107 protein-coding genes and 1 pseudogene (1 of these 108 only partly in view) are annotated in these 114,231 nt (G+C 70.1%); 46 read left to right on the plus strand and 62 right to left on the minus strand.

The annotated features are described in order from the left end of the window. Positions 1-830: 830 nt before the first annotated feature. From M3195_RS08270 to M3195_RS17200, 4 genes and pseudogenes are all read left to right on the plus strand, one after another. Complete coding sequence (locus M3195_RS08270; protein WP_251586482.1) at positions 831-989, plus strand: hypothetical protein; 159 nt, start codon at positions 831-833, stop codon at positions 987-989. A gap of 55 nt (positions 990-1,044) precedes the next feature. Further along, complete coding sequence (locus M3195_RS08275) at positions 1,045-1,341, plus strand: dihydrofolate reductase family protein (RefSeq protein ID WP_251586484.1); 297 nt, start codon at positions 1,045-1,047, stop codon at positions 1,339-1,341. Between the two features lie 147 nt (positions 1,342-1,488). Then, positions 1,489-1,819, plus strand: a pseudogene (locus tag M3195_RS17195) (DUF7882 family protein). Between the two features lie 131 nt (positions 1,820-1,950). Further along, positions 1,951-2,430, plus strand: a complete 480-nt coding sequence (locus tag M3195_RS17200) for a hypothetical protein (protein ID WP_251586486.1) — start codon at positions 1,951-1,953, stop codon at positions 2,428-2,430. Positions 2,431-2,485: 55 nt separating this feature from the next. Here the strand turns inward: M3195_RS17200 and M3195_RS08290 are convergent, their stop codons facing one another. The 3 genes from M3195_RS08290 to M3195_RS08300 all read right to left on the minus strand — a co-directional run bounded on the left by M3195_RS08290 (position 2,486) and on the right by M3195_RS08300 (position 4,518). Further along, positions 2,486-3,325 (minus strand): alpha/beta fold hydrolase, encoded by an 840-nt coding sequence (locus M3195_RS08290; RefSeq protein ID WP_251586488.1) that lies wholly within the window; start codon positions 3,323-3,325, stop codon positions 2,486-2,488. A gap of 159 nt (positions 3,326-3,484) precedes the next feature. Further along, positions 3,485-4,051, minus strand: a complete 567-nt coding sequence (locus M3195_RS08295) for a TetR/AcrR family transcriptional regulator (RefSeq protein WP_251586490.1) — start codon at positions 4,049-4,051, stop codon at positions 3,485-3,487. Next, positions 4,051-4,518 (minus strand): nuclear transport factor 2 family protein, encoded by a 468-nt coding sequence (locus M3195_RS08300; RefSeq protein WP_251586492.1) that lies wholly within the window; start codon positions 4,516-4,518, stop codon positions 4,051-4,053. The genes M3195_RS08295 and M3195_RS08300 overlap by 1 nt, the downstream gene beginning before the upstream one ends. A 318-nt stretch (positions 4,519-4,836) precedes the next feature. Between M3195_RS08300 and M3195_RS08305 the strand changes: the two genes are divergently transcribed. Continuing rightward, positions 4,837-4,983 carry a hypothetical protein gene (locus M3195_RS08305; protein WP_251586494.1) on the plus strand — a complete coding sequence of 49 codons (147 nt, stop codon included), beginning with the start codon at positions 4,837-4,839 and terminating at the stop codon, positions 4,981-4,983. A 42-nt stretch (positions 4,984-5,025) separates the two neighbouring features. Here the strand turns inward: M3195_RS08305 and M3195_RS08310 are convergent, their stop codons facing one another. The 3 genes from M3195_RS08310 to M3195_RS08320 all read right to left on the minus strand — a co-directional run bounded on the left by M3195_RS08310 (position 5,026) and on the right by M3195_RS08320 (position 6,953). Beyond that, positions 5,026-5,673: a hypothetical protein gene (locus tag M3195_RS08310; protein WP_251586495.1), complete on the minus strand. Its 648-nt coding sequence runs from the start codon at positions 5,671-5,673 to the stop codon at positions 5,026-5,028. 77 nt (positions 5,674-5,750) lie between these two features. Continuing rightward, positions 5,751-6,059, minus strand: coding sequence for a hypothetical protein (locus tag M3195_RS08315; RefSeq protein WP_251586497.1), 309 nt, complete (start codon positions 6,057-6,059; stop codon positions 5,751-5,753). 540 nt (positions 6,060-6,599) lie between these two features. Then, complete coding sequence (locus M3195_RS08320; RefSeq protein WP_251586499.1) at positions 6,600-6,953, minus strand: hypothetical protein; 354 nt, start codon at positions 6,951-6,953, stop codon at positions 6,600-6,602. Positions 6,954-7,067: 114 nt separating this feature from the next. Here M3195_RS08320 and M3195_RS08325 point away from each other — a divergent pair, with 114 nt between their 5' ends. Both M3195_RS08325 and nhaA read left to right on the plus strand, forming a co-directional pair. Further along, complete coding sequence (locus tag M3195_RS08325) at positions 7,068-7,982, plus strand: NAD(P)-dependent oxidoreductase (protein ID WP_251586501.1); 915 nt, start codon at positions 7,068-7,070, stop codon at positions 7,980-7,982. 165 nt (positions 7,983-8,147) lie between these two features. Then, entirely contained in the window at positions 8,148-9,407 is a 1,260-nt protein-coding gene (nhaA, locus tag M3195_RS08330; RefSeq protein ID WP_251586503.1) for a Na+/H+ antiporter NhaA, read from the plus strand. A gap of 80 nt (positions 9,408-9,487) precedes the next feature. On the opposite strand, the gene aztD is transcribed toward nhaA, so the two are convergent. The 4 genes from aztD to aztB are packed head-to-tail and all read right to left on the minus strand — an operon-like array spanning position 9,488 to position 13,753. Then, entirely contained in the window at positions 9,488-10,690 is a 1,203-nt protein-coding gene (gene aztD, locus M3195_RS08335; RefSeq protein ID WP_251586505.1) for a zinc metallochaperone AztD, read from the minus strand. Positions 10,691-10,728: 38 nt separating this feature from the next. Beyond that, a complete protein-coding gene (gene aztC / locus M3195_RS08340; RefSeq protein WP_251586508.1) occupies positions 10,729-11,649 on the minus strand; it encodes a zinc ABC transporter substrate-binding protein AztC in 921 nt (306 codons plus the stop codon). After that, entirely contained in the window at positions 11,646-12,845 is a 1,200-nt protein-coding gene (locus tag M3195_RS08345) for an ABC transporter (protein WP_251586510.1), read from the minus strand. The genes aztC and M3195_RS08345 overlap by 4 nt, the downstream gene beginning before the upstream one ends. Beyond that, on the minus strand, positions 12,842-13,753 hold the full coding sequence (aztB, locus tag M3195_RS08350) for a zinc ABC transporter permease AztB (protein WP_251586512.1): 912 nt from the start codon (positions 13,751-13,753) through the stop codon (positions 12,842-12,844). The genes M3195_RS08345 and aztB overlap by 4 nt, the downstream gene beginning before the upstream one ends. 55 nt (positions 13,754-13,808) lie before the next feature. Between aztB and M3195_RS08355 the strand changes: the two genes are divergently transcribed. Continuing rightward, a complete protein-coding gene (locus M3195_RS08355; protein ID WP_251586514.1) occupies positions 13,809-14,432 on the plus strand; it encodes a metal ABC transporter ATP-binding protein in 624 nt (207 codons plus the stop codon). Here the strand turns inward: M3195_RS08355 and M3195_RS08360 are convergent. Then, positions 14,429-16,027 carry an FAD-dependent oxidoreductase gene (locus M3195_RS08360; RefSeq protein ID WP_251586516.1) on the minus strand — a complete coding sequence of 533 codons (1,599 nt, stop codon included), beginning with the start codon at positions 16,025-16,027 and terminating at the stop codon, positions 14,429-14,431. The genes M3195_RS08355 and M3195_RS08360 overlap by 4 nt on opposite strands. Positions 16,028-16,104: 77 nt before the next feature. Between M3195_RS08360 and M3195_RS08365 the strand changes: the two genes are divergently transcribed. Next, positions 16,105-16,665 carry a helix-turn-helix transcriptional regulator gene (locus M3195_RS08365; RefSeq protein ID WP_251586518.1) on the plus strand — a complete coding sequence of 187 codons (561 nt, stop codon included), beginning with the start codon at positions 16,105-16,107 and terminating at the stop codon, positions 16,663-16,665. A gap of 18 nt (positions 16,666-16,683) precedes the next feature. Here the strand turns inward: M3195_RS08365 and M3195_RS08370 are convergent, their stop codons facing one another. The 7 genes from M3195_RS08370 to M3195_RS08400 form a co-directional block, all read right to left on the minus strand. After that, positions 16,684-17,379 (minus strand): response regulator, encoded by a 696-nt coding sequence (locus M3195_RS08370; protein WP_285885694.1) that lies wholly within the window; start codon positions 17,377-17,379, stop codon positions 16,684-16,686. Further along, a complete protein-coding gene (locus M3195_RS08375) occupies positions 17,379-19,883 on the minus strand; it encodes an ATP-binding protein (protein ID WP_251586522.1) in 2,505 nt (834 codons plus the stop codon). Before M3195_RS08375 ends, M3195_RS08370 begins: the two co-directional genes overlap by 1 nt. Positions 19,884-19,885: 2 nt before the next feature. After that, positions 19,886-20,500 carry a potassium-transporting ATPase subunit KdpC gene (gene kdpC / locus M3195_RS08380; RefSeq protein ID WP_251586524.1) on the minus strand — a complete coding sequence of 205 codons (615 nt, stop codon included), beginning with the start codon at positions 20,498-20,500 and terminating at the stop codon, positions 19,886-19,888. Between the two features lie 22 nt (positions 20,501-20,522). After that, on the minus strand, positions 20,523-22,841 hold the full coding sequence (gene kdpB / locus M3195_RS08385; RefSeq protein WP_251586526.1) for a potassium-transporting ATPase subunit KdpB: 2,319 nt from the start codon (positions 22,839-22,841) through the stop codon (positions 20,523-20,525). Positions 22,842-22,843: 2 nt separating this feature from the next. Beyond that, entirely contained in the window at positions 22,844-24,514 is a 1,671-nt protein-coding gene (kdpA, locus tag M3195_RS08390; protein WP_251586528.1) for a potassium-transporting ATPase subunit KdpA, read from the minus strand. Beyond that, positions 24,514-24,603 (minus strand): potassium-transporting ATPase subunit F, encoded by a 90-nt coding sequence (locus M3195_RS08395; RefSeq protein ID WP_081996993.1) that lies wholly within the window; start codon positions 24,601-24,603, stop codon positions 24,514-24,516. Before M3195_RS08395 ends, kdpA begins: the two co-directional genes overlap by 1 nt. Positions 24,604-24,870: 267 nt before the next feature. Then, positions 24,871-25,713 carry a CPBP family intramembrane glutamic endopeptidase gene (locus M3195_RS08400; protein ID WP_251586529.1) on the minus strand — a complete coding sequence of 281 codons (843 nt, stop codon included), beginning with the start codon at positions 25,711-25,713 and terminating at the stop codon, positions 24,871-24,873. A gap of 59 nt (positions 25,714-25,772) precedes the next feature. On the opposite strand from M3195_RS08400, the gene M3195_RS08405 reads away from it, so the two are divergent. Next, positions 25,773-26,102: a DUF7882 family protein gene (locus M3195_RS08405; RefSeq protein WP_251586531.1), complete on the plus strand. Its 330-nt coding sequence runs from the start codon at positions 25,773-25,775 to the stop codon at positions 26,100-26,102. Here M3195_RS08405 and M3195_RS08410 read toward each other — a convergent pair. Then, positions 26,099-26,782 carry a type 1 glutamine amidotransferase domain-containing protein gene (locus M3195_RS08410; protein WP_251586533.1) on the minus strand — a complete coding sequence of 228 codons (684 nt, stop codon included), beginning with the start codon at positions 26,780-26,782 and terminating at the stop codon, positions 26,099-26,101. The two genes, M3195_RS08405 and M3195_RS08410, sit on opposite strands and share 4 nt — an antisense overlap. A gap of 91 nt (positions 26,783-26,873) precedes the next feature. On the opposite strand from M3195_RS08410, the gene M3195_RS08415 reads away from it, so the two are divergent. From M3195_RS08415 to M3195_RS08425, 3 genes are all read left to right on the plus strand, one after another. Continuing rightward, complete coding sequence (locus M3195_RS08415) at positions 26,874-27,773, plus strand: LysR family transcriptional regulator (RefSeq protein ID WP_251586535.1); 900 nt, start codon at positions 26,874-26,876, stop codon at positions 27,771-27,773. Between the two features lie 45 nt (positions 27,774-27,818). Continuing rightward, positions 27,819-28,661: a MerR family transcriptional regulator gene (locus tag M3195_RS08420; RefSeq protein ID WP_251586537.1), complete on the plus strand. Its 843-nt coding sequence runs from the start codon at positions 27,819-27,821 to the stop codon at positions 28,659-28,661. A 61-nt stretch (positions 28,662-28,722) separates the two neighbouring features. Beyond that, on the plus strand, positions 28,723-29,016 hold the full coding sequence (locus M3195_RS08425) for a DUF7882 family protein (protein ID WP_251586539.1): 294 nt from the start codon (positions 28,723-28,725) through the stop codon (positions 29,014-29,016). 21 nt (positions 29,017-29,037) lie between these two features. On the opposite strand, the gene M3195_RS08430 is transcribed toward M3195_RS08425, so the two are convergent. From M3195_RS08430 to M3195_RS08465, 8 genes are all read right to left on the minus strand, one after another. Further along, a complete protein-coding gene (locus M3195_RS08430) occupies positions 29,038-30,057 on the minus strand; it encodes a LacI family DNA-binding transcriptional regulator (protein WP_251586541.1) in 1,020 nt (339 codons plus the stop codon). A 35-nt stretch (positions 30,058-30,092) separates the two neighbouring features. Then, positions 30,093-30,968 carry a hypothetical protein gene (locus M3195_RS08435; protein ID WP_251586543.1) on the minus strand — a complete coding sequence of 292 codons (876 nt, stop codon included), beginning with the start codon at positions 30,966-30,968 and terminating at the stop codon, positions 30,093-30,095. Beyond that, positions 30,965-32,254 carry an apiosidase-like domain-containing protein gene (locus M3195_RS08440; protein WP_251586545.1) on the minus strand — a complete coding sequence of 430 codons (1,290 nt, stop codon included), beginning with the start codon at positions 32,252-32,254 and terminating at the stop codon, positions 30,965-30,967. The genes M3195_RS08435 and M3195_RS08440 overlap by 4 nt, the downstream gene beginning before the upstream one ends. Positions 32,255-32,289: 35 nt before the next feature. After that, positions 32,290-33,558, minus strand: a complete 1,269-nt coding sequence (locus tag M3195_RS08445) for an enolase C-terminal domain-like protein (RefSeq protein ID WP_251586547.1) — start codon at positions 33,556-33,558, stop codon at positions 32,290-32,292. Further along, positions 33,555-34,451 carry an NAD-dependent epimerase/dehydratase family protein gene (locus M3195_RS08450; protein WP_251586549.1) on the minus strand — a complete coding sequence of 299 codons (897 nt, stop codon included), beginning with the start codon at positions 34,449-34,451 and terminating at the stop codon, positions 33,555-33,557. The genes M3195_RS08445 and M3195_RS08450 overlap by 4 nt, the downstream gene beginning before the upstream one ends. Further along, a complete protein-coding gene (locus M3195_RS08455) occupies positions 34,448-35,371 on the minus strand; it encodes a carbohydrate ABC transporter permease (RefSeq protein ID WP_251586551.1) in 924 nt (307 codons plus the stop codon). The genes M3195_RS08450 and M3195_RS08455 overlap by 4 nt, the downstream gene beginning before the upstream one ends. Next, positions 35,371-36,300: a carbohydrate ABC transporter permease gene (locus M3195_RS08460; RefSeq protein ID WP_251586553.1), complete on the minus strand. Its 930-nt coding sequence runs from the start codon at positions 36,298-36,300 to the stop codon at positions 35,371-35,373. Before M3195_RS08460 ends, M3195_RS08455 begins: the two co-directional genes overlap by 1 nt. Before the next feature lie 76 nt (positions 36,301-36,376). After that, the gene (locus tag M3195_RS08465; protein WP_251586555.1) at positions 36,377-37,741 is read right to left on the minus strand and encodes an extracellular solute-binding protein; all 1,365 of its coding nucleotides are present in this window, start codon (positions 37,739-37,741) and stop codon (positions 36,377-36,379) included. Positions 37,742-37,962: 221 nt separating this feature from the next. Between M3195_RS08465 and M3195_RS17090 the strand changes: the two genes are divergently transcribed. From M3195_RS17090 to M3195_RS08480, 3 genes are read left to right on the plus strand one after another with little or no spacing between them, the layout of a single operon-like run. Next, a complete protein-coding gene (locus tag M3195_RS17090) occupies positions 37,963-41,454 on the plus strand; it encodes a sugar-binding protein (protein ID WP_251586557.1) in 3,492 nt (1,163 codons plus the stop codon). Next, positions 41,451-44,270 carry an alpha-L-rhamnosidase gene (locus tag M3195_RS08475; RefSeq protein ID WP_251586559.1) on the plus strand — a complete coding sequence of 940 codons (2,820 nt, stop codon included), beginning with the start codon at positions 41,451-41,453 and terminating at the stop codon, positions 44,268-44,270. The genes M3195_RS17090 and M3195_RS08475 overlap by 4 nt, the downstream gene beginning before the upstream one ends. A gap of 30 nt (positions 44,271-44,300) precedes the next feature. After that, complete coding sequence (locus tag M3195_RS08480) at positions 44,301-45,920, plus strand: DHA2 family efflux MFS transporter permease subunit (RefSeq protein WP_251586561.1); 1,620 nt, start codon at positions 44,301-44,303, stop codon at positions 45,918-45,920. Between the two features lie 28 nt (positions 45,921-45,948). On the opposite strand, the gene M3195_RS08485 is transcribed toward M3195_RS08480, so the two are convergent. Beyond that, entirely contained in the window at positions 45,949-46,536 is a 588-nt protein-coding gene (locus tag M3195_RS08485; protein WP_251586563.1) for a TetR/AcrR family transcriptional regulator, read from the minus strand. 33 nt (positions 46,537-46,569) lie between these two features. Here M3195_RS08485 and M3195_RS08490 point away from each other — a divergent pair, with 33 nt between their 5' ends. Continuing rightward, positions 46,570-47,532, plus strand: a complete 963-nt coding sequence (locus M3195_RS08490; protein WP_251586565.1) for a DMT family transporter — start codon at positions 46,570-46,572, stop codon at positions 47,530-47,532. Here the strand turns inward: M3195_RS08490 and M3195_RS08495 are convergent. Continuing rightward, entirely contained in the window at positions 47,496-47,699 is a 204-nt protein-coding gene (locus M3195_RS08495) for a hypothetical protein (protein ID WP_251586567.1), read from the minus strand. The genes M3195_RS08490 and M3195_RS08495 overlap by 37 nt on opposite strands. Positions 47,700-47,817: 118 nt before the next feature. On the opposite strand from M3195_RS08495, the gene M3195_RS08500 reads away from it, so the two are divergent. From M3195_RS08500 to M3195_RS08530, 7 genes are all read left to right on the plus strand, one after another. Beyond that, entirely contained in the window at positions 47,818-49,140 is a 1,323-nt protein-coding gene (locus M3195_RS08500; RefSeq protein ID WP_251586569.1) for an MFS transporter, read from the plus strand. A 46-nt stretch (positions 49,141-49,186) separates the two neighbouring features. After that, positions 49,187-49,786, plus strand: coding sequence for a sugar O-acetyltransferase (locus M3195_RS08505; RefSeq protein WP_251586571.1), 600 nt, complete (start codon positions 49,187-49,189; stop codon positions 49,784-49,786). Beyond that, on the plus strand, positions 49,776-50,342 hold the full coding sequence (locus M3195_RS08510; RefSeq protein WP_251586573.1) for a TetR/AcrR family transcriptional regulator: 567 nt from the start codon (positions 49,776-49,778) through the stop codon (positions 50,340-50,342). The genes M3195_RS08505 and M3195_RS08510 overlap by 11 nt, the downstream gene beginning before the upstream one ends. 122 nt (positions 50,343-50,464) lie before the next feature. Then, a complete protein-coding gene (locus M3195_RS08515; RefSeq protein ID WP_251586575.1) occupies positions 50,465-52,192 on the plus strand; it encodes an MFS transporter in 1,728 nt (575 codons plus the stop codon). A gap of 1 nt (position 52,193) precedes the next feature. After that, on the plus strand, positions 52,194-52,649 hold the full coding sequence (locus tag M3195_RS08520; protein ID WP_251586577.1) for a MarR family winged helix-turn-helix transcriptional regulator: 456 nt from the start codon (positions 52,194-52,196) through the stop codon (positions 52,647-52,649). A gap of 53 nt (positions 52,650-52,702) precedes the next feature. Further along, entirely contained in the window at positions 52,703-53,197 is a 495-nt protein-coding gene (locus tag M3195_RS08525) for a MarR family winged helix-turn-helix transcriptional regulator (protein ID WP_251586579.1), read from the plus strand. A gap of 38 nt (positions 53,198-53,235) precedes the next feature. Beyond that, positions 53,236-54,324, plus strand: a complete 1,089-nt coding sequence (locus M3195_RS08530; RefSeq protein ID WP_251586581.1) for an alkene reductase — start codon at positions 53,236-53,238, stop codon at positions 54,322-54,324. 63 nt (positions 54,325-54,387) lie between these two features. Here M3195_RS08530 and M3195_RS08535 read toward each other — a convergent pair whose 3' ends face one another. Further along, the gene (locus tag M3195_RS08535) at positions 54,388-55,575 is read right to left on the minus strand and encodes a calcium:proton antiporter (protein WP_251586583.1); all 1,188 of its coding nucleotides are present in this window, start codon (positions 55,573-55,575) and stop codon (positions 54,388-54,390) included. A gap of 277 nt (positions 55,576-55,852) precedes the next feature. Then, the gene (locus tag M3195_RS08540) at positions 55,853-57,442 is read right to left on the minus strand and encodes an HNH endonuclease signature motif containing protein (RefSeq protein ID WP_251586585.1); all 1,590 of its coding nucleotides are present in this window, start codon (positions 57,440-57,442) and stop codon (positions 55,853-55,855) included. A gap of 543 nt (positions 57,443-57,985) precedes the next feature. On the opposite strand from M3195_RS08540, the gene M3195_RS08545 reads away from it, so the two are divergent. Further along, positions 57,986-59,170, plus strand: coding sequence for a zinc-dependent alcohol dehydrogenase (locus tag M3195_RS08545; protein ID WP_251586587.1), 1,185 nt, complete (start codon positions 57,986-57,988; stop codon positions 59,168-59,170). 38 nt (positions 59,171-59,208) lie between these two features. Here the strand turns inward: M3195_RS08545 and M3195_RS08550 are convergent, their stop codons facing one another. After that, complete coding sequence (locus M3195_RS08550) at positions 59,209-59,655, minus strand: SRPBCC family protein (protein ID WP_251586589.1); 447 nt, start codon at positions 59,653-59,655, stop codon at positions 59,209-59,211. Between the two features lie 191 nt (positions 59,656-59,846). Here M3195_RS08550 and M3195_RS08555 point away from each other — a divergent pair, with 191 nt between their 5' ends. Together M3195_RS08555 and M3195_RS08560 are read left to right on the plus strand one after the other, a co-directional pair. Then, positions 59,847-61,184 carry a cytochrome P450 gene (locus tag M3195_RS08555; protein ID WP_251586591.1) on the plus strand — a complete coding sequence of 446 codons (1,338 nt, stop codon included), beginning with the start codon at positions 59,847-59,849 and terminating at the stop codon, positions 61,182-61,184. Between the two features lie 51 nt (positions 61,185-61,235). Continuing rightward, a complete protein-coding gene (locus M3195_RS08560; RefSeq protein ID WP_251586593.1) occupies positions 61,236-61,469 on the plus strand; it encodes a hypothetical protein in 234 nt (77 codons plus the stop codon). Here M3195_RS08560 and M3195_RS08565 read toward each other — a convergent pair. Further along, a complete protein-coding gene (locus M3195_RS08565; protein ID WP_251586595.1) occupies positions 61,466-62,449 on the minus strand; it encodes a cation diffusion facilitator family transporter in 984 nt (327 codons plus the stop codon). The genes M3195_RS08560 and M3195_RS08565 overlap by 4 nt on opposite strands. Next, positions 62,446-62,919: a hypothetical protein gene (locus M3195_RS08570; RefSeq protein WP_251586597.1), complete on the minus strand. Its 474-nt coding sequence runs from the start codon at positions 62,917-62,919 to the stop codon at positions 62,446-62,448. Before M3195_RS08570 ends, M3195_RS08565 begins: the two co-directional genes overlap by 4 nt. Positions 62,920-63,012: 93 nt before the next feature. Here M3195_RS08570 and M3195_RS08575 point away from each other — a divergent pair, with 93 nt between their 5' ends. Then, positions 63,013-64,296 (plus strand): hypothetical protein, encoded by a 1,284-nt coding sequence (locus M3195_RS08575; protein ID WP_251586599.1) that lies wholly within the window; start codon positions 63,013-63,015, stop codon positions 64,294-64,296. Positions 64,297-64,643: 347 nt separating this feature from the next. Here the strand turns inward: M3195_RS08575 and M3195_RS08580 are convergent, their stop codons facing one another. The 8 genes from M3195_RS08580 to M3195_RS08615 all read right to left on the minus strand — a co-directional run bounded on the left by M3195_RS08580 (position 64,644) and on the right by M3195_RS08615 (position 71,326). Next, positions 64,644-65,201: a hypothetical protein gene (locus tag M3195_RS08580; RefSeq protein WP_251586601.1), complete on the minus strand. Its 558-nt coding sequence runs from the start codon at positions 65,199-65,201 to the stop codon at positions 64,644-64,646. After that, entirely contained in the window at positions 65,198-65,860 is a 663-nt protein-coding gene (locus tag M3195_RS08585) for a hypothetical protein (RefSeq protein WP_251586603.1), read from the minus strand. The genes M3195_RS08580 and M3195_RS08585 overlap by 4 nt, the downstream gene beginning before the upstream one ends. Positions 65,861-65,895: 35 nt before the next feature. Beyond that, a complete protein-coding gene (locus M3195_RS08590) occupies positions 65,896-66,732 on the minus strand; it encodes an endo alpha-1,4 polygalactosaminidase (protein ID WP_251586605.1) in 837 nt (278 codons plus the stop codon). Then, on the minus strand, positions 66,729-67,592 hold the full coding sequence (locus tag M3195_RS17095; protein WP_251586607.1) for a CPBP family intramembrane glutamic endopeptidase: 864 nt from the start codon (positions 67,590-67,592) through the stop codon (positions 66,729-66,731). Before M3195_RS17095 ends, M3195_RS08590 begins: the two co-directional genes overlap by 4 nt. Continuing rightward, positions 67,585-68,283 carry a DUF899 family protein gene (locus M3195_RS08600; RefSeq protein WP_251586609.1) on the minus strand — a complete coding sequence of 233 codons (699 nt, stop codon included), beginning with the start codon at positions 68,281-68,283 and terminating at the stop codon, positions 67,585-67,587. Before M3195_RS08600 ends, M3195_RS17095 begins: the two co-directional genes overlap by 8 nt. 275 nt (positions 68,284-68,558) lie before the next feature. Next, entirely contained in the window at positions 68,559-69,953 is a 1,395-nt protein-coding gene (locus M3195_RS08605; protein WP_251586611.1) for an MFS transporter, read from the minus strand. Positions 69,954-69,962: 9 nt separating this feature from the next. Further along, positions 69,963-71,051, minus strand: coding sequence for a carboxylate-amine ligase (locus tag M3195_RS08610; protein WP_251586613.1), 1,089 nt, complete (start codon positions 71,049-71,051; stop codon positions 69,963-69,965). Between the two features lie 8 nt (positions 71,052-71,059). Next, a complete protein-coding gene (locus M3195_RS08615) occupies positions 71,060-71,326 on the minus strand; it encodes a DUF7218 family protein (RefSeq protein WP_251586615.1) in 267 nt (88 codons plus the stop codon). 123 nt (positions 71,327-71,449) lie between these two features. Between M3195_RS08615 and M3195_RS08620 the strand changes: the two genes are divergently transcribed. Further along, positions 71,450-71,614, plus strand: coding sequence for a hypothetical protein (locus tag M3195_RS08620; RefSeq protein WP_179297663.1), 165 nt, complete (start codon positions 71,450-71,452; stop codon positions 71,612-71,614). Positions 71,615-71,656: 42 nt separating this feature from the next. Here the strand turns inward: M3195_RS08620 and M3195_RS08625 are convergent, their stop codons facing one another. Continuing rightward, positions 71,657-71,854 (minus strand): CsbD family protein, encoded by a 198-nt coding sequence (locus tag M3195_RS08625; protein ID WP_096716281.1) that lies wholly within the window; start codon positions 71,852-71,854, stop codon positions 71,657-71,659. Positions 71,855-72,058: 204 nt separating this feature from the next. Between M3195_RS08625 and M3195_RS08630 the strand changes: the two genes are divergently transcribed. Continuing rightward, positions 72,059-72,472, plus strand: coding sequence for a hypothetical protein (locus M3195_RS08630; RefSeq protein ID WP_251586617.1), 414 nt, complete (start codon positions 72,059-72,061; stop codon positions 72,470-72,472). 6 nt (positions 72,473-72,478) lie between these two features. Here M3195_RS08630 and M3195_RS08635 read toward each other — a convergent pair whose 3' ends face one another. Then, positions 72,479-72,826, minus strand: a complete 348-nt coding sequence (locus tag M3195_RS08635; protein WP_251586618.1) for a hypothetical protein — start codon at positions 72,824-72,826, stop codon at positions 72,479-72,481. A 317-nt stretch (positions 72,827-73,143) separates the two neighbouring features. Here M3195_RS08635 and M3195_RS08640 point away from each other — a divergent pair, with 317 nt between their 5' ends. Beyond that, positions 73,144-73,638 carry an FBP domain-containing protein gene (locus M3195_RS08640; RefSeq protein ID WP_251586620.1) on the plus strand — a complete coding sequence of 165 codons (495 nt, stop codon included), beginning with the start codon at positions 73,144-73,146 and terminating at the stop codon, positions 73,636-73,638. Here the strand turns inward: M3195_RS08640 and M3195_RS08645 are convergent. The 4 genes from M3195_RS08645 to M3195_RS08660 are packed head-to-tail and all read right to left on the minus strand — an operon-like array spanning position 73,635 to position 79,078. Beyond that, entirely contained in the window at positions 73,635-75,959 is a 2,325-nt protein-coding gene (locus M3195_RS08645; RefSeq protein ID WP_251586622.1) for a beta-xylosidase/alpha-l-arabinosidase, read from the minus strand. The genes M3195_RS08640 and M3195_RS08645 overlap by 4 nt on opposite strands. Positions 75,960-76,000: 41 nt before the next feature. Then, on the minus strand, positions 76,001-76,879 hold the full coding sequence (locus M3195_RS08650; protein WP_096716259.1) for a carbohydrate ABC transporter permease: 879 nt from the start codon (positions 76,877-76,879) through the stop codon (positions 76,001-76,003). Next, a complete protein-coding gene (locus M3195_RS08655; RefSeq protein WP_374209315.1) occupies positions 76,876-77,808 on the minus strand; it encodes a carbohydrate ABC transporter permease in 933 nt (310 codons plus the stop codon). The genes M3195_RS08650 and M3195_RS08655 overlap by 4 nt, the downstream gene beginning before the upstream one ends. After that, complete coding sequence (locus tag M3195_RS08660; RefSeq protein ID WP_251586626.1) at positions 77,789-79,078, minus strand: ABC transporter substrate-binding protein; 1,290 nt, start codon at positions 79,076-79,078, stop codon at positions 77,789-77,791. Before M3195_RS08660 ends, M3195_RS08655 begins: the two co-directional genes overlap by 20 nt. A gap of 162 nt (positions 79,079-79,240) precedes the next feature. Between M3195_RS08660 and M3195_RS08665 the strand changes: the two genes are divergently transcribed. Next, positions 79,241-80,260, plus strand: a complete 1,020-nt coding sequence (locus tag M3195_RS08665; RefSeq protein ID WP_251586628.1) for a LacI family DNA-binding transcriptional regulator — start codon at positions 79,241-79,243, stop codon at positions 80,258-80,260. 1 nt (position 80,261) lies between these two features. On the opposite strand, the gene M3195_RS08670 is transcribed toward M3195_RS08665, so the two are convergent. From M3195_RS08670 to M3195_RS08685, 4 genes are read right to left on the minus strand one after another with little or no spacing between them, the layout of a single operon-like run. Beyond that, positions 80,262-81,083 carry a PaaX family transcriptional regulator gene (locus tag M3195_RS08670; RefSeq protein WP_251586630.1) on the minus strand — a complete coding sequence of 274 codons (822 nt, stop codon included), beginning with the start codon at positions 81,081-81,083 and terminating at the stop codon, positions 80,262-80,264. Continuing rightward, positions 81,076-82,323: a kynureninase gene (locus M3195_RS08675; protein WP_251586632.1), complete on the minus strand. Its 1,248-nt coding sequence runs from the start codon at positions 82,321-82,323 to the stop codon at positions 81,076-81,078. Before M3195_RS08675 ends, M3195_RS08670 begins: the two co-directional genes overlap by 8 nt. Before the next feature lies 1 nt (position 82,324). After that, the gene (locus M3195_RS08680; protein WP_251586634.1) at positions 82,325-83,266 is read right to left on the minus strand and encodes an amidohydrolase family protein; all 942 of its coding nucleotides are present in this window, start codon (positions 83,264-83,266) and stop codon (positions 82,325-82,327) included. Beyond that, complete coding sequence (locus tag M3195_RS08685) at positions 83,266-84,117, minus strand: tryptophan 2,3-dioxygenase (protein WP_096716266.1); 852 nt, start codon at positions 84,115-84,117, stop codon at positions 83,266-83,268. Before M3195_RS08685 ends, M3195_RS08680 begins: the two co-directional genes overlap by 1 nt. Positions 84,118-84,258: 141 nt before the next feature. On the opposite strand from M3195_RS08685, the gene M3195_RS08690 reads away from it, so the two are divergent. Next, on the plus strand, positions 84,259-85,764 hold the full coding sequence (locus tag M3195_RS08690; RefSeq protein WP_251586636.1) for a glutamate-cysteine ligase family protein: 1,506 nt from the start codon (positions 84,259-84,261) through the stop codon (positions 85,762-85,764). Positions 85,765-85,775: 11 nt separating this feature from the next. Here M3195_RS08690 and M3195_RS08695 read toward each other — a convergent pair whose 3' ends face one another. Continuing rightward, the gene (locus M3195_RS08695) at positions 85,776-87,485 is read right to left on the minus strand and encodes an amidase (protein ID WP_251586638.1); all 1,710 of its coding nucleotides are present in this window, start codon (positions 87,483-87,485) and stop codon (positions 85,776-85,778) included. Further along, entirely contained in the window at positions 87,482-88,525 is a 1,044-nt protein-coding gene (locus tag M3195_RS08700) for an agmatine deiminase family protein (RefSeq protein ID WP_251586640.1), read from the minus strand. The genes M3195_RS08695 and M3195_RS08700 overlap by 4 nt, the downstream gene beginning before the upstream one ends. Positions 88,526-88,602: 77 nt before the next feature. Here M3195_RS08700 and M3195_RS08705 point away from each other — a divergent pair, with 77 nt between their 5' ends. Together M3195_RS08705 and M3195_RS08710 are read left to right on the plus strand one after the other, a co-directional pair. Further along, positions 88,603-89,247, plus strand: a complete 645-nt coding sequence (locus M3195_RS08705) for a TetR/AcrR family transcriptional regulator (protein ID WP_251586642.1) — start codon at positions 88,603-88,605, stop codon at positions 89,245-89,247. 12 nt (positions 89,248-89,259) lie between these two features. After that, positions 89,260-90,633 (plus strand): pyridoxal phosphate-dependent decarboxylase family protein, encoded by a 1,374-nt coding sequence (locus M3195_RS08710; protein ID WP_251586644.1) that lies wholly within the window; start codon positions 89,260-89,262, stop codon positions 90,631-90,633. 144 nt (positions 90,634-90,777) lie between these two features. Here M3195_RS08710 and M3195_RS08715 read toward each other — a convergent pair whose 3' ends face one another. Both M3195_RS08715 and M3195_RS08720 read right to left on the minus strand, forming a co-directional pair. Beyond that, positions 90,778-91,845, minus strand: a complete 1,068-nt coding sequence (locus M3195_RS08715) for an alpha/beta hydrolase (protein ID WP_251586646.1) — start codon at positions 91,843-91,845, stop codon at positions 90,778-90,780. 63 nt (positions 91,846-91,908) lie between these two features. Next, entirely contained in the window at positions 91,909-92,442 is a 534-nt protein-coding gene (locus tag M3195_RS08720) for a TetR/AcrR family transcriptional regulator (protein ID WP_251586648.1), read from the minus strand. Between the two features lie 103 nt (positions 92,443-92,545). Between M3195_RS08720 and M3195_RS08725 the strand changes: the two genes are divergently transcribed. After that, complete coding sequence (locus tag M3195_RS08725; protein ID WP_251586650.1) at positions 92,546-93,256, plus strand: MBL fold metallo-hydrolase; 711 nt, start codon at positions 92,546-92,548, stop codon at positions 93,254-93,256. Positions 93,257-93,373: 117 nt separating this feature from the next. Here the strand turns inward: M3195_RS08725 and M3195_RS08730 are convergent, their stop codons facing one another. Genes M3195_RS08730 through M3195_RS08740 form a run of 3 tightly spaced genes read right to left on the minus strand, consistent with a single transcriptional unit; the run spans position 93,374 to position 96,734 of the window. Continuing rightward, positions 93,374-93,943: a cysteine hydrolase family protein gene (locus M3195_RS08730; RefSeq protein ID WP_251586652.1), complete on the minus strand. Its 570-nt coding sequence runs from the start codon at positions 93,941-93,943 to the stop codon at positions 93,374-93,376. Beyond that, positions 93,940-95,400, minus strand: a complete 1,461-nt coding sequence (locus M3195_RS08735) for a purine-cytosine permease family protein (protein WP_251586654.1) — start codon at positions 95,398-95,400, stop codon at positions 93,940-93,942. The genes M3195_RS08730 and M3195_RS08735 overlap by 4 nt, the downstream gene beginning before the upstream one ends. Positions 95,401-95,447: 47 nt before the next feature. Then, a complete protein-coding gene (locus M3195_RS08740; RefSeq protein WP_251586656.1) occupies positions 95,448-96,734 on the minus strand; it encodes a M18 family aminopeptidase in 1,287 nt (428 codons plus the stop codon). A 193-nt stretch (positions 96,735-96,927) separates the two neighbouring features. Here M3195_RS08740 and M3195_RS08745 point away from each other — a divergent pair, with 193 nt between their 5' ends. The 5 genes from M3195_RS08745 to M3195_RS08765 all read left to right on the plus strand — a co-directional run bounded on the left by M3195_RS08745 (position 96,928) and on the right by M3195_RS08765 (position 105,989). Next, positions 96,928-102,468, plus strand: coding sequence for a DUF7507 domain-containing protein (locus M3195_RS08745; protein WP_251586658.1), 5,541 nt, complete (start codon positions 96,928-96,930; stop codon positions 102,466-102,468). A 233-nt stretch (positions 102,469-102,701) separates the two neighbouring features. Further along, entirely contained in the window at positions 102,702-103,568 is an 867-nt protein-coding gene (locus M3195_RS08750; RefSeq protein ID WP_251586660.1) for an EamA family transporter, read from the plus strand. A 33-nt stretch (positions 103,569-103,601) separates the two neighbouring features. Next, positions 103,602-104,048 carry a GNAT family N-acetyltransferase gene (locus tag M3195_RS08755; RefSeq protein ID WP_251586662.1) on the plus strand — a complete coding sequence of 149 codons (447 nt, stop codon included), beginning with the start codon at positions 103,602-103,604 and terminating at the stop codon, positions 104,046-104,048. A gap of 289 nt (positions 104,049-104,337) precedes the next feature. Further along, positions 104,338-105,018, plus strand: coding sequence for a hypothetical protein (locus M3195_RS08760; RefSeq protein ID WP_251587609.1), 681 nt, complete (start codon positions 104,338-104,340; stop codon positions 105,016-105,018). Then, a complete protein-coding gene (locus M3195_RS08765) occupies positions 104,937-105,989 on the plus strand; it encodes an HNH endonuclease signature motif containing protein (RefSeq protein ID WP_251586664.1) in 1,053 nt (350 codons plus the stop codon). The genes M3195_RS08760 and M3195_RS08765 overlap by 82 nt, the downstream gene beginning before the upstream one ends. Positions 105,990-106,216: 227 nt before the next feature. Here M3195_RS08765 and M3195_RS08770 read toward each other — a convergent pair whose 3' ends face one another. Next, a complete protein-coding gene (locus tag M3195_RS08770) occupies positions 106,217-106,624 on the minus strand; it encodes a VOC family protein (RefSeq protein WP_251586666.1) in 408 nt (135 codons plus the stop codon). A 10-nt stretch (positions 106,625-106,634) separates the two neighbouring features. Beyond that, positions 106,635-107,288, minus strand: a complete 654-nt coding sequence (locus M3195_RS08775; RefSeq protein WP_251586668.1) for a response regulator — start codon at positions 107,286-107,288, stop codon at positions 106,635-106,637. Positions 107,289-107,513: 225 nt separating this feature from the next. On the opposite strand from M3195_RS08775, the gene M3195_RS08780 reads away from it, so the two are divergent. After that, the gene (locus M3195_RS08780; protein ID WP_251586670.1) at positions 107,514-108,785 is read left to right on the plus strand and encodes a sensor histidine kinase; all 1,272 of its coding nucleotides are present in this window, start codon (positions 107,514-107,516) and stop codon (positions 108,783-108,785) included. Positions 108,786-108,994: 209 nt separating this feature from the next. On the opposite strand, the gene M3195_RS08785 is transcribed toward M3195_RS08780, so the two are convergent. Continuing rightward, a complete protein-coding gene (locus tag M3195_RS08785) occupies positions 108,995-109,738 on the minus strand; it encodes a GntR family transcriptional regulator (RefSeq protein WP_251586672.1) in 744 nt (247 codons plus the stop codon). Between the two features lie 173 nt (positions 109,739-109,911). On the opposite strand from M3195_RS08785, the gene M3195_RS08790 reads away from it, so the two are divergent. The 4 genes from M3195_RS08790 to M3195_RS08805 form a co-directional block, all read left to right on the plus strand. Then, positions 109,912-110,835 carry a phosphate/phosphite/phosphonate ABC transporter substrate-binding protein gene (locus M3195_RS08790; protein ID WP_251586674.1) on the plus strand — a complete coding sequence of 308 codons (924 nt, stop codon included), beginning with the start codon at positions 109,912-109,914 and terminating at the stop codon, positions 110,833-110,835. Between the two features lie 126 nt (positions 110,836-110,961). After that, on the plus strand, positions 110,962-111,816 hold the full coding sequence (gene phnC / locus M3195_RS08795) for a phosphonate ABC transporter ATP-binding protein (RefSeq protein ID WP_251586676.1): 855 nt from the start codon (positions 110,962-110,964) through the stop codon (positions 111,814-111,816). A gap of 2 nt (positions 111,817-111,818) precedes the next feature. Continuing rightward, a complete protein-coding gene (locus M3195_RS08800) occupies positions 111,819-113,543 on the plus strand; it encodes a PhnE/PtxC family ABC transporter permease (RefSeq protein ID WP_251587567.1) in 1,725 nt (574 codons plus the stop codon). Further along, on the plus strand, positions 113,540-114,231 hold the 5' portion of the coding sequence (locus M3195_RS08805; protein WP_251586678.1) for a TIGR03364 family FAD-dependent oxidoreductase. The gene runs 448 nt beyond the window's last position; only the first 692 of its 1,140 coding nucleotides appear in the window; its start codon is at positions 113,540-113,542; its stop codon lies off the right edge, out of view. Before M3195_RS08800 ends, M3195_RS08805 begins: the two co-directional genes overlap by 4 nt.

Raw genomic sequence — 114,231 nt, forward strand, 5'->3', positions numbered from 1 at the left:
TCACGGCTTTGATCAGGATCTCGTACTTGGCCACCGTTCACGATGTCCTGAGACATCCCCGCGACACCAGATGAACTGTTCACGATGTCCCGAGACACCCGTTCACGATGTCCTGAAACCAGACACCACCGTCACCGCCATGGAAACCCCCGAGAAATCGGGGGTTCTTCCGTATCCGGGGTGGGGCGTGGTGCATTGGTGGTGCAGATTTCGAGCGAGCGCCGCGAGGACCTCTCCGAACCGGGTGCGATCTGGGGCCGAACTCCCTCCGTCACCTCGAGGGTCCCTCCTCCCTTTGAAGCGGCTGCGGTGCGGTCTTCGTTGTTAGGTGCGCGCCTGGAACCCGTATGCTCACGCTCATGGCTCCCCGACCACGCTAATAGTCCGGATAAGTGTTCTTATCGTCGGTAATGGGCCAGACGTTGAAGTGAGATGCGGCTGAGTAGGTGAGCGGCGTCTGACCGGTCGCCGAGCGGGATCGCGAGGGCCTGCACCATCGCAAAGTAGCGAGGCACTGCACGTCATCTCGAATGCGGCATGAGGTGATCGGAACCTGCGAGGTGTACTGCCAGGACTGCCAGGACCTCGCTCATTCCTGCTCTGCGCCGTAGCCAGAGTCCGTACTTGAAGGTCTCCGCTCGATCATCGACAACGGCGCCACGGTGAGTCGCCCGCTCGTCGTCTGAGCAGCACGGCGAGCGAACGCATGACCGCAGGGTCTTGCGTGGCGTGTGGTGCTCAGGTGGAATACCGTCATGCGCAGGTTGGTCGTTTCGGTACTCACGTCTGTCGATGGCATGTTTGAGGGGCCTGCGAAGGACCTCAGTCAGATGCCGTTCGAGGACGCGTTCAACACCCACAACCTCTCTCTGCTGCGGAACGCCGCGACGCTGGTGTACGGCAGCACGTGGTTCCCCGACAACTGGCGCTCCTGGTCCGCCGTCGCCGCCGACTCGGCGCAGAGTGACCGAGACCGTGAGATCGCGTAGGCGGTACTGGCGATGGAAGCGATCGTCATCAGTGACTCGATGACGATCGCCTCAGATGAAACCCTGGGCCGAGACAACGCGAGTCGTCGCGCGAGACGATGCGATCGACGAGATCCGCACGCTGAAAGCCGGTGACGGTGGGGACATCTTGATGTTCGGGAGCGCCACGGCATGGAACCCGCTGATGGTCGCTGGGCTCGTCGATGAGCTCATCGTTCTCGTGGGTGCCGCGCTCATGGGGTCCGGGTCTCCGCTGTACAGCGGGCCGCGCATCGGGCTCGACCTGGTGAGCGCCCGCACGGTGCCGAACTCACAGCTCGTCGAGCTGCGCTACGCGCCAGAGGGCGGATAGCTCGATGTTTCTGTGACCCCATACGAAAGTGGGGATGGCACCGCACTGCGTTCCGTGAGAGCGTGGAGACATCCCCACCAGCGACTCGGACGGATTGCGCCTCTTGGCACGGGTTCCCGTGGAGATAGAGGAGAGACGAGGCCCATCATGGGCAAGTTCATCTACGAGGGCGGACCGAAGGTCGACATCGAAGACCGGGCCCTCACGCACGTCCAGCTGGTCATCACGGCAAAGCTCCGGCGCGGAGAGCCGTTCGCGTTCTCCTGGAGGAAGACGCAGCATCGGCGGCGGCCGCACGACCGTCTGGGTGCATGCCGGCTCGAACATCGTGTTCAAGTACTTCGGAAGCCGGGCGCCGAAAGTGAACCGAGCGTGGATCGACGATCTGTCCTTCGCCGCGAGTGCGCCGTCAGGTCTGTACGTGACGCCGGAGCCGGCGGCGACGAGTGCGACGGCGCGGCCTGTCGAGTTGGTCTGAGACGCTCACACGCGAGCGGTCTTGGACTGCGACGTCTTGGACTCGCTCATAGGGCGGCTCCTCTCGAGTACGCGAAGAGCCGCCCCGACGTTGATGCGCGGGGCGGCTCTTCAGTGGGCGGGTCGTCAGCTATGCGTGCCGGCGACCTCGTACTCGGCGACGAGTGCCTTCGCCGCTGCGAGGAACTCGGGGTCGATGCGTACACCTCCAAGGATCTTCATCAGGTCCTTGCAGGATGCCGCCGGGCGGTGGTCACTGGCGTTGACGCCGGCGAGGTAGTCGCCGGCGAATCGACCCTCGAACCCGTCCGCGACTACAGCGATCTGCTCGAGCGTCTCTGGCATGACCACAAGGGCGCGACAGCGATCTACCAGTTCGACATCGGCTTCAACGAGACTGTGCGGCGCCATCAGACGCGAGATCTTCGAGACGCGTTCGGTGCCGACGAGATGCGCGAGTGGTACGACGGGTGGAAGCCGTTGCCGTGGATCGACGAACATCGGATCGGGCCGGATGCCTCGGTAACACACTGTGAGCCGGATCCTCGAGGGGTCTCCGCGGGTAGGCCACTAGCTGGCTTCAAAGACTTGCGCTTCGGCGCGTACGGCTGAGGGCCGCTCACAATCGTGCTGTTAGCGGCCCTCAAGGTGTATAGCGGGTGGAGCGTCAGGCCTGCTGGATGAACGCGAGGATGTCGGCGTTGATGGTCTCGGCATCGGTGGTCAGCATGCCGTGCGAGAGGCCTTCGTAGACCTTCAGGGTCGAGTTGGACAGCAGCTCGGCCTGCTTGAGCGCGGCCTCCTTGTAGGGGACGACCTGGTCATCGTCTCCCTGCAGAACGAGCACGGGAACGGTGATGGCCTTGAGGTCTGCGGTCTGGTCGGTCTCGGAGAACGCCTTGATGCCCTCGTAGTGCGCCAGTGCGCTGCCGGTCATGCCCTGACGGACCCAGTTGTCGACGACGGGCTGAGAGATTGCGACGCCGTCGCGGTTGAAGCCATAGAACGGGCCCGATGCGACCGCGGTGAAGAACTCGGCGCGGTTGGCGGCGAGGGCTTCGCGGAAGCCGTCGAAGACGGCGATCGGGACGCCAGCGGGGTGCTCGTCGGTCTGGACCATGAGCGGGGGCACGGCGGCGACGAGGACGGCCTTGGCGACGCGCCCCTGGGGCTGGCCGTACTTCGCGACGTAGCGAGCGACCTGGCCACCGCCGGTGGAGTGGCCGACGTGGATGACGTTCTTCAGGTCGAGGTGTTCGACGACGGCGTTGACGTCGCTGGCGTAGTGGTCCATATCGTGGCCGGTGCCGATGTCGGAGGAGCGTCCGTGCCCGCGGCGGTCGCTGGCGATGACGCGGAAGCCCTTGGACAGGAAGTAGAGGATCTGGGCGTCCCAGTCGTCGGACGACAGCGGCCAACCGTGGTGGAACATGATCGGCTGGGCATCACGGGGGCCGAAGTCCTTATAGAAGATCTCGGTTGCGTCTTCGGTGGTGATGTATGACATTGAATTTTCCTTTCAGGATCGTCGAGCTGTGTCGACGGAGCGTGGGGCGAACGAACGCGAGTGGGCGTTCACGCGCCCTTGTGCATATAGATGAGTACGCGGATGGGATGAGGTGGAGTCGGCGAGTGTTGAAATCGCCAGTTTCCGTGAGGTGTCTGCTCAGTGAACGAGGGTGAGCAGTCGCATCTTGGTGCGGTCGACGACTCCGATGAGGGTCGCGTCGTCGTCGTAGGCGCGGGCCAGGATCAGGCCCCCTTGGATGGTCGCGACTGTGTCCAGTGCGAGGTCCGCGGCCTCTTGTGGCGAGAGTCCGGCGATCTTGAGGACTCCGGTAAGGGCTTCGACCCAGTCGGTGAAGTAGGCCTTGACCGCCTTGGCGAAAGTCTCCTGCTCCTCTCCCAACGTGATCGCGGCGAACAGGCACACGCGCTCCCGGGAGATGAAGTAATCAGCGACCTCTCGCGACATGTTCTCGATCGCCTGCCGGGGATTGGTCGCGGTGCGGAGAGGTTCGAAGATCTTCTCTTCGAACCAGTCGTTGACCTGGGCGAGGACGGCTCGGGCCATGTCGGTCTTCCCCGCGGGGAAGAAGTGGTAGAGACTGCCGCGGCCGATGCCGGTCTCCTGCTGGATGACGGACAGGGAACCACCCTCGAAGCCTCGCTTGCGGAACACGCCGGCGAGGGCGAGGACCGCGTCGGACCGGTCGAGGACGGTTCTGGCCATCAGAGACCGAGCTCGCTCAGGCCGGGGTGGTCGGCGGGACGGGGACCGGAGTTGTCCCAGAAGAACTTGCGGTCAGACTCGTCGATCTCGACGTCGTTGATGCTCGCGTGACGGTGCGTCATGAGTCCTTCCTTGTCGAAGTGCCAGTTCTCGTTGCCGTAGGCGCGGAACCACTGACCCTCGGCGTTGCGGTACTCGTAGGCGAAGCGCACCGCGATCACATCGCCAGTGTAGGCCCACAGCTCCTTGATGAGCCGGTAGTCCAGCTCGCGGTCCCACTTGCCGGCGAGGAACTCGATGATCGCGGAGCGGCCCTGCACGAATGTGGAGCGGTTCCGCCACCAGCTGTCCTCGCTGTAGGCGAGAGCGATGCGCTCCGGGTCGCGGGTGTTCCAGCCGTCTTCGGCGGCGCGGACCTTCTGGATCGCGGTCTCTTCGGTGAACGGGGGAAGGGGCGGACGGGACATGATGACTCCTCGTTTTCAGTGTTCTCTGTACCGAGCGGTTCAGTGTGAACTAAACGGTACAGAGAGCGAATGCGCGTGTCAACACGAGATGCGAAACATCTTCAGCATTGCCGGGAGAACCGCGGAATCACGCGGAGAAGTCGCCCGAGATTCGTGGTTCGTGCTTTCCACCTATCGGCTCAACCCGGTGAAGTACCGCGACTTCTTCTGGGCGTGAATGTGCCGGTTGATCGTCACGATGTCGATCCTGACCGTCTCGGCCTACCTGCTGTTCTTCATCATCGATCGCCGCGCTCGCCCCCGATCCGGTCTTTCCCGGTGCCCCAGGTGCTCGTGCCCGTACTGGCCATCCCGCTGCTCGCGATCGGCGGGAGCGGCGAGAACGACGCGGCGCTGTTCATCGCGGCGATCGTCTTAGGAGTGCTCGGCGGATCCTCGGTCCTCCTGATCCGCAGCGTCCGATGAGCGCGGGCGCGGCTTGGGGGGCGAGGAAGGCGATCGAGGCGCTCAGTCAGCGTCCCCGAGAATCGGAACGGCCCAGATCCGCGCAGCATCCGACACCAGGCGGTCGATGCCGTCCGGAGTCTCGCGACGAAGAGGTGCGCCGTCGCGCGTGACGGGCACCGGTATCGCGACCTGTTCCGCGCCATGCGACACGACGATGACGAGGGTCGGGTAGAGGAAGGCGCCCTCCTGGATGCCGCCTTTCGCGACTCCCGCGATCCGATCGCGGGGCACGCTGTAGGCGGTGAGAAGCCGTGCGCCGCCGCGAATCAGGCGGAACCCGGAGTGGTCGATCACACCCGAGGGGCTCGACGTCAGCAGCCCCCGCGGTGCGGTGCCGAGCCCGAGCTGGGGGATCGCGCGTGAAAGGAACGTCGCGACGCCGTTGAGTGCGTAGGAGCCGAACACGCGCGCCTGCGGCTCACTTTCGTGAAGAGCCCGCCTCTGGTCGCGTTGCAGCCGCTGAATCCGGCCCAGCACGATCCAGAGGATCAGGCCTGCGATCGCCACTCCCGCGACGAACACGAGCACGGTCGCGACGGGGGACTCACCGTCGATGAGCGGGCGCAGGAGCGCTCCCCAGACGAAGAAGGCGGCCAGCACGGCCGCGATCACGAGGACCAGTCTGTTCGCGGGCGGGTTCTTGCGCACAGCAACTCTCTCCTTCAGGCAGGGGTCGGGGAATGCGTCGTTCGAGCACGGCTCGTCCGTGCCTCGGAAGGCGACAGTCAGCCCAGGAAGGCGGCCGCGGGCAACAGCTGCACCACGCCGAGCACGACTCCGACGATCGGCCACGCGTACCCACCGCGATCGATTCGGGCGAACACGATCCCGATGATGCCGAGGACGAGGGCGACAGGTCCGAAGAGCACGGCGATCGGCAGTGTGACGAACAGCAGCCAGCCGTAGTTCGGATCGCCGGTCCCGGCGAGAACGAAAACGATCGCGGTGGGAAGGATGCCGACGAGCGCCACGACCGTGGCCGCGATGCCGCACCCGAGAGCCCGACGCCGGCGTGGTGGGGGAAGATCTGTCACGCGGACGAGCTTATCGATCGGCGTCAGAGGACGGCCGAGCGCGGCCTGGACGGCAGCTGCCCGTATCTGATCACTTCTCGCTGACCCTCACGGTGAAACCCGTAAGATCCCGGCCCGCGTCCAACTCGAAAGTCCGAGGAGAGCTGTCGGCAGTGCACGCACCCTGGGCGTTCGGGACGCTCGTGCTGACCGACAGACGCTGTTCATCCTCATCGACCTTCTCGATGACGGGGACGCGGGGGCAGGAGCCGGACCCGATTGTCGTGACGACCAGGAGGTCCCCGTCAGCCCACGCACGGACCTCCGAGCCCGCCGGTGCGTCCACGACCAGAGGCTGGCCCGACGCGGTCGGCGTGCCAGGATAGCCGGGCGCGGTGAGCGCGGCGCATCCCGCGACGGAGACCAGAGCAACGAAGAGAATCACTGCTGCCGTGGTTCCTCGTGCGACTGCCTGCCCGATATCCACGGGGGAAGCCTAGTAGCCGACGGGGGAGCAGCCGCGGGTCGTCTCGTCCGATGGGTGCGAGAACCCGCCGATCGTCATTCCTCCGTCGAGTCGATGAGCTCGAGCAGCTTGCGCAGCTCGTCTCTGATCTCGGTGTGGTCGTACTGTCCGGCGCGGCTCTCGGCCGAGATCACGCCCGAGCGACGCACCGACCGGAAGTCGCCGAACGGGAAGGTGTACGCCTTCTTCGTCTCGGCTTCCTCGTCCCTGTCGACGCCGAGGTGCCAGTGCGAGAACTCCGTCCATCCGTGTTCCTCGATGAACCGGTTCTCGTCGTCGGCGCTGGGTGCCGCCTCGGACCAGTCGTCGCGTTCGTCTCTCACGACCTTCCCGTCTCGCACGAGGGAGCGCGCGTGCTTCAGGGCGGGGCGATTCAGTTCGATGACCATGCGGGAACGGTAGATCCTCGGGCACCTGGCGCCGGAGCCCCTTGACGGACGCGCATCCGCATCTCTCATCTCGTCGGTCTGGGCCGACGGCCGGTCGTATGAGACCCTGCGGGAATGGATGAAGCCCCACCCACAGGATCCCCGCCCATCATCGGCGTCATCGGCCTCGGACGCATGGGCGCGCCGATCGCGCGGGCGTTGACGGCGGAATTCGCGGTCGGCGGCTTCGACATCGATCCCACCCGCGGTGCGTCGGTGCCCGGACTACGGAGCTTCGGTTCGGCCGGGGACCTGGCCGCCGCGAGCGACGTCCTGGTGACCGTCCTCCCGGGTCCGGCGGAGTTGCGGGAGGTCATGCGCTCGGCTTTTCCGGAGCTCCGCCGCGAAGGACTCTGGGTAGACCTCACGTCGGGTGATCCCACGGTCACCCGACATCTCGCCGCGCAGGCGCACGAGCGCGGTATCGACGTCGTGTCGGCTCCGATGGGCGGTTCCGTCGCCGAGGCCGAGCGGGCAGCCCTCATCTTCTATCTCGGCGGCGCGGAGTCCGCGGTCGAACGGGCGCTGCCCGTTCTGCGACCGCTGTCGCGCCCGGACGGACTGCGGCGGGCGGGGTCGCGCCCCGAGGACGCGCAGATCGTGAAGCTGCTCGCGAACGGTCTGTGGTTCGCCCACGCCCTGGCGGCGGCGGAGGCGTTGCTCATCGGCCAGGGGCTGGGGATGCAGCCGTCGGACCTCCATCGGCTCCTGCGTGACAGCGCAGGCGGCAGCCGCTTCCTCGATGACCACGCCGAACGCCTCCTGGACGGCGACTACCTCACGACGTTCGGACTCGACCGCGTCGTCGACGAGCTCGACGCCGTCGCCGCCATGGGCAGGGTCGCCAATGCGCCCACTCCGGTGCTCGACGCGTCGGCTGACGCGCACCGCGCCGCGCTCGAGAGGTACGGCCCGGAGCTCGGAGAGCTCCTCGGGGTGAGGATGCTCGAAGAGGATGCCGGGCGAACGCTGCGGCGTGAGCGGGGGTGACCGAGCCCGCTCGTGTACGCGCCTCGGCGTGCGCGGTCCTGCGACGCACACGGCTCCCGAGGCCTCCTGCTCGGACCGGTAGAATGGGAAGCGGAGTGTCGGGAAGCCTGGTCGACGGATCCGTCGCCGACCCTGGACGACGGAGATCGACCAGAGGAGACCTTCGTGCGTGGACTGACCCGCATCTCGAACGCCCGAGCGCGGACCCGTCGGTGGGTGACCGCCGAGACGACCAGCGGCGTCATTCTGATGGTGGCCGCCGCCGTCGCGCTGCTGTGGGCGAACTCGCCGTGGCGTGAAGGCTATCAGGCGCTCTCGCAGATCACGATCGGCCCGGCGGCGCTGCACCTCGACCTCAGCCTCGCGACGTGGGCCGCCGACGGGCTGCTCGCGGTGTTCTTCTTCGTGGTCGGCGTCGAGCTCAAGCACGAGATCGTCGCGGGCAGCCTCCGCAACGTCAAGACCGCCGCCGTGCCCGTGCTCGCCGCGGTGGGCGGCATGGTGATGCCCGCTCTCATCTTCATCGCGATCGTGTCGTTCGCCGGTGACCGCACCGCCGCGCACGGCTGGGCGATTCCGACCGCGACCGACATCGCCTTCGCCCTCGCCGTGCTGGCGATCTTCGGCCGCGGTCTGCCCCGTGCGCTGCGGACCTTCCTGCTCACCCTCGCCGTCGTCGACGACCTGCTCGCGATCGTCGTGATCGCCGTGTTCTACACGGGCGACATCAACCTGCTCTCGTTGCTGATCTCGCTCGCCTGCGTCGCGGTGTTCGCCCTGCTGACCCGGATGCGCACGACCCGCTGGTGGCTCCTCGCTCCGGTCGCCCTCGCCGCGTGGGTCTTCATGCACGAGTCCGGCGTGCACGCCACGATCGCGGGCGTGCTGCTCGGCCTCACGGTGCCGGCACTGCGCGTGCACGGTGAGACCGAGTCGCGGACGCACCGCTTCGACGATGCGATCCGCCCGTTCTCCTCGGGCGTCGCCCTGCCGATCTTCGCGTTCTTCGCCGCCGGCGTCACGCTCGTGGGCGGCGGCGCGGCATCCGTCTTCCTGCAGCCGGTCGTGTTCGCGATCGTCGCCGGTCTCGTGATCGGCAAGGTCGTCGGCGTGCTCGGGGTCACGGCGCTCGTCACCCGCTTCACGCCCCTGCGTCTGCCCGACGCGATCGGCATCCGCGACCTGTTGCCGGTCGGCCTGCTCACCGGCATCGGATTCACCGTCTCGCTGCTGATCGCCGAGCTCTCCTTCCCCGACACCGAGCACACCGACGGGGCGAAGATCGCGGTGCTCCTGGGCACCGTGATCGCGGCGGCGCTCGCCGCGGCACTGCTGCGATGGGATGCCAGGGCGGCCCGCCACACCGACATGAACGAGGACGGCGTGGTCGACGTCGACACCGCGCGAATCGGCGACGACGACTGAGACATCGCCGCCGCGCCAGCACGAAGCGGGCAGGGCGTCCCTGAGGATGCCCTGCCCGCTTCGTCCGCGGATGCGGTCGCTCAACCGATCGCGACGGCCAGCTCGTTCGGCGTGTGCTCCAGCTCGACCGAGGCGATGACCTCGCCGGTGGTGAGGTCCACGGCGTGCACGCTGTTCGATGCGGGCTCGGTCACGTACGCGATGTCGCCGTCGACCTTGATCGCCGGGTGCGCGTCCTGCCAGTCGGCCGGACCCTCCCACGGGTCGATGACCGGGTACGACTCGGTCAGCTCACCGGTCTCGGGGTCGAGGACGTGGATCTGACCGTCGGTCGAGAGGATGTACGCGAGGTCGCCGGGACCACGGGCGATGTCACGGAACGTGTACCGCACCTCGGCCGGCAGGTCGACGACCTCGAGCGTCTCGGCGCCAGTGTCGATCAGCGTCACGGCGCTCAGCAGGTAGCCCTCGGCGTCGGGGTCGCGCTTGTAGTCGCCGACGACGATCGGGCTGGTCTCCGAGACGAAGGCGTTGCCCATGCGGCCGTACGTGTCGGGTGCGGTGAGCTTCGTGAACGTCTCGTCCTTGAACAGCAGCGCGCCGTTCTCGCACCCGAAGATCACGGCCTCGTCGGCCGCGGTCCCCTCGCCGTGGATGCCGGGGCACTCGGCGCTCGCCGCGGCTTCGTCCCAGTGGTCGTCGTGCGCGTGCAGGGCCATGGCGCCGGTGCGCGAGGTCTCGTCGCCCACGGTCGTGACGAGCGTGCCGTCCTCGAGCACGATCGAGACGCCGTGGTGCGCGGCGTCCGCGGTGTAGGTCGTGGCCTCCGGCAGTGCGTCGTAGCCCTCCTCCGCGAACCCGTCGGTCGGGACGATCGTGGTGCGGCCGGTGCCGTCGTCGAACAGCACCGTGTTCTCGCCGTGGATGACGACGTGTCCGGCCGTCGTGGCCTCGAACAGCGCGTCGGTGAGGGCGGGCTCGGCCGTGTCGAGCATCTGGAAGCCCTCGGATGTGGTGACGGCGATGGTGCGGCCGTCGCCGAAGGGATTCAGACGTGTGAACTCCTCGGTCTCGAACTCGTCGACGACCTCGAGCGTCTCGGGGTCGAGCACGGCGACGCCGCCGGGGTACGAGATCGCGACGCGCCCGGTCTCGGTCGCGGCGGCCGGCGATTCCTCGTCGGTGGGCGCGGAGCTCCCCGCACCGCTCGCGCAGGCGGTGGCGAGCAGCGAGACGCCCGCCAGCGCCGCGATCGCGGCACTCATCCTCATGTGTCGCTTCATGGTGTTTCCTCTCGTGTCGGGCCCCGGTCGGGGTCCTGTCATGGATTCAGTCCGTTGGCGATGCGCTCGGTGTTGGCGCGCATCATCGTCAGGTAGGTGTCGGCGCCCTCGCCCGGTTCGGTGAGGGACTCGGTGAACAGCTCGACGACGTCGACCTGGATGCCCGCCTCGGAGGCCAGCACCTGGATCAGTCGGTCGGGCTGCGACGACTCGGCGAAGATCGTGCGCACGCCCGCCTCGTCGATCGCGTCGGTGAGATCGCGCAGGTCGGCCGCGCTCGGGGCGGCGAGCGTCGTGCCGCCGGGGATGACGGCGCCGACCAGCCGGAAGTCGAACCGATCGGCGAGGTACCCGAAGACGTGGTGATTCGTCACGAGCGCCCGGCGATCCGCGGGGATCTCGGCGAAGGCCGCGGCCATCTCCTCGTCGAGGTCGGCGAGCTCGCCACGGTAGTCGTCGGCCCGGGCGCGGATCTGCTCGGCGTCGATCCCGTCGATGCCGAGCAGCGCGCTCTCCAGAGCGTCGACCACGTCGACCACGCGCGCCGGGTCGGTCCAGAAGTGCGGATCGTCGGCGCCGCCGGCATCCTCCGCGGTGTACGGGAGCACGTCGATCACGTCGCCGGCGACGAGCGTCGGCACGCCGGCGGATGCCGTGCGATCGATGTGCTGCTGCAGACCCTCCTCGAGCCCGAGGCCGTTCGTGACGAGGAGGTCCGCGCCGTCCATCCGCGCAGCCTCCTGCGCGGAGATCTCGAACGAGTGCGGATCGGCGTTCGGCTTCATGAGCGTGGTGACCTCCGCGGCATCGCCGACGACGTTCTCGACGACGTCGCCGAGGATGTTCGTCGTGACGACGATCTGCGGTCGATCCGAGCCCGCGGCATCGGCGCAGCCGGTCACGCTGACGCCGATCAGGGCGGTCGCGGCGAGCAGGGCGGTCGTGCGCAGCATCCTCATCGCCCGACCTCCGTGACGAATGTGGGCGCCGTCGGGGTCGCGAGCGACCGTGCGATGCGGGCGCCGTCGGCGTAGTCGATCTCGTGCACGACGCCCGCCGCCGGGTCGCCGACGTAGGCACGCTGCTCGTCGACGACGAGCGACGAGACGCTGCCGCCGTCGGCGAGCAGGGGGCCCGTGGCGCCGACGAGCCCGCCGCCCTCGGCGAGGTGGACGACGATCCGGCCGTCGACGTCGATCGCGACGACGTGGCCCTCGGCGTCGTCCACGGCCACCGCCCGGGCGAGCGGGCGCTCGGTCGGGACCAGGGTCCAGCTGCGCTCGCGGGTGTCGAGCAGCCAGAATCCGGTGCTCCCGGCCACGGCGGCGACGGTCGGGCGACCCTTGCGCCCGTCGAACGTCAGGGCGCGGTCGGATGCGCCCGCCGGATACGGGATGCGCTCGGTGGCGAGCTCGCCGTCCTGCCAGGTCGCGAGCACGGCGCCGTCGGCGCATCCGATCACGAGTCCCACGCGGGTCGTGATCGCGCCGGCCGGATCGACGCACTCCACGGGAGCACCGGCCGGCTCGCCGTCGCGGTCGTGGTAGACGAGCGCATCGCCGTCGGTCACGAGCGCGCCGTCGCCGACCGGGGCGACGAGTCCGGCATCCGCCCCGGTCTTGACGCGGAACACCTCATCGATCTCTCCGTCGGAGAGCGCGGTGTTGTCGAGCAGCACGGCTTCTCCCGAGCCGTCGAAGAACACCCCTGTGGTCCCGGCGGTCGACAGCGCACCGGAGACGACCGTGGCGGCGCCGTCGCCGGGTACCGTGCCGAGCAGCGCCGGCTCCGCGAGGTAGTAATGGAAGTGGTCGCCGTGGTCCCAGCTCCACCGGCCGGAGTCGATGACCTCCAGGCCGTCGTCGGTGGTGACGAATGCGTAGCGCCCGTCGCTCGCGAGGCCCGTCGGCGCAGCGGTGACGCCGAGGTCGATGGCCTCATCGCTGAGCAGGTCGAGTACCGCGGCGTTGCCTCCGGCGTCGATCGACAGCAGTCCGAGCGGCGGTTCGGCGACCTCTTCGGCACCGGCGATCGCGCCGTGGCCGTCGCCGGTCGTCGAGGTAGCCGCGGGCGCGACGCCCGGCGCGGGGCTGCACCCCGCCAGCGCGGCGATGGTCAGGGCTGCGGGGAGGAGCAGGAGGCGACGGGAGGTCATCGGTTCCTTTCGGGGAGCGCGACGGGGACTGGCGCGGGGGAGTCGGGGTCACGCGAGTCGGTGGCGCCGCCGGCGGGGTGGTGCCGCCGGGCGGCGCGGGTGAGCACGGAGCGCGTGGTCGCCGAGGCGGCCGCGAGCAACACGGCCGCGGCGGCGATCGACGGACCGGCGGCCGTGGCGACGTGCCACGACACGAGCAGGCCGAGCGTCACGGCCGCGGCGCCGAAGGCGGTCGCTGCGACCATCGTCGTAGGGATGCGTGTGGTCCATGCGCGGGCGGCGACGGTGGGGGCGAGAAGCAGACCCACGACGAGGAGCGTGCCGACCGCCTGGTACGACGCGACGACGGCCACCGTCACGAGGGCGACGAGCACCACGTGCGCCAGCTGCGGGCGGAGTCCGAGGGTGCGGGCGATGCGCGCGTCGAAGGCGGTGGCCACGAACGACCGGTGGAACGTGACGGAGACGCCGACCGTGAAGACCACCGCGACCGCCAGCACGGCGATGTCGTCGGGGCGGATGGCGAGGATGTCGCCGAACAGCAGGGCGGTGGCGTCGGTGGCGAAGCTTCGCGAGTGGGAGACGATGATCACGCCGAGCGAAAGCATCGCGACGAACAGCAGGCCGATGCTCGTGTCGTACGAGAGCCGGCCGCGGCGCTGGAGCAGGCCGATCGCCGCGCTCATCGCCGCAGCGCTCAGCGCGGCGCCGAGCAGCACGGGCGCGCCGAGCACGGTGGCGAGAGCGACGCCGGGGAGCATCCCGTGGCCGATGGCCTCGCCGAGGAACGCCATGCCACGGATCACGACCCACGTGCCCACGACGCCGCAGATGACGGCGACGAGCACTCCGCCGCACAGGGCGCGCACGAAGAACTCGACGGCGAATGGTTCGAGAAGGGAGGGCACGAGAAGCGACCTTACATGAAAGTGAGAATCATTCTCAATTTGATAGATTCGCGATATGACGACATCTCCCGCCCTGTCCGCTCGCGGCATCTGCTTCGGCTACTCCGACGACGACGTGCTGCAGTCGGTGGATCTCGACGTGCGTGCGGGGGAGGTCGTCGCGCTCGCGGGCCACAACGGCTCCGGCAAGTCGACGCTGATCGAGATCCTCGCCGGGGTGAGCCGGCCCCGCCGCGGCGCCGTGCGTCGCGACGGCGATCTCGCACTCGTCGTGCAGCGGCCCCGGGTGCCGGATTCCCTGCCTCTCACGGCCGCCGACGTGGTGCGCATGGGCACGTGGAACCGCGGTGCCCGGATTTCCCGCGTCGCCGCCCGCCGCCTGGTCGCGCGCGCACTGGAGCGGGTCGGGATGAGCGAGTCGGCCGACCGTCCGCTGGCCGAGCTGTCGGGCGGACAGCGGCAGCGGGTCTTCCTCGCGCAGGGCATCGTGCGCGCGCCCGGCATCCTGCTGCTCGACGAGGCGGCCGCCGGTCTCGACCGCGAGAGCACGGCGCGCATGCAGGTGATCCTCCACGAGGAGGCCGCGCGCGGCGCCGCCGTGTGCACCGTCACGCACCACGACGACGCGGTCGCTGCCGCCGACCGCGTCGTCCGGTTGGAACGCGGGCGCGTGGTCTAGCTCGCGATGTCCTCCGCCACGCGTACCGCGCGGAGGACGACGTCGTGCACGTGATGACCGCTCGCGGCTCCGGCTGGCCGGGGTCGCGTCTCATGCAGCTCGATCCGCCACGCAGGGTCCGCCGCGAGCGCCGCCGCGATCTCGTCGACGCCGACGAAGGCCGCCGGGTCGTACATGCGGGTCTGCGTGGCGACGTCGATCGTCTCGCGCGTCCAGCTCGGCTCGTGACCGACCGCCAGCAGCGTCCCGCCCACCGCGACAGCGCCCAGCAGACTGTCCAGTCCGCGCTGCTCGGGCGTCCGCGGGAACGAGCCGTACTGCAGCGACACGAGGTCATACCGCTCGGCGCCGTACGGTGCGGGGGCATTCGCGTCGCGCACCAGCGTGCGCACCTCGACGCCGCGCTGCTCCGCCGCCGCCTGCAGGCGGGCGAGCGCGTTGGCCGAGACGTCGACGGCCGTCACCGTCCATCCGCGCTCGGCGAGCCAGAGCGCATCGCCGCCCTCGCCCGCGCCCACATCGAGCACGCGACCGGGCGTCATGCCCTCCACCTCGACCACCAGCGAGCCGTTCGGATCGCCGCTCCAGATCGGCTCGCGATTCCCGTAGCGCGCATCCCATTCGGTCTGCGCACCCGATGGACGGGTACCGGCGGCGAGGTCTTCGCCGGCGAGGCTGAAGGCGATCTGCGCGCCGATCATGCTGCCGTTCGCCGCGGCCGGGAGCACCTGGGCGCCGCCGTCGCTCACGTTGCCCGCGGCGAAGACGCCGTCGACACTGGTGCGGCCGGTGGGGTCGACGACGAGCACCTCGCCGACCCCGGCCGGATGCGGTGCCACCTCGAGTTCGAGCGGCGCGAGCGCCTCCAGACGCGGATGCACTCGGGAGCCGGTGAGGATCGCGTCGGCGGGCAGCGCGGTGCCGTCCGCCAGTTCGACGAGCAGTGCCCCCTCGTGATCGATCACCCGTTCGACGGAGCCCTCGAGCACGGGCACGCCGGATGCGCGCAGAGCGCCGAGCGCCTCGGCATCCACCCCCGGCTCTCCGTGCAGCACGACCGTGAGCTCCGCGCACAGGTGGCGCATGAGGGGGGTGGGATGCAGACCCCTCGCGGCGGTGACGATCTGCACGACCCGCTGATCCCGCACCTCCCAGCCGTGGCAGAAGGGGCAGTGGATGACTTCGCGACCCCAGCGCTCGCGCAGGCCGTCGATGGGCGGCAGCTCGTCGACGAGTCCCGTGGCCACGAGCACCCGCCGGGCGATCAGCGCGTGGCCCCCGGTCAGCTCGACGCGGAACCCGTTCTCCTCGCGGCGCACGGCGGTGACTCGGCCGTCCAGCACCTCGCCGCCGTACGCGCGGACCTCCTCACGGCCGACTGCTCGGAGGTCGGCGGGCGCGGCGCCCTCCCGCCCGAGGTAGCCGTGCATGTGGGCGGCCGGGGCGTTGCGCGGGCTGCCGTCGTCGACGACGATCACCGAGCGCCGCTGCCGGACGAGCTGCAGCGCACCGGCGAGACCCGCGGCCGAGCCGCCGATGACGGCGACGTCGCAGTGGCGGGCGAGTGAGGAGGGGGTGGCGTGATCGTGGCTCATGCCTTCGAGCGTAGATCTGACGTGCTGATAACGGGATGGTGTTTGCACAATTCGCAAGGTGCTGGGATGCTGGAGGCATGCAGACCGACGACGTCGAGCGCGCAGCGCGCAGCCGACTCCGCAGCATCCGCACCACCCTGGGCTACTCGCTCGACGAGATCGCCGAGCTCACGCAGCTCAGCGCCTCGACGATCAGCCGCATCGAGACGGGCAAGCGCGCTCTCAGCATCGACGTGCTCGTGCCGCTCGCGAACGCCCTGCAGGTGAGCCTCGACGCGCTCTTCGCCGCCGACGACGACGGCGATGTCGTCATCCGCCCGGCGCAGCACCGCTCCGGCACCCGCACGACCTGGCCGCTGAGCCGCGGAGACGGCCGCACGCTCGCCATGAAGATGCGACTCGAACCCGAGCCGGAGGCCGATCCGCCGGCGCAGCGGGTGCACCCGGGCTTCGACTGGTTCCTCGTGCTCGAAGGACGCGTGCTGCTCTTCCTGGGGGAGCGGCGCATCGAGGTCGCGCGTGGAGAGGCGGCCGAGTTCTCGACCATGACCCCGCACGCCATCCGTGCGATGGACGGCCCGGCGGAGCTGATCATGATCTTCGATCGCGAGGGGCAGCGGGCGCACGTGCACCAGTGACGCCGGATCGACGATCGGTCACTCGGTCGTCAGACCCCGCAGGCGGTACCCCATCCCCGGCTCGGTGAGGATGTGCACGGGCGCCGCAGGGACCGATTCCAGCTTCTTCCGCAGCTGCGAGACGTACAGGCGCAGGTAGCCCGTGTCCTCGGCGTGCTCCGTGCCCCAGATGGTGGTGAGCAGCGTCTGACGGGTCACGAGCTTGCCGGCGTTGCGGATGAGGATGTCGATCATCTGCCACTCCGTCGGCGTGAGTCGGATCTGCCGGTGGCCGTCGGCGGATTCCCGTGTCACGCTACGCGCCGCGAGATCGATCGTGACGTCGCCGAGGCGCACGATCGGAAGCGACTCCTCCTGCGGCACGCGACGGGTGAGGGCACGGATGCGCGCCAGCAGCTCCTCGACGGCGAACGGCTTGGTGATGTAGTCGTCGGCTCCGGCATCCAGCGCCTCGACCTTGTCGGCGGCGCCCGCACGTCCGGAGACGACGAGTATCGGGGCGGTCGACCAGCCCCGGATGCCGTGGATCACCTCGATCCCGTCGAGCTTCGGCATGCCGAGGTCGAGCAGGAAGAGGTCGGGGTGATGGTCGATCGCCGCCGCGATCGCGGCGGCGCCGTCGGCCGCGGTCACGACGTCGTAGCCCTTCGCGGTGAGCGTGATGCGCAGTGCCCGGAGAATCTGCGGGTCGTCGTCGGCGATGAGGATCTTCATCATCTCTCCTCGGCGGGGTCGGGAGCGGGTGGAGACACGGGCAGGGAGATGACCATTGTGAGGCCCCCGCCCGGGGTGTCCTCCGGAGTGAGGGTGCCGTGCATGGCCTCGACGAACCCGCGTGACAGGGCGAGCCCGAGTCCCAGGCCCGACGAGTTGTCGGTGTCGCCCAGCCTCTGGAACGGAACGAAGATGTCGTCGCGGCGGTCGGCCGGAACCCCGGGGCCGCGGTCGATGATCCTGATCTCCAGATGATCGCCGAACGTGCTGGTGCTCACGTGCACGGGGGAGCCGTCGGGCGAGTAGCGGTGCGCGTTCGTGAGCAGGTTGACCACGACCCGCTGCAGCAGCACGGGGTCGACCTGCGCCACCGCGTCGTCGTGGTTCAGGGCGAGAGTCACCTCGGTCGGACCGAGATTCAGCTCATCGAGCGCCGGGGCGATGACCTCGGCCGGATCCGTGGGGATCTCGGCGATCGTGAGGACGCCGGTCTGCAGCCGGCTGACATCGAGCAGATCGGTCACGAGGGTCGCCAGCGCCGTCAGGCTCTCATCGGCCGTCTCCAGCAGCTCCTGCTTGTCGCGCCGATCGAGGTCGGGGCCGGCTGCGCGCAGCCCGCCGACGGCCGCCGCAGCCGCGGCGAGCGGGCGCCGCAGGTCATGGCTGAGCGCCGACAGCAGGGCTCCGCGCACGCGGTCGGAGGCCGCGATCGGCTCGATCTCCTTGGCCGTCAGCTCGAGGCGCTGATGCTCGAGGGCGGCGGCGAGCTGTGCGGTCACGACCGCGAGCAGCCGACGCTCGGATGCCGCGACATCGCCGCCGTGGAGTTCGAGGACGGCGTCGTCCGTCACGCGGATCACGGTGTGGCGGTTGTCACGAAGCGGCTCGCCGGCCCGCGCGACGACCTCGTCGCCGCGCATGAGCCGCACGCCGGGCAGCTGGAAGGCCTCGCGCGTGCGATCGATGAGCGCCTGGATCGCGTTCTCGCCGCGGAGCACGCTGCCCGCGATCGTCTGGATCATCTCGGACTCGGCCGCCGAGCGACGCGCGGACCGCGTGTACCGGGCGGCGCGGTCGACGATGAAGCTCACCATGCTCGCGATGACGACGTAGAGGATGATCGCGAGCAGGTGGTGGGGCTCGTGGATGTGGATCGTGTACAGCGGCTCGATGAAGAGGAAATCGAGCGTGATGCCCGACAGCACGGCGGCGAACAGGGCAGGCCAGATGCCGCCGACGAGCGCGACGATCACGACGAGCAGTTGATAGCTCAGCACGTCGGTGGTGATCGACTCGGGGCTGCGGAAGAGCGACAGGAAGACGGTGAGCGCCGGGCCGCCGAGCAGCGCCACGACGAACCCCAGCACGCGCCGCTTCACGGTCAGCGCGCCGGTGAGGGGAGGCAGCGCCGCACGACGTCCGGCGGCGGAGTGGTTCACCATGTGCACGTCGATGTCGCCGGACTCGCGGACGACCGTCGCGCCGATCCCTGGACCCGTGAAGGCGGCGGCGAAGCGGCTTCGGCGGCTCGCGCCGAGCACGAGCTGCGTGGCGTTGACCGAGCGCGCGAACTCGACGAGCGCGGTCGGGATGTCCTCCCCGACGACCTGGTGGTAGGTGCCGTTGAGTTTCTCGACCAGTGCGCGCTGCTCGGTCAGCACGACGGGATTCGCGGCGCGCAGTCCGTCCTGACTCGTGACGTGGACGGCGATGAGCTCTCCGCCCGCCGACCGCGAGGCGATGCGGGAGCCGCGGCGCAGCAGCGTCTCGCCCTCCGGACCCCCGGTGAGGGCGACCACCACGCGCTCCCGAGCCTCCCACGTGCTGTCGATCCCGTGCTCGGCCCGGTACCCCTTGAGCGCCTGATCGACCTCGTCGGCCAGCCAGATGAGGGCCAGTTCGCGGAGGGCGGTGAGGTTGCCGAGACGGAAGTAGTTCGACAGCGCGGCGTCGATGCGCTCGGCCGGGTAGACGAAGCCGCCCGACAGCCGGTCGCGCAGCGCCTGCGGAGCCAGGTCGATCACCTCGATCTGGTCGGCGCTGCGCAGCACGTTGTCGGGAACGGTCTCGCGCTGCGGCACTCCGGTGATCTGCTCGACCACGTCGTTCAGGGACTCGATGTGCTGGATGTTCAGCGTGGAGATCACGTCGATGCCCGCGGCGAGGACCTCTTCGACATCCTGCCAGCGCTTCTCGTTGCGCGAGCCGGGGGCGTTGGTGTGGGCGAGCTCGTCGACCAGGGCGACGGAGGGCGCTCGCCGCAGCAGTGCCGCGAGGTCCATCTCCTCGAGGTCGACGCCCCGGTGCCCGACGTTCGCCCGGGGGACCTCCGGCAGACCGTCGGTCATCGAGGCGGTCGCCGCGCGGCCGTGCGTCTCGACGATGCCGATCACGACGTCCTTGCCCTCGGCGAGGAGGCGCCGGCCCTCCTCGAGCATCGTGTAGGTCTTGCCGACGCCGGGGGCGGCGCCGAGCAGCACGCGAAGCCGCCCCCGGGTGGTCATACTCAGTCCTCCCGCTCGTCGAGCGCGAGGTTCAGCTCGGCCACGTTCACGACGCGCTCGCCGAGGTAGCCGAGGTCCGGATCGCTCGTGGCGGCCTCGACGGCCGCGGCCACCTCGTCCTCCGACATGCCGCGGGCGTCGGCGACGCGCGCGATCTGGATCCGCGCGTACGCCGGGCTGATGTGCGGGTCGAGGCCCGAGGCCGACGCGGTCACGGCGTCAGCGGGCACGGCATCCTCCGAGACGCCGTTGAACTCGGCGATCTGCGTCTTGCGCTCGGCGATGGCGGCGATCAGATCCTCGTTCTCCGGGCCCTGGTTGGTTCCCGCCGAGGCGGTGCCGTCGTAGCCGTCGCCGGCCGCGGAGGGCCTGCTCTGGAAGTACTCCGGAAGCGGCTCGCCCTCGTCGTCGGTGAACGACTGCCCGATGAGCGAGGATCCGACGACGTCTCCGTCCTGCGAGACGAGTGCCGAGCCGTTCGCCTGCACCGGCAGCGCCAGCTGGCCGATGCCGGTGATCAGCAACGTGTAGCCGATGCCGAGGACGGCGGTGAACATGAGCATCGTGCGGACCGCGACCCAGAGGGTGCGGCCGCCGCTGCGTGTTCCAGCGTTCATGAGTGTGCGACTCCTTGAGAGATCAGAAACCGGGGATCAGGCGCACGACCAGGTCGATGAGCCAGATGCCGATGAAGGGGGTGATGATGCCGCCGAGTCCGTACACGGCGAGGTTGCGCCCGAGGATCTTCGACGCATTGAGCGGGCGGTACTTCACGCCACGGAGCGCGAGCGGCACGAGGAAGACGATGACGATCGCGTTGAAGATCACCGCAGACAGCACGGCGGATGCCGGGGAGTGCAGCCCCATGACGTTCAGCACCGCGAGCTGCGGGAAGACGCCCATGAAGATCGCCGGGATGATGGCGAAGTACTTCGCGATGTCGTTCGCGATCGAGAAGGTCGTCAACGCGCCGCGCGTGATGAGCAGCTGCTTGCCGATCGCCACGATGTCGATGAGCTTGGTCGGGTCGGAGTCGAGGTCGACCATGTTGCCGGCCTCCTTCGCCGCCGACGTCCCCGTGTTCATCGCCACACCGACGTCGGCCTGCGCGAGCGCCGGGGCGTCGTTCGTGCCGTCTCCGGTCATGGCGACGAGGTTGCCGCCCTCCTGCTCGGAGCGGATGTACGCGAGCTTCTGCTCGGGCGTCGCCTCGGCGAGGAAGTCGTCGACCCCGGCCTCCTTCGCGATCGCGGCGGCGGTCAGCGGGTTGTCACCGGTGACCATCACCGTGCGGATGCCCATCGCGCGGAGCTCGGCGAACCGGTCGGTCAGCCCCTCCTTGACGATGTCCTTGAGGTGCACCACGCCGAGGATCCGGTCGGTGATCGGCACGTTTTCGGTCGTTGAGCGAGGAGCGAAGCCCTCCTCCTCCCCGGTCGTTGAGCGAGGAGCGAAGCCCCGAGACGAAACGCGGTGAGCTGCGTCGAATGCGTCGTCACCGCGTTTCGTCTCGCTGCGCTCGCTCAACGACCGGGTGGTGGCGTCGTCGCTCAACGACCGGGTGGTGGCGGAGCGCACGGCCACGACCAGCGGGGTGCCGCCGCTCGAGGCCACGCCGTCGGTGAGAGCGGCGAGTTCGGCATCCGGCTCGAGACCGAGCCACGCCGCGACGGCGGAGCCGGCTCCCTTGCGGATCTGCGTGCCGTCCGCGAGGTCGAGTCCCGACATGCGGGTCTGGGCCGTGAACGGCACGACGACGGCATCCGCCGGCTGCTCGACGTGGATGCCGCGTCCGGTCGCGAGATCGACGATCGACGCCCCCTCGGGCGTGGGGTCGGCGAGCGAGGAGAGGGCGGCGATGCGCAGCAGCTCGTCGGCGTCGACCCCGGACAGGGGGAGCACCTCGCTGGCGCGGCGGTTGCCGTACGTGATCGTGCCGGTCTTATCGAGCAGCAGCGTCGTGACGTCGCCCGCCGCCTCGACCGCTCGGCCCGACATCGCGAGCACGTTGCGCTGCACGAGACGGTCCATGCCCGCGATGCCGATGGCCGACAGGAGCGCGCCGATCGTCGTCGGGATCAGACAGACCAGGAGCGCGATGAGCACGGTGATGCTGGCGGGACTGGCCGGGTACGAGGCGATCGGGTTGAGCGTCAGCGCGACCATCACGAACACGATCGACAGGCTCGCGAGCAGGATGTTCAGGGCGATCTCGTTGGGGGTGCGCTGGCGTGCCGCGCCCTCGACCAGGGCGATCATCCGGTCGACGAACGTCTCGCCGGGCTTCGACGTGATGCGCACCACGATGCGGTCGGAGAGCACCCGGGTGCCGCCGGTGACGGCGCTGCGGTCGCCGCCCGACTCGCGCACGACGGGTGCCGACTCGCCGGTGATGGCCGACTCGTCGACGCTCGCGATGCCCCAGACGATGTCGCCGTCGCCGGGGATCAGCTCGCCGGCGGACACGACCACGGTGTCGCCGAGACGGAGATCGGCCGAGGAGACGTCCTCGATGCGGGCGTCCTCCGCCGATCCGTCGGCCGCCGGGTCGTAGCCCTCGACCCGGTGCGCCGTCGTGCTGGTGCGGGTCTTGCGCAGGGTGTCGGCCTGCGCCTTGCCCCGGCCTTCGGCGATCGACTCGGCGAGGTTCGCGAACACGACGGTGAGCCACAGCCACACGGCGATGATCCCGGTGAACGACCACGGGACGCTGCTGCCGCCGGAGGTCGCGGGGCCGCCGAGGAACGGTTCGGCGACGGCGAGCAGCGTCGTCAGCGCAGCGCCGATCCAGACGATGAACATGACGGGGTTGCGCCACTGATCGCGCGGATCGAGCTTGCGCAGTGCGCCGGGGAGCGCCGCCCGGACCTGGGCCCAGGTGAGCGTCTTGCGACGGGCAGGAGACGCCGTCTTCGCCGCGGCGGGCGAGGACGAGGGGGTGCGAGTAAGGGTGGACATGATCAGAGAAGCCCTTCCGCCAGGGGACCCAGCGTGAGAACGGGGAAGAAGACGAGTGCGGTCACGAGGACCGCGGTGCCGGCGGTGAGGCCGACGAACAGCGGCCGATGCGTCGGCAGGGTGCCCGCGGTGGCGGGAACCTTGTCCTGCGCGGCCAGCGACCCGGCCAGGGCCAGGACGAGCGCGATCGGCAGGAACCGTCCGAGCAGCATCGCGACGCCGAGCGCGGCGGTCAGCCAGGGCGTGCTGGCGGTCAGACCCGCGAAGGCGGACCCGTTGTTGTTGGCTGCCGAGGCGAACGCGTAGATCACCTCTGACAGACCGTGCGATCCGGAGTTCGCGAGCGATTCGTCGACGATGCTGCCGCGCAGGGCGGGGACGGCGAAGCTGAGAGCGACGCCGCCGAGCACGAGCACCGGCATCACGAGGATGTACAGGCTCGCGAGCTTCATCTCCCGCGGACCGATCTTCTTGCCGAGGTACTCCGGGGTGCGACCGACGAGGAGTCCGGCGACGAAGACCGCGATCACGGCGATGATCAGCATCCCGTACAGGCCCGACCCGACTCCACCGGGGGCGATCTCGCCGAGGAGCATGTTGACCATCGGCATCATGCCGCCGAGCGCGGTGTACGAGTCGTGCATCGAGTTCACCGACCCTGTCGAGGTCAGCGTGGTCGTCGACGCGTAGAGCACCGACTGCACGAGTCCGAACCGGGCCTCCTTGCCCTCCATCGCGGCGCCGGCGAGTTCCGGTGCGCTGCCGCGCCCCGCGAACTCGAAGGCCGCGAGCACGAAGGTCGACACGAGGAAGAGCGTCGCCATCACGGAGAGGATCGCGTAGCCCTGACGGTCGTCGCCGACCATCCTGCCGAACGTGCGCGGGAGGCAGATCGGGATCAGCAGGATGAGGAAGCACTGCAGCAGGCTCGTCCAGGCCGTCGGGTTCTCGAACGGGTGCGCGGCGTTCGCGTTGTAGAAGCCGCCGCCGTTCGTGCCGACCTCCTTGATCGCCTCCTGCGAGGCCACCGGGCCGCCGGGGAGGGTCTGAGTGCCGCCGGTGACCGTGGTCACATCGACGTTCCCGGCGAAGTTCTGCACGACGCCGCCGGCGATGAGCACGACGGCCGCGACGATCGAGAGAGGAAGCAGGATGCGGAACGTGCCGCGGACGAGATCGACCCAGAAGTTGCCGATCACGCCCGAGCGTCGGGAGGCGAACCCGCGCACGAGCGCGATCGCCACGGCGATGCCGGTCGCGGCCGAGACGAAGTTCTGCACGGCGAGGCCGGCGAACTGCACGGTGTACGACAGCGCCTCACCGGAGTACGCCTGCCAGTTCGTGTTGGTCACGAAGGAGATCGCGGTGTTGAACGCGACTCCGGGTTCGACGTTCTCGTTGCCGAGGGAGTACGGCAGCCACTGCTGCGTGCGCTGCAGCACGAACAGCAGCAGGACGCCGACGATCGAGAAGTACAGCACCGAGCGCAGGTATGCCTGCCAGGACTGCTCGCGCGTCGGGTCGACGCCGATGACCCTGTAGACGCCGCGCTCGAGAGCCCAGTCCTTGCGGGTGGTGAACGTCCAGGCCATGTAGTCGCCGACCGGACGGTAGACGAGGGCGAGGGCGAGGGCGAGCGTGGCGACGCTCGCGATCAGCAGACCCCACTCCATCAGAAGCGCTCCGGCTTCACGAGGGCGAACACCAGGTAGACGACGGCCGCGACGCCGAGCACGGTCGCGAGGAGCTCGAAGACGATCACAGCTTCTCCACCGCCTTCCCGACGAGGCCGACGGTCACGAACAGGACGATCACGCCCAGCACGTAGACGAGGTCAAGCACGACAAGCTCCATTCACACTTCGGCGATCACCGGGCGGCGACCGTGCATCCCGAGGACGCAACACCCGATACAACACCCGGTCGAGACCCCGTCCTGACCGCTCTAACGGAACCCATACGGCGATCGCCGAGACCCTCACGGCGTGCTCACGAGACGCACCGATGCGTCCCTGACATGCCCGGCCGAATCAGGCGGCGCGTCGACGGCTCCGGCGGTCCTCGCGGATCACACTGACGATGCTGATCGCCGCGAGAGCGGCGAGGAGGACCTGCGCGGTGACCGACACGGGGTTACCGGTGTCGACAGTGGCGCCCATCGCCTCGGTGGAGTTGCCCGCCTCCGATCCGACGTAGAGCACGAAGTCGGTGAACGCGTGCACGAGGACGCCGACCCAGAGGCGGCCCGTCACGCGTCGGATCCAGTAGTAGGTGACGCCCGACATGGCGAGCGCCGCGACCTGGAACGCGACGGTGGCCGGCTGGAGACCGTGCCAGATGCTCGAGTAGACATGCGCGAGAGCGAAGAGGGCAGCGGTGCCGAGCAGCGTGACGAGCTCACCGTGCCGCTCGCGAAGGGAGACGAGGAGGATGCCGCGGCAGACGAGCTCTTCGCCCAGCCCGACCATCAGGGTCCCCAGGGCGACGACGAGGACGAAGCTCACCGCGCGGTCGGCCCACGGGACGGTGAAGGCCTCGCCGAGCGGGATGAGGAGCGCGCACACCGGGATCGCGAGCAACCACCGGCGGTGGGGTGTGAGGCGGAAGGTCGGTGTCTCGCGCCAGACGGGACCGCTCCAGCCGGCCCAGCGGATGAAGACGACCGCTACAGCGATCGCGACAGGCAGCGGAACCAGGTGCGACAGTGCGAACTCGCCGAGGTCGTCGCCCTCGCCGGCGAGGCCGCCCAGGACGTTCCCGAGCGCTGCGGCGAAGAGCACGTAGCCGATGAGTGCGACGATCCCCATCCACACCCGAGGAGCCACGCGGCGAGTGGCGGACGTCGAACGCTGCAGCGTGCCGGGGTCTGTCATGTGACGAGTATGTCGCTCTTCGTGATCAGGTAAGGAAGTTAGTTAGTAGGATCGGCCCTATGGCGACACTCATGTATGGTCCGAGCGATGTGCCGATCCACATCGAGGATCGCGCCCTCGCCCACCTGAAGATCGTCATCGCGACGAAGCTCCGTCGGAACGAGTCGTTCACGCTCTCGTGGAAGCACGCCGAGGGTGAGCCGGGCGGGCGGTCGACCATCTGGATCCACCCGTCCATTCCGCTGCGGTTCGTGTTCGACGAGCCAGAGGCGCCGCAGATCAGCATGAAGTGGGTCGAGCAGCTCGTCCACTCCGCGAACACGAGCGGAGGCATCGCCCTCGTCGACGAGGTGCTGAGTCCCGCCGAGCTCGAGTCTTCGAACGCCTAGAGCGCACTCGATCCGTCGGCGAGTGCGGCGATGAGCGCCCGAGCGGTGGATGCCGAGGACTGCGGGTTCTGACCGGTGATGAGCGTGCCGTCGACGACCGTGTGCTCGCTCCAGGGCTCGGCGACGACGACGTCGGCGCCGAGTTCCCGCAGCGACGACTCGAGCAGGAACGGGGCGCTGTCGGCGAGCCCGCCGATGCGCTCCTCCTCGTCGGTGAAGGCGGCGATGCGTCGTCCCGAGACCAGTGGGTCGGCCGTCGCGGCGACGGCCGGGAGGAGGGCTGCGAGTCCGTGGCACACGGCGACGAGCGGGCGCCCGGCGGCCATCGTGTCGGCGATCAGGGCCGCGGAGTCCGTGTCGACGGCCAGGTCCTGCATCGGCCCGTGCCCGCCGGGGTAGTACACGGCGTCATACGCGGACGCGTCGACCTCGGCGAGCACGAGGGGCGCACGGAGAGCCGTGATGTCGGCGATCGCCTCGGCATCCCCCTCTCGCATGCTGCCGGGGTCGGCGACCGGGGTGACGCCGGCGGGGGTCGCGAAGACGACCTGGTGCCCGGCTTCGGTGAGCAGCGCGTAGGGCGTGAGCAGCTCCTCCGCCCAGAAGCCGGTGGGGTGCTCGGTGCCGTCGGTGAGGGTCCAGGTGCGGGCACCGGTGACGACGAAGAGGACGGTGGACATGATTCTCCTTGGGTCGAGTGGCCGACGCCGGTTGCGCCGGATGTCGTGTGCAACCTCGATCCGATCACCGGTCTTCCGATAGCTTCGAGATATGTCCGATCGGAGTTTCGATGGGTTGCGCGATGTCCAGCTCTGGCGCACCTTCCTCGCGGCGTACCGCCACGGATCCGTCTCCGCGGCTGCACGAGCGCTGGGCGTCGCGCAGTCGTCGGTCACGACGCAGCTGCAGGCACTCGAGAGGACCGTCGGCTGGCCCCTGTTCGAGCGGCACGCCCGCGGCATCCGTCCGACGGCCGGAGCCGACGAGCTCGCCGGCCGCATCGCCGGGCCATTCGACGCGCTGGCCGAGGCGGTCGGCGCGAGGCCGGACGCGCCAGCCGTCCGGGTCCGCGTCGGCGGAGCGTCGGAGTTCCTCGCCGCGGTCGCCATCCCCGCGCTCGCCCCGCTCGTGGCCGACGGCATGCTGATGACGGCCATGGCGGGACTCGCCGACGAGCTCCTGGACCGGCTCCGCAACGGTGAGCTCGACGTCGTCGTCTCCGCGGTGCGGCCTCGCGGGCGGACGCTGCCGGCCATACCGCTGTTCGACGAGGAGTTCGCCCTCGTCGCGTCGCCGCGCCGTGGCATCCACCCGTCCGCCGAGCTGCGCGCGAACGACGTCGACGGGCATCCGCTCCTCGCCTACGCGCACGACCTGCCGATCCTGCGACGGTTCTGGCGCCACTCGTTCGGCATCCGGCTGGAGCGGAAGGCCGCCCTCGTCGCCTCCGACCTGCGCGCGCTCGCCGCGGCGGCCGTCGCAGGCGCCGGAGTCACCGTACTGCCGACGTACCTGATCTCGCAGGAGCTGGCCGACGGTCGACTGGTCGATCTGCGTCCGAGCGAGGACCCGCCCATCAACACGGTCTTCCTCGTGCGCAGGCCCGGCCCCGTCACACCGGCTGTCGCGCTCATCGAGCGTACGCTGCGCGAGGCGACCAAGGCGCTGTGACCGCACCGTTCGGCGCCGCGATCGGATGTGTTTGACCCTCACACTGTGTCATGGTCGAGTGTGGTCGACATCATGTACACCATCGGAGAATTCGCCGGCCTGGGACGGGTGAGCGTGCGGATGCTGCGGCACTACGACGCGATCGGTCTTCTCACGCCCGCGCGGGTCGACGTCCGCACCGGCTACCGCTCCTACTCGATCGACCAGCTGCCGCTGCTGCTGACGATCGTGGAGCTGCGGGAGCTCGGCGTGGGACTCGATCGCATCGCGGAGCTGACGACCGCCGAGGATCAGGATGCCGCGCTGCGCACCCTGCTCGTCGAGCGTCGGCACGACCTCGAGGGGTCGATCGCCGCGGACCGCCTGCGCATCGCCCGGATCGAGCGACGACTCCGACACCTCGAAGGAGACATCATGTCGCAGGTCGCTTACAAGCACGTCCCCGCCGTCAGGGTCTACGCCGCGCACGGCACCGCTCCAGGCATGGGGCCGGAGAACGTGAGTCCGCTCATCGGCCCGCTCATCGACGGGCTCGACCGGGCTCTCGACGCCGCGGGTCGCCCTCTCCTGGAGCCGGGCATCTTCTGGTACGACGCGGAGGACGAGGAGAACGTCGGCGTTCACGTCTCGTACCCCGCCGAGGCCGAGCCGGTCGCGGGCGAGGGCTACGACATCGTCGAGCTCCCCGACGTGCCCATCGCCGCGACCCTGCAGCATCGAGGCGACATGAGTGGCATCGAGGAGTCGTGGTCGACGCTGATGCAGCAGATCGTCGCCGACGGCTACCGCGTCGTCGGACCCACCCGCGAGGTCTATCTGGAGGCCGACGGGCACGAACCCGGCCCCGACTGGCTCACGGAGCTGCAAGCGCCGGTCGAGCCGGTGTGAGGACCCGCCTCGAAAGGACAGCGTGGCACGCCGCGAGACGGGTCAGCGGTACTGTTCGATCATGGGAAAGCTCGAGTACAACAGTTCGCGGCCTGCGATCGAGATCGACGACGATCTCCTCGTCCATGTGAAGATCGTGATCGCGACCAAGCTGCGGCGTCAGGAGAGCTTCATGATGACCTGGCCCGGTGGTTCGCAGGCCGCCGGTGCGATGTCGGCGTGGATCCATCCGGCCATCCCGATGGTCATCGAGTTCGATCAGACCCCCGCGCCCAAGGTCGACCCGCGCCGCATCGAGCAGATGATGGCGCGACTCAACGCGCGCGGCGAGCTGATCCTCGACGAGCTGGAATGAGCGAGTCCCGCGGCGTGCGGCTCAGGGGCGCGGGCCGACCGACGACTCGCCCTCGATGAGGATGCCGTCGATGCGGTGGACTCCCGGCTCGTAGTCGCCGCCCGCGATGGCGTCGGCGAGGTACTCGGCCGCGCGCTCTCCCACGCTGCTGAGCAGGGGATCGATCGTGGTGAGCGTGCGGTCGTGCTGGTCCATGAGGCCGGCGAGATTGTCGAACCCGACGATCGCGACGTCGGCGGGGATGCGGAGCCCCGCCTGCCGGAAGACCTCGGACGCGGCCATGGCGATCGTGTCATTGCCGCAGAACACGGCGTCGAAATCGAGCCCGGAGGCGAGCAGGTCCTCGGCGGCCCTGCGCCCCCATGACCGCGACCAGTCGCCGTGAAATCCGGCCCCGCCCACGAGGTCGAGCCCCTCTGCGGCCAGCACCGAGGCCAGTCCCTCGGCGCGCTCCCGCGCGGAGTGGTCGTCGAGCGAGGCGCTGATGTGCGCGATGCGACGCCGGCCGAGCTCGATCAGGTGGCGTCCGGCGAGCTCACCCGCGACCTGGCCGTTGTGCACGAACGACACGTCGTCCGGCTCGTCCGAGAATCCGTAGGCGTACACGACGGGCACGGTGAAGCCGGCCGTCACGGAGCGCATCGCGGTGCCGCTGCCGTCTCCGACGACGAGCAGTCCGTCGACCTTGCGCGCACGGAACTTGCGGACCGTCGCGGCCACGACCGAGCGGTCGAGCCGGGAGTCCGAGACGAGCACCGACAGGTCTCGCGCCCCGAGAGCCGTCGTCGCGGCGGTGAGCACCGGCATCGTGAACGCGCCCGGTGCGTTGAGGGTCAGCACGCCGATCGTCGCGCTGCGCCCCTGCGCGAGGAACTGGCCCAGCGCGTTCGGCTCGTAGTCCAGGCGCGCCGCGGCTTCGAGGATGCGCTCGCGAGTGGCGTCCGATGCCTTGCCCCCACCGCGCAGCACCTTGGATGCGGTCGAGACGGAGACCCCCGCGATGGCGGCCACGTCCTTGAGGGAAATCGCTTTGCTTGACATCGCAGAACGATTGTAGCGATCCGGTGCCGCGACGCTCACGCCCGTGGCCGGATCTCCCACGTCAGGCGGGCACGGCGCTCGCCGCGGGCGGGCACCGTCACCGATCCTGACCCGAGGGTCGACGTGCCGTAGGGGTCGGATGCCGGCTCGAGCCCGATCGCGTCGACCGCGCCCCACCAGGGAAATCCCTCGGAGCCACGGCGTTCCTGCCAGACATACAGACGGGGGAGCAGTGCGGCATCCCATGTCATCGTCAGGTCGACGCCTGCCGACCGCGACGCGATCTCCAGGCGACCGGAGGGGACCGCGAGGTCGTCGAACCGCGACCCGGGCGCCGACACCATCGACACGGCGACGCGCTCGCCGTCGGGTGCGCCGAGCGTGACCTCCGCATCGTCGAACAGGGTGCCTGCGAGCGCCGGATGCTCGACCCAGACGACCCGTTGATCGCCGTCGCTCGCGTTGCGCAGCACGGTGTCGACGGCCACCCGCCTCTCCGAGACGGTCACCGTGCGGATCACCCGCAGCGGCGTGGTGCGCAGCAGCACCTCCGCGACGATCGCCGCATCGCCCTCGGCGCGCACGCGCCACGAGCGCCACGCGGCCTCGCCGTGGAACGGCTGTTCGACGGTCGCGGCGGGTGACGGGTCGCCGGCCGCAGGGGTCAGCAGATGCCAGCCGCCGGGGTAGCGCCGATGCCACTCGGCGCTGCTCGACGGCATCCGCCACGCATCGTCGTCCCCACCGAGTCCCTCGTCCGCCCAGGGGGTGCGCGCGAGGAGTTCGACGCCGTGCGCGGCTATCGACGAGATCGCCCCGCCGGCCCTCGTCACGGCGACGCGGATGCCGTGCGCGGCGACGACCACGTCATCCGACGTCCCGGGGTCCGACGTCACGGGGTCCGACGTCACGGGGTCTCCGTGCGAAGGTCGATCACGAACAGCGCGTCACCGGCGAACTCGGTCTGCTCGAGACGGATCCCCGGGCGGCCGTTCCCCTCGATCGACGTCCACTGCGCGGCGTCGCGACGCCGGGCGTCGAGGTCGTAGACGCGCACGTCGACGACGTCGGCGGGGTGGAGGCGCAGCGCGAGCGCGAACGCCTCGGGCGCGTAGACCGCCGCCCGGTCGCCCGTTCGCCCGGCCACCGCACCCGACGGCTCCTCCACGAGCAGGTCGGCGGCCTCGTCGAGATCGAGCAGGCTCTCGTCTTCGACGACGCGGCGCAGGAACCCGACGTCATCCGCGCCCGGGAACTCCATCGCCACCGAGAACGGGAACGGCAGGCCGTGCACGTTCTCGGCCGTGAATGCGCTGCCGCGACGGTGCCAGCTCCACACGCCGTGGGCACCGTACCCCAGTCCCGCGGCCGCACCGGCGACGATACCGGTCCAGCTGGCCCGCCGCACATCGGCCCGGGAATGCCGAGCGCGACCGGCGAAGCGCCCCAGCCCCTCGTAGCAGGGCTCGAGGTTGATGATCGGCCGCGGCACTGAGAACGCCGCGTAGTGGCGCACGAGATCGCGGGGCAGGGTGTCCCAGTCCTGATTGTGCCCCGGCTGGAGACCGTGCAGATCGAGCAGCTCGCCGTCGGCGATGGCCTCCGGCATCCGTGCGGTGGGCGTGCTGTGCCAGGTCATGAGTGCATCGGGGGCGAGCCGGCGCACCTCCGCGGCGGCGAGCGAGTAGCGGGCGAGCGCGACGTCGGAGTCGAGGTCGTCATCGCCCGAGACGATCCAGATCGGGTCGAAGCGGGCGAAGCGCTCGACGGCACCGCGCACGTGGTCGATGGTCTGCTGCTCGTCGAGCACCAGCTCGGGAGTGAGACCGGCGCCCCAGGTCGCCGGCACGAAGTTGTTCCACAGCAGCACGAGCATCGGCGTGAAGCCGTGCGCCACGGCCTCCTGCAGCATCCGCTCCGCCCTCGGCCAGTACTCGGCGTCGCCACCGTCGAGGTCGAGGCGCCCGTCGCGGACGACGTACGGCGAGAGCCCGCCCTCGGAGCGGTCGTGTTCGATGGGCAGCACGCTGATCAGCAGACCGGTGAAGCCCTGCCGCCGCCGCCGCACGAGGTAGTCGGTCCACTCGTCGTCGGTCGGGCCGCTGAACGCGGCCCAGGTCGTGTCGGCGAGCAGGAAGGCGGGCGCTCCGTCGCGGAGCAGGGAGCGCTGTGAGGGCGCGAGGGACCACGTGGGCATGCGGGTGCTTTCGGGAGGAGTGGACGGGGACGGGGTCAGGGGGCGATCAGGGCGCCGTCGGTGGAGCGCACCCCGGCCGCCCAGCCGTCGTGGCCGGAGAGCCCGGCGGAGAAGCGGGCCGCGGCTCGCTCGTCGAGGTCGACGCCCCAGCCCGGCGCGTCGCTCGGAGTGAGCCAGCCGTGCTCGATGTCGAGCATGCCGGGGAAGACCTCATGGCTCGCCTCGTTGTACACGTGGCCCTCCTGCACGCCGAAGGCGGGGGAGGAGACATCGAGCGCGACCGCCGCGGCGACGGCGAAGGGCGATGCGTCGCCCGGCGAGTGCCACGCGGTGCGCACCCCCTCGATGTCGGCGAGCACGGCCAGCCGGCGGGCGGCGCTGAGTCCGCCCACGTCGGAGATGTGCGCGCGCAGGTAGTCGACGGCGTGGGTCCGGACGAGACGGGCGGCCTCGGTGAACGACGTGGCCAGTTCGCCGACGGCCAGGGGCACCGACGAGACGGCCGCGACCTCGGGGAGGCGGTCCCAGTGCTCGGGGGCGATCACGTCCTCGATGAAGAACGGGCGGTACGACTCGAGGTCGCGCAGCAGCGCGATGGCCTGGCGCGGCGAGAGGCGGGAGTGCACGTCGTGCAGCAGCTCGACGTCGTCGCCGAGCAGTTCGCGCATCCGCTCGAAGAGCTCGGGCGTGCGGCGCAGGTACTCCGACACCCGCCAGCCCTGCGGATTGCGGGCCCAGTCGTACAGGCCCGGGGCGGGCGGCGCGCCGTAGTGGCCGATGCCCTGCTGCCCGGTCTGCACGCGGATGTGACGCAGCCCCGCCGCACGCAGTTCCTCGGCGTGCGCGGCCGTGGCCTCGGCATCCGCGCCCTCCGCGTGCAGGTACACCTCGGCCGCTGCGCGGACCCGTCCGCCGAGCAGCTCGTAGACGGGCATGCCCGCCCGCTTGCCGGCGATGTCCCACAGCGCCATGTCGACACCGGAGAGCGCGTTGTTGCCCACCGGACCCTCGCGCCAGTATGCCGAGAAGCGGATGAGCCGCGTCAGATCCTCGATGTCGCCCGGATACCGGCCCACCAGCAGCGGACGGACGTGGTCGAGGTAGGCGACCACCGCCTGCCAGCGCTGCGTGAAGGTGGCGCAGCCGAGGCCGTAGAGCCCGTCGTCGCTCGTGAGCACCTTCACGATGACGAGCGGAATGCCCTCGGGTGCCGTGACCACCGCACGGACGTCGGTGATGCGCACACCGTCACGCGCCGCCCAGGGTTGCGCGAACGTGAGCGGTGGAGGGGTGTGATCGGTCACGGGATGTTCCTCGTCGGGGTGAGAGCCGGAGCGGACAGCGGGGCCGTCGCCGTGCCGTCGTGGATCGACTCCGCGGGCCGGAAACCGAGCACGGTCGCCGCGACGCTCGCATCGACGAGCGGCGCGGACCCGTCGACGGGGAAGTCGGTGGCGATGCCGGGGGCGTACCGGGCGAGCAGCGCGCCCGTCGGCTCGTCGAGCAGCGTGTCGTCGGCGCTGAGCCCGGCCACGAGGACGCCGCTCGTCGGTGCCTCGATCGCGACACGCACGGCCCTGGCGGCATCCGCCATGGTCAGGTACGCCCAGCCCTCGCGCGCCATCGATGCCGGGTCGTCAGCGACCTCGGCCACCGCACGACGCAGCACCTCTGGCCACTTGACGAGCGGGAACCTCAGCGCGACCACGTCGATGCCGTGGCGACGGTGCGCGTAGCGGGCCGTCTGCTCGTCGACGCTCTTCGACAGCGAGTACGCGTCGGCGACGTCGGTCGGGGTGTCCTCCCGCAGCGGGAACGACGGCGGGAACGCGCGGTGCGGGTTGTTCGGGTAGCCGAGCGCGTTGATGCTGCTCGCGATCACGGCGCGACGGATGCCGCGGCTGCCCGCCTGCTCGAGCACGTTGAAGGTGGAGTCGGTGTTGACCCGGAACACCTCGTACGGGGTGCCGAGGGACGGGTGCGGGATCGCGGCGAAGTGCGCCACGGCATCCGCTCCGTCCAGCGCTGCGGCGACGTCGTCGACCGAGGTCGTGTCGCCGACGAGCACGCGGTCTGCGGGGTGGTCGGCGCTGTAGGAGAGCGAGAGGGCGGTGACGTCGTAGCCGGCGCGGAGGAGCTCCGCGCTCGCGGCCCGACCGATCTCGCCGTCGGCGCCGGTGACGAGGACCCGGGTCATCCCTTCACCCCTCCGGCCATGCTCGCTCCGCGCAGGAACTGTCGCTGGAACACGAGGAACAGGACCACCGGGATGATGAGCGACAGGAACAGCGCCGCCATCTGCACGCTCAGCTCTGTCTGCGCCGCGAGGCGGGGCAGGGCCACCGACACCGGCTGCCGATCGGGATCGGGGAGCACGAGCAGCGGCCAGAGGTAGTCCTTCCAGGAGGCCACGACCGAGAGCAGCGCGACCACGCCGAGGATCGGCTTCGACAGCGGCAGCACGATGCTCCACAGGATGCGGAGGGCGCCGGCCCCGTCGATGCGCGCCGCTTCGTACAGGTCGGCGGGGATGGACTCGAGGAACCGCGCGATGATGAGAACGTTGAACGCCGTGGCCGCCGCGGGGAGCCAGATGGCCCACGGGGTGTTCAGGAGCGAGATCCCGAGCACGGGGAGCTCCCGCACCGTGAGGTACAGCGGAACGAGGGCGACGATGCCCGGAACGAACAGGGTGGCCAGGATCGCGCCGGACAGCAGCCTGCCCCACTTCGGCCGCAGCACCGTGATCACGAAGGCGGCGGTGGTCGATACGACGAGCGTCGCGCCGGTCGCGCCGAGCGCGAGCACCGCGGTGTTGAGCAGGTAGTGCCCGATGCGACCCCGCTCCCAGGCGATGCCGATGTTCTCCCACTGCACGACCCCGCTCGTGAAGAACGCGAACGGCTCGCGGATGAGGTCCTGGGTGGGGGAGACCGCGGCCAGGGCGAGCCAGACGAGGGGACCGAGCCCCGCGACGAGGAGGGCGACGAGCACGAGCGTCTGCACGATCGCGAGCGTCACGCGCACGACCGGGCGACGGCGATCGGAGTCGGAGATGTTGGTGCGGGGCGCCGGTGCGGCGTCGACCGAGCGACGAGGGCGGGCGAGGGTGCTCATCAGGCGCTCCAGCGGCGGGTCAGGCGGGCGTACAGGAAGGCGAAGACGCACAGCACGGCGGCGAGCAAGACGCTCAGCGCGGTCGCCGCTCCGTAGTCGACGCGGACGAAGGCGTAGTCGTAGATCGTCATCAGCAGAGTCTTGGTGGCGCCCAGCGGGCCGCCTCCGGTGAAGAGGAAGGGCTCGGTGAAGATCTGCATCGTGCCGATGACCTGCAGCAGCAGCATCGTGCCGATGATGCCGCGCATCTGCGGCAGGGCGACGTGCCAGACGCGGCTCCAGATGCCGGCGCCGTCGAGCTCGGCCGCCTCGTAGAGCTCCGTGGGGATGCTGGTGAGCGCGGCGATGTAGATGATGACGGCCGTGCCGGCACCCGCCCAGGTGGTCTCGAGGACGATCGACGGCATCGCGAACGCCGGAGAGGTGAGCCACGGCACCGGGCCGATGCCGATGGCGCCGAGGATGGTGTTGAAGACGCCGTCGGACGAGGGGTCGTAGAAGAACTTCCAGAGCAGGATCGCGACCACCGGCGGCACCATGACGGGCAGGTACGCGAGCGCGCTGAAGTACCAGCGGTGGCCGCGGAGCTCGGCGATGAGCACGGCGAGGGCGAGGGGAACGGGGAAGCCGAACACGATGGCGAGGAGCGTGTAGTAGACCGTGTTCATCGCGGCCTGGGGAAGCTGGGGGTCGGAGAGCACGTACGAGAAGTTCTCGATGCCGACCCACTGCGCGTCCTGGCCGGGGGTGACGTTCTGCACGCTCATCACGAGCGACGAGACGATGGGACCCCACGAGAAGTACAGGTAGACGAGGATCGCGGGGGCCGCGATGCCGAGGGCGACGAGTCCGGGGCGCAGGCGGCGCCAGCGACGGGTGGTCGCGGTCGGCGCGGAGCCGGTGCGACCGTGGGAGCGGTTCTGGAACATCTGTTCTCCGGACGGGAGGGATCGGGGCGGGAGCGGTGTCCCGCCCCGATCGCGGTGGGGTGTGGCGACCGGACGGTCAGCGGCCGAGGCGGCCCTGGACGTCGGTCTGCGCCTTCTCGAGCAGCGCCGAGATGTCGGCGTTCTCGTCGGTGAGCACGGCCTGGATCACGCCGTCGAGAGCTCCGTAGACCTCCTGAGCGTTGTTCACCGGCTCGGGGACGATCGGGATCTCGGTCGACGCCTCGAGGTACGGCGTGAAGTTGTCCGACGGGACGTTGATGTAGTCGGCGATCCACTCGAAGTAGGTGTCGTAGGCGTCGGTGTTGACGACCGCGAGTCCGGGCAGACCCGTCACAGAGCCGGCCTCGTTCGACGCCTTCGCGTCGGCGACCGCGACGTCCTGGTCGAAGTAGCGCTCGAGGTAGAAGAACTTGATCCACTTCACCGCGGCGGCCTTCTCCTCCTCCGAGGCGTCCGGCTTCACGATCTGCACGCTGCCGCCGGACAGGGTGCCGTTGACACCGCCGTCCTGCGGCATCCCGCCGATGCCGAAGTCCTCGGCCGGCAGCTTCAGGTTCTGCACGACGCCGTAGTAGCGGTCGGTCGCGGCGATCATCATGCCGATCTTGCCCGCGGCGAAGTCCTGCCCCTGGGTGTCCATGTCGTACAGCGTGTTCGCGGGCAGGGTGCCGTCTTCGAAGCGCATGGCGTGCAGCAGTTCGAGGGCGTCGGTCGACGGGGTGTCGTCGAACGTCGCCTCGCTGCCGTCCTCGTTCTCTATGGTGCCGCCGAACGAGTACGTGATGCCGCTGAACTGCCATCCACCGGTGTTGGCGGTGGTGAGGGCGGAGAATCCGGCCGCGCCGGTCTTCTCGGTGATCTGCTTCGCGGCCTCGCGCACCTCATCCCACGTCGTGGGCGGGGCGTCGGGATCGAGGCCGGCCGCGGTGAACAGCGAGCGGTTGTAGACGAGCCCGAACGAGTACGCGTTGGTGGGGACGGCGTAGACCTTGCCGTCGGCGTCCGAGGCGAGGTCGAGGATGGTGGGGTTCAACGAGTCGAGCAGGTCCTCCGCGCGGAGGGCATCGGTGATGTCCGCCGCCTGGCCGCGCTTGATGAGACCCTGCGGCTCGGTGAGCGGGACGCTGAGGACGTCGGGGAGCGAGCCGCCGGCGGCGAGGGCCTGGAACGTGCTCGCGTCGTAGCCGGTCTCGACCGCTTCGACGTCGATCTCGGGGTTGGCCTCCTCGAAGGCGGCGACGCGCTCGTCGAAGTATTCGCGGTCCTCGGGGCGGTCCGCCGAGGGGCGGTCGCCGACCTGGATCGTGATCTGACCGTCCGAGCCCGAGTCGGGCGACGGGTCGGACGAGCAGGCGGCGAGACCGGCGGCCAGGCCGCCGATGGCGACGAGAGCCGCGGCAGCGCGGATGCGCTTCGTCATGGGAACTCCTTCGTTCGGGTGGTGCTGCTGTGCGGGAAAAGCGATTGCTCTACCGATGTCTACCAGGTGAGGTGCCGGTTCGTCAAAGCCAATCTTAACGACCGGCGGGAGCCGCGTTGACGGGCGTCTCGATGCTTGACAAGACTCCGTAACTGTCGCAAGGATGCCGTGAGGCAACCGATTTCCCCATTTCATCGACCTTGGCTCGAAGAGGAGACAGAGTGAGATCACGCACACCCCGGTCGTCGCGCAGCACGCGCCGCCGATCGCTGACCCTGGGCGGAGCGCTCATCGCGGTGGGCGCCCTCGCGCTCCCCGTGGCGGCTGTCGCCGCCGACACGACGATCGGCGTGGAGGACCTGGCCGGCTGGTCTGCCTCCGCCTTCGACGGCTCGACCGTGTCGCCGAGCACACCTCGAGCGGCGGACCGCGGCCACACCGGCTCGTCGTCGGTCGAGGTGCTGCTCGACACCGCGGTGCGCGGCACCGACAGCTGGGAGATGGCCGCCCGCACGCTCGGCGGCGTCGACCTCGACTCGGCCTCCTTCTGGATCGACGCCGAGAACCTGCACACGATCGGCGTGCAGCTCGTCGACGCCACGGGGCAGACGCATCAGACCTTCCTGCCCGTGCCGGACGTGGACGGCTGGCAGGAGATCACGCTCGCCTCGCCCACCGACGACCCCAGCCACGGCGCCTGGGGCGGGGCGGCCGATGGACAGTGGCACGGCCCGGCGCAGCAGATCGGCTTCGTCGTGAACGCCTGGGCACGCCCGGACGCCACGTCGGCCACCGCCCGCGCGCTGATCGATGACATCGCGATCAGCGCCGCCGACGTGACCCCCGGGTTCACCCTGTCGGTCGGCGCCTTCGGCAACCTCTTCACCGACGGGGATGCCGTCGCGCTGCCCTACGAGACGACCGCCGACACCGTCGCCTGGCGGACCACCGCGGCCGACGGCCGCGTGGTGGACACCGGGCAGGAACCCGCCGACGGCTCGCTCGACCTCGGAACCCTCGGCCGCGGCTGGTACAGCCTCACGGTCGACGCCCTCGACGAGGGCACGCGCATCGGCGGGGCGCAGACGACGGTGGCCGTGCTCGCCGAGACCGACGTCGCCGAAAGCGCCGACGGCCGGTTCGGAGCCGTGACCCATTACGGTCAGCACCGCGACTTCGCCTCGATGCCCGCGCTGGCCGTCGGCGGGATCGCCCAGTTCCGCGACGAGCCGTACTGGAGCGACGTCGAGAAGACGCCCGGCGTCTACGACTGGTCGGTCGCCCGCGCGGAGTTCCTCGATCAGGCCCGCGCCACCGGCACGCGCCCGTTGCTGCTCGCCGGCTACGGCAACCCGTTGTACGACGGTGGTGACGGACCCGTGAGCGCGGAGGCCGTCGCGGCCTACTCGGCCTACGCGGCCGAGATGGCGACGGAGTTCGGCGACATGGCCTCGGGCATCGAGATCTGGAACGAGTGGGACCTCGGACTCGGGGGCAACACCAATGTCGCGCCCGAGCACTACGTGAACCTGCTGAAGTCGGCGTCGCCGGCGGTCAAGGCGGTCGACCCCGACCTGCCCGTCATCGGACCGGCCATCGCGAACCTCAACACCGACTGGCTCGAGAGAACCTTCCGCCTCGGCGCGCTGGACTACCTCGACGGCATCGTGCTGCACCCCTACAGCTACCCGGTAGGGGCCGAGGCCCTCGACGAGACGCTGACCCGCATCGATGCGCTCGTGCGCGAGTACAACGACGGCGAGTCCCTCCCGCTGTGGATCACCGAGCACGGCTGGCCGACGGGGACGAACGCCCGCGCGGTCGACGAGCAGACCCAGGCGGCGAACATCGCGAAGTCGGCGGTGATCACCGCGCTGCACGACGTCGAGCGCTACTACGTCTACGACCTCGTGAACGACGGCGTGGATGCCGCAGAGACCGAGGAGAACTTCGGCTTGCTGCACGCCGCGAACGACCCGCTGGGCGCGTACACGCCGAAGCCCGCCTTCGTGAGCTACTCGACGGCTGCCGACGTGCTGGCCGGAGCGCACGCCGCAACCCGCGACACGTCGATCGCCGACCTGTGGAACGTCGGATTCGAGACCCCCGGCGGTCCGGTGCGCGCGCTCTGGGCGACGTCGCCGCGGGCTGTCACCGTAGCGCTCCAGGGCGACGTGACCGTGACCGACATGTACGGATCCTCCCGGGTCGTGCAGGCCGGCGCCGGCTCGGAACTCGTGATCGACCTGCGTCAGGGGCCCGTGTACCTGCAGGGCGCCGTCACGGGTGTGACCGCGTCGACCACCGCGCTCACGCTCGACCCCGCGTACCTCGGGCAGCCGATCGCGGCGCACTGGAGCATCGACAACGCCACGTCGAGCACTGAGGGCGCGTACCGCCTCGTGTTCCCCGACGGGCAGGAGGTCGCGCAGACGGTGGCCGCAGGTCAGGTCGGAACGGTGGACTTCGCGCTGCCCGCCGCCACGGCGCTCGGGCAGCACGTGGTCGTCGGCGACCTGTACCGCGGCAGCACGCTGCTCGGCTCGCTCACGGCGACCACGACCGTCAGCGAACCGGTCACCCTCACAGGAGCCCAGAGCATCGACTCCGACGGCGGGTCCGTGCTGCGCCTCACGCTGACCAACGCCTCGGACGAGTCCGTGACCGTCGACCGCCTGACGTCGGTGCTCGGCGGAGCCACCACGACGCAGGCCGAGCAGGAGGAGGTCGCCGCGCACGAGTCGCTCATCGTCGACATCGCGCTCGACGGCATCACCGCGCGCACGACGTGGACGGCATCCGCACTCGTCGGGGGGCGCGAGCTCACGGCATCCGGCGCTGTCGCCCCGCTCGCCGTGGACGAGGCGCTCGGCGCCGCGCACCGCACGATCACGGTCGACGGCGTGCTGGACGACCTCGACGATCTCACCCCGGTGGTGCTGGAGGGGCAGACCGGAGGGCTGCTCGCCGCGTTCTCGGCGTCGACGGACCAGTCCGCTCGGTTCTGGTACACGTGGGACGAGGACAACCTCTACGTGAGCATCGAGGTGCTCGACGACGTGCACGACCAGCCGGCCGCCGGCTCGAACATCTGGCAGGGCGACTCGGTCCAGTTCACGGTCGCGGCCGGTGCACCGGGCGCGGCGACGACCTGGCACGAGCTCGGGATGGCCCTGACTCCCGCCGGTCCGCAGCTCTACCGCTGGCTCGCCGCCGGCGATGCCGCAGGCACGGTCGCCGGCTCTCAGGTCGCGGTGGTCCGTGACGAGGCTGCGCAGACCACGGTCTACGAGGCGGCAGTGCCGTGGGTGCGGCTCACCGGTGTCGATCCGTCCTCGGCTCTGCTCAGCAGCGCGCTCATCGTCAACGAGGCAGACGGCGCGGGACGTGACGGGTACCTGTCGTGGGGCGGCGGCATCGCGGGCGAGAAGGACTCTGCCGAGTTCCTGCCCGTGCGCCTGCTCACCGCCGACGTCGACCTCGGCACGGCCGGTCCCGGCACCGGCAACGGCAACGGAACCGGCACGGGCAGCGGCTCGGGCGGAGCAATGAGCGGTGCCGCGACCGGCGCAGCGGCAGGCGATCCGCTCGCTGGCACCGGCGGTGCGCTGCCGATCGCGCTGGTCGTGCTCGGTCTCGCGCTCGCGGCGGGCGGGTATCTGCTCGTCGTGCGGCGCCGAGTCGCCGTGAGCGAACGCGACCGCGTCGCATGAGGCCCGTCCGCGTCACCGGCGTGCGGATCGGCCGCCGCCGGGACGCGGCGGTCGCCTCTTCGCCGACGCCGCCCGTCTCCTGGACGGTCGAGGCGCCCTCTGACTGGCGGGCGCAGGCAGCGGCGCTGCGCCTCGACGGCGGGACGGAGCACCGGATCGGACCCGACCCGGTGCTCCGCCCCTGGCCGTTCGCACCGCTGACAGCCGGGCACGGTGCGGAGCACCGGCTCGAGGTCAGGGTGCAGGGGGAGGACGGCGCATGGTCGGAGTGGAGCGAACCGCTGCGGTTCAGCGAGGCCTTCCTCGTCGGAGGGTGGTCGGCGCCGCTGCTGCGGCATCCGAGCCCCGGCGGGCCCGCTGCACCGCTGTTCCTGCGTCGCGAGGTGCGGCTGCCTTCCGACGTCGTGGGTGCCACGCTCGTCACGACCGCTCAGGGAGTGCACCGGGTGTTCGTGAACGGCGTCGAGGTCGACGACCACGTGCTCAAGCCCGGGTGGACCTCGTACCGCGACCGCCTCGCCGCGACCGTCACCGACGTCACGACTCTGCTGACAGGAGGCGCTGCCGCCGTGATCGCGGTGGAGGCCGCCGGCGGCTGGTTCACCGAGCGGTACGGGTTCGGCCCGAACGCGGCACGCTTCTACGGCGACCAGGCGGGGGTGTCGGTGCGGCTGCTGCTGCGCCATGCCGACGGACGGTCGTCCGAGATCGACTCATCCGAGTGGACCGTCGACCCCGACCCGCCCCTCGTCGCGAGCGGTCTCTATGCCGGCGAGGACTGGGACGCGCGGCGGGAGAAGGCCGGCTGGATGCGGGTCGGGTTCGACGATTCCGCGTGGCTGCCCGCTCAGCTCGGCGCCTTCCCCGCCGACGTCGCCGTCGAGGTCATCGACGTGGAGCCCGTGCGGCGGACCGCCCACGTCACGCCGGTGTCGGTGCAGCAGGACCCGCACGGCGACACCGCCGTCGTCGACTTCGGTCAGAACCTCGTCGGCCGGCTGCGGCTGTGGATCGATGCGGCGGACGGCGCTGCGGTCACGCTGCGGCATGCGGAGATCCTCCAGGACGGCGCCCTGGCGACGAGGGCGCTGCGTGCGGCCACCGCCACCGACCGGTTCATCGGCGACGGCTCGGGGAGGCGGGAGGTCGAGCCCGCGTTCGCGGTGCACGGATTCCGATATGCCGAGATCAGCGGCCTCTCGGGGCCGCTTGCGGCGGGCGACGTCCGGGCGGTCGTCCTCGGCAGCGACGTGCGCCGCACGGGGTGGTTCACCTCCTCCGACCCGATGCTGAACCGTCTGCACGAGAACGTCGTGTGGAGCCTGCGCGGCAACCTGCTCTCGGTGCCGACCGACTGTCCGCAGCGCGACGAGCGACTGGGGTGGACGGGCGATGCGCAGGTCTTCGCACCCGCCGCGGCCTCTCTCTTCGACGTCGACGCGTTCTTCGGGGCCTGGCTCGACGACCTCGCTCTCGAGCAGCGGCGCAGCGACGGGGTCGTGCCGACCGTCGTGCCCGACCCGCTCGGCGCGTTCAGCGCCGTCGCGGCGGCCGGATGGGGGGATGCCGTGACCACCGTGCCCGCGCTCCTCGCCGAGCGGTACGGCGATGCGGACCTGCGGCGCCGGCTCGCCCCCGCGATGCGTGACTGGGTCGACGCGTGCGAGCGGCTGGCGACGACCGACGGACTGTGGGAGAGCGGCTTCCAGTACGGGGACTGGCTCGACCCGACCGCGACGCGACCGGACAAGGCCAAGACGGATGCCGGACTCGTCGCCGGCGCGTACCGGGTGCGGTCGGCGCGGCTCGCCGGACAGGCTCTGCGCGTCGCCGGGGACGACGTGGGGGCGGCGGAGGCCGACCGCATCGCGGCGCGCGCGACCGCCGCGTTCCAGGCGGCCTACCTCACCCCGTCCGGCCGTCTCATGTCGGATGCGCCGACCGCGTATGCGCTTGTCCTCGCGTTCCACCTCGCGCCGCCCGAGCTGCGGCCCGCGCTCGGCATCCGCCTCGCGTTCCTGCTCCGCGCCGGAGGCTACCGGCTCGCGACGGGTTTTCTCGGCACGCCGCTCGTGCTCGACGCCCTGCTCGACAGCGGCCAGGAGCTCGCCGCCGAGAGGCTGCTGTTCCAGACCGTCTGCCCGTCGTGGCTGTATCCCGTGACGATGGGCGCGACCACCGTCTGGGAGCGGCCGGACGCGGTGCGCCCCGACGGCACTCTGCACCCCTCGGGCATGGTGTCGCTCAACCACTGCGCGTTCGGGGCGGTGGCCGACGTGCTGCATCGCCGGATCGGCGGGCTCGCGTCTTCGGAGCCGGGATACCGCAGGATGCGCATCAGCCTATGGATCCCGTCGGTGCTCGATCACGCGGAAGTGGTGCAGGAGACACCCCTCGGTCGGGCACGCGTGCGCTGGGAGCGAGGCGGCGACGGCATCCGCGTGTCGGCGGAGGTGCCTCCGGGCGCGCGCGCCGATGTCCTGCTGCGCGACCGGCCGACGTTCGACGTGGGCGCCGGCCGTCACGAGTGGCTGGTGCAGGCGCCCCCGAGGCCGCCGTCCGACATCGGATCGGGCGTCGACGCCGACCTCGCGGCTCTCGCCGACGCCCCGGGCGTGTGCGGTCTCGTGTCGCGCATCCTGGCGGACCACTCACCCGAGATCTCGGCGGAGTTCGAGGCGTACATCCGGTGGGTGCCGGGTCGTTCCCTGCGTCCCGAACTCATTGCGGTGTCGGCTCCGCCGGAGCTGATCGAGAGGGTGGATGCTGCGCTGCGCGGCATCGCTGACGGACGATCTTCGAAAAGAATCCCCTAGCTCGTAACTTATCTAGCTAGGCTAGTAGTCGTGAATCGCTACGAACGTCTCCGGTGGCTCGGACTGATCTTCATCAGCATCGCGGTCTCGCTGATCATCGTCGACTCCACGATCGTGAACGTCGCCGTCCCGGCGGTGGTCGAGGACCTCGGCATCAGCTCCACCGAGGTGCAATGGGTGCAGGAGTCGTACACGCTCGTGTTCGCCGCGCTGCTGCTCGTCTTCGGCAGCCTCGCCGACAGGCTGGGGCGACGGAGGGTCATGGTGCTCGGCGTCGTCGTGTTCGCCGCGTCCTCGGTGCTCGCCGCGACCGCGCCGGACGGCGGCATCCTCATCCTCGCCCGACTCGCGCAGGGCGTCGGCGGAGCGATGATCCTGCCCACCACGCTCTCGATCATCAACGCCACCTTCCGAGGACGCGAGCGCGGCATCGCGTTCGCCGTGTGGGGCTCGACCATCGGCGGCATGGCGGCGGTCGGTCCGCTGCTCGGCGGCTGGCTCACGACCGAGTTCTCCTGGCGCTGGGCGTTCGGCATCAACATCCCGCTCGGGGCTCTCATCGTGATCGGCGTGCTGCTGACCGTCGCCGAGACCCGGAGCGACCGCACCGACCGCATCGACGTGGTCGGCGCGGTGCTCTCGGTCGTGACGATGGGGTCGCTCGTCTTCGGGCTCATCGAGGGACGAACGTACGGCTGGTGGCTCGTCGACGAACGACCCCGGATCGGCGACTGGACGTGGCCGCTCGACCTCTCCCCGATCCCGTTCGCCTTCGCTCTCGCGCTGATCGGTCTCGTGGCCTTCATCCTCTGGGGCGTGCGTCGCGAGCGTGCCGGTCGGTCGACCCTGCTGGCGCTGCGACTGTTCTCGATCTCCTCGTTCCGCAACGGCAACATCGCCGCCGCGGTCGTCGCGCTCGGCGAGTTCGGCATCATCCTCGCCCTGCCGCTGTGGCTGCAGTTCGTGCTGGGCTTCGACGCCCTGCAGACCGGGCTGCTGCTGCTCGCCCTCGCGCTCGGCTCGTTCCTCGCGAGCGGCGTCGCCGGCGCCACGAGCGGACGGATCGCCCCGGTCTGGATCGTGCGGGCAGGGCTCCTCGCCGAGATCGTCGGCGTGGCCGGGGTCGGCCTCGTGATCGCGCCCGACGCGTCGTGGGTGCCGCTCATCCCATTCCTGTTCGTGTACGGGCTCGGCGTCGGCCTCGCGACCGCGCAGCTCACCGGCGTCGTGCTGGCCGACGTGCCCGTGGCCGACAGCGGGGCCGCCTCCGGCACCCAGTCGACGTCGCGTCAGCTCGGTGCGGCGCTGGGCGTCGCGATCCTCGGCACCGTGCTGTTCACCAGCACCGCCGGCATCCTGGGAGCATCGCTCGACGACCGCGGGCTCCCCGCTGCGCAGCGCGACCAGGTCGTCTCGACAGTGGTCGACAGCGCGGGGGCCGCCATCAGCGGACTCGAGGCGCGACCCGACACGGCCGACATCGCGGACGACGCGAAGGCCGCGTTCTCGGACGGCACGCGCTTCGCCGCGTGGACCGCGGCCGGATTCCTCGCGGTCGGACTGCTCTCGACGATCGCTCTCGGGCGCGGCGGGTCGCGGACGCGTGACGACGCAGAGGCGGCGCAGCGCGCAGACGCGGACGAGGTCTGAGCTCGCTCCGGACGCCGGCGCTGCCGTCTCAGCCGCGCGCGAGCACGCCCTCCGCGCAGCGCCGGGCGACGGCGAACGGCTCGGAGAACGTGCCCATGCCGAGTGTGACGATCGCGCCCTCGTAGAGCAGCATCAGCGTCTCGGCCGTGCCGCGCGCGTCGTCGATGCCCGCCTCGATGCAGAGCTCGATGAAGAGATCGAGCAGCCAGATCTTCTCGCGCGCGGCCTCGGCGAGCACCGCGGCCCCGTCGTCGCCGCTGACCTCGGCGCGCGCGTTGACGGCACTGCAGCCTTTGGGGCTGTTCGCGGTCGACCAGGCGAGCGCATGGTCGAACACGGCGAGGATGCGGGGGATGCCGGGCCCGCTCACCGCCACCAGGTGCGCGGCGAGATCGTCGCGCCAGCGGGCGTCGCGGTGCTGGAGGTAGGAGACGACGAGCGCCTCCTTCGACCCGAATCGGTCGTAGAGGGTCTTCTTCGTCACGCCGGCGGCCTCGGCGATCGTGTCGACACCCACGGCGTGGATGCCGCGCTCGTAGAACAGCTGCGATGCGGCGTCGAGCACGCGGCGCGCGCCGGGCGTCAGGGGCGCGAGGTCGGGAACGGGTGCGGCCATGGCATCGAGTATACGGGTCTGTATACTCGCCGGATGAGTATACAGATCGGTTTACTTCGTTCGGTCGTGACGGTGGTGGCTTCCCTCGCTTTCGTCATCACATGGAGTTCGGGCTTCCTCATACCAGCCTTCGCCACGGTCGAGGTGGCTCCGCTGACCCTGCTGGTCTGGCGGTTCGTGCCGCTGGCGGTCGCTCTGCTCGCGATCGTGGCGGCGTCGGGCGCGGCCAGGGGAGTGGCGATGCGCGATCTGCGCACTCAGGCGCTCATCGGCCTCTTCTCGCAGTTCGGGTACTGCGCCGCGGTGTACGGCGCGGTCGCGGTCGGCATCGCCACGGGCACGGTCGCCCTGATCGACGCCGTGCAGCCGCTCATCGTGGCGGTGCTCGTCGGGCCGCTGCTCGGCATGCGCGTCCGCGGCGCGCAGTGGGCCGGCCTCGCCGTCGGCGCCGTGGGCGTGCTGCTCGTCGTGCGGTCGCAGTTCGGCTCGTCCGACGCCCCGCTCGCCGCATATCTGCTGCCCGTCGCGGCGATGGTGTGCCTCATCGTCGGCACGTTCCTGGAGCGTCGCTCGACCGTGCAGACAGGTGTGCTGCTGACGCTCTCGATCCACGTGACCGTGACGGCTGCCGTCTTCCTGGTGGTCGCCGTGGTGGCGGGGCAGCTCGTGCCCCCGGCATCCGTGTCGTTCTGGCTCGCCGTCGTCCTGACCGCGCTGTTCCCGACCCTCGCCGCCTACGGGCTGTACTGGTGGTTGCTGCGCAGGGTCGGCATCACAGCGCTGCAGGCGTTGCTCTTCCTCATGGCGCCCGCGACCGCGGCGGGCGGCGCGCTGCTGCTCGGCGAGACTCTGACGCTCGTCACGGTCTGCGGCTTCGTGCTCTGTGCGGTCGGCGTGGCCGCGGTGCTCGTGGTCGAGGCGCGGACGCCGCAGGGGCGGCGGTCGGAGAGCGCTCGGGGTCAGCGCGAGGTGGGCGGCAGCTTGTCGACGCCGTGACGGTTCGGCTCGCCCGGCTCCGCCGCGGTGTCGGGTGAGGCGTGCGAGTGCCCCTCCGGCGCCTCGGAGGTCGGGTAGCTCGGCTCCTCGATCTCGACGGCCTTGTCGCGTTCCTCGAGCGGGGGCAGGTGGTCGAGCGGCTGCTTGATGTCGTCTGGGTGGCTCATGTCCCCAGGGTCGGCTCCGGGTCGGCATCCGGCCAGGGGGTTGTGTCCCCGCCCCCGGTATGGATGAGTCGACGGGTACAGTTTGTAACTCCCCCTTCCTTATCGAGAGACGGTGCGCGTGACCGAACACGCTCCCGGCGGCGCCGCGGGCGCGCCCGCCTCGGCGACCCGCTACATCCTGCGCTCGCGTCTGCTGCGAGGTGCCTTCCTCAGCCTGGTGATCTCGGGCATCGGCATGTCGATCACGGCACCGCAGATCACGCTGTTCCTCGTCGAGGAACTCCACCTCACCGACTCGCAGGCCGGGCTGTACTTCCTCACGAATCTCATCGCGCCGGTCACGGGCTACATCGTCGGCTCGCTGTCCGACCGCCTGGGGTCGAGGCTGCTCGTGTTCCGTATCTCGGCCGTCGCAGGCTTCGTCGGCTGGGCGCTCATGGCGGTCGCGATGCAGGCGTGGATGCCGTTCGCGATCAACCTGGTGCTGCTGAGCGGTGCCGGTGCCGGTGCCGCTCAGCTCCAGGCGGCCGTGCGCGACGAGCTCAACCGCGCGCCCACCCCGGCCGACAACGGCGTGGTCGCCGTCATGCGCACCGCGATGGCCTTCGGATGGGTTGTCGGCCCGGTGCTCGGAGCCGTGCTGGGCGCGACGCTCGGGCTGCGGCCGCTGCTGTTCCTCACCGGTCTCAGCATCCTGCTCTCGATCGTCCCGCTCATCGGCGCGCGGGTCGTGCCGCCGCGACGCGGTCGCGAGTCGGAGATCCGGATGCCGCAGAGCGATGAGGCGCTGGGCGAAGACGCGTTCGAGGCGGAGGGTGACGGGCCTGCGCGTGCGACCGGGGTGCGCACGGCGCGCCGTCGTTCGATGATTCCCCTGCTCCTCTTCACGGCGATCTATGTGCTGATCATGTGCGGAGAGACCGTGAAGCTCGCCTACCTGCCCCTGTACATGGACCGCGGTCTGCACGTCGACGCGGCTATCCGCGGGGCGATCATCGGTCTGCAGCCCCTCATCGAGCTGCCTCTCATGCTGCTCGCCGCGCGACTCGCCGATCGCTTCGGCGTGACCAGGGTGCTCATGGTCGGGGCCGCGATGGCGGTCGGTGCGCACGTGTCGTATGCCTCGGCCGCCGGGATCGAGCCGCACATCGCCCCGCTCATCGTGGGCCAGCTGCTCATGGCCGGCGTGATCGCGACGTTCGGCGTGCTGGGCATCACCGTCGCGCAGCGGCTGCTGCCGGATCGGGTCGGCACAGCATCGAGCGTCTTCCTCAGCGCGTACGCGATCAACGCGGCCCTCGGCGGTTTCGTCGGGAGCGTGGGGGCCGCATGGCTGGGAATGCCGCACCTCTTCTGGATCCCGGCGGGCATCGCCGCTATCGGGGGTGTCGCACTGGTCGTGCTGGGGTCGCTCGTGCCGCTCGGAAGGCCTCGGGGGTAGTCGCGAACTTTGGGTACGAACGTACGCACACTGGTACGATCGGTGCATGACGGACTACTTCGCGGGTGACCCTCGCACCCACCGGGAGCGGATGCTGGCCGGCGACCTCTACATCGGCGACGACCCCGAGCTGGTCGCCCGCGCGGACCGCGCCGCACGACTCGCCGATCTCTATCAGCGCCAGACGCTCGCGGGAGATCCGGGTGCGCGCGACTGGCTGCGCGCGCTGATCGGGGAACTCGGTGAAGACGTCGCCATCCGACCGCCGCTGCACGTCGACTACGGCGAGAACATCTCCATCGGCGCGCGCACGTTCGTCAACTTCCACCTCACGGCGCTCGACGTGGCGCCCATCACGATCGGCGCCGACTGCCAGATCGGCCCCAATGTGCAGCTGCTGACGCCGACGCATCCGATCGACCCGGGGATGCGCCGGGACAAGCTCGAAGCTGCGGAGCCGATCACGATCGGCGACAACGTCTGGCTCGGCGGGGGAGTGATCGTGTGCCCCGGTGTGACGATCGGCGAGAACAGCGTGATCGGCGCGGGGTCGGTCGTGACGCGCGACATCCCGGCGAACGTGGTGGCCGTCGGCAACCCGGCGCGCGTCATGCGGACGATCGAGGGGGCGTCCGATGGCGCCTGACGCGGCCGGGAGCCGCAGCGGCCGCAAGAACGATCCCGACCGCCGGGACCGCATCATCGACGCCTGCCTCGAGGTGATCGCGGAGTCGGGGGTGGCCGGCGCATCGCATCGCCGCATCGCCGAGGCGGCAGGGGTTCCGCTCGGCTCGATGACCTACCACTTCGACGGGATCGACGAACTGCTGCACGAGGCGTTCGCGCGGTTCTCGCATACGATCAGCGCCCGGTTCGAGGAGCGGATGGCCGCGGCATCCGATCTCGATTCCGCCCGTGCCGCGGTGGTCGACATCATCAGGGAGGACGTGTTCGGAGACGGGCGGGAGCTCGTGCTGTCGCACGAGCTGTACACACTCGCCGCCCGCGAGCCCGCCTATCGCGCGCTCACGACGGCCTGGATGCGCCGCAGCCGTGCCGCCCTCGAGCGCCACTTCGACCGCGACACCGCCCGGCTGCTCGACGCGCTCATCGAGGGGTTGTCGATCCACCGTGCGCTCGACGACGAGGAGCGGGATCCGGAGGAGGTCGCGATCGCCGTCGCCCGCATCACCGCGGTCTGAGCGAGGACGCCCGAACCGAATAGTGCGCGACGAGATGGTTGATCTGAGTCCATAGTTGCGGTTTGGCAACTAACGGCGTATGGTTGATTCTTATCAACTTTCTACGCAGGAGCTCTTTCACTGTGACAACCCCCATCCCACCCTCATCCGAGACCACGCGCTCGGCCCGCGAGGTCTTCACCGCGATCTCCGGACTCGTCGTCGGCATGTTCGTCGCCGTGCTGTCCGGCACCGTCGTCTCGACCTCGATGCCCGTCATCATCGCCGACCTCGGCGGCACGCAGTCCCAGTACACCTGGGTCATCACCGCAAGCCTCTTGGCGACCGCCGTCAGCACCCCCATCTGGGGCAAGCTGGCCGACCTCGTCGACCGCAAGGTGCTCGTGCAGCTCGCGCTCGTCATCTTCACGGTCGGCACGGTCATCGCCGGCTTCTCCACCGACACGAACATGCTCATCGCCGTGCGCGTCATCCAGGGCATCGGCGTCGGCGGACTCATGTCGCTCGTCATGATCGCCGTCGCGCTGATCATCTCGCCGCGCGAGCGCGGCAAGTACATGGGCGTCGTCGGCGGCATCATGGCCCTCGGCACCATCGGCGGCCCGCTGCTCGGCGGCCTCCTCACCGACGTGTGGGGCTGGCGCTCCAACTTCTTCATCGGTGTGCCCTTCGCCCTTCTCGCCCTCGTGCTGCTGCAGTTCACGCTGCACCTGCCCAAGCCGCAGCGCGACACGAAGGTGTCGATCGACTACTTCGGCATCGTTCTGCTCGCGGTCGGCGTCTCGACCCTGCTGATCTGGGTCTCGATGGGCGGCAGCCAGTTCGACTGGGACTCCTCGACCAGCATCATGCTGGCCGTGACCGCCGGCGTCGCGATCGCCGCCTTCATCGTCGTCGAGTTCTTCGTCAGGGAACCGATCGTCCCGATGTCGCTGTTCCGGAACCGCACCTTCACCCTGTCGGTCATCGCGTCGATCGCGATCGGCGTGTCGATGTTCGCGACCTCGGTGTTCCTCGCCCAGTACTTCCAGCTCGCACGCGGTGCGACGCCCACCGAGTCGGGTCTCATGACCATCCCGATGATCGTCGGACAGATGGGTGCGTCGATCATCATCGGTCAGCTCGTGAGCCGCTTCGGCAAGTGGAAGGGCTGGATGATCACCGGCTCCGTGCTCGTCACGATCGGAGTCAGCCTCATGGCGACGCTGCGATACGACACCCCCTTCGGTCTCGTCGCGACCTACATGGTCGTCCTCGGAGCCGGCCTCGGCATGGTCATGCAGAATCTCACCCTCATCGTGCAGAACGACACGGCCCCGCAGCAGCTGGGCGCGGCGTCGTCGAACGTGAACTTCTTCCGCACGATCGCCGGCACCATCGGCGTGACCATCATGGGGTCGCTGCTGTCGTCGAGCGTGGCCGACTACGTCAAGGAAGGCCTCGAGGGCTTCGTGCCCGCCTCGCAGGAGGAGGTCGATGCGCTGCAACACCTCGGCTCCGGTGACGTGCCGAAGGTCGGTCAGCTGCCCGAGTCGGTCCGATCGATCGTCGAGTCGGCCTACGGCCACGGCATCGCGGACGCGTTCATCATCGCCATTCCGCTCGCCGTCATCGCCGTCATCGCGATCGCGTTCATCAAGAACAAGCCGCTGTCGACGAAGAACGCCGCCGAGCAGCTGCGCGAGCAGGCGGAGGAGTCCGCGATCGAGGTCTCGCAGGCCGAGGTCGGATCGTCGGCCTCGACCGGCACGATCCGCATCGCGGACGTGGAGGCGGGATCGCCGAAGACCGGCTCGGTCACGGTCCTCGAACGCGAGGGCCAGGGCGAGCGCGAGGACCGCGGGCGCTGAGATGACCCCCACCGATGCGGCGACCGCTCCGGACGTCGAGAGCGCCGTCGGCGACCTCCAGGCGCATCTGAACCTCATCTTCGCGAGGACTCGGACGCTGTGGAGGGAGTCGGCGGCGCGCATCGCCCCCGACCTGCAGGTCGGCGGCTACAAACTGCTCACCTTCATCGATCGAGCGGGAACGGCCAGCGCGCACGAGCTCGCCGAGCGGTTCGAGATGGACAAGTCGGTGATCAGTCGTCAGGTGCGGATGCTGGAGGAGCTCGGCCTCATCGAGTCCCGCCCCGACGAGCGCGACGGACGCCTGCGCGTGCTCACCGCCACGCCGACCGCCACCGCCGCGCTCGCCGAGCTGCGTCGCGATCACAGCCGCCGGCTGGATGCCGTCATGGCCGAGCTGACCGCCGAGGAGATCCGCGCGGCGTCCAAGGTGTTCCGGCTGCTGTCCGAGGTCTGATCCGTGACGGCCCGCCGCAGGGGCGGCGCGTGGTTCGCCGTAAGCTGGCGGGCATGAGCGCCGCCGACGATCACGCCGACGAGAAGCCCGCCCCCGCCGGCGAGACAACCGCCCTCGACGATGCCGTGCACCGCGTCGAGCACGAGCTGGGGCGGCTGTTCGCTCGCATCAGGGTGAGCTGGCGCGAAGCGGCGATCACGGTTCATCCCGACCTCCAGCCCCTCGGCTACCAGGTGCTGACGTCGATCGCCTCCGGCAAGGCGACGTCGGCCGGCGCGATCATCGAGCGTCTGCAGACCGACAAGTCCGCCGTCAGCCGGCACGTGCGCCAGCTCGAGCAGCTCGGCCTCGTCGAGAGCGTGGCGGACCCCGACGACCGGAGGGCTCGCGTGCTCGTGGCGACGCCGCTCGCGCAGGAGCGCGTCGCGCTCGCGCGGTCGCGCTACGAAGCCCGCCTCAGCGAGCGGCTGCGCGGGTGGTCGTCGGAGGATCTGGATCGCTTCGTCGCCCTGCTGGGCGACCTCGGCGGCTCGACCGAGAACTCCTGACGGGAATACGTCGTGCGATGGAGGCATTGTCCCTCACCGTGAGTCTTTTCGAGCCCGCCGCCTTCGGCGCCCTCCCGCTGTCCAACCGCGTCGTCATGGCGCCCCTCACCCGCACCCGCGCGGACGACCACGGCGTGCCGACCGGGACGATGGTGGAGTACTACCGTCAGCGCGCCGGGCAGGGCCTCATCATCACCGAGGGCACCTGGCCGGTCGCGGAGGGCAAGTCGTACCCTGGGCAGCCGGGCATCGTGACGGCCGAGCAGATCGACGGATGGCGCCGCATCGCCGACGCCGTGCACGCCGAGGGCGGCACGATCGTGATGCAGCTCATGCACGGCGGTCGCGTCGGCCATTCCGAGATCTCCGGTGAGCCGCGAGTCGTCGGCCCGAGCGCTCTCGCCGCGCCCGGCGAGACGCACACGCCGGTCGGCAAGGCCGAGATGCCGGTCGCGCACGCGCTGACGCTCGACGAGATCCCCGAGGTCATCGAGCAGTTCGTGCAGGCGGCCCGCAACGCGATCGCCGCCGGTCTCGACGGGGTCGAGGTGCACGGAGCCAACGGCTACCTCGTGCACGAGTTCCTGTCGCCAGTATCGAACGTACGCGAGGACCGGTACGGAGGGTCGCCCGAGAACCGGGCGCGCTTCGCGATCGAGGTCACTCGTGCCGTCGCCGAGGCGGTCGGCGCCGACCGCACCGGCATCCGGTTGTCGCCGCAGCACAACATCCAGGGCGTGCTGGAGGAGGACGACGACGACGCCCTCGCGACGTACCTCGCGGTCGCCGAGGGACTCGCCCCGCTCGGCATCGCCTTCGTCGACGTGCTCAGCGCGGTGCCGACGAGCGAGCTCGTGCAGCGCATCCGCCGGGCGCTCGGTGCTCCGTTGATCATCAACTCCGGCTTCGGCGTCGTGACGACCCGCGACGAGGCAGAAGGCTTGATCGCGGGCGGGTGGGCGGATGCCGTCGCCGCAGGACGACCCGTGATCGCCAACCCCGACCTCGTCGAGCGCTGGAAGCAGGATGCCGAGCTCAACGAGCCGCGACCGGCGCTCTTCTACGGACGCACGGCGGAGGGGTACACGGACTACCCGTCGCTGGAGTCCGTACGCGCGGGGGCCTGACCCCTCGCCTCGCGTCGCGGCGCGCCCGGGTCGAGTCATCGGGGCGCGGGCCGCGCGCTGATCTCAGCTGAACAGCACTATCGCGTACGTCGCGAAGAGCACGAGATGCACGGCGCCGTGGGTCGCGGTGACGCGTGTCGCGGAGAACGTCGTGACCGACAGCAGCAGCGTCACCCCGAGCATGAGCAGGTTCGCGGGAGACTCGGCCAGCACGACCGTCTGGCCCGTCAGCATCCCGATGATGAGCACCGCCGGGATCGTGAGTCCGACCGTCGACACGAGTGCGCCGTGACAGAGGTTGTTGACGCGCTGGGCCTGGCCGCCGAGTGCTGCACGGATCGCGGTGATCGACTCGGGCAGGAACACGATCGCGGCGATGAGCACGCCGGCGAGGGCGGGCGGCGCGCCGAGTCGGCCGAGGCCGTCGTCGAGCAGGGCGGCCATGTCGTGCGACAGGAGCACGATCGGCAGCACCGTGACGACGAGAGTCGCGAGGCGGACGAGCACCTCGAGTCGATGCGCGCGCAGGGTGACCACGATGCTCGGGTGCGAGTGCGTGCTGGCCGCCGCTGCGCCGACGTCGACCACGCCCACCTCGGTGAAGTCCGGAGCTTGAGCGCCCATCTGTCGAACGAGGAAGAACGCGTACACCCCGAGGGTGAGCACGACGATCGGGATCTCCTGCGCGACCGTGAATGAGCCGTCGACGCCGATGAGCGCCGGCAGCCCGAAGGCGATGGTGACGAGCACCACGAGCATCGTCAGATAGGCGGACGTTCCCGTGCGATTGTGCTGCAGTGTCCGGTGACGGAGCCCGCCCAGCAGCAGGGCGAGGCCGATGACGAGGTTCATGATGATCATGGCCACGGCCATGACGGAGTCGCGGGCGATCGTCCGGTGCTCGCCTGGCCCGAGCATGACGGCGGAGATGAGGATGACCTCGATGAGCACGATCGACAGCGTCAGCACGAGCGATCCGTAGGGGTCGCCGAGGCGATGGGCGAGAGCCTCCGCTTGCTTCACGACGCCGAACGCGCAGACGAGGATGACGGCGACGATCGCGATCAGCCCGACGACGAGCACCACGGCCGCGGCGGGCGCGGCGAGCAGCGGGTGCGCGATGAGCACGGCGGCGAAGGTCCCCCAGCCGAGCACGATGCGCGCGATGTCGGAGCGATGAACGAGGCCGCGTAGCGAAGTGAGCGGGACCGTCGCGTCGGTCGAGGGTGCCTTGCGTGAGTGCGGCGACATGATCGCGCTCCTTCGAGTGGGGCCGTCCCCGCCTGTGGATCGGCGGTCGGGTCGTCCCGATCGCCGCGCGGTGCAGATGCACCGACGCTCTCATGATGAGTCCAGGATAGGCGAGGAACCGGAACAGATCCTGTGCACGTGCGTGCGCGGTCAGCGCTCAGCGGTCAGCGGTCGCGGTCAGCGGTCAGCGATCAGCGGTCGCGATCAGCGATCAGCGCTCAGCGGTCGCGGTCAGCGATCAGCGGTGACGTCCGGCGGCGACTCCGAGCGTTCCGTGTCATCCCGCTCGGGGAAGCGCCGTCTTCCCACGATCGTGCCGGACGCGAGGGAGACTGAGTCGCGGCGCACGCCACTGCCGCGTCGGATCCCACCACGCCGGCCCCCGAACCTGGGGGACGCCGTCGCCCATCCGTATCTCCCACCCGGACGATCCGAGACTTCGGTGATGCCACCAGCACAAGGGCACCCCGTTGTCGGTGTGGGTCGGACCGCCGCGTGCGTGCTCGGTGACGTGATGGATCTCGCACCAGGACGCCGGCACGTGGCATCCGGGGATCAGGCACTCCTTGTCTCGCGCGACGATCGCCCGCCGCTGGTGCACGGTGAACACCCGGTCGGTGCTGTCGATGCCCACGATCCGACCCTCGTCCATGGTCACGCGCTGGATCGTTCCCGAGCAGCCGACGTGCGCCGCGACATACGCATGCGTCTGGTTCCATGCGCCGGGCACGCTGGCTCGGCCGCCTCCCCCGGCGAGATCTTTCGCGTCCACGGTCACGACGAGGGTGGGCGCCGCCCCGCCGAGGCTCGGCATGTCCCGGTGGCGAGCGGCGATCCCCAGCGCCGCGGCGAGAGCGTCGTGACGCTTCTGAGTGGCCGTGCGGTCGTCGATCACCGCGCGAGGATCGGAGTTGAAGGGATCGGGCTCGCGGACACGAGAGTCGTCGACACCGAGGCCTTCGACACCTGAGCCGTCCACACCCGACCTGCCGGCACCTGAGCCGTCGGCACCTGAGCCGTCGGCACCGGAGCCGTCGGCACCTGAGCCGTCGGCATCGGTTGGCGCGAACCGCACGCCGAGTCGGGGCGGCCCGTCGCCCTTCGGGTTGTTCTGAGCGTCGAAGATGAGTTCAAGCTGCGCCGCGACCTCGGGCGTCAACGCTCCCGTGATCGGCCGCAGCCCGTTGCGCAGTCGTCCGATGGTGATTCCCCGCCGTCTGGCGGCTTCGTCGGCGGGTTCCTCCCCGTCGGGATCGAGCAGCTCAACCAGTGCCTCAGCAAGCAGTCGCAGGTCTTCGGGCATGGGAGCAGGGCCACGGCCGGAGGCTCGATCTGCATCGCCGGCAACGCCCTCTGCAGCGGGGGACTCAGGAGAATCGTGTGCGCCCCTCGCGGCGTCGGCGAGACACTCGTCGGCGCCGAGGCGCCCGTCGAGCCCGATACGGTCGACGACCTTCTCGATCGGCGCGGTCGCGGCAAGAACACCGGCCGTGCCGACCGTGCCGTCGAGTAGGGCCTCGCGAAGCGCAGGCCAACGGGCAGGCAGGCGTTCCCCGGACGTCAGGCTCGACTGCCGACGGACGAGATCGACGACCTTCACCAGCCGTGACGCCCCGCCCGTGTCGACCAGCAGCGCTCGGCGCAGCAACTCGTTCTCGTTACGACACCCCGCGGAGCGCGGGAAATCGACGTCGCCCGACGCGACGGTCTCGACGATCACCGCCTCCACGCGGCGGAACGCGTCGCCGGCCGTAGCGAGCACCGCGACCCGCTCCGCCTCTGTGAGACCGGCGAGCGAGTCGTCGGCGAGCACGCGATCGAGGTCGGCGACGACCTGATCGAGGAGTGTGCGGGGCCGGGATGACATGACCTCAGTCAACCCGGGGCCACCGACATTCGTGTCGTGTGAACCAGTGGATTTCGGCCAGGTCAGGCATGTATTCCGATGCTCCCGATCTGTATCTCGGCATATCGCCCGAGCGCAACGGGGAGCAGAGAGGGAGGCGAGGGAGCGAGGCAGCGGGCAGCGGGGAGGGGCATGGTCTGTGAGCGGGGAGCAGAGAGGGAGGCAGAGGGAGTGAAGCAGCGGGCAGCGCGGGCAGCGGGGAGGGGCATGGTCTGTGAGCGGGGAGGGGCCGCGGGAGCGGAGGTGCGGCCAGCGGGGAGCACGGGGGGCAGAAGAGAACGGGGGGAGCGGGGACGGGGCAGGAAGCAGCGCGGAGCGGGGAAGGGGTAGGAAGGAACGCGGAGCGCAGGAGGGGGCGCAGCAAGAGGGATGTGCGCCCGCCGCGAGGGTCGCCGACGGCATCCGCCCTGTCAACCCTCTGTCGTGGCGCACCCTTCGCCGAGAAGAGTGGCTGTCCACCGAACCGCAGACACGACACGCAACCGTGAACGAGGAGGACGCATCATGAAGGCACTCACCTGGCAGGGCACCCGGAAGGTGACGGTCGAGGAGGTACCCGACCCCACGATCGACTACTCGACCGATGCGATCGTGCGCATCACCTCGTCGGCGATCTGCGGGTCCGACCTGCATCTGTACGAGCTGCTCGGACCCTTCCTCGACCGCGGCGACATCCTCGGGCACGAGCCGATGGGCGTCGTCGTCGAGGTCGGCAGCGATGTCACCACGCTGTCGGTCGGCGACCGCGTCGTGATCCCCTTCACGATCTCCTGCGGGCAGTGCTTCTTCTGCGTCCAGGGCCTGCAGTCGCAGTGTGAGACGACCCAGGTGCGCGAGTACGGCAGCGGCGCGACGCTGTTCGGATACACGAAGCTCTACGGCCAGATCCCCGGCGGTCAGGCCGAATACCTCCGTGTGCCGCTCGCGGACTACAACCACATCAAGGTCGCCTCCGACCTGCCCGATGACCGCTACCTGTTCCTCAGCGACATCCTGCCGACGGCGTGGCAGGGCGTCGAGTACGCGAACGTGCCCGATGGCGGCACCCTCGCGGTCATGGGCCTGGGCCCCGTCGGACAGTTCGTGTCGCGCATCGGCGTGCACCGCGGCTACCGCGTGCTCGCGGTCGACCCCGTCGCCGAGCGTCGTGAGATGGCCGCCCGCCACGGCGTGGAGACCTTCGATCTCTCCGACGACGTGGTCTCGGAGCTGCGCGACCTCACAGAAGGTCGAGGAGCGGATGCCGTCGTCGACGCCGTCGGGATGGAGGCCCACGGCAACCCCGGCGTCGGCATCGTGCAGAAGGCCGTGGGACTGCTACCCGATGCGCTCGCGCAGCAGATGATGGACAAGGCGGGCATCGATCGCCTCGCCGCCCTGCACGCGTCGATCGATGCGGTGCGCCGCGGCGGCACGGTGTCACTCAGCGGCGTCTACGCCGGAGACGCCGACATCATGCCGATGAAGACGATGTTCGACAAGCAGCTCAGCCTGCGCATGGGGCAGTGCAACGTGAAGCGCTGGATCGACGACCTGATGCCGCTCGTCGAGGATCTCAGCGACCCGCTCGGCGTCATGGACCTCACGACCCACAGTGCGCCCCTCGAGGATGCGCCGGAGCTGTACGAGACGTTCCAGCGCAAGGAGGACGGCTGCATCAAGGTCGTGCTCCGTCCCGACGCGGCCTGACGCGCGGGGCGGCGATCAGAGACGGGGGAGAGCGTGACTCAGTCCGCTCTCCCCGCACCGCCCTCCGCCAGGTATGCGAGTCGATGCAGGGTCTCCGAGTTCCGCCACCGCAGCATGGGAGTGGTCACGAGACCGGGCAGCAGAGTGGCCGGTCCGTTCACCGGTTCCTCATCGATGCGCACCATGCATCCGCCATCGTATGAGCGCACCCGCAGAGTCACCCTGGCCTCGCCGATCGGCCACCCCTTGGCGCGCATGACCATCCGTCGAGGCGGGTCCCACTCCTCGACCACGGTCGCGTCGTCGAGGAGCGCGGGCCAGACGCCCACGGAGTGATGCAGCTCGGCACCGGGCTGCGGCCAGGTCTCGTCGACGTCGCGCATGCGCGAGGCGCCCACCACCCATGCGGGGTACAGCCAGCCGTCGGCCAGCACGTCGAACACGTCTTCCGGACGGCAGTCCAGCGTGCGCACGTTCTTCGCCATGTCGTCCACCTCTCGTCGGTCTCGGTCGGTTTCGGTGCATGCATCGTCCGTGAGCTCCGCCCCGGGCCCAAGGGGCTTGACGGGCGCAGGCAGGAGCGTCACGTTCTGCGTGGGTGGCAGCACGACTAGCACACCAGCGTCGCCCGCGCCTCCCCCTGGCACCCTCCCGACCCCTCTGCGAGCCTCGTGTCATGGCACTCATCGATCTTCCCGCGCGGGCCGCGCGCCGCGTCGGCGAACTCGCCCGTGACGACGCTCCCGCCCTGCTCAGCCACGGCTACGGCTTCGGATCCCGCATCTGGCGCCGCGTCCGGCCGGGGGCGCGGTCGGCGCCGATGCGTCTGCTCGGCGACGACGCGGTGTTCGTGCGCGGCGTCGAGGGCGTTGAGCTCTTCTACGACGCCGACCGCATCGCCCGCCACGGCGCGATGCCGTCGGTCGTGCAGGAATCGCTGTTCGGCCACGGCTCCGTGCACAGCCTCGACGGCGACGACCACCGTCACCGCAAGGCCACGTTCGTCGACGTCGCGTACGAAGACGAGCAGGTCGCGCGGCTCGCGCCCCTGCTCGAGCGGGAATGGGATGCCGAGCGCCGGGCGTGGCTCGACGGCGGCAGCCGCAGCGCGTACGACGCGGCGGTCGGGGCCTTCGGGCGGGCGATCATGCGCTGGGCGGGGCTTCCGGGCTCCGCAGTCGCGAAGACCCGCTGGGCGGCCCGCCTTGCTCAGATCGTCGATGGCTTCGGCTCGCCGTACTCGCCGGTGTATCTCGCGGCGATCGCGAACCGCTGGTGGTCCGATCGGCATGCCGCACGCCTCATCGAGGCCGTGCGCAGCGGCGCGCTGCGGGCCGAGCCCGGCACCGCCCTGCACGAGTGGGCGCATCACCGCGACCGCGACGGCGAACTGCTTCCCGCTCGCATCGCCGGTGTCGAGCTGCAGAACAGCATCCGGCCCATGATCGCCGTCGCGCGCTTCGTCGCGTTCGCCGCGAAGGAGCTGCACGACAGGCCCGAGTGGCGCGACCGCATCGCGGCCGAGACGGACGAGCGTGGAGCCCTCGTCGGCGGCCCGCTCTCGATCATGTTCGCGCAGGAGATCCGCCGCACGGCGCCCTTCGTGCCGATGCTGCCGGGCTGGGCGATCACCGACATCGACATCGACGGCGAGCACGTCGACGCCGGCGGCCGGGTCGTGCTCGATCTGCTCGGCACCAACACCGACGACCGTTTCTGGGCGCGCTCGGACCGCTTCGACCCGGAGCGCTTCCGCGACGTGGGCGACGACTACGAGGCGCTCGCCGCCTTCGTGCCGCACGGCGGAGCAGAGGTCTCCACCGGCCATCGCTGCCCTGGCGAGAAGCTCGCGATCTCCGGCCTCGCCGCCGCGATCGCGACGCTGAGCGACCCGCGCCTGCTCATCCTCGGTGCGGGTCTCGACGTGAACCGTCGGCGCCTCCCGACGAAGCCCCGCTCCGGCGCGCTGGTGCGGTCGGCGACGGCATCCGGCAGCCGCTGCCCGTTCCACTGACCTCACCTCGTCTCGATGTCAAGGGGCGAGCGCGATCGACGCGGAGCGCGGATGCTGAACGCCACCCGTCACGAGGCGGGTGAATTCTGGACGAACGGAGACATCATGTCCGACACGAACTCCACCGCTGATTCCGAGAACTCATCGAACGACGAGACGCCCATGGTCCCGCATGAGCTCACCCCCGAGCAGCTCTCCGACGATCCGGTCGTCGGCGATCCCGCCGCGACCGGTGCGGCCGGGACCGACGCCGCGGACGCACCGGCTGACGACTCCGACGACTAGTCGCGTCCCGACACGTCCGTACCATCCGGCAGCTCGGCCACCGGGGAGACGACGACCTCCTGCACCTTCCAGTCGAGGTCGGAGATGCGTTCGGCGAGCTCGGTCGTCTGATCCACCGTGACCCGCGCACGCCGCGGCACGACGAACGCCTCGATGTGGAACACCTGACCCTGATCGCGCATCCGGACGGACGCCTCCTTCACCCACGGCTGCGACCGCATGGTGGAGAGGATGTCGCCGGCGAGCGGATGCGGGTGCGCACTGTCGAACGTGCGCGCCCGCTGGTCCATGAGGTCGATGATGGCCGTCTTGGTGTTCTTCACGCCGTCCCATACGATGCCGAGCGAGATGAAGAGCGCGGCCGCGCCGTCGAGCCACCACAGGCCCGCCCCGACGCCGAGCACTCCGACGATCGAGGCGACGGTGGTCTGCCAGTCGGCCTTGGCCATGTCGGCGTCGGCGTAGAGCAGCTTGTTGTGCAGCACGGGCGCGAGCCGCGCCTTCGCGGGACCGTAGAAGAACACCGGTCCGACGATGATCACGGCCATGACGGCGACCATGAACCAGCCGAGCCAGATGGTGTGGCCCCAGAGGTTCACGGTCCCGATCGTGGGATGCTCGGCGGAGACGAGCCCCGTGACGGCCTCGATCGCCAGGTTCACGCCCACAGCAAGCAGCGCGACTCCGGCGACGAGGTGCCCGACGCCCATCGCGCGGTGCAGTCCGTAGGGGTGCTTCAGGGTCGGACGTCGCCGTACGAAGATCAGGGCGATGAGGAACGCGAACTGAGGGATGAGCGACAGCATGTCCTCGATCCAGGCTGTGCGCATGGCTTGGGATCCGCCCACGACCAGCGCGATCACCGCGATCGTCACCGAGGTGTAGGCGATCGTGAACCACTCCCACCGGATCGCGCTGCGCAGCGCCTTCTGCTGCTCCTCCGGCAGCTCGGTGCGTCCGATGCGATCGACCGTCTTCATGAGCCGACCTCCGCGTCGAGGTAGGTTTCGAGGGCGCTGAGGAACCCGTTCTCGCCGAGCGGCACGAGCATCACGATCGATCGACCGTCCGCGCCGTCGATCGCGGGATATCCCCGAGTCATCCCCGCCCTGTCGATCCAGGGGCTCTGGTCGGTCATGCCGCCGACGACGAGGTCGAGGTCGCCGCGCTCCAGCATCCCGACCAGCGTCTCCTCCGAGCCCTCCGTCCAGTCGACGTCGGCGTCGACCGTCTCGGCGAAGCCGCTCACCAGCTCGGACAGGCTGCCGTCGGGGTCGCCACCGTCGCCGGTGATGAGTCCGGGATCGGGGGAGAAGCCCACTCGCAGCTCGCCACCGCGTACGCTCTCGACGGTGCCGTCGGGGTCGGTGGGGATGGTGAGCCCGCACCCCGAGAGCCCGGCGGCGAGCAGCAGAGCCGTCGCGGCCGCGACGATTCGTGTCGTTCTCATGTCGGCATGATGCCGCCCTCCCGTTCGCGGCCGCAATGATGTTGACGAGCATCGCCGACGAGGCTAACCGTCGATGGCCGCTACGGTAGGCACATGCGACAGGCCCTGCGGACGTTCGGACGCGTCCTCGCCCGACACTGGCCCGCTCTCATCGCGTGGTACCTCGGCGGCGAGGCGGTGCACCGCGTGCTCATCGAACTCGCGGGCGTCGTCGGCGGTCTCACCACGCTCGGCGGTCTGCTGCTGCTTCCGCTCGCGGTCGCCGCCCGCCTGGTCTCGTACGTGGCGATGTACCTGACCGTTCGTCCGTCGCTGCCGCACAGCAGACGGGAGGAGGCAGGCGGCCCCCGGGAGTTCGCCTCCGCGACCCTCGCCGCGATCCTGCCGTTCTTCGCGTTCTACACGGCCTGGGGCATGCTCGACGCCGACCAGATCGAGTTCTTCCGCATCGCCAGCGCGATCGCGCTCGCCGACTCGGGGTACGAGCTCGACCAGGTCGGCGACCGTGGCGGGCTGATCGGGGTCGGTGTACTCCCGGTGGCCGTGCTCCTGCTGGCGCTCGCCGCACGACTGGTCTATATGCGGTTCGCGGATCGGCTGCCGCGCGGGGTCGTCGTGCTCGCGGCGTACGCCGAGGTGCTGTGGACCTTCATGCTGTTCACGCTCGTCGCGCGATGGTGGAGCGGCCTGCTCGACTGGTTCGGGGATCGCGAGGTCGTGAGCCGCCTGCAGGTGTTCGGCGACTGGTTCGCGGTGAACCTCGCTCCCGTCGCCGTCGTGTGGGAGGCGGCGACATGGATCGTCGGCATCGTCATCGCCGCGGTGATCGTGCCGGCGGCGTGGCTGACCGTCGCGGGCGTCGTGTTCGGCACGACGTTCGACTCCACCCCCGGGTTCTCGCGCTGGGGTTCGGGGGCGGCGCGCGGCACAGCGATGAGCATCGCCCGCACGCTCGTGATGCGGCTCGAGGGCCTCTGGGCCGCGGTGGCCGTGATCTGGCGCGGCGGGCCGCTGCTGTTCGGCGCGTACGTGCTCGCCTACGCGCTCTGGGCCTTCGCGGAGCAGTCGGGCACGCGGGGCCTGCTGCAGCTGATCGGCGGACACGAGTCGTCGTTCTGGGCGGGCGCGTTCCCGCTCGCGACTCTCGCCGTGGCGGCCTTCGCCGAGCCGCTCCGCGTCGCGATCGTCGCCACCGCCTACGACGAGGTCATCGGCCGCCCGCAGGCGGGACTCGACACTCGCCCGTCAGGGCTCGACGAGGAACCGGGCGGTCATGTGGTCGCCGTCCTCGACGTCGAGGAGGAGCGGACCCTCGGCGTCGTCCGGCAACAGGAACACCGCGAGGATGCGGTACGACGACCCCTCGATGGTGCATGACCTCTCGGCCTCGTCGTAGGGCACGTCGAGGCCGTCCCGCGAGCTCAGCCAGGTGCGCGAGGTCGAGGGCTCGGTGACGCTGATCGTGCACGAGCCCGCCTCCGGCCCGCCGCTCGACGTCATGCGCACGCTCAGCGAGCGGGTGCCATCGGGTGCCTCGAACTCGCCCCATTCCGCGCCGGACAGCGACAGCGTCTGACCGGCGACATCGGCGCTCGACTCGGCGTCGATCACGCGGCCTGCGGGGCGGATGCCGGGGAGCACGTCGAGCCAGACGTAGGCGCCGACCACGGCTACGATCGCCACAGCGAGGGCGAGGAGCGCGAGGCGCTGTCGGCGGAACCAGCTCACGGCGCCACCAGCTCGGATGGAAGGATCTCGACGGCATCCGCCCGCTGGATACCGTCGAGACGGAGCGTGATCACGACGAGGTCGTCGAGCTCGGCGGTGTAGTAGTCGGGGGTCAGTCGCAGCTCGGCCCAGCCGGAGTCGACGTCCGCGGGGAGTTCGAACGCCAGCATCCCGACCGTGTCGATGCCGACCCGCAGCGGCGCGCCGACGAGCGAGGCCGACGGGCGCTCGCTGGCGTGGAAGACCCGGTCGCCGATCGCAAGGCTCGCGAGTCTGATCGACGCATCGATCTCGGTCTGCGGTGCGGAGGCTCGCACGGAGACGACGAGCCAGTTGCCCTCGGCGCTCCATCCGTCGTCGGTCTCGACGGTCCTCGCGAACCGTACGTCGACCGCCGCGGCGACGAGCGCTCGTGACGACACGGTCTCGTCGATCGCGCCCCGCTTCTCGATCGGCGCGACGACCGCATCGTCGTCGGGCGTGGAAGCGACGAGAGCTCCGCCTCCGATCACCAGTGCGGCGCCGATGATCCAGGGGAGCGCGCGATTCCTCATCGGGTCTCCGCCACCGGCACGAGCACCCGGGCGACCAGACCGTCGGGGCGCCAGGTCACGACACGCGACGACAGGATGACGGCGCCCCGGCTGACCTCGGCCTCGTGCACGTCGAGCGCGACCGCGTCGTCGGTGTAGGCGTCATCCGGCACGGGCCAGGCGATCGTCACCTCGTCGGGGACCCCCGGCTGCAGGATCACCTGACCGGCCGAGCCGTCGTTGCGCCAGACCGTCGCGCTGCCGGTGGCCTCGGTGCCGTGCAGGTCGAGCAGCGGCTCCGACGTGTTCACGAGGTTGGCCTTGAGCAGGTCGGCGGTCGTGCCGACGCCGATCGGGGCGTCTGCGAGATTCTCCATGCGCGCCGTCATGACGAGGAGCTTCTCGCCGGGCTCCGCCTCGAGGTACTCCGACTCGATCGCGTCGGTGAACGCGACGTCGAGGACCGTTATCGCGTAGGTCGAGGTGCGCACCTCGTCGCCCGCCCCGACCTCGGCGGCCTCGGTCGCCGAGCGCGCCAGGCCGCCGGTCACGATCACGACCACGACGACGAGCGAGAGGGATGCCGCGACCGCCCACACCCATCGGGGGACCTCGCGCAGCGAGCGGCCCCATCGCGACAGCACGGCGCGGACCCGCGTCTGCTCCCCCGAGATCGTCACGACGTCAGCCTAGTCAGCCCGGAATATCGGCGCCGTCAGCGACAGGTCTCGAAGACGTGCCCGTCGACTCCGGCCGGGAGCAGATCGCGGTCGCGCAGCACCATCGACCCGGGCGATTCGGGGTCGCCGCACATCTCGGCGAAGGCGCGGGGGAGCTGGTCGGTGTACTCGATGTCGATCACCTGGTCGCCGTATATCGCCGTGTAGGCGCCGCACTCCTCGTACGCCGCGCACTCCTCGACCACGGCGAAGTCGAACCCGGCGCGGTCGTGCAGCGCCTCGGCATCCTCCGCCGCGTTCTTCTGACCGGCGGCGAGTCCCGCCTCGTGCGCGCGTTCGACCAGCAGCGTCGCGAGGGCGAGGTTGTCGCCGAGGGAGAGGGCGTCATCCGAGCGTGTGTACGAGTCGAGGTTGTCGAACTCGACGGCCTCGAAGCTCGACTGCGCGCAGCTGTCGATCCACGAGCCGACCACGTCGGCGATGCGGTCGCGGCGTTCGGCGGTCGAGGTGTCGAGAAGCGCCTCGTCGGGCCAATCCGGATCGAAGACGGGCTCCCCGTCGCGCTGGAGGAGCAGGTCGTCGGGCCAATCCGCGAGCTCGCCGGGCTGGGTCTGGAATCCGTTCACGTAGCAGATCGAGTAGACGCCGTCGGCCGGCTCGGCGGTGCGGTCGCGCCCGACGATGCCGACGTCATCGGCTGGATCGTAGGCACCGCCGAGCTGGTAGTCCGGCACGGCGCCGACGGGGAGGAGTGCGATATCGCCGGATCTCAGCGCGGCCGCGTCGCCCTGCTCGGCCTGTCGGTGCGAGCACCCGACGAGAGCGATGCCGAGGATCGCCGCGGCGACGAGAGCGGATGCCGTGCGCCTCACCGCAGCGGGGCGGAGTCGTCGGCCTGGCGGGCCAGGTGCCCCTTGACGAGGAACAGCGCCACGATCGTCAGGATCGCGTACAGGTACACCGAGATGCCGGCGATGGACAGCAGGGGATTCGGTGCAGCGGCAGCCGTGTCGATGCCGCCGGTCGCGAGGAACGTCGTCGGGTCGGTGATCGCGTGAAGCAGGATCGGCCAGACGAGACTGCCGGTCACGCGCAGCGTCAGATACATCGCGACGCCGAAGAAGAACGTGAACGCCATCGTGATCAGCACGGTCCCCAGCGCCTGACCGCCGAGCAGGTTCGTGGAGTGCAGAAGGGCGAAGATGAGCGACGAGAGCACCATGACCCAGCGCTCGGAGTAGCCGCCCTTGCGCAGCAGGTTCACCGCGAGGCCCCGTGTGAGGAGTTCCTCGGACAGTCCGATGAAGAGGCCGGCCGCGAAGGTGACGAGCACAACGCCGATCGAGTACGCGCTCCAGTCGGTGCCCGCGATCCGCAGCACCGCCGCCAGGACGACGATGACCGGCGCGATCCACATCCAGCCGCGTCCCCGCCCGGGCTGGCGGCCGAAGAGCTCGGGCAGCCACTTCACCGAGACCGCGAAAGCCAGCAGGATGAGCGACCCGACGACGACGGGCAGCAGGAGCGTGATCGCGACGGTCGACGCCGACCCGAACTGGTCGGCCGGGTCGAACCGCCCCGCGAACAGGATGCCGATGAGCTGCGAGGCGCCGAGATAGAGGCCGATGTATGCGGCCGCGACGAGCACCGCCCTCCACCAACCGCCACGGTTCCAGAACCGGAGCCAGGTCGAGGAGGACGAGGAACGAAGAGCGGTGTTCGCGTCAGTCACGACTCACACCGTACAGCGCGGCGATCTCCTTCGACCCCATCCCCTGCGAATAGGTCGGATGCTGCGGCCATCCGTCCGGCGAGTCCTCCCACTCCTCCTGGCGGCCGTAGGGGAGCAGATCGACCAGGCCCTGCAGGTGGCTGAGCCGCTCGGTGCCCCGCCCGTTCGTGTGCCAGGTGCGGTAGACGGTGTCGCCGTCGCGCAGGAAGACGTTGACGCCGAAGCCCTCGTTCGGGCCGGCGTCCATGTCGGCGCCGAACGAGCTGTCGGCACTCGAGTACCAGGCCATGCGGTTGCCCACCCGGTCTCGGTAGGCCAGTGCCTCCTCGATCGGGCCGTTCGTCACGATCACGAAGCGGGCGTCGTAGTAGCGCTCGATGACGTCGAGCCGCGTGAACTGCGAGGTGAACCCGGTGCAGCCCGGGCACTGCCACTCGTTGCCGTCCGACCACATGTGGTTGTACACGATGAGCTGCGGGTGCGCGTCGAACACCTCGGAGAGACGCACCGAGCCCTCCTCGCCCACCAGCGTGTACTCGGGCAGTTCGACCATGGGCAGGCGCCGCCGTTGCGCGGCGATCGCGTCGAGTTCTCGGGTGGCGGCCTTCTCGCGCGCGCGGAGATCGGCGAGCTCACGCCGCCAGGTGTCGACGTCGACGACGGGCGGGAGAGCATTCCGGGTCGTGCTCACGGTGACCTCCGATGACCGGCGGGAGTGTGCCCCTCATTGTGCGCGCAGCCGCCGACGAGGTCAACGTCTCTCTGCGCCGGCCCACCCCGGGGCCGAGGCCCCTCGTGCCGCGACCCACCCCGCTCCGCGGTCACCCACCCCTCTGCGCGACCCACCCCGCGGTCGACGCCCATTCTCGCGCGACCCACCCCGTTATGACCCAGCCACCCCGTTGCGCACGGTTCGCTCAGGGGTGGGTCGCGCCGAAGGGGGTGGGTCGGCGGGCGGTGGCGGGGTCAACCCTGCGCCGCGTCAGTGGCGGGGGCGGGATCTTCGGCGAGGTTGCGGCGGATGCCGATCCACGAGACCACCCCGCCCAGCACGAGCAGCGCGGCGGTGACCCAGGCGGCGTTGTGGAACCCGCCGAGGTCGAGAGTGCCGCCGATGATCGTCGTGAGCATCGCGACGACGAGCAGCCCGGCGACCCGCGAGACCGCGTTGTTGACGGCGGAGGCGATGCCCGATCGGGACTCGTCGATCGCTCCCAGGATCGCCGAGGTCAGCGGCGCGACGGTCAGCGACAGGCCGAGGCCCATCACGATCATGGCGGGGAGCACCTGCCACCAGTAGTCGAAGTCCTCGGCGACGAGCAGCAGCATCACCGCGCCGACCGCCATCACGAGCGGACCCACGGTCATGAAGATGCGGGGACCGAACCGACCAGCCCAGGAGCCGGCCCTCGAGCTCACGAGGATCATCAGGATCGTCATCGGCAGGCTGGCGAGTCCGGCGGCCGTGGCGCTGAGCCCCGCCCCCTGCTGCAGGTAGACGCCGATCACGAAGCCGTTGAGCGAGAGCGCGGCGTAGACGAAGAGCGTCGCGAGGTTGCCCCAGGCGAAGTCGCGGACGCGGAACAGCGACAGCGGCATGAGCGGCGCGGCGGAGCGCTGCTGACGGACGAGGAACAGCGCGAAGAGCACCGCGCCGACGACACCGGGCAGCCAGATCGCGGGGGAGCCCCACCCCAGGTTCGGCTGCTCGATCAGGGCGAAGACCACGGCGCCGAGCCCGACGGCGCAGAGGATGCCGCTGATCCAGTCGACCCGCACACCACTCGGCTTCTCGTTGAGCTTCAGGCGTGCGAGCAGGAGCAGGGTGACCCCGATCGGCAGCACGTTGATGAGGAAGACGAAGCGCCAGGACAGGAAGTCGACGAACAGCCCGCCCAGCAGCGGACCGACCAGCTGCGCGGCGGTCGTGAACGCCGTCCATACGCCGATCGCCCTCGCCTGCACGTCCGACCGCATCGTCGCGGTGATCAGGGCGAGCGAGCTCGGCACGAGCAGGGCGCCGGCGGCACCCTGTGCCGCGCGGGCGATGATCAGCACGAGCGGATCCGGTGCTGCGGCGACGGCGACCGAGGCGACGCCGAAGGCGATGAGGCCCACGCGCATCACGAGCACCCGCCCGTACGCGTCCGACAGCGAGCCGGCCAAGAGGATGAGGGCACTGAGGGTGATGAGGTAGGCGTCGACGACCCACTGCTGAGTCGTGATGCCGCCTCCCAGCTCACGGCTGATCGCGGGGAGGGCGACGGTCACGACGGTTCCGTCGAGGAACGTCACGAACGACGCCAGCACGGCGACGGAGATCACCAGCCGCTGCAGCGGCGCGAATCGAGAGGAGGCCACAGGCCGACACTACTGCCGCTCGGCACCCCCGGGGGCGGTCGTCGCGCGGTAGAGATTACGGAGCCCGGCGAGACCGTGCCGCTCGAGAGCGCGCAGCTGACGCTGCGCCCCGGTGCCGCGCTCGCGGACGCGGGCGAGCTGCGCTCCCACGAACGCGTCGTCGCCCTGCGCGGCGAGCGCCGCGGCGGTGCGCGACAGCATCCGCTCGATGACGTCCCACGCCGGTGCCGCGTCGCCCGTCGTGGGGTCGATCACTCTCGCCTCGAGACCGAAACGGGAGGCGGTCCACAGCGACGCGTCGATCGCGTCGAGCCCGATCTCGGGCCCGTCGTCGAGGCCGTCGCTCGTGACGAGCGCCCGGCTGAGCGCCACCGCCAGCATCGCGTCGTCGACGTCGAGCTGCGTGTCGCACACCCTCACCTCCACGGTGGGATATCGCTCCGACAGCCGTGCGGTCCAGCCGATCGAGGATGCCTCGGTGATGCCGCGCAGCGCCAACAGTTTGTCGACGTGCGCCCGGTAGTCGGTGTAGTCGCGGGAGTGCGGCGGCGTCCAGCCGGTGGGCAGGCGGCGGGTGAGGATCGACCGCCAGCTTGCGAAGCCCGAGGGCCGACCGTGCGCGAAGGGGGAATTGCCCGTGATCGCGAGCAGCGCGGGCATCCAGGCGCGGATGCGGTTGAGAGCGAGCACGCGTTCTTCGTCACCCTGCACCTCGACGTGCACATGCAGACCGTTGACCTCGTGCGTGCGGGTCAGCCCGCCGAGAATGCCCGCGACCTCGTCATAGTGCGGCGAGGGCGAGATCACCGTCTCCTCGGACCACACGAACGGCGTTCCGATCGCGGCGACGATCGCGCGATCCGTTGCGGCCTGCGAGGCCATCGCGGTGCGCATGCCGTGCAGCTGAGCGACGGCATCCGCTGTGGTGTCGAGTGGAGCCGAGGTGGTCTCGAGCTGCGAGGTGAGGAACTCGCGGGTGACCGTGCCGCCCGCGTGCGGACCGACGAGGCGGTCACGGAGGCCCTGGTTCATGGCCAGGGGAACGAGCGAATCCTCGTCGAGGAGGAAGAACTCCTCCTCGATGCCGAACCGGGCCACCGCCGCGCCTAGTGGTTCCGCAGCGCCGAGATCAACTCGGCCTTGCGCTTGCCGCTGTAGCCGGTGAGCCCGATCTCCTTCGCGCGCTTGCGAAGCTCGTCGACCGTCCAGTCCTCGTAGTCGCCGTGCTTGCCGCCGCGGCGCCCGACGGTGCTGCGGCCCTCTTTCGCCGCGGCGTTCGAGATGCGGGCGGCCTTCTCCTTCGACGCTCCGTCATCGCGGAGCTCCTCGTAGAGCTCGGGGTCCTTGAGCGAGTTGTTCCTGCGTCCCGGCATGTCACTGCTCCTTACTCACGATCGGATGGTCTGCGTCAAGCCCCTGCGTCGAGGGGTGTCTTCGGGTCTACGGTGAGGGCACCGAAGACGGGCGCGCCCTGCGCCCCAGAGAAGGGAAGACCGATGAATATCCTTCTGATCATCGTCATCGTGATCGCCGTCATCCTGGCGATCACCGGTGGACTCGTCCAGTCCCTGCAGTTCCTGCTGTGGGTCGGACTCGTGCTCCTGGCGATCGCAGTGATCGCCTGGTTGATCCGATCCATCTCGGGGAACCGCACGCGCTGACCCGTCACGGAATGAGGCCCGCCTCGGCGGGCCTCATTCTCGTTAAGAGTCGCGCAGGCTGTCGCCGGCCTTCTTCGCGGCGTCCTTGACGTTCTCTCCGGCCTGCTTGACCGAGGCCTTGGTCTGGTCGGCCTGGCCCTCGGCTTCGAGGCGCTCGTTGTCGGTGACCTTGCCGACGCCCTCCTTGACCTTGCCTCCGAGCTTCTCGGCGTTGTTCTTGATGTCGTTGTCTGCACTCATGATGCGTCCTTTCATCGTCCGATCAACGGGAATCACACCCTCGCACGGGCCCGGGGAACCGGCCACGGGATTGACAACGGGCGTCTCGCGTGACAGCCGCGCCGGACCGTCGACGCGGGCGCTGCCTGGGGCTAACCTGGCCGGAGGCGGGTGGTCCTGCCCGCTCTCTCACCCGGCCGAGGCCGACGACGGAAGAGGTGCGCGATGGACTCGATGATGATGGATGCCTGGCGGGCGAATATGACCGCGGCACCGGAGATGACGACCATGGACATGGCCGCGATGGACATGTCGGTCTTGCAGGCGGCCATGGACGCGTGCTCCGCCTGTGAACAGGCCTGCACCGTGTGCTCGACCCAGATGATGGACTGTTCGCCGGCGTGCATGAACTGCGCCGACATGTGCCACACCATGATGCGGTCGATGCTGCGGATGCAGGGGATGACCCCCGCGTCGATGATCGCGATGCTCGACGCGTGCATCGCCATGTGCCAGACCTGCATGGACGAGTGCATGGAGCACGCCGCGCACAGCGACGTCTGCCGCATGTGCGCTCAGGCGTGCCAGGCGTGCATGGACGCGTGCATGGCCGTGCGCGACATGCTGGTCCCGGCCTGACGCAGGTCAGCCGAGTGCGACGTTGAACTGCGCTCGGCCGATCGCGAGCACGCCGTAGCGCACGTGCAGGGCCACCGGGGTGCCTACCGGAGCCTCGAGGGCGGCGCCCCCGCCGTTCCAGAGCGCGTGCGCAGCGCCGTCGAGCGTGCGCACCACAACGTCGCCGGAGACCGGGTCGGCGTGCTCGACGACCGCGTCGACCCACTCCGACGGAGTCGCGGAGGCCAGGCGCGCCTGGATCAGGTGCAGCGCGTGGCCGGGGGCGTGCGAGGAGCATGCGTCGCCGCGGTGGCACATGCACGCCGAACGCTCACGCACCGTCGAGGGTGAGAGATGGTTCTGCGGCGTGGACACGGCTGGCTCCTTCAGGATGCGGTCGGGTGGGCGTTCCGGCCAGCGTAGGCGCGGCATCCGTCCGAGTGAACCCGCACCGCCACGAGGCGAAACAAACAGGCGTATACTCGCCGGGTGCTGTTTTCGATGAGCGCCCCCGGACACCCGGAGCGGGCGCGGAACGGAGCCGCAGGCGCATCTCGCGCCGCGGGCAGAGGCTGACGATCGGCCGGAGGCGGAACATCCCGTCACCGGTGTCGCGTCGTACCCGGCATCCCGCCGGCATCCACCTCTGACTCCGCCGCCCTCCGGCGGCCCCATCGAAAGCTCATACACTCATGCGTCCCATCGACGAGCGCGCCCTGCGCGCCTCCTTCATCAATGCCACCCGCAAGGAGATCTCCGACATCTCCCTGCCGCCCGGATTCGACGAGATCGACTTCGACAGGCTCGACTACCTCGGCTGGACCGACCCCAAGCTGCCGCGCCGCTCGTACGTCGTGGTGTGGATCGACGACGTCGTGACCGGCGTCGTCCTGCAGCGCGCCGAGCAGCGCGTGCTCGCCCGCGCTCAGTGCTCGTGGTGCGAGGACGTGACGCTTCGCAACGACGTTCAGCTCTACACCGCGCGCAAGGCCGGACCCGCCGGTCGCAAGGGCGACACGATCGGGAACCTCACGTGCGCCGAGTTCGGCTGCTCGAAGAACGTGCGCGTGCTGCCGCCGCTCGCGTATCAGGGGTACGACCGCGAGCTCGCCCGCGAGATGCGCATCCTGAAGCTGCAGGAGCACGTGACCGGGTTCGTCCGCGACGTCGCCGGAGACACGGCCTAGCGGATCTCGAGGACGGCGACCGTCTCCTCGTCATCGCACGCGCTGCCGACCCACAGGCGGAAGCGGCCCGGTTCCACGCGGCGCACGCCGTCGGCGGCCGTGAACGCGAGGCGATCCACCGGCACCTCGAAGTCGACGGTCTTCTCGGCGCCGGCTGCGAGCGCGACCCGCCGGAAGCCCACGAGCTGGGCGACCGGACGGGTCGCGCTCGCGACCTCGTCGTGGACGTACAGCTGCACGACGTCGACCCCGTCCATCTCCCCGGTGTTGCGCACGCGCACCGAGACCCGCAGGACCTCGTCCGTCGGGGCGGTGAGCGCGACCGTGAGCTCGTCGTGCGCGAAGGTCGTGTAGGTGAGACCGAATCCGAACGGGCGCACCGGCGTCGGATCGGCGCTCGTGACGTCGGCCAAGCCGCCGAGCAGGGGATGCAGATACGAGTAGGGCTGCGCCCCCGCCGCGCGAGGCAGGGAGACGGGGAGCCGTCCCGACGGCGTGGTGCGTCCGCTGAGCAGGCGGGCGAGCGCCGGAGCGCCCTCCTCGCCGGGGAAGAACGCCTGCAGCGTCGCGGCCGGTCGCCGGGCGCTCGCGGCGTCCGTCGACGGGACCTCGGAGGAAGAAGCGGTCGTCGTGGAGTTCACCGCCCCGAGCCCGACCGCCACCCCGGCGGCGCCATCACGCGGCGGCAGCGCCCAGTCCCACGCGTAGGGCCTACCGGTCATCGCGACGAGGATCACCGGGGTGCCGGTCGCCACGACCGCGTCGACGAGCGCACGCTGCACGCCGGGCAGCTCGAGCGATTCGACGTCGTTGCCCTCGCCCACGGTGCCGCGCCCGAAGAGGCCGGCGCGATCGCCGACGACGACGATCGCGAGGTCGGCCGCCGCGGCATCCGCCACCGCCTCATCGATGCGGGAGCGGTCGGTGCCCTCCACCTCGCATCCGAGCGCGTGGGTGACTTCGGCTCGTCCGAACTCCGCACGCACCGCGTCGAGCACGGTGGGCAGCTCGATGCCCGCCGGCACCTCCGGGTGATGCGCGAGCACGTGGTTCACGAACGAGTAGCAGCCCATGAGCGCCTCGGAGCTGTCGGCGTTCGGTCCGATCACGGCGATCCGCGCCGTCGTCGAGGTCTCGAGGGGAAGGATGCCGTCATTGCTCAGCAGCACGATCGACTCCTCGGCGAGCCGGCCCGCGAGCGTTCGATGCGCGGCGGAGTCGAGATCGATCTCCTCCGGAGGCGCGCTGAAGTCGGCGTCCAGCAGGCCCAGCTCCTCCTTCTGCGCGAGCACCCGGCCCACAGCGAGATCGAGCACGCTCTCGGGCAGTCGGCCGTCGCGCACCTGGTCCGCGAGCGTGAGGAACGCGTCGGGCGATGGGAGCTCGACGTCGATCCCCGCGCTGATCGCGAGCCGCGCGGCGTCCGCGCCGTCGGCGGCCACCCGGTGCATGCTGCGCAGGAAGTCGACGGCGAAGTAGTCCGACACGACGACCCCGTCGAAGCCCCAGCGCTCGCGCAGGACCTCGGTTAGGTAGTGCGCGTCGGCGGTGACCGGGGTGCCGTCGATGTCGACGTAGGAGTTCATGACGCTGCGCGCCCCGCCCTCGTGCAGCGCCATCTCGAACGGCGGCATCAGGACGTCCTCGATCTCGCGACGCCCGGCGTGCACGGGCGCGTGGTTGCGCCCCGCCTGCGACGCGGAGTAGCCGATGAAGTGCTTGAGCGTCGCGTGCACCCCGGCCGACTGCAGACCGCGCACGTACGCGGTGCCGATCGTGCCGACCACCAGAGGGTCCTCGGCGATGCACTCGTCGACCCGGCCCCAACGTGGATCCCGGATCACGTCGAGCACCGGGGCGAGGCCCTGGTGGATGCCGAGGGCGCGCATCGACTCGCCGATCGCCGCTCCGACCTCGGCGACGAGGTCCGGGTCGAACGAGGCGCCCCAGGCGAGCGGCGTGGGGTAGGTCGCCGCCTGCCACGCGGCGAGACCCGTCAGGCACTCCTCGTGCACGATGGCCGGGATGCCGAGGCGGGTCTCCCGCTGCAGTCGAGCCTGTTCCGTCCAGAGCCAGCGCGCGCGCTCGACGGGATCGACGGGGCGGGTGCCGTACACGCGCGTGAGGTGCCCGATCCCGTGCGCGCTCGCCCCGTCGTAGCGGCTGGAGCTCTTCTTCTCACCCGACAGCGGAGCGACGACCTCGTCGCCCTGATCCACCCAGAAGCCGACGAGCTGCGCCTGCTTCTCCTCCAGCGTCATCTCGGCGAGGAGGGCCTCGACCCGCGGGGAGCGGTGGGGGCGGGGGGTGTGCTGAAGCATGCTGATGTCTCTCTCGGTCGTTCTCGTCGTCATGGGTGCGCTCATCCCTTGACCGCGCCGGTGAGTCCGCCGACGATGCGGCGCTCGAAGACGCTGAAGAAGATGAGCGCCGGGATCATCGACAGCGAGGTGAAGGCGAGGACCTTCGCGGTGTCGACGGAGTACTGCGATGCGAAGGACTGCACGCCGAGCGGCAGCGTGAAAGCCGCCGAGTCGTTGAGGATGAACAGCGGCAGCAGGTACCCGTTCCAGCTGCCGATGAACGCGAGGATGCCGGTCGTGATGACCCCCGGCAGCGAGAGCGGGAGCACCATCCGCCAGAAGAACCCGAGACGACTGCACCCGTCGATGAACGCGGCCTCCTGGATCTCATCGGGGATCGCCCGGAGGAACGGCACGAGGATGATGATCGTGGTCGGGAGCGCGAACGCGATCTGCGGCAGGATGACGCCGCCGAGCGAGTTCATCAGTCCGAGGCTGCGCACGACGATGTACAGCGGGGTGATCGCGACGGTCAGGGGGAACATGAGCCCGGCGGCGAAGAAGGCGTACAGCACGCCGCGACCGGCGAACCGGTAGCGGGCCAGCACATAGGCCGCCATGAGGCCGAGCGCGACGACGCCCAGGGTGGTGGCGAGAGCCACGATCAGAGAGTTCAGCACCTGCCGCCAGAAGATGCCCCCGGTGATGACGTCGAGGTAGTTCGTCAGCACCCACGGCTGCGGCAGGCCGGACGGATCGGTCGTGATCTGCGAGTTCGTGCGGAATCCGCCGACGATGATGTAGGCGATCGGCGCGAGCATGAGTCCGACCGCGACGAGCGCGATGAAGTAGACGCCGGGGTTCGCCCACGGCAGCCGGGGCCGCGGCGCCCGACGCGCACCGGGGCGCTGGGTCACGAGTACCGAGGTCGCGGTCATCGCTTCCTCTCCTTCCTTCCGGCGCCGGTCAGCGCACCCTCGGTGTCGCGCCGGAGCACGGCGCGCTGGTAGATCAGCGCGACGACCAGCGAGATCACGAACAGCACCACGGCCACGGCGTTGCCGTATCCGAAGTTCCCGGCGTTGCGACCCTCCGACACCATGTAGGTGGCCATGGTCGAGGTGCCGGCGGTGGAGGCGATGTACTGCCCCCAGATGATGTAGACGAGGTCGAACAGCTGCAGCGAGCCGATGATCGACAGGAACGCCCAGATCCGCAGCGTCGGGGCGAGCAGCGGCAGGGTGATGCGCCACTGGGTCTGCCAGTACGAGGCGCCGTCGATCGCGGCCGCCTCGTGCAGCTCCTGCGGGATGCCCTGGAGACCTGCCAGGAAGAGGATGACCGCGAACCCGACGTACTTCCAGGTGATGATCGCCATCAGCGTCCAGATCGCGATCGCGGGGTCGGAGAGCCAGTCGGTGGCGAGCGCTCCGAGGCCCATGTTCGTCAGAAGGGCGTTCAGGGCGCCGCTGGTCTGGAGCATGAGGCTCCAGCCGGTGCCGACGACGACCTCCGAGATCACGTACGGGACGAAGATCAGGACGCGAATGAGCGACTGTCCGCGCATGCGGCGGTTCAGCAGCAGGGCCAGGAGGATGGCCACCGGGCCCTGCAGCACCAGAGACATGACGAGGATGACGCCGTTGTGCGCGAGCGCGTCGAGGAAGAGCGGGTCCTGCAGGATCGTGAGGTAGTTCTTGAGGCCGACGAAGTCGGTCGGCACTCCGTAGCCCTGCCAGCTGAAGAAGCCGTAGTACGCGGCCATCAGCACGGGGAAGATGACGAAGGCGAGGAAGACGACGAGGGCGGGCCCGGCCAGAAGGATCACTTCCAGCCGGGCGCGCACCTCACGCCTTCGCTGCCGCATCCTTCACGGCGGCGACGATGTCCTGCGGACCGCCTTGCCCTGCCAGCATGTTGACCACGGCGACGTTCAGCGCGTTGCCGACGTTCTGGCCGTAGACGGTGTCGAGCCACTGCGACGCGTAGGGGGCGGCGTTGTAGGCCTCGAGGATCTTCTGCAGGTACGGCTCGGTCACGGCCTCCTGAGCGACGGTGTTGACCGGCGGAGCGTTGAACGCCTTGTAGTACGCGGTCTGCACGTCGCTCGTGCCGAGGTAGTTCAGGAAGTCGACGCAGGCGTCCGGCGCGTCGACGGAGCAGGAGTAGCCGTCGACGCCGCCCATCATCGATCCGGGCTCGCCCTCGCCGCCCTCGACCTCGGGGAACGGGAACCAGGAGAGGTCGGGCAGCGGCTTCTGGTCGGGGGTGAGCGATCCGATGACGCCGGGGTTCCAGGCGCCCATGAGCTCCATGCCCGCCTGGTGGTTGGCGATGAGCCCGGCGGAGCTCGCTGCGCCCTGCTGTGCGGTGGTCGTGAGGAAACCGCTGTTGAACGGCTCGGTGGCCGCGAAGTCCTGCAGATCCTCGCCGGCGCGCACCCAGCACTCGTCGTCGAAGTCCATCTCGTCTGCGGCCTTCGCGAGCGTGTCGGAGCTGCACTCGCGCAGTGCGAACCAGTAGTACCAGTGGGCGGCCGGCCAGGCGTCCTTGGCGCCGAGTGCGACCGGGTCGATGCCCGCGGCCTTGAGCGCCTCGGTCGCCGTCTCGAGCTCGTCGATGGTCGTCGGGGTCTCGGTGATGCCCGCCTGGTCGAACAGATCCTGGCTGTAGAAGAGCCCGCCGGGGAGCACGGCCACCGGCATCGCGTAGATCTTGTCGTCGAGGCTGTTCGCCGAGTATGCGGCATCCGGGATCTCCTCGGCCGCGGGCCCGGTGATCGCGTCGGTGAGGTCCTTCAGCTGGCCGGCCTTGACCATCGCGGCCATCTTGCCGCCGCCGCGCTGCAGGAAGATGTCGGGGGCGTCGCCGGAGTTCAGCGCGGTCTGCAGCTTGCCGTCGAGGTCTTCGTTCTGAATGGACTGGATCTCGATCGTGACGCCGGGGTTGGCCTCTTCGAAGTCCGCGACCGTCGTCTCCCAGAACTCCACGCCCGGACCGGTGGTGGAGTTGTGCCAAAGGGTCATGCGCGTGCCGTCGCCGTCGCCGCCGGACGGGTCGCCGGTGCAGCCGGAGAGCGCGAGCGCTCCGACGACGACGACCGCTGCGGAGGCGAGGGGGAGCCTTCTGCTGGTCATGTGATGTTCTCCTCATCGAGTTGCGCCTCGCTGCGTTGCGGGCGCCCCGCGGGGGCTCGGGTGAGATCGCGGTGGATGCAGTCTTCTGGCGTCGTGAGGGATCGTCAAACGTTTTCGAAAACAGTTTCCACGTCGCGTCTCGGCGGTCTACGCTGACTCCACATGAGCGGGAGAACGACGATCCACGACGTCGCGAAGGCGGCGGGGGTCTCGGTGTCGACCGTGTCGAAGGCCGTCAACGGCCGGTACGGCATCGCCGACTCGACGGTGCAGCGCGTGCTCGACGCGGTGCGCGAGCTCGGGTATGAATCGAGTCTGGTCGCCAGCAGCATGCGCGCCCGCCGCACCGGTGTCGTCGGCGTGCTGCTCGCCGACTTCGAGCCGTTCAGTGCCGAGATCCTGAAGGGGGTCGGCGCTGCGGTGCACGGGACGGCCGTCGACCTGCTGGCGTACAGCGGGTCGCATCTCGGGGCGGGGGACGGCTGGGAGCGGCGGTCGCTCAGTCGGCTGTCCGGCACGCTGATCGACGCGGCCATCATGGTCACCCCCACCGTGGTGAGCGCCGCGACCGAGATCCCCGTCGTCGCGATCGACCCGCACACCGGACGCGCCGACCTGCCCACCGTCGAGTCCGACAGCTTCGGCGGCGCGCTGACCGCGACCCGCCACCTCATCGAGCTCGGCCACCGGCGCATCGGATTCCTGGCCGGTCGGCCGGACCTGCGCTCCGCCGGACTGCGCGACGCCGGGTACCGACGGGCGCTGTCGGACGCCGGCATCCCCGCGGATCCCGCGCTCGTCGCGGTCGGACGCTACGACCTCGCGATCACGCGCGAGTCGGCTCGGCGACTTCTCGCCGGGGAGGATCGCCCGACGGCCGTGTTCGCCGCGAACGACCTTTCTGCGATCGCCGTGATCGAGGTCGCGCAGGATCTCGGGCTGCGGGTACCCGAGGATCTGTCGGTGATCGGCTTCGACGATGTTCCGGAGGCGTCCCGACGAGCACTCCCGCTCACGACGATCCAGCAGCCGATGCGCCGGCTCGGCGCGGTCGCGGCGGAGATGGTGTTCGCTCTCCTCGACGGGCGGGAGATCGACCAGATGCACGTGACCCTGCCGACGCGGCTCGTCGTCCGGGCGACGACCGCTCCGCCCGACGAGCGGCGCGACCGCGCGTCGTGAATCAGAGGGCCGCGACCACGCTGCGCACGTGTGCGAGCGCCGGGGCTGCGAGAGGGCGCGACCTTCTCATGAACTCCTCGACACTGCGGCGTCCTGGCCAGTCGTCGGGAAGCATCGCCGGCGGCAGTCCCGGGTCGGTGTAGGGCAGCACCCGCCAGCGGTCGATGAGGTGCACATAGGCGGCGAAGGGCTCGCCGGGAAGGGTCGCCAGCGACCGCTGGAAGGCCAGGTGCTCGGCGCGCAGCGCCTCGAGGTCCCACCAGCTCGCAGCCGCTTCGACGAGCGGTCCCGGTGGTGAGGGCGCGTCCGCCAGGAACAGCGTCGCCCATCGGCGAGCGTCGAGGTCGTCGAGGATCTGCTCGACTTCCCCGCGCAGGTGTCCTGGGCAGATCCAGAGCGCGGATGACACGCGCCCGGCGCCGATCCACTGCAGGCGGCGGCGGAGCTGATGGCGCACGCTGCGCGCCGTCTCGGGTACCGAGAACGACACGAGGCACCAGTCGTCGCCATCCGTCATCTCGTGCATCGCGAAGATGCGCCGGTCGCCGCGTTCGAGCATCGGCACCGCGCCGGGGTTCAGCCGGTACCCGGGAGCCTGCCGCCGCTCGCTCTGCACCAGGCCCTTCTGCTTGAGCCGCGTGATGCCCGTGCGGGCCGGGGCCTCGGCGATGCCGAGATGGCCCGCGAGGGTCACCAGGTCAGCCGTCGAGATCCAGCCGCCCAGCGGTCGCAGGTACAGACCGATCAGGGTGCGCAGCAGCGAGGCGGTGCTTCCGGGCCGGGCGTCGATGTCGTCGAGCGGCTGCCCGACCGGGTCAGCCATGCGTCTGCAGCGCGTCGCTGACCGTGAGCACCCCGCGGACCGTCTCGGAGAACGACGTGCTCAGCGGCGACAGCCCGAGGCGGATGCCGTCGGGGAACCGGAAGTCGGGGATGATGCCGTCGGCCCAGAGCCGCTGCGTAACGGCACGGAAGTCGGGGTGGCCGATCGTGACGTGGCCGCCGCGCGCCGCGGCATCCCTCGGGCTGAGCAGGCGCACCCCGAGCGGGGCGAGCACCTCGTCGTGGGCGCGGATCGCGAGATCGGTGAGTGCCTGCGACTTCTCGCGCACCGCGTCGATCGTCGCCTGCTCGATGAGGTCGAGCATCCCCTGCATCGCGAGCATCGAGGTCACCGGCGGGGTGCCGCTCAGCAGTTGACGGATGTCGGACGCCGGCACGTACTCGGGCCCCATCGCGAAGATGTCGGCCGCGCTCCACCACCCCTGGATCGGTTGGCGCAGCACGCCCTGCAGCGCGTGGCGCAGGTAGGCGAACGCGGGGGATCCCGGTCCGCCGTTCAGGTACTTGTAGGTGCAGCCGACCGCCATATCGACGCCCCACTCGTCGAGCTGCATGGGCACGACGCCCGCCGAGTGGCAGAGATCCCACATCATCAGGGCGCCGACGTCGTGTACCGCGGCGGTGATCGCCGGCATGTCGGCCAGCGCGCCGGAGCGGTAGTCGACGTGGCTCAGCGAGACGACGGCCGTGCGCTCCGAGAGCATGGCGACGACGTCGGCGACCTGCACGCCGTGCACCGGATCGGGATCGATCCAGCGGATCGACGTACCCGTCTCGGCCGCCACGCCCTCGACGAGGAAGCGGTCGGTCGGGAAGTTGCCCCGCTCCATCACGATCTCGGTGCGCGCCGGGTCGTGCGGGATGGCGGCGCGCAGCAGCTTGTAGATGAGCACGCTCGTCGAGTCGGCGACGACCGTCTGACCGGGAGCTGCGCCGAGCGCGACCGCGCCGATGCGGTCGCCGAGCTGCATCGGCAGCGCCATCCACTGCTCGTCCCAGGAGCGGATGAGGCGCGTGCCCCAGTCCTCTCGGGCGAATGCCGCGAGGCGCTCCGGGACGTCGCGCAGCGGGCGCCCGAGCGAGTTGCCGTCGAGGTACGCGTGCACTCCCGGTGCGTCGGCGAACGCGTCGAGGTGCGCGCCGAGCGGGTCGGCCGCGTCGAGGGCGGCCGCGAGCTCCAGGAGGGAGTCGGCGCCGGGGCGCGATTCGTGAGCGGTCATGTCAGGCCTCCAGATCGGCGGGGGTGAGCGGTCGGGCGAGCGTCGGGTCGGCGCCGCGGTGCGGCAGCACGAGCAGCACGGATGCCGGGTCGCGGGGATCGGCGGGCGCGAGCGCGCGCAGCAGGGCGATGTCGTCGAGCCCCGCGTCTCGCAGCGCCGCGACCTCGAGCGGGTTCACATCGACCGGCGTCGGACCGTTGCCCATGTCGGTGCCGTAGCGGACGGCGCCGCCCGCGGCGTGGAACCGGCGCACGTTGTCGAGGGCGACGTGCAGGTCGGCTTCCGCGTGGATCGCGAGCGTCGAGATCCAGCAGACGGACGCCGCCTGCTCGGCGATCTCGTCGTCGGTGAGCCTCTCGGTGAAGGGCGCGTGCGCGAGCGTCGCGGCCCCGAGCCGGGCGACGCGCTGCGCCTCGCCGCGCCCCTCGGCATGCGCGACGACCGTCAGGCCGCGGGCGCCCGCCGCTTCGACGACCACCCGGAACACGATGTCGTCGAACACGGGTCCCGCCGAGCTGTTGCTCGCGACCTTGATGCAGGATGCTCCGGCATCCGCCATCTCGGCCACTGCCGCGACGGCGTCCCCAGGGCTCGCGATCTCGCGGAACGAGCCGGCGGGAGTCCAGGAGCGATCGGACGGATATCCGCCGACCGGTGTGAGGAACGCCCCGGCGAAGTCGATGCGGGCGGCGCTCGCGTACGACGCGACGACCCCGGGATCCCCACCGAGGTCGACGACCCTTCCGAGGCGCGATCCGGCCGGCCGCTCGTGCTCGACGAGCTGCAGATGCACGTGATGATCCGTGAATCCGCCGACGATCATGCCGTCGAGTCGAGGGACGTCGGATGCCGCGGGCTCATCGCGCAGCAGCATCCGCTCCCCGTCGAGGACGACGACGCCCTCGCGCCATCCCTCGCCGTCGAAGAACGTCGCGGCCCTCATCAGCCGCCGATCTCGGTGCGCACGGTGTACAGCTCGGGGAAGAAGGTGAGGTCGAGTGCGCGCTGCAGGAAGCCGACGCCGCTGGATCCGCCCGTGCCGACCTTCATGCCGATCGTGCGGGCGACGGTCTTCAGGTGGCGGAAGCGCCAGAACTGGAAGTTGTCCTCGAGGTCGACGAGGTCCTCGCACGCCTCGTAGAGGTCCCAGTGCGTTGCGGGGTCCTGGTAGATCGCTCGGATCGCCGGCACGAGCTCGGGCGTCTCGCGATAGGGCAGGCGCACGTCGCGGTCGAGGATCTCGGCGGGCACGGGCAGGCCGCGGCGCGCGGCGAAGCGCAGGAACTCGTCGTACAGCGTCGGCTTCTCCCACTCGGCCTCGAGCAGTGCGCGGTTCGCGGGGTGGTCGGAGAAGACGCCGAGCATCTTCTCGTTCTTGTTTCCGAGTGCGAACTCGACGGCGCGGTACTGCACCGACTGGAAGCCCGACGAGTTGCCCAGCGCCCCGCGGAACTGCGCGTACTCGGTCGGGGTGAGCGTGGCGAGCACCGACCACTGCTGCGTGATGACGTCCTGGATCCGCTTGATGCGTGCGATGCGCTTGAGGGCCTCGCGCAGGTCGTCGCGGGCGAGCAGCTCGCGCGCAGACGACAGCTCGTGCAGCAGCTGCTTGAGCCAGAGCTCGGTGGTCTGGTGCTGGATGATGAACAGCATCTCGTCGTGGTGCTCGGGGACGCTGACGGGATGCTGCGCCGTGAGCAGCTGGTCGAGTGCGAGATACGACCCGTAGGTCATCTTTCCGCTCAGGTCCGTGACGATGCCGGATTCCAGCGCGCGCTCGTTCTCGGTGCTCATCCCGTGAACATATCACGTTCGTGGCGAGCGTCACGGAGCTGATATGTTAGCGGGCTCGACAGCATAGCGGTGCGTCGCCGTCGCGCGCGAGAGGGGAGCGCGGTGTCGACGGCGAGCCGCCCCGATCGATACCGTCGGAGGATGGGCGACAGCATCGAGGCGCGGACCTTCACGCGCCAGGACCGTACTCAGTTCCGTGCGAAGACCGAGCGGGGGCTCGACGCCCTGGCGTCCATGCTGGCGGACGGGCGATTCGCCCCTGTGGATGCTCCGGACTCGCAGCTCGGCATGGAGATCGAGCTGAACCTGGTCGATGATCAGGGAGCGCCCGCCCGCAGCAACGCGGCAGTGCTCGACGCGATCGCCTCTCCGGCCTTCCAGACGGAGCTCGCGCGGTTCAACGTGGAGGTCAATGTCGCGCCGCGACCGATCGGCGCCGGTCATCTCCGAGAGCTCGAAGGTGTCCTGCGCGGCGCGCTCGACGTCGCCGACGAGCGCGCGCGGTCGGCCGGCAGCAGCCTGGCGATGATCGGGATGCTCCCGACGCTCGACGAGACGCACTTCACGGAGCGCTGGTTCTCGGCCGATCCGCGCTACAGCGTGCTCGGACAGCAGATCCTCACCGCTCGGGGTGAGGACATCGAGCTGCAGATCGACGGGGTCGCGCTGAGCGACGACCGACCCGCCGAGCAGCTCGCGATGGTCTGCGACACGATCCTGCCGGAGGCCGCGTGCACCTCCGTGCAGCTGCACCTTCAGGTCGCTCCCGAGTCGTTCGCGTCGTACTGGAACGCGGCGCAGGCGATCGCCGGCGTGCAGGTGGCGCTCGCGGCGAACTCCCCGTTCTTCGCAGGCAAGGCGCTGTGGCACGAGACACGGATCCCGATGTTCGAGCAGGCGACCGACACCCGTCCGCAGGAGCTCAAGAACCAGGGCGTGCGACCCCGCGTCTGGTTCGGCGAGCGCTGGGTGACCTCGATCTTCGACCTCTTCGAGGAGAACTCGCGATACTTCCCGGCCCTGCTGCCCGTGTGCTCGGACGAGGATCCCTTCGAGGTGCTCGACGAGGGGCGTGCGCCCGAGCTCTCCGAGCTGCGCATGCACAATGGAACCGTCTACCGCTGGAACCGTCCGATCTACGATGTCGCCGACGGCACCGCGCACCTGCGCCTCGAGAACCGGGTGCTGCCCGGCGGACCCACGGTCGTCGACGTGATGGCGGATGCCGCGTTCTACTACGGCCTCGTGCGGAGCACCGCTGAAGCGGATCGCCCGATCTGGACGCAGATGACCTTCGACGCCGCCGCCGAGAACCTGCAGGCCGCCGCTCGCGGGGGCATCGACTCGCGGTTGTATTGGCCGGAGGTCGGCTGGATCAGCCCGCGGGAGCTCGTTCTGCGGCGGTTGCTTCCGGCGGCGGCCGAGGGACTGGACGCCTTCGGTGTCGACGCCGAGGTGCGCGACCGGTATCTCGGCATCATCGAGCAGCGGTGCCTCACCGGCCGCAACGGCGCGGTCTGGCAGCGCGAGAACGTGGCGGCTCGTGAGCGTTCCGGCGCGACGCGATCCGACGCGCTGCACGGCATGCTCGCCGACTACCTCGAGCGGATGCAGTCCGGCGAGCCCGTGCACACCTGGACGCACTGACGCCAGGGTGACTACAGGGCCGGGGTGCGCGGCGGGGGGATGCGGCGCTCGCCCGGACGGCCGATCGCCTCGAACGCCGCAGCGAGGCGAAGCAGCGCCGAGTCGTCGTAGGCGCGACCGGCGAAGGTCAGGCCGATCGGCATCCCGATGTCGGCCATCAGTCCCATCGGCACGGTGACCGTCGGGATCCCGAGGTGTCGCACCGTGAGGTTGCCGTTCGCGATCCACGTGCCGTTGCGCCAGCCGAGATCGGCCGACGCCTCGTTCACGTCCATGTCGGCGGGGCCGACGTCGGCGACCGCGGGGAACACGACGGCGTCGAGCCCGAGGCGGTCCATCCACTCTTCGAGATCGACGCGACGGGTCTCCTCCAGTCCGCGCAGCCCCTCGGGCAGCTCCGGCATGTCGGCGATCCCGACGCCGGGGTTGTCGCGCACCCACTGCGGGTACTCGGCGATGTCGTCGTCGAAGCCGGTGTACCGGTCGGGCAGTGCGCCCGCGGGGTGCGGGAAGATCGTCGCCCCGTCGACGTCGGCGAGGGTGGACAGACGCGGGTCGCCGTTCGCCCGCAGGAAGTCCTCCCAGCCCCAGGCCGACAGGTCGACGATCTCGCGGCGCAGATACTCGGGCGATACGAGTCCACGGGTCGCGATCGTCGGGGCGCCCGGACGGTCGCCCTCGTAGTTCGACACGACGGGGAAGTCGACCTCGACGACCGCGGCTCCGGCGGCTTCCAGATCGCGCCGGGCGGCCTCCCACCGGGCGATCACCGACGCGCGCGTGTCGATGCGCTGCCCCGTCGGACCGCCGATGCCGGGAGAGGCGGCGGTGCCGGCATCGGGATCCGCGTTGATGTACAGGCGCGGGATGCCGATGCGGGCGCCGCGCAGAGCCTCGCCGCCGTTCACGAGCGCCGGGTACGACTCCGGCCGCACGTCCGAGGCGGCGGGGAGGTCGACCCACGGCTGGGTGCGCCAGAAGTCGCCGCGCGTCTCGGTGTCGTCGGCGACGATCACGTCGAGCACCTCGAGCAGATCGGCCATCGTGCGGGTGTGCGGCACGACGACGTCCATCGTCGGCACGAGCGGCCAGTTGCCGCGGGTCGAGATCACGCCGCGCGAGGGCGTGTACGCGCACAGGGCGTTGTTCGTGGCGGGGCCTCGCCCGCTCGACCAGGTCTCCTCGCCGAGTCCGAAGGCCGCGAAGCTCGCGGCGGTCGCGGTGCCCGATCCGTTCGACGATCCCGACGCGAACGGCGCGGTGAGGAAGTCGGCGTTGTACGGACTCTCGGCGCGCCCGTAGACCCCGCGCTGCATGCCGCCGTTCGCCATCGGGGGCATGTTCGTCAGGCCGAGGCAGATCGCGCCGCCGGCGCGCAGACGTTCGATCGTGAAGGCATCGCGCTGCGCGATGAGCTCGGCGAAGGCCGGGCTGCCGGATGCCGCGGTGAGACCGCGCACGAGGTAGCTGTCCTTCGCGGTGTACGGGATGCCGTCGAGCGGCCCGAGCGCCTCACCACGCGCGCGGCGGGCGTCGGAGGCCTCGGCCTCAGCGTGCGCCTCCGGGTTGCGGACGACCACGGCGTTCAGCGCGGTGGCGGTGTCGGGACCGTCGAACGCGTCGATGCGCGCGAGGTAGGCGTCGACGAGGTCGACCGCCGTGACGGCTCCGCTCTCGAGCGCGCGGCGCAGTTCGGCGATGGTGGCCTCGTGGACGTTCACGGGGTCACCACCGCGATCCGGGGCTGCTGCTGCGTGATGCAGTGGATGCCGCCGCCGCGGTCGAACAGCGGACGGGCGTCGACGGTGATGACCCGCCGACCGGGATAGGCGGCGGCGAGGATCTCGCGCGCCGCGGCATCCGCCTTCTCGTCGCCGAACCCGCACGCGACCACGCCGTCGTTCGTGACGAGGTGGTTGACGTAGCTCCAGTCGACGAAGCCCTCGTCGTCGCGCAGCGTGGCCGGCGCGGGCAGGTCGATGATCTCGAAGCGGCGACCGGCGGCATCCGTCTGTCCGGCGAGGTGCGACCGCAGCTCGCGGCTCACCTCGTGGTCGGGGTGGTCGGGGTCGCGCTGGTCGTGCAGCAGCAGGCGGCCGGGGGAGGCGATCGTCGCGACGATGTCGATGTGGCCGTTCGTGCCGAAGTCGTCGTAGTCGCGGGTGAGTCCGCGCGGCAGCCAGACGGCCTTCGCGGCGCCGATCGTGCGAGCCATCTCGGCCTCGACGCGCTGCCTGTCGGCATACGGGTTGCGGCGGGGGTCGAGCTGCACGGTATCGGTGAGCAGCACGGTGCCCTCGCCGTCGACGTGGATGCCCCCTCCCTCGTTGACGAGCGTCGAGCTGACGAGCTCGGCGCCGACGGCTCCGGCGATGATGCGGGCGTGCTGGGCGGCCTTGCGCCACTGCGCCCACTCGGGCGCGCCCCAGCCGTTGAAGATCCAGTCCACGGCACCCAGCACGCCCGGCCGCTCGTCGTCGATCACGAACGTGGGACCGGAGTCCCGCATCCAGAACTCGTCGACCGGAGCCTCGACGATGTCGATGTCGCGGCTCAGCATGCGCCGGGCTCGGGTGACCTCTGCGGGGTCGACCAGCATCGAGACGGGCTCGAACTCGGCGACGGCATGGGCGACGGCGGTCCAGGTGCCGTAGCCCTCCTCGCGCTCGGCGGCCGTGTCGCCGAGCGTCGGCCCCTCGGCGGGGAACGCCATCCAGGTGCGCTCGTGGGGTGCCGTCTCGGCGGGCATGCGCCAGGCCATGGGTCGTCTCCTCACCGTGATCGCTCGCGCCCTCGCGCTATTGAACATGCGATCAACAGGTGCTACGGTAGCCCGTGATGAAGAGCAGGTCAAGAGCCGCGACGCCGCGCCGACTCCCGCCCCTGGAGCGAGAGCGGTCGATCGTCGACGCGGCCGTCGCGCTCGCCGCCGAGAGCGGTCTGGAGGCTCTCACCGTTCGCGCGATAGCCGGGAGAGCGGGCGTGGCGCCCGCGCTCGTCGCCCACTACCGGCCGGTCATGGACGCGTTCGTGGCCGAGGTCTTCGGCGCGATCGTCGCGGCCGAGCGCGAGGAGGTCATCGCGTCCCACGACTCTGGCGAGCTGCGGGAGAACCTCCTGCACCTCATCGAGACGCTGCTCGACGAGCACCGCGACGACGTCGCGGTCGTCTGGGTGCAGTCGTGGGCCCTCGGCGCCCGCAATGAGGCGCTCGCCGCCCGGGTGCGCGCCGAGATGGACCTCTGGCAGAGCGCGCTCGAAGACCTCATCGCCCGCGCGATCGCCGACAACCCGCATACGTCGGTCGATCCGGCGTCGGCGGCGTGGATGCTGCTCGCCATGGTCGACGGCATGAGCGCGCACTCGCTCGTCAAATGGGCGCCCCGTGACCGGTCCGCGCTCGCGCGTCGCACTCTCGCGGCCGTCCTCGACATCCCCGCGGACGCGACGGCGCCCGCCGCGCACCCCTCGACAGACAGGTAGGAAGAGACCCCCATGGGCGCAGAACGCATGCACGCGGCATCCGCGGAGTCGACGGCGATCGTCGATGCCGTGCTCGACTACTCCCGGCGGCGGATGCTGGCCGCCGACGTGCCGCTCGACAAGCCGCAGACGCCGGCCGAGCTGAACCGCCTCGTCGGCACGACCATCACCGACGCGGGCCTCGGTGCCCAGCGGGCGCTGAGCGTCTTCGAGCACATCCTCGCCCCGGCGTGCCTCACCACGAGCCACCCGTCGTACCTGTCGTTCATCCCCACGGCGCCGACCATGGCGGCGATCGCATTCGACCTCGTGGTCTCGGCATCCGGCCTGTACGGCGGCAGCTGGCTCGAGGGCGCCGGCGCCGTGCACGCCGAGAACGAGGTGCTGTCGTTCCTGGCTGCCGAGTTCGGTCTGCCCGCCGGCGCCGGGGGAGTGTTCGTGCAGGGCGGGACGATCGGCAACCTCTCGGCGCTCGTCGCGGCGCGTGAGGCCGCTCGGGCTCGCCTGGTGGAGCGGGGCGTCGAGCCGCCCGCACGGTGGAAGATCGTGTGCAGCGTCGAGGCGCACTCCTCCAACAAGTCGGCCGCGAAGGTCATGGACGCGGATGTGCTGCTCGTGCCCGCGGGGCCCGACGGGGTGCTGCGAGCGGATGCCGTGCGCGCGGCGCTCCGCGAGCACGGCGATGAGATCTGCGCCGTCGTCGCCACGGCCGGGTCGACGAACTTCGGGATCGTCGACGACATCGCCGGCATCGCGGCTCTCAAGGACGAGTTCGACTTCTGGCTGCACATCGACGGCGCCTACGGGCTCACCGCGATGCTCGCGCCGGACGCCCGGCCGATCTTCGCCGGGGTGGAGCGCGCCGACTCGGTGATCGTCGACCCGCACAAGTGGCTGTTCGCGCCGTTCGACTGCTGCGCCCTCATCTACCGCGACCCCGAGACCGGCCGCCGCGCGCACACGCAGCACGCCGAGTACCTCGACACCCTGACGGATGCCGGCGACTACAGCCCCTCGGACTACTCGATCCAACTGACCCGGCGGCCGCGCGGACTGCCGCTGTGGTTCTCACTCGCGACCTACGGGGTCGAGGCGTATCGCGAGGCGATCGGGGCGACGATCGCCCTCGCGAAGCGCATCGCGGAGGAGATCGCCGCGCGCCCCGAGCTGCGGCTCGTCCGTGACCCGCAGCTCTCCGTCGTCGTGTTCGAGCGCGACGGCTGGGAACGCGCCGACTACGACCGCTGGTCCGACGCTCTGCTCGACTCGCAGCGCGCGTTCGTCGTGCCGAGCTCGCACCAGGGGCGGCCGAACACGCGGTTCGCGATCCTCAACCCGCTGACGACCTTCGCCGACCTCGTCGGCATCCTCGACACGATGAAGTGACTTCCGAGGCCGAGCCACCCCCTCGTGCTCGAGCGGCCCCCTTGCGATCTCTCGCAAGAGGGGTGGTTCGGTCGAAGAGGGGTGGTTCGGTCGAAGAGGGGTGGTTCGGTCGAAGAGGGGTGGCTCGGCGGAGGAGGGATGGCGTCAGCGGGACGTGTGGGTGTCGAGGAAATCGATCGTCCGCTGCAGCGCGGTCTGGGCGTCAGGCAGGTCGAGGTGGAACTGGTACTCATGCGGCAGTGCCGGTTCGTGCGGCGCCGGCCAGAAGAGCGTCGTCACATCGACGCCGAGCTGGTCGAGCCGCTTCGCCATCGGGATCGACTGCAGCCAGGTGAGGCCGTCGCCGTTGCCGCCCGAGATGTAGGTGGCGGGGAAGTCGGCCGTGACCCAGTCGATGGTCGACATGGTCGCGCCGGTGGCGTCCTCAGCCCAGGTCTTCGTGCCCGAGTACGCCCACATCGCCGACTTGAAACCCCACCCGGCGATGCCGTCGAGTTGCGCGAGCGCGGCGAGGTCGTACACGCCGCAGTTGAGGATGGTCGCCGCGACCTGCGAGGCCTGCAGAGCCGGCTCGATGTCCATGATCTCGGCGTAGGCCGGGCTGGTGATGAGCGTGGCCATCTGGCTGGCCAACTGGCCGCCGGCCGAGTCGCCGGCGAGCACGATCTGATCGGGGTCGACGCCGAGCTCGTCGGCATGCTCGTCGATGTAGGCGAGTGCCGCGTTGAGCTGGTTCACCGCGAGCGGGTACACCCCTTCCGGCCCGATCGTGTAGTTGACGCCGATCGTCGTGTATCCCTCGCCAGCGAGGATGCGCAGGTAGGGGGCGACGTCGGCCTTGGACCCCGAGATCCAGGCGCCGCCGTGGATCCAGACGATCGTGGGAAGGGGGTCGGTGGGGGATGCCGGGGCGAAGACGTCCATCGTGGTGTCAGCGCCTGCATCGCCGTACGACACGTCGAGCTTCTCGGTGAGCTCGGTGTCCGGCACGTGCCTGTCCATCTCGGCCGCTGTCTCGGCGCCACCCTTCTCGAACACCGAGCGGATGAGCATGGCGGAGGGCCACGGGGTGAGTGCGCTGACGAGGGCCGCGATCACGACGACGGCGACGACGATCAGCAGCGCGACCTTCGTGCGGTGCCAGGGCCGGCGGGGGCGCCGCCCGGTCGTCTCGGTCGGTGCACTCTCGTCGGCGGGCGCGCTCGCGGTCATGGGGATCCCCTCTCCGCGCAACAGTGTGGCAGTATTCCGGTTGCTGCCGCATCCGCCGAGTCGTCAGGTGGCGCGGCCGCCGAGCCCGCGCACGATGGTCTGCAGTCCGTAGGCGAACGCCTGGTCGACGTCGCCGCCGAGGCGGAACGCCCGGGTGAGCTCCATCTGCAGGAAGCCCGTCGCCCAGGCGGTGAAGAGGCGCGCTGCGTCGAGAGCGTGCTCGGCGCCGACCAGGGACTCGCAGGCGCGGAGCACCGGAGCCGACGCACGGTGCAGAGCGTCCTCCGGAGCGACCGGGGTGAACAGCAGGCGGAACGCCTCCGGTCGGTCATGTGCGAATCGTCGATACACGCCCGCCAGCGCGGTCAGGTCGTCGTGGCTCGACGCGAGCCGCGCCGCAAGGTCGTCCGCCGCCTCCGCGGCTACCGCCTGCAACAGCGCTTCCCGGTCGCGCACGCGCTTGTAGAGCGAGGGAGCGCGCACGCCGACGCGGGCGGCGACAGCCTGCATCGTCACTCCGGTAGGCCCGCTCTCCTCGAGCAGGGCGCAGCCCGCCTGCACGACGGCCTCGGTGGTGGTGCGTTCGGGGGTCGGCATCCGGTTCTCCTGTCCTTCGGAGCCATGACTATTGACAATAGCTATGATAGCTACGTAACGTAGCCATCGCAACCGAAGGGCCATCGCAACCGAAGGGACCGCCATGAAGCTCGCACCGCACCTGCATCGCCTGGGAGGGGACATCGTCTCCTCCTACCTGATCGACCTCCCCGAGGGGATCACGCTCATCGACGCCGGGATGCCGGGGCACTGGCGTGACCTGAATCGCGAGCTCGAGCTGATCGGCCGCGCGATCGCGGATGTCCGCGGCGTCGTGCTGACCCACGGCGACAGCGACCACATCGGGTTCGCCGAGCGGCTGCGCCGTGAGACGGGGGCGCCGATCTTCATCCACTCCGCCGATGCCCACCGCGTCCGCACGGGCGAGAAGCCCAAGACGGCGATGGGGCCGTCGCGTCTCGGACCGATGCTCGGCTTCCTCGCCTACGGCATCCGTCAGCGCGCGCTGCGCACGCCGCACGTGACCGAGGTGAGGGAGGTCGCCGACGGCGACGTGCTGGATCTGCCTGGTTCTCCCGTGATCATCGAGATGCCGGGCCACTCCCCGGGCAGCGTCGCGATCCACGTGCCCGCGGTCGACGCCGTCTTCGTCGGCGATGCCCTGACGACCCGCCACGTGCTCACCGGTCGAGAAGGCGCGCAGCCCGCCCCGTTCACCGATGACCCCGAGCGCGCGCTGGCGTCGCTCGACCGGCTCGCCGCCGTTCCGGCATCCTGGGTCCTGCCCGGTCATGGCGCACCCTGGCGCGGCACGCCCGCCGACATCGCGAAGGCCGTGCGCGCGGCCGCGTGACGCTGGTTGCGGCGTCCCGATCTGCTGACGACGTCCCGATCCGCGGACCGATCCGGCGAATCGGCCAGCGGATCGTGCCTGGGTCGGCAGATCGGGACGACGGACGGCCCGCCCGGCTCAGCGCGCGGCGAGCACCGTGGCCGTGTCGCGGACCGTCAGCTGCGGCGGATACAGGCCCATGACATGCAGAGCGGCGGTGTGGTTCTCGGCCGTCGATCCCGCGCAGGCGTCGGCGGCGATCGCCACGTGAGCGCCGGCATCCACGGCGGCGAGAGCCGTGGAGACGACGCAGCAATCGGTCGACACCCCGGCCAGCACCACGTGGGCCCCGCGCCCGATGATCGCCTCGAGCTGAGCGCCCCACTTGCCGAACGTGGGCAGGTCGAGCGTCGGATGCGGCGACAGATCCCGCGCCTCGGGCACGAGGTCGAACAGCGGATCGCTCGGCGGTCGGTCCGCGAACGGCCACTCGGCGAAGTAGTCGCCCCAGGCCGTGTCCCGGTCGCCCGTCGGCATCCATCGGGTGACGACCACGTTCTCGCCGAACGCGGCGGCCAACTCGCGGATGCGCCCGATCGCATCCCCGAAGAACGGCGAGCCCCACGCCGAGTCCGGAGAGGCGAAGATCGTCTGCGGATCGACCACCACCAGCCACGACGGGGTCGTCGAGCCTGTCCCAGCGCTCACGCGGTCTGCTCCTGTCGACGGATCGTCGCCGCCCGCGCGAACCAGGTGACCGCGAACGACAGCACGAGTGCGAAGAACACCCCGAGGTTCGCGTACGCCCAGTCGCCCTCACGACCGCCGATGAGGAAGAGAAGGTATCCCTGCCAGTTGTTCCACGGCGCGGCATCCGCGAACGAGTTGACGACGAAGCCCCAGCCGATCACGCTCGCGACGGCCAGGGTGCCGATAGACGTCCAGTCCCAGGCGCCGTAGCGTCCGCGGCTGTCGAACAGCGCCTCTTCGTCGTAATCCTTCCGTCGGCGCAGGATGTCGGCGATGAGGATGCCGGCCCAGCATGCCAACGGCACGCCGAGCGTGATGAGGAAGCTCTGGAAGGGGCCGAGGAAGTCGGTCGCGACGAACACGACGTAGATCGTGCCGAGCGTGAGGATGACGCCGTCGATCGCGGCCGCCGACGGGCGGGGGATGCGGATGCCGAGGCTCAGCAGCGTCAGGCCCGACGAGTAGATGCCGAGCACCGCCCCGGAGACGAGTGCCAGCACGGCCGTCAGCAGGAACGGCACGAGCACCCACACGGGCAGGATCGTGGCGAGCGCGCCGATCGGGTCGCCTGCGATCGCATTCAGCAGGTCGTCATCGGAGCCGCCGAGCAGCAGACCGAACACGACGAGGATCACCGGCGCGACGGATCCGCCGATCGTGTTCCACGCGACGATCGCGCCGTCGGATGCCGTGCGCTTCTGGTAGCGCGACCAGTCGGCGGCGATGTTGATCCAGCCGAGACCGAATCCGGTCATCACCATCACGAGCGCGCCGATCACCTGACCGATGCCGCCGTCGGGCCGTGCCAGCACGGCCGCGAGGTCGATCGTGGGTGCCGCGAGGATCACGTACACCACCGTCACGATGCCGGTGATCCAGGTGAGCACCGACTGCAGCCGCATGATGGTGTGGTAGCCCAGCACGGATGCCGCGACGATGAGCGCCGCGACGATCACGGTCGCGATGATCTTCAGGGCGACGCTGTCGCCGTCGCCGCCGAGCTGCGAGATGACGGTGGCCGTGGCGAGCACCGCCATGATCGCGAGGAACGTCTCCCAGCCGATCGAGGTCAGCCACGAGACGATGCCCGGAATCTTCTGCCCGTGCACGCCGAAGGCCGCGCGCGACAGCACCATGGTCGGCGCCGATCCGCGCTTGCCGGCGATCGCGATGAGTCCGCACAGCAGGAACGACACGACGATGCCGATCACCGACACGAGCGTCGCCTGCCAGAACGAGATGCCGAAGCCGAGCACGAACGAGCCGTACGACATGCCGAACACCGACACGTTGGCCGCGAACCACGGCCAGAACAGGTCGCGAGGCTTCGCGGTGCGCTCGGACTCGGGGATGATCTCGATTCCGGCGCGCTCGATGAGGGCGCCGCGGGTCTCGACCGGCTGCATCTGCGTCATCTGCTCATGATGGCACCGCCGTGGCGCGATGGGGCAGAGCGTGACGATCAGCCGGCGAAGAACGTCCCCGCGACGCGCGTCAGGTCGTGCAGGTCGGAGACGCCGGCGAGCTCGCGCGCGGAGTGCATCGACAGGATCGGGATGCCGACGTCGACGGTGCGGATGCCGAGGCGCGTCGCCGTGATCGGGCCGATCGTCGACCCGCACGGCACGTTGTTGTTCGACACGAACTCCTGGGTCGCGACGTCGGCGGCGTCGCACCAGCCGCGCCAGGCGGCGGAGCCGACGGCATCCGTCGCGTACCGCTGGTTGGCGTTGATCTTGAGGATGGGACCCGAGCCGAGCACGGGCTGCACGACGGGGTCGTGCTTCTGCGCGTAGTTGGGGTGCACGGAGTGTCCGACGTCGCTCGACAGGCACCACGACGAGGCGAACGCCTGACGGCGTTGCGAGGAGTCGGCACCCAGGGCGTCGTACACGCGGCCGAGGATGTCCTCGAGGAACGGCCCTGCCGCGCCGGAGCGCGAGTTCGAGCCGAGCTCCTCATGGTCGAACGCCGCGAGGATCGCGATCGGACCGGAGTCCGCGACACCGGCCCGCTCGAGCGCGACGACGCCGGCGTGCACGGAGGCGAGGTCGTCGAGGCGGCCGGAGGCGAAGAACGCGTCGTCCTTGCCGAACACGGCGCCGCGCGCCGCGTCGGCGATCACCACGTCGTAGCCGCGGATGTCGGATGCCGAGGCGTCGGCGGACCGGGCAAGCTCGGCGAGGATGTCGGCCTCGGCGACGTCGCCCAGGCCCCACACCGGCTGCGTCTCGGCCTGCTTGTCGAGCGCGAGCCCGTTGTTGTTGACGCCGCGGTCGAGGTGCACGGCCAGCTGGGGGAGGCGCAGCAGCGCGCCGGTGTCGGCCAGCACCACGCGGCCGTCGGCGAGCGCGAGGCGTCCTGCGAGGGTGAGTTCGCGGTCCAGCCACGAGTTCAGCAGCGGGCCGCCGTAGACCTCGACGGCCGCCTGCAGCCAGCCGCGTCCGCCGGTGGTCGGCTGCGGCTTGAGCTTGAACCCGGGGGAGTCGGTGTGCGCGCCGAAGATGTGGCTGGGCGTGGTCGCCGAGGCATCCGACGGCACGCTCCACCCGATCGTCGCGCCGTCGCGCACCACGACGTATCGCCCGCCGGGGCGGATCTCCCACGCCTGCTCCTCGTGCAGTCGCTCGAACCCGGCTGCCTCGAGGCGACGGGCCGTCTCGGCGGCGGCGTGGTAGCTCGAGGGAGAGGAGGCGACGAAGTCGGCGAGATCGTCGGCGTACGTGAGGGCGTCGGGGGTGACGGGCATGGTCGACCTTCCTGGTGGCGTCCTTCGATGGTAATCGGAGGGGCCGATCGCGCAGGGGGCCCGGACGGTCGCGTCCTGTCGGCCCCGCCCGGACGCGGTGGACGTACAGCCGACTCTCAGCTATCGTCCCTTGGCAGGGAGTTGCGTCGTTGAGAACGGCGTGGGGAGACTCCGGGGGAAACAAGGGACAGCCGTGTCTGCACACGCTCACTCATACATCCGTCGTGCCATTGCGGGGGCCACGGCGGCACTGCTGCTCGCGGCCGGATTGACGGTCGTCTCGGAGGCGGTCACGCCGTCGGTCGCGTCGGCGGCGCAGGATCCGACACAGTGCGCCGGATCGATCGCGCTCGCGAACGGCAGCTTCGAGCAGCCGGCCTTCACCGCCGGAGTGTCGCTCGTCAACGAGAGCGTCATCCCGGGATGGACGACCACCGCGACCGACAGACAGGTCGAGATCTGGCGCTCGCCCGGGAACCCGCGGGGCTACCCCGCCGCGCAGGGATCGCAGTTCGCCGAGCTCAACGCCTTCCAGGCGAGCACGCTCTACCAGGATGTGACCACCACGCCCGGTCAGACGCTGTACTGGTCGCTCAAGCACCGGGGCCGTGAAGGCACCGACACCATGCGGGTCGTCGCGGGCGCCCCGGGCGGCACCCTCGCGGACATCAGCGGTCTGCTCGCCGACGGCACCGCCGCGTGGGGCACCCGCACGGGTTCCTACACCGTGCCGGCGGGGCAGACCACGACCCGGTTCGGGTTCCAGGCCGTGAGCACCGCCACCGGCAACCAGTCGGTGGGCAACCTGCTCGACGACATCGCCTTCGGCACCGGGCCGTGCCTCATCTCGACGAAGACCGTCGCGAACCTGACCCGCGGCGGCACGACCGCCGAGGTCGGCGACACCCTGCGCTACACCGTCACCACCCGCAACGACGGCGGCAACCCGGCGCTCCAGTCGATCTCGACCGATGTCCTCCCCGCCGGCATCGACTTCGTCCCCGGCTCCCTCCGCATCGTGAGCGGCGCCGGGTCCGGTGCGCTCACCGACGCCTCCGGCGACGACCGCGGCGAGTACGCCTCGGGCTCGCGCACCCTGCGCGTGCGGCTGGGTGAGGGAGGAACGGCCGCCGTCGGTGGATCGATCAGCGCCGGCACCGTGACCTCGTACACCTTCGACGCGAAGGTCAGAGCGGATGCCGCTGCGACGACCATCGTCAACGAAGCACGGGTGGCGTTCCGCGAACCCGTCACGAACCTCGACCGCACGTCGGTCACTCAGGAGGCCGTCACCCCGGTGAACCCCGCGGCCGATCTCGCGATCACCAAGACACTCGACACCGCGTCGCTCGTCGCCGGACGTCCGGCCACGTTTACGATCGGCGTCACGAACAACGGGCCGCAGACGGCCACCGGCGTCACCGTGACCGACCAGATCCCCGCCGGTCTCACCGCGGTGCAGGCGACTCCGAGTTCCGGCGCCTGCACGGTCACGGGCACCGTCTCGTGCACACTGCCCGACCTCGCGGTCGGCGCCGGCGCGACCATCACCGTGACGGGCACCGTGTCGCCGTCGTTCACGCCCGGTTCCGCGCTCACCAACACGGCGACCGTGACCGGATCGCGCTTCGATCCGGTACCCGCGAACAACACCGCGACCGCGTCGGGGATCAGCGCTGCCCTCGCCGACCTGTCGGTGACGAAGACGCACTCGCCCGCTGCCCCGGTGGCCGGGCAGAACGTGACCTACACGCTCACCACCCGGAACGCCGGGCCCTCGGAGGCTCGCGACGTGCGACTGAGCGACCCGCTCGACCCTGACACGAGCTTCGTCAGCGCCGCGCCGGGGCAGGGCGCCTGCTCGGTGGTCGACGGCATCCTGGGCTGCGACCTCGGCACGCTCGCGCCGGGAGCCACCGTCGTCACCACCGTCGTCGTGCAGATCGCGGCCGGAGCGACCGCGGTCGTGCAGAACTCCGTCGCCGTCACGAGCAGCACTCCCGACCCCGATCCGAGCAACAACGTCGACAGCACGAGCTTCCAGCCCGAGATCATCGCCGACCTCGCGGTCGTGAAGTCCGCGTCGGACGACGAGGTCGCGGCCGGCGGCACGGTCGACTTCTCACTCGCGGTGAGCAACCTCGGCACATCGGATGCCGTCAACGCGGCGCTGGTCGACACCGTGCCGACCGGGTTCACGGTCACCGGGGTGCGGGCCCCCGCCGGAGCGACCTGCGCGTTCATGGCGACGGACGTGCGGTGCGTGTGGGATGTGCTCCCCGTAGGCGGACCGGCCACGGTCGTCGTCAGCACGGTCGTCGCCGCCGATGCTCCGGTCGGATCGGTGGTCAACACGGCATCCATCGCCTCTCCGGCCGACGACCCGAACCCGGCGAACAACTCCGACTCCGCCGAGGTCGAGGTCGTGCAGAGCGCCGATCTGTCGATCGTGAAGTCGGCCCCCGCGACGGGAGTGCCCGGCGGGGCGTTCGCCTACACGCTCGTCGTCACGAACGGCGGTCCGTCGGTCGCCCGCGGAACCACGCTCTCCGACACCCTGCCCGCAGAGTTCACGGGGGCGGCGGTCGGCGCCGCGGGCTGCGCCGTCGCCGCAGGCACCGTGTCGTGCGAGCTCGGCGACCTCGCCCCTGGTGCATCCGTCGCCGTCACCGTGAACGGCACCTGGAGCGCGACCGCGACCGGGACGATCCGGAACGTCGCGGCGACGACCTCGGCGACTCCCGATCCCGACACGGGCGACAATTCCTCGACGGTCGACGTTTCGCTCACCCCGAGCGCCGATGTGAGCGTCGTGAAGACGACGACCACCCCGAGCGTGCCGCTCGGGGGGACCGCGTCGTTCATCATCACGGTGAGCAACGCCGGGCCGTCGGCCGCAGCGGGTGTCGTGGTGGCCGAGCTCGCGCCACCCGGGCTCGCCGTGACCGCGGCGACGCCGTCGCAGGGCACCTGGGCTCCCACCGACCACCGGTGGACCGTCGGCACGCTGCTTCCCGGCGAGTCGGCCACGCTCGCGATCACGGCGACCGCCACCCTGGTCGGCACCCGCACGAACACCGCCACGGCGACCTCGCCCACGCCCGACCCCGATCCGTCGGACGACACGGGCACGTCGACCGTCGAGGTGACGCCGTCGGCCGATCTCGCGATCGTGAAGACGAGCTCCGTGAACACGGCGCCGTCGAACGGGCCGATCACGTACACGATCGTGGTGACGAACAACGGACCGAGCCCGGCATCCGCCGTCGCGGTCTCCGACCCGCTGCCCGCCGCGCTGCTGAACGCCACGACGCCCACCGCAGGGTGCTCGATCACGTCGGGAACGCTGAGCTGCGCGGTCGGCGCGCTCGCCGTGGGGGCGACGTTCACGGCCACCGTGAGCGGCACGGTCGACCCCGCAGCGCCCGGCGCGACGCTGGCGAACACCGCGACGGTCACCTCGACCACGCCCGACCTCGATCCCTCGGACAACACGTCGACCGTCGAGATCCCGATCGCGGGCACGCCCCGGGTCGAGCTCGTCAAGAACGTCGCCGCTCCCGTCGACGCGACGGGTGATGACCGGATCGGCGCCGGCGACACGGTGTCGTACACCTTCACGGTGCGCAACACCGGCGACGTCACGCTCACCGGTGCCGCCATCTCCGACCCGCTGCTCGGCGGCGCGGTCACCTGCCCGGACCTGGGGTCCCCGCTCGCGCCGGGTGCATCCGCGAACTGCGGTCCGATCGTCTACACGCTGACCCAGGCAGATGTCGACGCCGGTGACGTGCACAACGACGCGACCGTCGTCGCCGAGTCCGCGAGGGGCCAGGCGACGGACGACGCGTCCGCCGACGTCGTCGTACCCGTGGTGAACAGCATCGTGCTGACGAAGGCTCCGAGCACGGTGGTCGACGTCGACGGGGCGGGGCAGGTCACCGCCGGTGACACCCTCTCCTACACCTTCACCGTCACGAACACCGGCACGACGACGCTGCAGAACGCCGTCATCACCGACCCGATGCTCGGCGGCACGGTCGTGTGCGCGGCACTCGACGGCGCGGCCCTCACGCCGGGGCAGTCGGTCGTGTGCGCCCCGGTCGACTTCACGCTGACTCAGGACGACATCGACGCGGGAGTCGTGCGCAACACCGCGACGGTCACCGCCGAGGCCCCCGTCGGGACGGTGTCGGACACGGCATCCGCCTCAGCCGACATCGACCGCACCGCGGGCATCGACCTCGTCAAGACGCCAGGGCAGGTGCAGGATGCGGATGCCGACGGCGCGATCGGCGCGGGCGACACGGTGTCGTACACGTTCACGGTGCGGAACACGGGCACGACGACGCTCACCGACGTCACGGTGGCGGACCCCCTGCTCGGCGCGGGTGCGCTCTGCACGGTCCCGCTGGTCGCGGTCGGTGACTCGGTGGAGTGCGGGCCGTACACGTACGTGCTCACGCAGCAGGACATCGAGGACGGTCGCCGCCCCAACACGGCGACGACCACCGGAACGAGCCCGCTCGGTCCGGTGAACGACGCCGCCGCGGCCGAGGTCGTGTTCGCCGGCACACCGGCCGTCGAGCTCACGAAGACGCCGGCGCTGCCCGTCGACGCGGACGGCGACGGCATGATCGGCGCCGGCGACACCGTCGCGTACTCGTTCACGATCCGGAACACGGGAACCACCCTGCTCACCGACCTCGTGGTCGACGACCCGCTGCTCGGGGGCGTCGTCGACTGCGCGGCGCTCGACGGCCTCGCCCTCGCGCCGCAGGGATCGGTCGACTGCGGTCCCGTCGACTACGTGCTGACGCAGGCCGACGTCGACGCCGGCGCCGTGGGCAACACCGCGACGGTGACCGGCCAGTCGGTCGCCGGGCCCGCCGCCGACGACGCCACGGCCGACGTCGCCGTCATCGGCACAGACGCGCTGACCCTGCTGAAGTCGGCCGCCGCGGTCGTCGACGCCGACGGGAACGGACGGACGGACGCCGGCGACACCATCGCCTACGCGTTCACCGTCACGAACACCGGCACGACGACGCTGACCGGCGTCACGGTCTCGGATCCGCGCCTCGGCGGCGACGTCGTGTGCGCTGCGACCGAACTCGCTCCCGGCGAGTCGACCGTGTGCCAGGGCCCGGCCGCCGTGCTGACGCAGGAGGAGGTCGACGCCGGCGAGATCGTCAACACGGCGACCGCGACGGGCTCCGGAACCGGCGGGCAGCCCCCGACGGATGAGGACACGGTCGTAACGCCGCTTGCCGTGCAGCCCGCGATCGCGCTCCAGAAGACCGGCGGCGACTACGTCGATGCGAACGGCTCCGGCCGCATCGATGCCGGCGACACGATCGCCTTCCGGTTCGTCGTGACCAACACGGGCGCGAGGACGCTGACCGACACGGTGATCGACGACCCGAAGCTCGGAGGGGCGTTGGACTGCGGCATCCCGACTCTCGCTCCCGGAGCGACCGCGTCGTGCGGGCCCGTCTCGTATACGCTCACCGCCGCAGACGTCGCGAACGGCACGGTCGTGAACGTCGCCACCGTGAGGGGTGCTGCCGGGACGATCATCGTCACCGCCGCCGCGACCGCGACCGTCGACGTGACGGCCCTCGCCACGACCGGCGGTGTCATCACGGGGCTCGGCTGGGCGCTGGCTCTGCTCGCGGTGGGTATGGTCGCGCTCCTCGTCGCGAGGGTGCGTCGGCGCGAATCCGCGGGGTGAGGCAGGGTGAACGGATGCCGACGGCATCCGTTCACCTGCCGGCCACGTTTGCGGGGTACCGTGGTGTCGATAGCGCCTAGGGTTCCGGGGCGCGGCGGAGGTCTTCGGATCGACGTCGCCCCGACTGGTCCGAGCGGCGCCACGGCAGCCCTCCGCAGGGATGCCGTCATCTGACAGGACAAAAGCCCGGAGGACCCTGTTCGTCGCGCCCGCGGCGGATGGAAGGGTCTTCCATGTCGACGCTCGCCTTCGTCCTCGTCATCGCCGCCGCGGTCTCTCACGCCGCGTGGAACGTCATCGCGCACGGCGTCAGCCGCGCGGGAACGCCGTTCCTGTGGTGGGGAGCGCTGGGCAGCACGGTGCTCTGGGCGGGGGCGATCCCGTTCACCGGCGGGCTCGGCACGGACGACCTTGCGGCGTTCGCCCTCGGGGTCGGTGTGTCCGGTGTGCTGCACGTCGTGTACATGGCGGTGCTGCAGCGCGGATACCGCGAGGGCAACCTCTCGACCGTGTACGCCACCGCGCGCGGCACGGGGCCGTTCCTGTCGGTGATCGTGGCGGTGCTGCTGCTCGGCGAGCGGCCGTCGGCGGTCGCGCTGGTGGGCGTCGCCGCGATCATCATCGGCGTCGTCGCGATCGGACTCGTCGACCGCGGTCGCGCCGGTCGGCGCGGACGCGGCGTCGACCTGGGGCTCGTGTTCGGACTCCTGACCGGCGTGGCCATCGCCGCGTACACGATCTGGGACGCGAACGCCGTGCGCACCTGGAACCTCTCGCCGGTCGCGTTCATGGTCGGGACGACGCTGCTCGAGATCCCGTTCTACACGCTCGGCGTGCGACGCCGGTGGGGTGCGGTGCGGATGCTGTGGCGCACCCAGTGGCGCAGGATCGTCATGTTCAGCATCCTGTCTCCGCTGTCGTACATCCTCGTGCTGACGGCGATCCAGATCGCGCCGGTCGCGCTCGTCGCACCGCTGCGCGAGGTGAGCGTGGTGCTGGTGAGCCTCTTCGGGGTGTTCGCTCTGAAGGAGAGCAAGCCGGGGTGGCGCATCGCGGCCTCGGCGGTCGTCGCCGCGGGTATCGTGATGCTCGCGCTGTGACCGGCTCGGCGTCGTCGCTGGTTGGATGGAAGCATGCTGTGGGAGTTCCGGGCCGCTCGACCGACGGACGCCGAGTGGATGGCCGAGCTGCGTGCCGTCGTGATGCGGTCCGACCTCGAACGGCTGGGGCGCTTCGACCCGGTGCGGGTGCGGACCCGCTTCCTCGATGCGTATGCGCCGGAACTCACGCGCGTCATCGTCGTCGACGGAGCGGATGCCGGACTCGTCGCCGTGCGACCCGCGGGGGCCGAGACCTGGATCGAGCACTTCTACCTTGATCCCTCGCTGCAGGGGCAGGGGATCGGTGGCGCGGTGCTGTCGACGCTGCTCGCAGAGGGGCCGGTCGCCGGGCCGTTCCGGTTGAACGTGCTGCGGGGGAGTCCCGCACGACGACTGTATGAGCGGCATGGATTCGTCGAGGATGCCGCGGACGAGATCGACGTCTTCATGACCCTGCCCGGATCCGCTGTCGGACGTTGAGCGAGCGGAGCGAGACGAAACGCGGTTTCGTGTCGGGTCCTTGAGCGAGCGGGGCGAGACGAAACGCGGCTTCCGGTCGATGGTCGTTGAGCGGAGCGAGTCGAAACGCGTCTCCTTTGGTCGTTGAGCGAGCGGAGCGAGTCGAAACGCGATGAGGTCTCTGGTTCGCCGGGGCCATCCTCCTCGCCGCCCGCACCGTGTTCCGGTGTTCTGGAATACGCCTCTGATCTGGCCTGTTTCTGCTGGTCTCGGGCCTGTGAATGTCGGTGGCCCGGGGTTGGATGAGGGTATGACCCACCCCGCCGACGTACTCGCTCAGGTCGCGTGCGACCTGGATGCGGTGCTGTCCGATGACACCCTGGCGGGGTTGTCTGATGCGGATCGGGTGCGGGTGTTGCAGGCGGCGGGTGCGGTGGTGCGGCGGGTGGAGGCGGTGGTGGTGGAGACGCTCGGGTCGACGAACCCGGTCGATCTTGCGCACGGGGCGGGGTGTCGCAGCGCCCAGGAGTTGGTGCAGCGCGCCCTGCTGGTCGATGGGGCCGGTGCGGGGCGGGTGGTGAAGGCGGCGGGGCTGGTGCGGCGGGAGTCGAGCCTGGTGTCGGGGGAGTGGTTGCCGGCGCGGTGGCCGGCGGTGCGGGACGCCCTGTTGGACGGGGTGGCCGGGGTGGCGGGGGTGGTGGCCGCGACGGGCCCGGTGGAGCGGATTCATGACCGGATCGGGCGGAAGAGCGGTTGGCGGCGGATGCGTTTCTCGCCGACACCGCCCGTGGCCGTCACGACGAGGGCGACGCTGGTGACCTTGAAGACGAGGACGAGGACGATGAGAGCACAGGTGTGTCGGGGGAACCGGCCCGGGGTCCGGGGGTGTTGCCGGAGGATCTGGGGCGGGTGGCGCAGCAGATCGCGGTGGTGTTGGACCCGGACGGGCCCGAGCTGGACGACCAGTACGCACTCCAGCGTCGGGGCCTGACGATCGGGCGCCTGCACCAGGGGTTGCATCGGATCACGGGGCACCTGCTCCCGGATGCGGCAGCGCAGCTGCAGGCGGTCCTGGATGCGATGCTCAACCCGAAAGTCGACGGCCCACCCCACCCGACCGGTGTCCGCTTCGAACCCTCCTCGGGCGAGGACGGTGACACCGCGAAGGGTGCTGGTGCCGAGTCGGGTGATGGTGTCGAGTCGGGTGCTGGTGCCGAGTCGGGTGATGCCGTCCCGCTGGATCCGTGGAACTCTGATCCGCGTGCGGTGATCGATGCCCGCACCCACACTCAGAGACGTCATGACGCGTTCGCGGCGGCGGTGGGGATCGCGGCCCGACATGCGGACATGCCGTCCCTGGGCGGGGCCGCGCCGACTCTGGTCGTGACGGTCGATGCGAACGACCTGGCCGGGCATGCCGGGCGGGCGCGGCTGCCCGGGTCGGATGCGACGATCCCCACCACGGCGGCGGTGCACACGGCGTGTTCCGGGGTGATTCAGCGGGTGCTGGTCGATCGGGGGAGGATCGTGGGGATCACGGTCACGGACCGGGTGTTCACCGTGCATCAGCGGCGGGCGATCATCGCCCGCGACACCGAATGCCTCATCCCCGGCTGTCATGTTCCGGCGGCGTGGTGCGAGATCCACCACGTCACCGAACACGCCCGCGGCGGGCCGACCTCCACCGACAACGGCGTCCCGTTGTGCTGGTGGCATCACCGCTCCCTCCCCACCTCCGGGTGGGAGATCCGCATGAACCATGGCGTCCCCCAGGTCCGCGGACCCGCCTGGTGGGACCCCACCCGACGATGGCACACACCCACCCACAGCACGAGATCACGTCACAGAGAACGGATCGGTAGGGCACCCCGCGCTGCACCGACGCAGACGCCGCAACCGCTTTCGATCAGGATTGACCGAAGCGGGACCGGCGTCGACGACGCATGGCCGCGCAGGGGCTGAATGGCAAGGCGACTCGGCGCCATCAACGCCGTCAACCCCACTCGCCGCGACGCGATCCAGTGAGATGTGGCACTGGCGCGACCGCGACCGCGAAGGTGAATGCGAGTGCGACTGCAACTGCGACCGCGAAGGTGAATGCGACCGCGGAGGTGACTGCGACTGCCACCGCGAGGGTGAATGCGAAGGGCGCCTGTACCTGCAAACCGTCGAATGTGCACCGAGCGCGGTCAGCCTCCGGCAGGAGTCACCGGCATCGCGACGATCTCCGCTTTGAAGCCGGCGCTGTTCTCCAGCCAGCCGGCGTAGTGGCCGGGGCCGCCCGCATGCGGATAGCGCTCCTGGTACAGCGGACGCCATCCGTGCTCAGACGCGTCCGCAATGACCGCGTCGACCACAGACTCGTCGTCGACCGAGAACGCGACATGATTCACGCCCGGTGCCCGACGGTCATGCTGTGCGCCCGACAGGTTCGGCGACGACGTCAGAGTGAGATAAGCACCTCCCGCCGCCCACGACTCTCCGTCCGGCCACGTGCTCACGCGCTCGAAGCCGACGCGATCCAGCAGCCAGCCCCACTCGGCGCGAGCTCGGCGCAGATCAGCGACCCACACCTCGACGTGATGGAAACCGGCCACCCACCCGCCCTCAGCGGAACTCGACGAGACCGGCCTGCGCCGCCGTCACCAGGATCTGCACGCGATCGCGCACGTGCCACTTCGACATGATGCGGCCCAGATGAGCCTTCACCGTGCCCTCCGACACGATCAACGAGCGCGCGATCTCCGCGTTCGACATACCCTGGGCGAGCCGGTCCAGCACCTCGCGCTCGCGCTCCGTCAGCTCCTCCAGTGTTCCATCGCCGGCCACCGGCTCCGTGTCCCGCACGTGCTTGATGAGCAGAGACGCTATCCGCGGTGACAGTGAGCTCTGGCCGCTGTACACCTCGCGCACGGCCGCAACGATGCTCGCCGCGCTCGAATCCTTGAGCATGTAGCCCGACGCCCCGGCACTCAGCATCGGCAGAACCGTGTCGCTGCCGTCGAGTGTCGTCACCGCGAGGACGCGGATCTCCGGCCAGCGCTCGGCGATCACGGCCGTCGCCTCGATGCCGTTCATCTCCGGCATCTGCACGTCCATCATCACGACGTCGGGCCGCTCGCGCTCGACCGTGTCGATGCCCTCGAGGCCCGTCTCGGCTTCGGCGATCACGGTGATCTCGGGGTCGCGAGACACGAAGTGGGAGAGGGCAGAGCGCACGAGTGGGTCATCGTCGACGATCACGACACGGATTTCCGGCATGGAGGAAGCCTACCTGTGGCGAGCGGAACCGCGAAGGACTAGACGTTCGTCTAACGATCTATGGCCGAAAGACAGATGTGCCGACCCTGTCATCACCGAGATGATGAATACATCACTAATCAAAAGTACAACTCGGGAGGTGAATTCAATGGGCTTTTGGAACGCAGTCGGAAAGATGTTTGGCTTCTTTTGATAACTTACCTGGAAAATAGAAGATACTGAAGCATGGCCTTCCGTCTTTCTCGCAACGCTTCTTCCAGCGCTGCTCGCCTCGACCGAGGCGAGAGGGCTACGCTCATCGAGCGGATAGCCGTACTCGGGATCGTCGGAACGATCGTCGCTATCAACGCCGTGGTGGCGTTCACGTCTGCGGACGTCGAACCACTGGCGGCTGTGATCGGCGTCGTGTCCACGGCAGTGCTCGCACTTTTTCTCTGGTCCCCTCTCATCGCGGTGTGCGGCCTCGTGGCCGTCTTCGCACTCTCCTTCCTCGTGGGAATCGAGTCGGAGAGCCTGATCCTCCTCGCGGTCGCCGCGGGGTTGGTGGTTCGTCTCGGCTGGACGTCCCTCGTCATGGTCTACGCGGGTGTCTTTCTGCTCGCGACGGCTCTCGTAGCCGTGGGTGTGAACGCGGATCCGATCAACGTCGGCGTCTATCTGATCGCCGCCGTGGTCTCGAGCATCATCGGGTACGCGTTGCGGCTCGCCTTCGCGAGAGGGCGCCGACTCGAGGTGGAACTGGCCGAGAAGGCAGAACAGGAACGACAGGCGGTTCTCGCCGAGCGACGATGGATCGCCGGCGAGCTGCACGACAGCATCGCCCACCACCTCACGGTGGTGTCACTGCACGTGCAGATGCTGGACGACGCTGATGCGAGTCCGGCATCGCAGGAGGCCATCCGCATCGCAGCGCGTAAAGCGATGACGGACCTCCGCTTCGTGATCGACCTCGCCGACGACGGACCCCGCGCAGCGGGGATGCCGGCGGGAGACCTCGCCGCCTCGATAGCAGAGGCCTCCGAGGAGTTCGAGTCCGCAGGGCACACCGTCCTGCTCGAGGGCGACCCCGCGGACGAGCGGATCCCGCGCGCGGCGGAGATCATCTTCGCGCGCATCGTGCGCGAAGCCACGACCAACGCCCTCAAGTACGCCGGACCGGGCAGCATCGACATCCGCCTCGACGTGACCGACGACGCGGCGAGTATCTCCATCAGCAGCCCGCTCTCCGCCACCCCGCGGCGCGAGCTCTCCTCCAGCCGCACCGGTATCGGCCGGATGGCCGAGCGGGTACTCGGAGCGAGCGGTGAGTTCAGCGCCGGGGAATCCGACGGACGCTGGGTCGTCGCAGCCAGCCTGCCCATCGCGCGTCAGGCGCGCGCCGAAGACGAGGCGCTCGATTCCGGTGCAGTCGTCGCCCCCGCGAAGCCGGCAGGGTCTCCGGAGAGCACGCGTTCCGAGCCCCAGATGCTCCGGAGAGCTAGACGAAAGTCTAGGTAAGATCTCGACGTTCGACGGTGTTCCATGGTGCATCTGGCCGCCTACCTTGGTAGTACCCCAGAAATAGCGCATCCCCAGCGCTGTGATCGCGAGCGCGATCCTTGGAATCTGATCCCCATCGCGCTCGCGATCAGCTTCTTAACGAGAAGCCCCGCTTCGACGACACGCTCCGCGTGCCTCGAGAAGTGCGACGACTCGGCCCTCCTGCATCATCCGCCCACGGCCCGCATGTAGTGGCCATCCGTCGAGATACCGGACGCTGCGACGGTGAACCGCACGACCTCGCTCAGGTACCTGTCCTCGGACGCTTCGAAGATCCGCCCGTCGGCATCGCGTGAGATCCGGCTGAGTCGCAGAATCGGAGTCCCCTGCGGCACGCGCAGAAGCGCGGCATCCTGGTCGTCGGCGGCCACCGCGTCGATCTGGTGCTCCAAACCGACGATGGGGTGCCCGATCGACGCCAGGTACTCCGTGATCGAGATCTCATCGGTGTCGACCTCGAACAGGCGTCGACCCGGGACCTCCGTGTAGAAGAGACGCTCGAGCATGGTCGGACGTCCATCCAGCAGCCGCAGCCGCACGACACTGACGATGGTGTCGTCCGGCGCGACACCCAGCAACTCGGCGCGCTCGCCCGCTCGTCGCAGGCTCAGCTCCTGTGTCTCGGCCCCCGGTGTGACGCCGAGATCGCGCGCCCAGCGGGTGAAGGGCACCGACACATCGACGGCTTGGTTCGCCTTGATCGCCACCACGCGCGCCGGGCGCCCCCGCCCGGTCTCGATCAGCCCTTCCGCGCGGAGCCGAGCCAGGGCATTACGGATCGGTCCACGAGACGTCCGCCAGCGATCGGCCAATTCCGCCTCGGTCGGAACGTCGTCGCCGGGACGGAGGGCGCCGGAAGTGATCTGCTCGCGCAGCTCGTCAGCGATCTGGGTGTACACAGCTTCTGCCACATAGGCATATTACTTGGCCACGTCCGGCGGCAGGGGCTTGTTCTGCGGGCGTTCACCCGGGGAAACCTCGGATGAACGACCACTGAACTCTTTCGAGTTAGGTACATACCTCGGCATCTGGGCTGTCAGAGTTGCTCGTGGATCACTCCCCCTCACACCTCCGAAAGGTCCTCATGAAGCTTCGCGCTCTCTCCGTTCTCGCCGGCGCTGCGGTTCTCGCGCTCGGCCTCGCTGCGTGTTCCGGCAGCGCCGAGGCGACCGGCTCCGACGCCTCCTCCTCGCCGGCGGGCGGATTCGCGGTCGATGAGAACACGCTGGTCTTCGGCGTCGTGCCCGACTCGGTCGACACCGAGACGAACTACCAGCCGCTCATGGACTACATCTCCGAGATCACCGGCAAGACCGTCGAGTACCACGAGTCGACCGACTACGCCGCGCTCATCGAGGCCGCCGTCGCCGGCAAGGTCGACGTCGCCTCGTTCTCCGGCTTCACCTACGTCACCGCAACGAACAACGGCGCGAAGCTGACCCCGATCTCCTCCATCGTCACCGAGGAGGGCCAGGAGCCGGGCTACTACTCGCAGGCCATCGTGCCCGCTGACAGCGACATCTCCAGCATCGAGGACTTCAAGGGCAAGAAGGTCTGCTTCGTCGACCCGTCGTCGACGTCGGGCTACCTCTTCCCGTCGTACAACCTGATCGAGGCGGGTATCGACCCGAAGACCGACATCACCCCGGTCTTCGCGGGCAAGCACGACGTCAGCGTGCAGAAGGTCGGCGAGGGTGTCGAGTGCGAGGTCGGCTTCGCCGAGGACTCCGAGGTCGAGAAGTCCGATGCCGTCAAGGTCATCGACGAGACCATGGTGCCCGGGGCCCCGCTCGTCTATTCCTCGACCCTCCCCGAGGACGTCGCCGAGGAGCTCATCGACGGTCTGAGCGAGATCACGATCGACGACATCATCGCCGCCGGCATCGATGGAGCAGACACGGAAGCGTTCCGCAGCGTGTTCTACGCCACGAAGCCGGTCGACGACGCGTACTACGACCTCATCCGCGACATCTGCAAGGAAACCGAAGCGGAGCAGTGCCAGGCCTGACCGCCTGACCAGGACGGAACGCGGTCGTCCGACCGCGTTCCGTCCCGCTTCGCTCGCTCGACGCCCCGACGCCCCGACGCCCCGACGCCCCGACGACCCCGACGACCCCGACCCAGGAGTACAGCCATGAACGCGGCATCCGATGCCCTGATCCGCCTCGACGGCGTGACCAAGACCTTCGGCTCGACAACCGCTTTGCGCGGAGCCTCGCTGCAGGTCGCGCGCGGCGAGATCGTCGTGCTCCTCGGCCTCTCCGGCTCCGGGAAGTCGACGCTGCTGCGGCACCTCGACGGCCTCGAGCTCCCCACCGCCGGGACGGTGGAAGTGCTCGGAGCGCAGGTCCCGACGTTGAAGGGCACGGCGCTGCGCGCACTGCGCCGTCGCGTCGGGTTCATCTTCCAGCAGTTCGAGCTGGTGCCCTCGCTCACGGTGCTCGAGAACGTGCTGACCGGATCGCTCTCCACCGTGCGCGGACCCCGCCTCGGCCTGTGGGGGTACTCGAGGGCGGCCAAGCTGCGCGCGCTCGAGCACCTCGACCGCGTCGGCCTGCTCGACCGCGCCTACCAGCGAAGCGACACCCTGTCGGGCGGACAGCAGCAGCGGGTCGCGATCGCCCGCGCTCTGATGCAGAAGCCCGACATCCTGCTCGCCGACGAGCCTGTCGCCTCGCTCGACCCGGAGTCCAGTGAGCAGGTGATGGCGCTGATCCGACAGATCGCCGCAGACGAGGGACTCACGGTCGTCTGCAGCCTGCACCAGGTCGACCTCGCGATCTCCTGGGCCGATCGGATCGTGGGCCTGCGCCACGGCGAGATCGTGCTCGACACCCCGACCACCGCGCTCACGAAGGCCGAGGTCATGGAGATCTACGGCCGGGTCGCCACGACGACCGCTGAGCTGCGAGCGGTGCACGACGAACTGGCGGACGCAGCGCTCACGCATGCTGAGACGCCGGATGCCGTGAGGGTGACCGCGCCGTGACCATGACCGCCCCGGCGACGGCCCAGAACTCCGCGACGTCCGTCGCGGACCGCGCACCGCGCCGCCCCGTCTCGCCCGAGCGCATCGCCGCGGGGCTCACCCTGCTCGCCCTCGTGGTACTCGGCATCCTCGCCGTGGGCGAGGTCGGCATCTCCATCCCCGCGATGGTGCAGAGCTGGGGCAACGCCGAGAACTTCATGGCCCGCGTGGGCGGGCTCTCCTTCCCCGAGGCCGGCGATCTCGTGTGGCTCATCGCGCTCACGGTGGGACTCGTGCTCGTCGGCACACTGCTGGCAGCCGTGCTCTCGGTTCCGATCGCGTACCTCGCTGCGGCGAACACGACGCCCGGGAACGGCTGGCGCGCCGCCGCCCGCTTCGTCGGGGTCCTCACCCGCGCGCTGCCTGATGTCGTGCTCGCCATGGCATTCGTGCTGATGTTCTCCCTCGGCACCCTCCCCGGCATCCTCGCGATCGGCATCCACTCCATCGGGATGATCTCGAAGATGTTCGCCGACGCGATCGAGCAGATCGACGAGGGTCCCCGGCTCGCGATCCGCGCCGCCGGCGGATCGCGGATGCAGGAGTTCACGGCCGGCATCCTGCCCCAGGTGCTGCCGAGCTGGGTCGCGACCGTGCTGCACCGCAACGACATCAACCTGCGGGGCAGCGTCGTGCTCGGATACGTCGGCGTCGCGGGTCTCGGCCTCGAGATGTCGTATGCGTTCAAGTCGCTGAACTACGGCAAGGGGCTCGGCATCGCCCTCGTCATCTTCGTCCTCTGCATCGTCATGGAGATCGTGTCGAGCATGGTGCGCGGTGCGATGCTCGGGCAGCAGAAGCACACGCGTTCCTGGATCGACCGCATCATCCACCCGCGGCTGCGCGACGCCCACACCGGCGGAGCACCCATGACTCGTCCGGCATGGGCCGCGACTCCGCAGACCGCGGTCCGTCGTCCCTGGACCGCCGAGCGGGTGCGCAACACGGCAGGCGTGGCCATCGCCGTGCTCGTCGTGATCGGCAGCGTCGTGGTCAGCCAGATCAACTGGATGGACTTCTTCACCTTCTGGGCCAAGCTCCCCGAGGTCGCGGCCAGGTTCTGGCCGCCGTCGTTCGGCAGCTACGACGCCGCTGCGATGTTCCTCGCGATGCGTGACACCGTGGCGATCGCACTCGCCGCAACCGTCCTCACGCTCCTCCCGTCGCTGGTGCTCGGGTCCCTCGCCGCGACGAACGTGGCGCCGAACTCCGGTATCCGCGGTGCCGCTCGGCTGCTGCTGGTCGGCATCCGCGGCATCCCGGAGCTCATCCTCGCGATCGTGCTCGTCGTCATCACGGGTCTCGGCGCCCAGGCCGGGGTGATCGCCCTTGCGATCGGCGGGATCGGTCTGCTGGGCAAGCTCATCGCCGACTCGTTCGAGGAGGTCGACCGCGGACCCGAGCGCGCACTGCGCGCCGTCGGCGCCACGCGTCTGCAGACCTACACCGCGGCCACCGTTCCGCAGGGGGTGCAGGCGTTGATCGGACACAGCTTCTACATGCTCGACACGAACATCCGGGCGGCGACGATCCTCGGCATCGTCGGAGGCGGGGGAGTGGGCTACTACCTGCTCAATGCGAGCCAGGGATCCCGCTACGAGACGGTGACCGCGATCGTGCTCATGATCCTCGTGACGGTGCTCGTCGTCGAGGGCCTCGCGATGTGGATGCGGAAGGTGTTCCGATGACCCTCTCTCACGACACGGCCGACCTGGTCGTCATCGGCTCCGGCGTCGTCGGCCTCGGCGCCGCATACGCCGCGGTCCGGCGCGGACTCCGCGTGATCGTCGTCGACCGGACGGACGCTCCGGTCGGCGCGACGATCCGCAACTTCGGCCACCTGTGCATCGGAGCCCAGTCCGGCGAAGCCCGCCGCTACGCTGATGCGTCGCGCGAGCTCTGGCTGCGCCTCGCTCGCGACGCCGGCTTCTGGCTGCGAGAGTCCGGCACGCTCGTCGCCGCGCGGCATCCCGACGAGATCGCGGTGGTGGAACGCGCGGCGCAGGACGGCGGCATCAGGATGCTGGAGGCCGATGAGCTGCGGCGCCTCGCGCCGCTCCGCGCCGAGGGTCTCGTCGGCGGGGCCCACATCGAGCCCGACCTGCAGACCGACCCCCGTGCGGCCGCCCCTGCGATCGTGCGACACCTCGCCGCCCTCGGAGTCGAGTTCCGGTTCCGCACAGCCGCGAACGCGGTGGCGGCCGGGCGCGTGCTGACGAGCCGCGGTGCCATCGACGCGGGTGCGATCGTCGTCGCGGCCAACCACGACGTCGACCAGTTGCTGCCGGAGCTCGCCGAGAGCCGGGGCATCGAGCGGTGCGCACTCGACATGATGCGGGCCGCCGTCGACTTCGCGCGTCCACTCGCCGCACCCCT

Source organism: Microbacterium hydrocarbonoxydans, from assembly GCF_023715885.1.
Taxonomy (GTDB): Bacteria; Actinomycetota; Actinomycetes; order Actinomycetales; family Microbacteriaceae; genus Microbacterium; species Microbacterium hydrocarbonoxydans_C.

Coding starts and splice junctions, on each gene's coding strand:
- M3195_RS08270 (WP_251586482.1), top strand. CDS start 831: ATGCCGTTCGAGGACGCGTTCAACACCCACAACCTCTCTCTGCTGCGG.
- M3195_RS08275 (WP_251586484.1), top strand. CDS start 1,045: ATGAAACCCTGGGCCGAGACAACGCGAGTCGTCGCGCGAGACGATGCG.
- M3195_RS17200 (WP_251586486.1), top strand. CDS start 1,951: ATGCGTGCCGGCGACCTCGTACTCGGCGACGAGTGCCTTCGCCGCTGC.
- M3195_RS08290 (WP_251586488.1), bottom strand. CDS start 3,325: ATGTCATACATCACCACCGAAGACGCAACCGAGATCTTCTATAAGGAC.
- M3195_RS08295 (WP_251586490.1), bottom strand. CDS start 4,051: ATGGCCAGAACCGTCCTCGACCGGTCCGACGCGGTCCTCGCCCTCGCC.
- M3195_RS08300 (WP_251586492.1), bottom strand. CDS start 4,518: ATGTCCCGTCCGCCCCTTCCCCCGTTCACCGAAGAGACCGCGATCCAG.
- M3195_RS08320 (WP_251586499.1), bottom strand. CDS start 6,953: ATGGTCATCGAACTGAATCGCCCCGCCCTGAAGCACGCGCGCTCCCTC.
- M3195_RS08325 (WP_251586501.1), top strand. CDS start 7,068: ATGGATGAAGCCCCACCCACAGGATCCCCGCCCATCATCGGCGTCATC.
- aztD (WP_251586505.1), bottom strand. CDS start 10,690: ATGAAGCGACACATGAGGATGAGTGCCGCGATCGCGGCGCTGGCGGGC.
- aztC (WP_251586508.1), bottom strand. CDS start 11,649: ATGAGGATGCTGCGCACGACCGCCCTGCTCGCCGCGACCGCCCTGATC.
- M3195_RS08345 (WP_251586510.1), bottom strand. CDS start 12,845: ATGACCTCCCGTCGCCTCCTGCTCCTCCCCGCAGCCCTGACCATCGCC.
- M3195_RS08355 (WP_251586514.1), top strand. CDS start 13,809: ATGACGACATCTCCCGCCCTGTCCGCTCGCGGCATCTGCTTCGGCTAC.
- M3195_RS08360 (WP_251586516.1), bottom strand. CDS start 16,027: ATGAGCCACGATCACGCCACCCCCTCCTCACTCGCCCGCCACTGCGAC.
- M3195_RS08365 (WP_251586518.1), top strand. CDS start 16,105: ATGCAGACCGACGACGTCGAGCGCGCAGCGCGCAGCCGACTCCGCAGC.
- M3195_RS08370 (WP_285885694.1), bottom strand. CDS start 17,379: ATGAAGATCCTCATCGCCGACGACGACCCGCAGATTCTCCGGGCACTG.
- M3195_RS08375 (WP_251586522.1), bottom strand. CDS start 19,883: ATGACCACCCGGGGGCGGCTTCGCGTGCTGCTCGGCGCCGCCCCCGGC.
- kdpC (WP_251586524.1), bottom strand. CDS start 20,500: ATGAACGCTGGAACACGCAGCGGCGGCCGCACCCTCTGGGTCGCGGTC.
- kdpB (WP_251586526.1), bottom strand. CDS start 22,841: ATGTCCACCCTTACTCGCACCCCCTCGTCCTCGCCCGCCGCGGCGAAG.
- kdpA (WP_251586528.1), bottom strand. CDS start 24,514: ATGGAGTGGGGTCTGCTGATCGCGAGCGTCGCCACGCTCGCCCTCGCC.
- M3195_RS08400 (WP_251586529.1), bottom strand. CDS start 25,713: ATGACAGACCCCGGCACGCTGCAGCGTTCGACGTCCGCCACTCGCCGC.
- M3195_RS08405 (WP_251586531.1), top strand. CDS start 25,773: ATGGCGACACTCATGTATGGTCCGAGCGATGTGCCGATCCACATCGAG.
- M3195_RS08410 (WP_251586533.1), bottom strand. CDS start 26,782: ATGTCCACCGTCCTCTTCGTCGTCACCGGTGCCCGCACCTGGACCCTC.
- M3195_RS08415 (WP_251586535.1), top strand. CDS start 26,874: ATGTCCGATCGGAGTTTCGATGGGTTGCGCGATGTCCAGCTCTGGCGC.
- M3195_RS08425 (WP_251586539.1), top strand. CDS start 28,723: ATGGGAAAGCTCGAGTACAACAGTTCGCGGCCTGCGATCGAGATCGAC.
- M3195_RS08430 (WP_251586541.1), bottom strand. CDS start 30,057: ATGTCAAGCAAAGCGATTTCCCTCAAGGACGTGGCCGCCATCGCGGGG.
- M3195_RS08440 (WP_251586545.1), bottom strand. CDS start 32,254: ATGCCCACGTGGTCCCTCGCGCCCTCACAGCGCTCCCTGCTCCGCGAC.
- M3195_RS08450 (WP_251586549.1), bottom strand. CDS start 34,451: ATGACCCGGGTCCTCGTCACCGGCGCCGACGGCGAGATCGGTCGGGCC.
- M3195_RS08455 (WP_251586551.1), bottom strand. CDS start 35,371: ATGAGCACCCTCGCCCGCCCTCGTCGCTCGGTCGACGCCGCACCGGCG.
- M3195_RS08460 (WP_251586553.1), bottom strand. CDS start 36,300: ATGTTCCAGAACCGCTCCCACGGTCGCACCGGCTCCGCGCCGACCGCG.
- M3195_RS08465 (WP_251586555.1), bottom strand. CDS start 37,741: ATGACGAAGCGCATCCGCGCTGCCGCGGCTCTCGTCGCCATCGGCGGC.
- M3195_RS08475 (WP_251586559.1), top strand. CDS start 41,451: ATGAGGCCCGTCCGCGTCACCGGCGTGCGGATCGGCCGCCGCCGGGAC.
- M3195_RS08485 (WP_251586563.1), bottom strand. CDS start 46,536: ATGGCCGCACCCGTTCCCGACCTCGCGCCCCTGACGCCCGGCGCGCGC.
- M3195_RS08490 (WP_251586565.1), top strand. CDS start 46,570: ATGAGTATACAGATCGGTTTACTTCGTTCGGTCGTGACGGTGGTGGCT.
- M3195_RS08495 (WP_251586567.1), bottom strand. CDS start 47,699: ATGAGCCACCCAGACGACATCAAGCAGCCGCTCGACCACCTGCCCCCG.
- M3195_RS08505 (WP_251586571.1), top strand. CDS start 49,187: ATGACGGACTACTTCGCGGGTGACCCTCGCACCCACCGGGAGCGGATG.
- M3195_RS08510 (WP_251586573.1), top strand. CDS start 49,776: ATGGCGCCTGACGCGGCCGGGAGCCGCAGCGGCCGCAAGAACGATCCC.
- M3195_RS08520 (WP_251586577.1), top strand. CDS start 52,194: ATGACCCCCACCGATGCGGCGACCGCTCCGGACGTCGAGAGCGCCGTC.
- M3195_RS08525 (WP_251586579.1), top strand. CDS start 52,703: ATGAGCGCCGCCGACGATCACGCCGACGAGAAGCCCGCCCCCGCCGGC.
- M3195_RS08535 (WP_251586583.1), bottom strand. CDS start 55,575: ATGTCGCCGCACTCACGCAAGGCACCCTCGACCGACGCGACGGTCCCG.
- M3195_RS08540 (WP_251586585.1), bottom strand. CDS start 57,442: ATGTCATCCCGGCCCCGCACACTCCTCGATCAGGTCGTCGCCGACCTC.
- M3195_RS08545 (WP_251586587.1), top strand. CDS start 57,986: ATGAAGGCACTCACCTGGCAGGGCACCCGGAAGGTGACGGTCGAGGAG.
- M3195_RS08550 (WP_251586589.1), bottom strand. CDS start 59,655: ATGGCGAAGAACGTGCGCACGCTGGACTGCCGTCCGGAAGACGTGTTC.
- M3195_RS08555 (WP_251586591.1), top strand. CDS start 59,847: ATGGCACTCATCGATCTTCCCGCGCGGGCCGCGCGCCGCGTCGGCGAA.
- M3195_RS08560 (WP_251586593.1), top strand. CDS start 61,236: ATGCTGAACGCCACCCGTCACGAGGCGGGTGAATTCTGGACGAACGGA.
- M3195_RS08565 (WP_251586595.1), bottom strand. CDS start 62,449: ATGAAGACGGTCGATCGCATCGGACGCACCGAGCTGCCGGAGGAGCAG.
- M3195_RS08570 (WP_251586597.1), bottom strand. CDS start 62,919: ATGAGAACGACACGAATCGTCGCGGCCGCGACGGCTCTGCTGCTCGCC.
- M3195_RS08575 (WP_251586599.1), top strand. CDS start 63,013: ATGCGACAGGCCCTGCGGACGTTCGGACGCGTCCTCGCCCGACACTGG.
- M3195_RS08580 (WP_251586601.1), bottom strand. CDS start 65,201: ATGAGGAATCGCGCGCTCCCCTGGATCATCGGCGCCGCACTGGTGATC.
- M3195_RS08615 (WP_251586615.1), bottom strand. CDS start 71,326: ATGCCGGGACGCAGGAACAACTCGCTCAAGGACCCCGAGCTCTACGAG.
- M3195_RS08620 (WP_179297663.1), top strand. CDS start 71,450: ATGAATATCCTTCTGATCATCGTCATCGTGATCGCCGTCATCCTGGCG.
- M3195_RS08625 (WP_096716281.1), bottom strand. CDS start 71,854: ATGAGTGCAGACAACGACATCAAGAACAACGCCGAGAAGCTCGGAGGC.
- M3195_RS08630 (WP_251586617.1), top strand. CDS start 72,059: ATGGACTCGATGATGATGGATGCCTGGCGGGCGAATATGACCGCGGCA.
- M3195_RS08640 (WP_251586620.1), top strand. CDS start 73,144: ATGCGTCCCATCGACGAGCGCGCCCTGCGCGCCTCCTTCATCAATGCC.
- M3195_RS08645 (WP_251586622.1), bottom strand. CDS start 75,959: ATGCTTCAGCACACCCCCCGCCCCCACCGCTCCCCGCGGGTCGAGGCC.
- M3195_RS08650 (WP_096716259.1), bottom strand. CDS start 76,879: ATGACCGCGACCTCGGTACTCGTGACCCAGCGCCCCGGTGCGCGTCGG.
- M3195_RS08655 (WP_374209315.1), bottom strand. CDS start 77,808: ATGCGGCAGCGAAGGCGTGAGGTGCGCGCCCGGCTGGAAGTGATCCTT.
- M3195_RS08660 (WP_251586626.1), bottom strand. CDS start 79,078: ATGACCAGCAGAAGGCTCCCCCTCGCCTCCGCAGCGGTCGTCGTCGTC.
- M3195_RS08665 (WP_251586628.1), top strand. CDS start 79,241: ATGAGCGGGAGAACGACGATCCACGACGTCGCGAAGGCGGCGGGGGTC.
- M3195_RS08670 (WP_251586630.1), bottom strand. CDS start 81,083: ATGGCTGACCCGGTCGGGCAGCCGCTCGACGACATCGACGCCCGGCCC.
- M3195_RS08675 (WP_251586632.1), bottom strand. CDS start 82,323: ATGACCGCTCACGAATCGCGCCCCGGCGCCGACTCCCTCCTGGAGCTC.
- M3195_RS08680 (WP_251586634.1), bottom strand. CDS start 83,266: ATGAGGGCCGCGACGTTCTTCGACGGCGAGGGATGGCGCGAGGGCGTC.
- M3195_RS08685 (WP_096716266.1), bottom strand. CDS start 84,117: ATGAGCACCGAGAACGAGCGCGCGCTGGAATCCGGCATCGTCACGGAC.
- M3195_RS08690 (WP_251586636.1), top strand. CDS start 84,259: ATGGGCGACAGCATCGAGGCGCGGACCTTCACGCGCCAGGACCGTACT.
- M3195_RS08700 (WP_251586640.1), bottom strand. CDS start 88,525: ATGGCCTGGCGCATGCCCGCCGAGACGGCACCCCACGAGCGCACCTGG.
- M3195_RS08705 (WP_251586642.1), top strand. CDS start 88,603: ATGAAGAGCAGGTCAAGAGCCGCGACGCCGCGCCGACTCCCGCCCCTG.
- M3195_RS08710 (WP_251586644.1), top strand. CDS start 89,260: ATGGGCGCAGAACGCATGCACGCGGCATCCGCGGAGTCGACGGCGATC.
- M3195_RS08715 (WP_251586646.1), bottom strand. CDS start 91,845: ATGACCGCGAGCGCGCCCGCCGACGAGAGTGCACCGACCGAGACGACC.
- M3195_RS08720 (WP_251586648.1), bottom strand. CDS start 92,442: ATGCCGACCCCCGAACGCACCACCACCGAGGCCGTCGTGCAGGCGGGC.
- M3195_RS08725 (WP_251586650.1), top strand. CDS start 92,546: ATGAAGCTCGCACCGCACCTGCATCGCCTGGGAGGGGACATCGTCTCC.
- M3195_RS08735 (WP_251586654.1), bottom strand. CDS start 95,400: ATGACGCAGATGCAGCCGGTCGAGACCCGCGGCGCCCTCATCGAGCGC.
- M3195_RS08740 (WP_251586656.1), bottom strand. CDS start 96,734: ATGCCCGTCACCCCCGACGCCCTCACGTACGCCGACGATCTCGCCGAC.
- M3195_RS08750 (WP_251586660.1), top strand. CDS start 102,702: ATGTCGACGCTCGCCTTCGTCCTCGTCATCGCCGCCGCGGTCTCTCAC.
- M3195_RS08755 (WP_251586662.1), top strand. CDS start 103,602: ATGCTGTGGGAGTTCCGGGCCGCTCGACCGACGGACGCCGAGTGGATG.
- M3195_RS08760 (WP_251587609.1), top strand. CDS start 104,338: ATGACCCACCCCGCCGACGTACTCGCTCAGGTCGCGTGCGACCTGGAT.
- M3195_RS08775 (WP_251586668.1), bottom strand. CDS start 107,288: ATGCCGGAAATCCGTGTCGTGATCGTCGACGATGACCCACTCGTGCGC.
- M3195_RS08780 (WP_251586670.1), top strand. CDS start 107,514: ATGGCCTTCCGTCTTTCTCGCAACGCTTCTTCCAGCGCTGCTCGCCTC.
- M3195_RS08790 (WP_251586674.1), top strand. CDS start 109,912: ATGAAGCTTCGCGCTCTCTCCGTTCTCGCCGGCGCTGCGGTTCTCGCG.
- phnC (WP_251586676.1), top strand. CDS start 110,962: ATGAACGCGGCATCCGATGCCCTGATCCGCCTCGACGGCGTGACCAAG.
- M3195_RS08800 (WP_251587567.1), top strand. CDS start 111,819: ATGACCGCCCCGGCGACGGCCCAGAACTCCGCGACGTCCGTCGCGGAC.